Source organism: Clostridium sp. CM028 (assembly GCF_030585565.1).
GTDB lineage: Bacteria > Bacillota > Clostridia > Clostridiales > Clostridiaceae > Clostridium_AD > Clostridium_AD estertheticum_B.
The window spans coordinates 1,845,484-1,960,826 of the sequence record NZ_CP077766.1; the positions used below are offsets into that span (position 1 = coordinate 1,845,484).

Genomic DNA, 115,343 nt, shown 5'->3' on the forward strand with positions numbered 1-115,343 from the left:
TGGACTTAAAACTTGTTTGTCAAATCAAACTTGGATGCATAGAGAAGAGGGTTCTGGCACTGGTGAATATCTAAATATCTTTTTAAATGCAGAAGGCATATCTCCAAAAAACTTCATTATTCTCGGAAGTAACTACTCCATTAAAGAAGCTGTTAAAAACAATCTAGGTGTAACTTTTATCTCATCTTTAGTAGTAACTGATGCTGCCATTAACAATGAACTTAAAATTATACCTATCAAAACAAAATACAATAGATTTTTTTCTTATTTAGTTCATGAAAAAAATCTATCCAGGATTGCAACATTATTTGTTGAGAAATTAGAAAAGTGTAGCCATATGAATAAGTAATGCTTAATTATTAGTAATCAAGCATATCAATAATAGAAGTGCTTTTATTTTATAAATAAATTCCACGAGCCAAGGTCCAAGAAAAATACTATGTTATGTCTATGGATACACTCACACTAATAATAATAATAATAATAATAATAATAATAATAATAATAATAATAATAATAAACCTATTGATTTGGGATGGAATTTTATTAATACTGCTTCTTGTTATAGTGCAGGAGTTGCAGGAAGAGCTATAGGCACAAATACGGAAGACTTATGGGATGTTATTGTTGCAGATAAAAGTTCGAGTGTTGTCAATTGCTTTAGGTACGGATATGGTGTCGATAGACATATGTTATAATCTATACTGAAAAATAATTTTAAGGCAGGATTATCCTGCCTTAAAATTATTTTTCAGTAGTGCCTTTAGATGCTTCTGAACGTGCATTTAATTGTTGCTTTTCTTCTGGAGTAGCATCACTAGGGCCACTAGCCATGTTAGGCATGTTATACATATTAGTCACATCGCCGTTTGACGCACCACTAACACCTTTATTTGATTCCGATTGTTTTTTCATTTTTTTTATTTCTTCTAAATCATTTTTATTCATAAATATTCTCCCTTCTAATGTACGATAGTGTAAACACTATCTTTACTTTTTTTATATAAATCCTTGCATTTGCAAGGATTTAAGTTGTTTTTAAAATAAAAAAACAATGACCCCTTCTATTTGATATAATTGTTGTATCTGAACTCAACAAAATACCAAAAGGAAGGTGTCATTGTGAGTACAATTATATCAATGTTAGTTACCTATAATCAAGTATTACTTTCTCAAATTAAACAATTACTTATTTTTATTGCTAAAAATATACCGCTAAAAGTTCCAAAATACGATATGACAAGTCCTAAATATAAAAAACTTACTGTAGACAAATTGCCTACTATCAAAACTTTTGAAAAGCTTAATTATAATCAACTATTAGATGAGTATAAAACCTCTCATGGTAAGGATAAAAAACCTGTCAATTCTCGTGGTAAATATCCAGTATCCCCAGAGACCATCTGCCCTCAATGTGGCGCTCCGCACATCTATATCTACGATAACGCTGGAGGCCGTGGGCAGCTTTGGTGCAAAGTTTGTGATCTGCATTTCAACAAAAATAAGGTTAATTTTAAAACTGAGAGCTTCCTTTGCCCATTTTGTGGACACTCTTTAAGTAAGAAGAAGGACCGTAAAAACTTTTATATCCATAAATGTGTTAATAAAAAATGTAATTATTACCTGAATTCTCTTTCAAGGCTTTCTCTTGAAGATATTAAAGAATACAAGAAAGATAAGCACAGATTTAAACTGCATTACATTTATCGTGAGTTTACAACGAATTATTTTGATGTAGATTTATCTTCTATGCCAAAAGGTGCTACTAGCCTAAATTTCAGAAATTTTTCGTCTCATGTAATGGGCCTATGTCTAACATATAACATTAATTTAGGATTATCTACACGCCGTACGGCGCTTGCTCTTTGGGAAATACATGGAGTTAAAATATCTCATGTCATGGTTAGCAGATACGCCGTCACAGCTGCCGCTTTAGTTAAACCCTTTGTCGATAATTATGACTATAAGCCTACTGATTACCTCGCTGCTGATGAAACTTATACTAAAGTCAAAGGAGTCCATCAATATGTTTGGCTTGTTATGGACGCTATCAAGAAATCAATTTTAGGATACCAAGCGTCTTTTAGCCGTGATACTGGCCCTTGCATTTTGACTATGCGTATGGCTTTCGATAAGTTCAAAGAGTTTCCCGGCAAGTCACTTAAATTCGTTGCTGATGGCTATACTGCATATAAGCTTGCTGAGCAACAGTTTAAACTTAACGGCATGGACTTCGATGTAATCCAAGTAATTGGTCTTACTAACTCTGATCCTATTTCAACCGAATATCGTTGGCTTAAACAAATAATAGAGCGTCTCAACAGAACATTTAAATTTTCCTATAGGGTTACAAATGGCTTTGGTAGTGAAGAAGGTTCCAACACGCACTTGGCGTTGTTTGTAGCATATTACAACTTTCTCCGCCCACATAGCTACGCTTATTGGGGACCATTGAACTCAATCCCTGAACTTGAAAAGATTTCTACTATGCCAGCAAAATGGCAAAAGTTAATCGAACTTTCACAGCAACTTATAATAGAAAAACAGGTTGTATAAGTGAATTTACCTTTTAATATAGTTTGAATTTTCTTACCCGGCAGGGTTCCGTAAAAAAGGAACAATCTGATTAGGTATATTTTTGCTGACTTTTTTTATTTACCAAAAAAATTACAAGGTTTTGATGAAGACAAAACTAATATTTCATTCCTTTAAGGTATATTTTCACTTTTCAAGGTGCAATTTAAATTCCAAAATTTTTAATCTTGTTTTTTCATAGATTAGTTAACACTATCTAATGTACAAAATACACTGCACATATCCAATGCATTATATAGTTTACCCATTTTGTGATATAATATTATGGTTATAAATTGTTAACAATATTGACACTTAAATGCAATACTTATTTAGTAGTATTAATTTGTATAGGAATAGGTTGCTACAACGATAGTATAAAACAAGACATGCTAAATATAGATAATAAGAATTATCATAATACCAGTATTAGATTGAAATTTATAGCATGGCCAATAATTGCTGAAATGGAGACAAATAATTATGAAACCTGAAAACGAAAATGTGTCTGAAATGTCGGAAAATACTTCTATTTTAATTACTCTGTGTGTTGTCGCCTTAGTTCTAGCACTTGTGGGGATTAAAATAGTGATAACAACTATGTAACTCAAGGGTATGCTAACGCTACCGTTATAAATTAATATTCTTGTAATTAACCACCCCAAGAATATTTGAACCACCTTTGGATATAAATCAGATATATTTTACAATAAATTAGAACCATCCTAAATATTAAATTTAGGATGGTTCTTTCTACTTAAATACAGACCTTGCCTAAAGATAACCGTTTTGTTATAATTATGGTGATTTTACCTATTTAAGGAGATGAACATATGCTTACTGTACAAAACCTAAGTAAAAAATATTCTAAAGAATTAGTTGTAAACAATATTAGCTTTCAAGTAAATGAAGGTGAAATTGCTATTCTTTTGGGCCCAAATGGTGCTGGAAAAAGCACCACAATAAAATGCATCGCTGGGCTATTAAAATATGATGGATACATTGAAATTTGTAATCACAAAAACAAGAGTGTTGAGGCAAAAAAATTATTTTCCTATGTTCCAGAGGTTCCAGCTATGTTTGATTTGCTCACAGTTTATGAGCATATAGAATATATGGCTGCCGCTTATGGTATAAATAACTATAAGGAAAAAGCCGAAGAATTACTTAAAAGATTTGATTTAATTGATAAAAGAAATAAGCTTGGAAAAGAGCTGTCCAAGGGTATGATGCAAAAAGTAAGTATTTGCTGCGCCTTAATAATAAACCCTAAGGTAGTATTATTTGATGAGCCTTTAATGGGCCTAGATCCTAAAGCAATAAAAGAACTAAAGAAAGCAATTTTAGAGCTCAGAGAAAAAGGTTCTGCCATTCTAATAAGTACCCACATAATAGATAGTGTTGATGATTTTTGGGACAAGGTATTGATAATGAAAAATGGAAATATAGTACTCTCCGGTACAAAGCAAGAGCTTATGAATAGGAATGAGACCTTAGAAGAACTCTTCTTTGATGTAACAGAGGATAGCGTATGAAACCATTATTTTATATAATAAAAAAATCTATAAGAAATTTTTTATTAGAACTAAAGCGAAAGCCAATAAAGCTAATTGCCTATATTATACTTCTTATACTTTTGTCACTAACTTTTATTTTTGGCAGCAGTAATACCAGCAAGCAAAATATTTTAGATCCAGCGTTGTACACTACTATTGTAGGATTTATTATTTTACTGTTCACCGCACCGGACCTCTATTCCTCAATAAATAATGGAGCCACTTTTTTTAGGGGTGCAGACATAAATTTAGTATTTACATCTCCCACTAGTCCTCAGAAAGTTTTAGTATATGGATTTTTAAAACAAATATATACTTCATTTATAGCAGTTTTTTTTGTTTCATTTCAAGGACCTAACCTTTATCGTTTTACTAATATTAAATCCTATGGAATTATAGTAATTATCTTTGGCTTATTCATTATGCTCATTTTCAACTCAATACTAAAGATATTATTATATTCAATAGCTTCTAAATGTGAAAAAAATAAGGTTATTTTAAGAAATACTTTTAAAGTTTTAGGAGTATCCCTAATTATAGTATACTTTATAGAATTATATATAACTAGGTCACCAGTTAAGGCTATTATATCATTGCTAAATAGTCCTGCCATTTCATATATTCCTGTATACGGTTGGGTAAGGGCAATTATATTATCTTCAATGAATGGCATACATTCAATATTTTTTGTTTATATAGCTCTGATTGTTGCGTCTGGAGGTATTTTCAGTTATTTAATTTACTCTATGCAACTTGACTATTATGAAGATGTCTTAGCTTCAACTGAATTAAAAGAAACAGCCATCTCCGCCACGCGTCGGGGTGAGCGATTATTTGTACAACCGGGTAAAAAACCTAAAGTAAGAAAAGTTCAATACACTAAAAAAGGAAAATTTGCCTCTGCTATATTTTGGAGACAAATATTAGAGTATAAAAAGACTGGTTTTGCATTGATAAATGTAGTGTCTGTTATTTACGCAGTTATAGCAATAAGTGCTGGATTATTTAGCCCTATAAAAGATTTAAAAATAGTCTTAGGTGGCATGATATATCTTCAATTATTTTTTACCTTTGCTAGTAAGTGGCAAAGAGATTTATCAAACCCATACATTTACATATTACCAGCCCACGCCTTTAAGAAGGTTATCTATGCAACTGTAGTTGATAACCTTAAAAACCTTATTGATGGAACTATAGTGTTTGCAATAACAGGAATATTATTTAAAAGTAGTATCATTCTTATTCTCCTTAATATAATAGCCTTTGTTTCAATAGGTTCTCTTTTCATCTATGGTGGAATTCTTACTAGAAGAATTTTAGGCAGTGGTAATAACATAGTATTTACATCTCTTATAAGAATTGCAATCTTACTTTTAATACTATCACCTGGTATAGTCCTTCTGATAGCATTATATAGTTCTACGGGAATGCTAATAGCCTACACACTATTTATTACCTATAATCTTATATTTAGCAGTTTAATAGTGTTTTTGGGTAAGGGAGTGTTTGAAAATATTGAATTATAGTGATATATTTTTTTAGATTAATTAGGTACAGGCGACATATATATGTCGCCTGTACCTAATTAACCTCTATTTAAAATTGGCACATATACTCACTGTTTTTTATGTAAACTTCAGTATTTCTGCTATCACAGATTTATCGGCTACACCCCTTTAAACCTATAATTAATAATAGTAACACATAAATTATAATTATTATTTCAAAAATAAAATCCACTTTTTTGTTTTTATATTCTATTTTTTTAAAAAATTTATTTCTTAGTAATGAGGATATCACCCCTACACATAAGATAATTACACCGCCAGAAACGTTATTTGTATAACTAAGCCACGCACCTATTAAAAGCAATGATAAAGTTAATATTGTGACAACCTTTTCAACAACGTATAGTTTTTTCATATTCTTCATAATCACCTCAATAAAATTAATATAAACAGTCTTACTTAAGAATAAATTGTTTATATTTTTTATTCTACTCTTTATAAGAGTAATTATCTACACCTAAATTAACACTATCTTTTACTAATCTGCTTACATATAAACTAGGAATAACTGCATACATAGCTGCAGCATTTACTAATTCACGTTTCCAAGTTCTTTCATTTGGAGAATGCGACTCTTCTTCATGACCTGGTCCAAAGCCAATGCAAGGTATACCGTATCTGCCCATAATAGAAACTCCATTTGTAGAAAATGCCCATTTGTCAACTAGAGGCTCCTCATTAAATAAACCTTTATATCCGCTTACTAATGTTTCGCAAACTGGATGGTCCTCATCTGTTATCCAAGATTCAAAATAAGCAGCTGTAGGGTAAACAACTCCCTTATAGGAAGGTTTTTCGTAATCATACATGGAAACCTCAGCTTTCAAATCTTTCACCGATGAAAGATTTCTTATTTGCTCTAGGGCCTCATCATACGTTTCTCCATTGGTTAATCTTCTATCTATTGATATGGTTTGACTATCTCCCATCGCGCTTCTTGATGAAGAAGTAAAAAACACCTCAGAAACAGTTAAGGTTCCTTTCCCCAAAAAATCATCATAATGTAATCTTTCATTAAGATCTTTCAACTCATTAAAAAAAGGTGCCATTTTATAAATATCATTTTCTCCTCGCTCTGTTGTGCTACCATGAGTAATTACTTTTACCTCCATTCTTCCTCTTTGCCCCCTATATATATTGCAGGAGGTAGGCTCTGTAATCACAACAAATTCCGGCTGAATCTTGTCTTCATTTATCATGTACTGCCAACAATTCCCTTCACATTCATGTTTTTGTAGCGTACCTGTAATAAGCAGAGTATAGTCACCTTGTAAGTTTAAGTCTTTAATTATTTTCCCGGCATAAACCATAGAAGCCATACCACCCTTTTGGTCACTTCCACCACGTCCTATGATTACTTCCATATCTTCATAGCCTTTGTATGGGTCATACTGCCATAACCCCTTATCTCCTATGCCTACTGTATCTACATGTGCATCCATAGCAATAATATGTTTACCATGCCCTATAGTTCCTATTATATTTCCCATATTATCTATGTCTATCTTATCGAAGCCTACTTTCTGCATTTCCTCTTTTATTCTCTCAACGACACTACGTTCATCACAGCTTTCACTAGGAATAGCAATCATGTCACGAAGAAACCTTGTTATGTCCCCTTTGTACTCTTCTGCTTTCTTTAATACTTTTTTAAAATCTAAATTCATAGAAAATCCTCCTTCTATTCCTCTATATTTTGTTATTTATTTGAATGTGCTTCAATTATAGTTTAAATCTATTACTATAGTCTCTGCACCTAATTTTCTAATAGCTTGGACATAGCTCATATTCTATTTTCATGATATTTTACTACTACCAATATCATATTAATGAATATATGAAAAAATTACCAAACAGAGTAAATAAAAAAAAGCCTTATAATCTAAGGCTTAATAATTTTATTAGCAGCATTCATTTTTTCAACAATGTTATACATATTTGTGATTTGTCCAACAGACAGCTCATCTTCTAAATTATAATAGTTAAGGCATGTTCCGCAAGATAAAATTTCCACTCCCAACCTCTCTAATTTTTGCAAGCTATCTAACACTGAAGATTGTTTGGTTGGAAGTTTTACTCCCCCATTATAGAAAACAATAGTAGAGGGGATTTGTTCTGCTTCTACCAAAGCATAAATAAAGCCTTTAATTAGAACTTGTCCTAATTCATCATTCCCTTCTCCCATTTTATCAGAAGATATAACAACTAATGTATTTTCCTTTTTCTCATTTTCTAATTCTTTAACAGATTCATCTGAACCTAACCCTTTTATAATTTTAACTTCATAATGATATTCATTAATAGTTTTGGATTCCCATTCGTATCCCATTCCCTTAGCCATTTTTTCTAAATTTTTCTTAGCCATTTCATTATCTACAATAACTAATACGGTTTCATCTTCTTCAACTGCTTTAAGAGCGTTCCTGGCTTCTATAACTGGTATGGGACAAGTTTTTCCTTTAGCATCAATTCTTATCATATAACTTACCTCCCATGGTAACGTCAAGATTTTCAAGTTTAATTCCACCCTGTAAATGTTATCTGATTCTCTTATTCATTTCATTATATTACCATTTTGCAAAATAAAAGTCAATAAAGTTCTCAGAATATTATTACAATTAAAATAAATCACTTCCCTTCGTTAATCTGAATGGGAGTGATTTATTGGGAACATTATTTTAATACTTCCACATTAACACAAGTATCCGGCTTTTCACCATTCAATACTTTAATAATATTATTAGCTGCAGTTAATCCCATTTTTGTCCTTGTTTCCATCGTAGCCGAGGCAATATGTGGAACAATTGCAACATTGTACATATCGAGAAGCTCTGGTTCAATGTCTGGCTCATGTTCAAATACATCAAGCCCAGCTCCCCATATTTCACCTTGCTTAAGGGCTTTAACTAATGCTTTTTCATCGATTACTGGACCACTACATGTATTAACAATAACTGAAGTGTTTTTCATCACAGAAAATTCCTTTTCACTAATATAGTGTCTGGTAGAAGGTGAAAGTGGTACATGTAATGAAACGAAATCCGCTTCCTTTAATAATGCTTCTTTATCCACATAAATAGCACCCAATTCTTTTTCCATTTCATAATTTCGCAACAAATCAGTATAAAGTATCTTCATATCAAAAGCCTTGGCTTTCTTTGCAAAATTAAAACCAATTCTCCCTGCTCCTACAATTCCTAAAGTCTTACCCGTGATTTCACGTCCAAGAAACATCATAGGATCGCAAGATTGAAAAGCACCATTTCTTGTGAATTTATCTGCTGCAATGATTCTTCTAGATACAACCATTAGCAGTGTCCATGCTAAGTCAGCAGTCGCATCATCCAGTACCTGCGGAGTGTTTGTAATTATTACTCCACTTTGAGTCGCTGCAGCTGTATCAATATTGCTGTACCCTGCTGCGTAGTTAGCAAATATCTTACATTTTTCACCAGCTGTCTCAAATACCTCTTTATCAATATTATCAGTCAAGAGACATAAAACTGCATCCTTACCTTTTACCTTTTCTAAGAGCTCTCCTCTTAATAAAACTCTATCTTGAGGATTAATTTCTACATCAAAATGCTTTTTTAAAAGCTTAATAGCCTCATTGGGGATTATTCTTGTTACGTAAACCTTTTTCTTATCCATATATTACTCCTCCTATAATTCTAAAATTGACCTCCGACTTGTAGTAATAGTTTTTTTATTAATCTTTAACTTTTTTTTCAACATTGATACAACTGAAACAAAAGAAAAATAAAATACGATAGTCGATGCTTTTTCTCTATCTCTTAAACATCGGATTAAGGTATAGGCTGCTCCTGCACACATAGCAGATATAAACCCTAAAGGTGGAGGCAGAACTAAAAAATTGAATTGAGGTTTAATAATTAATAGAGCTCCTATAAATGCAAAAGCGGATATCAGCATAAATGTGATAACTTTAGGTTTATTATCCATTCTTCACACCCTCTCAAATATAAGTTCATTTTTAATCTTTCCTACTTCTTTTATAATCTTCATTTGTCTAAAACAATAAGTAATTTTTCTTGCCTTGTATACCGTAACTTTTAATGTTTTCGCTAATTGTTTATTGGTAAAATTCACTGGTAGTTCTTGTGGTAAAAATTCAAAAAAATCTTTTACTTCTCTAAATGTTATTTTATCTACTACTTCTAAAAGCTTTCTATCCACAATGCTTATTCCTTTTCTTCTCCAGCTTCCTTTACCATCCTTGCACCGTATCTCTTCTTCTTTAGTCATTAAGATTTCCAGTATAAAATTTTCTTCCGCCATTAAATCAGGTATTCTAATTAACTCATCAAATAAATCAACCACTTTACCTTTTTTAGGAGATTTTCTTCTACTAATTACTTTATTAGTTTTTTCTGTTGTTACTATATATTTTTCAACAGCTATAGGGTGTACTAGCATAACCTTATTGTACTTAACCAATTCTCTAAGCTTATTGCCAATTGCACCAAAATTTTTCGTTTGTATTTCAATTAATGAATCTTCCCTTACCAAATCAATTATATATTTATCTACTTTTACTTCTAATCTGTCCCCTGGCACCGCATACCATTGCTTAATGGATGAGTGCAAAGATCTCTCGTTTTTTATATTTATTCCTGTTTGCTCTAACATTAAGACCGTGTCTTCTATTTCCCCCATTTTTTCTCCTTGCGCTTTAATAAAAATCTAAAACTTCACAATAAATGTAAAAATATACCCTTTTTATTTATATAATAATTATAACAGAAATATCATATATCGCACATACTAATTATGTAGCAAATAATAATATAAAATACTATAATATTATAAGGTGATGAAATATGAAAATTGCGATATTATCTGATACTCATGCGAAAAAACATAATGATAAACTTTTTAAATTAATAAATAATATATTTAAAGAAGCCGACATGATAATTCATGCAGGTGATTATATTTCCTCAAGCGTCGTGTCAAAATTAAAAGAGCATAAGAACTTTGTTGGAGTATGGGGAAATAATGATAAAGGATACATCAGAGATTTACTAAAAGAAAAAGTAATTATATCTGTGGAAGGATATAAAATTGGTTTGTATCACGGCCATGGTAATAGCAAAAGCACACTAAATACAGCCTATGATAAATTTATAGATGATAAAGTTGATATAATCATCTTTGGACACACTCATCAGCCACTTATTTTGACTAAAAATAAAGTACTCATGATAAATCCAGGTTCACCCACGTGTAAAAGACGTGAACCATGGTATTCATATGTTATTTTAGAAATACAAGATAAGAAAATAAATGTTCAATTAAAATTTTATAATTAATATTTTTATAATAATTAAGGAAAATGCATCTGTACCTTTTTAAAAAATTCATATATTATATTGGGCAAATAATTTCTTCTAATTATTTACCCAATATTTATAGTTTCTACATATAATGGGCATGAAAAAGTAGACAGAAAAAAAGCCTACCAATATTGGTAAACTTTTTATTTTTTTATATTAATCTTCTTCTACCTCAGTAACTTCATATCCTATTTCTTCAATAGCTTCCGTAATGTCATTATCAGTTGTTTCGTCTTCAAATTCTGCTACTGCAAATTTTTCTTCTAAATCTACTTTTAATTTACTAGCACCAATATCGAGTAATGCCTCCTTTACATGGCTTACACAATGTGAGCAACTCATTCCATCAATATATATTTTTTTCTTCATTTAAACTACCCCTTTCTATTGTTAATTCATATTATTATATATGTTACATTCTAAATTATATAATCAATAAGTCAACTTATTTTTTTAAATTCTTTTTATCTACCTGTATTTAATAATAATACTGAACTAAAATTAATATATACTGTTGCAACCTAAAGTTAAATATAATAAACCATTAATGGTTAAAATTTCAATTATTATGGGTATATTTAAAGTATTATACCCAAAATTTTAAAATAAATTCTCTTTTATCCCTTATTTTAGCTTTAATTTTGACAGCCTCTTCATTAATTCTAATGTAATATTATCCAATTCATTTAATAGTTTCAAATTTACTAGCCGCTATTCCCACATAACTATATACCTCTTTGACTCTGTGTGCAACACCTTTATTCATTCCCTTTTTTGTCTTTATAGGTATATAAGTACCCATTGAGTATGTCCTATCAATTACGTCCCTCTGCACATCTGAAATTGTTGATTTAAATTCAAGTTAAATTACCCCTATATTAATTTTATATAATACTTTTCAAAAAACTTTCTTTAAAAAGAATCTTCTTCAAACGCACTAAGTACTCTATCCAATATACCATTTATATGTGCTATAGCTATACCGAAATTGGTAATAGGCAGTTCCTCTATATTAGCCTTCTTAATCCTTGACATGAATTGCTGCCTATTAACCATACAGGCTCCACAATGAACTATTAGCTTATATCCGCTTAAATCATCTGGAAAACTGCTGCCGGCGCAAATCGTTATATCTAGCTTTCCACCTACCCTTTCCCCAAGCCATATAGGCAGTTTTTCTCGCCCTATATCTCCAACAAGTGGATGATGGGTGCAAGCTTCTGCTATAAGTACCTTATCTCCTGGTTTCAATGTATCTATAGCTTTTGCCCCTTTAACTAAGGTGCGTAAATCTCCTTTATACCTAGCCATAAGTATAGAAAAGGAAGTAAGTGGTACATCTTTTGGTACTATAGAATTGACTTTTTTAAATACCTGCGAATCCGTAATCACCAAATCTGGTTTGTCCTTTAGCGCGGCTAAAATGTCCTCTAGTTCACTATCCTTTACCACTAGTGCCATAACATCATTATCAAGAAGATCTCTTATTACTTGAACCTGTGGTAGTATTAGTCTCCCCTTTGGTGCTTGGATATCTTGTGGTGCTACAACTATTACTCTTGCCTTCGGATTTACTATGTCACCGACAATCGTGCATTTTTCAAAATCCTCTGGCGCATTAGCCATAATTACTTTTTTTAACCCATCAATATTGGTCTTATCTTTAGCGCTAACATTAACAAAAGTTAGATCTATTACCTTTTGAATATCCTTGAGTGATACTTCATTTTTGTCTACTTTATTGATGACTCCAACTACAGGTATTTTTCTTTTTTTTAAATCTTCATACCATGTTTTCTCAAATAATAAATCTTCCTCATTACCGTCAATAACCAAAAGTGCTAGATCAGTTTTGTCCATAACTTCTTTAGTTTTCTTTATTCTAAGTTCTCCGATTACGCCTTCGTCATCAAACCCCGCAGTATCTATAATAACAACAGGACCTATTGGAAGTAGCTCCATTGCCTTATAAACTGGGTCTGTTGTGGTTCCTGCTAAATCAGATACTAATGCAATATCCTGCGACGTAATTGCATTAATCAAACTTGATTTCCCTACATTTCTTTTTCCAAATATAGCTATATGAAGCCTATTAGCATTCGGCGTTTGTTGCATAGTATATCCTCCTCTTATCTTTTATGTTCAAATTTATAATTTAAAAATTTTATCAATTTATTTTTCCATACAAATTAGAAGATTCCAACTTTATCAAACAACATAATTATACAAAATTTGAGTATTGAATGTCAACAATTCATCAGATATGTTCTTGCCCTACTTTAACATAATTATCATCACCTGTGGTGATGATATACTACCTATCTATAAATCCCTATTACACGCTACATAAAAATTTTACATATAAAAATATACTGCTTTAATACATTTTTCTTTGGGTATACTAATTACGACAAAATTAAAGGTGTGTGATAATATGAGTTTTAGAAAAAAAAGTATTTTCCTTGTTTTTGCTACCACTATTATTTGTTTCTTATTATCTAGCAGTCCACATATATCCAATATACAGAAAAACAGCCAGGCATTTATACCATGTAGTCCGTCATTAAAATCTGCTGGCGATATTGAAACTTCAAAATTTGTTTATTTAACTTTTGATGATGGTCCTACATACGTTGTTACCGATGCTTTATTAGATGTATTAAAAAAACAAAATGTAAAAGCTACTTTTTTTATAGTAGGAAAAGAAATTGAAGGAAAGGAATCAATTCTTAAGAGAATATATAATGAGGGTAATGGTATAGGTCTTCACACATACAGTCATAATTTTAAAAAAATATATAGAAGTACAGATGAGTTTATTTATGAAATGAAAAAAGATTCCAACAAAATTGAAGAAGTCACTGGCTTTGCTCCTAAAGTTATTCGATTTCCTGGCGGTAGCGCTAAACGCTTAAATGCTTCTAATTTAGAGAAACTTCATAAAAACAATTTTAAAGTATATGATTGGAATGTTAATTTATCTGATGGTATAAACCCTAATTTAAGTGTCTCACAACTTATTAAAAATTCAAAAATAATTAAAGGAAATAAAAATGTAGCCATACTCCTTATGCACTGCAATTTTAATAATAAAAACACTGTAAAAGCTCTACCTGAAATCATAAAATACTATCTAGATTCAGGTTATGAATTTAAGGTTATTACTGAAGATACCCCTGAATATTATTATAAATTTAGAGATTAAATCATCTTCTGCGAAGCTGCACATCTTCTACGAAGATGAATTGACGACTCCAGAAGATGATTTATATTCGCACTGAAATTTTATTTTTGCTATAATATGTGCCCCACTTATATGCGTAGGAAACTCACCTTCTGAAATATCGTTAAAAAAACCTCACTATAAAGTGAGGTTTTTACTATAATTGCGTTATAAATTTTTTTTCATTATAATTGTTTAACTATTGTTTTTTAAATTTTAATTTGCTTACCATTAAATAAGATAATATAACCATTAAAATCATAGTCGACCCTAAATTTGAAGCTTTGTTAAACATAAATAAAGCATACAGTGCTAAAAATGTGCCTGTAACAGTAATAGGAATTCCTGAAAAAACCCCATCAAAATCTGTAATATTATATTTCGCTAACCTATATGCGCCTGCTACTGGGAAAATTAAAACCATTAAATACCCAATTGACCCAAGCCCTGCGAAATTATAAATATTAAATATTAATATTGAAGGTGCCAAACCAAAAGATACTAAATCGCATAATGAATCTAGTTCTTTACCTAAATCGTTATCCACATTTAAAAACCTAGCTATTTTACCATCATATCTATCAAATATTCCTGCTAAAAGAATAAATACCGCTGCTAATTTATAATTTCCGTCAAAACTCATAAGTATAGATAAAATTCCACAAGACATATTGCTTAAGGTGAACATGTTTGGCACAGCGTTTTTTATTTTAACCATCTATATCACTCCTATCCTTATAATTATACCATATTATTAGCAGTTATTCTTTAATATTATATAACATTATTATTAAAAGCTTCTTAAATTTTACTTAATCTTCATTTATATCAAAATTTTAAATTAAATCCTTACTTAATTAATATTCTGAATATTAATTAATAATTACTTTATTTTCTATCAACTAAAAAAGGACCAGCATTTTTTTGCTGATCCTTTTTTGCTATTATCTTTGAACGATAATCGCAGTTCCTTGACCGCCACCTATACATAATGTAGCAAGTCCTGTTTTAGAATCTCTTTTTATCATTTCATATATTAATGTAATAAGTATTCTTCCACCTGAAGCTCCTACTGGATGTCCAAGTGCTATAGCCCCACCATTAACATTTACTATTTCTGGATTTAAGCCTAAATCTTTAGCTACAGCTAATGATTGAGATGCAAAAGCTTCGTTAGCTTCTATTAAATCTAAATCAGCTACGGTCATTCCTGCTTTTTGTAATGCTTTTTTACTTGCTGGAACTGGACCATATCCCATTATTTTCGGATCTACTCCACCTGATGCATAAGATTTTATTGTAACTAGAGGTTTAAGTCCTAATTGATCTGCTTTAGCCCTTGACATTACTACAAACATAACTGCACCGTCATTTATTCCTGATGCATTAGCTGCTGTTACAGTACCGTCTTTTTTAAATGCTGGTTTTAATTTTCTTAATTTTTCTATAGTTGAACCAAATTTCGGGAATTCATCTGTATCAAATGTTATTGGGTCGCCCTTTCTTTGAGGGATTACCACTGGAACGATTTCGTCTTTGAATTTACCTTCTTTTATAGCTTTTTCAGCTTTTAATTGACTTTTCAAAGCAAATTGATCTTGATCTTCTCTAGTTATGTTCCACTTTTCTGCAATATTTTCTGCTGTAACTCCCATATGATAGTCATTAAACGCATCCCATAGAGCGTCTTTAATCATAGTATCAACTACTTTTCCGTCTCCCATTCTTGCACCCCATCTATTGTTTGGTAGTGCATATGGAGCGTTGCTCATGCTTTCAGTTCCGCCTGCTAAAACTACTTCCGCATCTCCACACATTATAAATTGTGCTGCCATGCTTACAGCTCTAAGTCCTGATCCACAAACCTTATTTATTGTAAGTGCTGAAGCCTCATCTGGAATGCCTGCATGTATTGATATTTGTCTTGCAACATTCTGTCCAAGTCCTGCTTGTATTACATTACCAATAACAACTTCTTCTACAAGTTCTGGTTTAATTCCTGCTCTTTTTATAGCCTCTTTAGCTGCAACAGTTCCCATTTCTACAGCTGATACTTTTGATAATCCTCCACCAAAAGATCCTATTGCTGTTCTTGCTGCTCCTACAATTACTACTTCTCTCATATTATAACCCTCCGTTTATTTATTTCTCTAGTATATTATTACCACATAATAGGAATTTATTATATGCTTTTGTTTTTTCCTATATATTTATTACTAGCAATTTCCATGCCAAGTGTGCACAATCTTACAACTCTTACTATACCAACCTCTGCCAATTTTTTAAAACAAATTATAACTACGACTGTAAACTTAGTTAACACTAATAACCCCATACACTTACCCATCTTGAGCTTGTTAATATTATAACCTAATTGTTAAAAAAATCACTAAAAGTATTTTCAACGTATTGATACACCTAAGCATATAATTTTTTTTACAATCCCCATTTGTACCACTGCAACTATTTTTAATATAAAAACAACACATGTAACCATAGTTTACATGTGTACTATTGTAGATTCGCTAATTTCATTAAATTATACCTATTTAATTTCTTATACAATCCAGCCCTACTAAGTCCCAATATTTTTGCAGTTTCTTTTTTATTCCCTCCTGTTTTTTTTATACATTCCATGATAAGGTCTTGCTCAATAGTTTCAACAACATCTTTTAAATAATTATTTTCTAATGAATATTTTTTTAATTTACCATTAATTATCTTTTCTGGCAAATGTCTTGGCATTATAGAAATATCTGTATCAAGCAGGTTTATAGCTCTTTCTATTACATTTTCAAGTTGTCTTATATTGCCCGGCCAGTTATAAGATTTCAAACAATCAATAGCCTCCCTTGAAATGCCCTCCGAGTAGATATTATATTTTTTACATATTTTTACCCTTAATGCATTAGACAATTCATCAATGTCTTCTACTCTTTCTCTTAATGAGGGTAATTTTAAATGCATAACATCCAACCTATAATACAAATCTTCTCTAAACTTTCCATCTTTAATTAACTGTTCTAATGACTTATTAGTTGACGCAATAATTCTTATGTCAACTTTGATAGCATCATTTCCGCCAACCCTAACTAATTCTTTTTCTTGAATAACTCTTAGGAGTTTAACTTGCATATTCATAGGCATATCACCAATTTCATCTAATAAGACTGTCCCGCCATTTGCATGTTCAAACTTGCCTTTCTTACCTGATCTTTTAGCACCAGTAAAAGCGCCTTCTTCATAACCAAACATTTCCGACTCAAAAAGCTGTGCTGGAATAGCTCCACAATTAATTTTTATAAAAGGCTTTTGGCATCTTCTACTAGCATTATGAATGGAGTGCGCGAAGAGTTCTTTACCCGTTCCACTTTCACCAGTAATTAAAACGTTTGAATCTATCTTAGCTACTCTTCTGGCGAGTTTCATTACCTCGCGGCTTTTAACACTATTGCCTATAATGTTTTCAAAAGTATATATTGCTTTTTGATCTGTGCTTAATTCATTTTTACAATATTCAGCATCTTTTTGTGAATTGTTTATCTTATTACTTAATATTTTAAAATTGTCTAAATCTTTAAACATTATTTTCCCAATGGCCCCTACAATTTTACCATCTTTCTTTATAGGAATTCTTATAGAAATTATCTTATGTCCATTAGTTTCTTGAATTTCTCCAAACTCTTGTTTACCAGTCTTCGCTATTATATGTAATTTTGTATTTTCTATAACATCAGTTACATGTTTTCCCTCTGGATTTTCGCAATTAATAAATTCTTTATATTCATCGCTCATCATAGTTATTATTCCATTTTGATCTACTACAACTACACATTCTTTTACAGCATTAAAAATTGTATTCAAAATATTTTCGTCTATTCTTCCATTTCTTTGTGAATTCATTAATATCTTATTTTCCGTTTTTTTACTAAATATTTGGAGTGCACCTATGACTTCGCCATTTTGGGTTATTACTTTACGGGTTATAATAAATTTACCCTCTTTTATATTTAATTGTTCATCTCTATTTTCAATTATACTTAATAATTCACCATAAGGAAATATTTTTAAAATATGTTTCCCTATGCTACTTTCTGCATTAACCTTCAACATTTTTTCAGCAGCATTATTAATGATTTTTATGATGCCTTTCTTATCTATAACAATAACGCCTTCATTAATAGTGCATATAACCTGGTTATAATAATCATTAATTGTACCCATTCGTCACCTTCCCTTAAGCTTATAACACAATTATAAAGTCCATAGTTTTTTTTATCAAGGTATAATTAAAATAGCGAGATTTTTTCTCGCTATTTATGATTATTAGCTTAATTTTTAACTTACTAAAAAAAGCATGTATTTTAAGTAATACATACTTTTCTTCTGAAATGTCGTTAAAGTATAGAATTTGTAAGATTAAAAGTGTTTATTATTTAATGAAAAAGTTCATAAACGTTGTAATGACTCCAGCGTTAACGAAATCTACAAATAAACCTCCCACTAATGGAACAACAAAGAATGCACGTTCGGCATGACCATATTTTAATGTCATAGCGTTCATATTCGCCATTGCATTTGGTGTAGCTCCCATACCAAATCCACACTGTCCACAAGCCATTACCGCTGCATCATAATCTCTCCCCATAACCTTAAATGTTACGAAATATGCAAATAACGCCATTAGAATTGTCTGAGCAAATAACATTATGACTAGAGGTAAAGCTAAATCCGCTAACTGCCATAGCTTTAATCCCATTAACGCCATAGATAAGAATAAAGATAATGAAATAGCTCCTATAACATCAATTTCATCTAAATGGACCTTATAAGCCTTTGTAACATCAGCTATATTTCTTAAAATTGCAGCTGCTAACATGCCTCCTATATATCCTGGAAAAGTCAATCCTGCTTTTTCAAAAAGAGCAGATATAATTGTACCTATTCCCATAGCTAACAAAATCTGAGATGCTGCACTCATAAAATTGTCAGGTATCATTTGTTTTGTAGTGTCTTCTTTTGATAATGTTGCATCTTTAGATGTTTTTGAATTAACCGTTTTCATAGGATAAGAAAGATTATTTTTTTCAAGTAATTTTTTACCTATAGGTCCTCCAATCATGCTACCCATAACTAGTCCAAATGTCGCTGACGCCAATGCTACTGTGGTGGCACCCGCTATACCTTTTGCTTCAAATAATGGGCCAAAAGCACCTGATGTTCCATGTCCACCTACCATAGGGACAGAACCCGTACAAAGACCTATAATTGGACTTAATCCAAATATCTTAGCAAGTGTAACCCCTGTAACATCTTGAAGAATTATAAGTACCGTAGTTATTCCTAAAAAAATGAAGACTTGTTTTCCACCTTTTTTTAGTAATTGAAGACTTGCTGTAAACCCAATAGTTGTAAAGAATGCCGTCATAAATACTGCTTGAAGCGTTATGTCCATATCAAAAGTTAATATGTTAGTTATTTTTAGTATTAAAGTAAGTATTACAAACAGCAATCCACCAACTACTGGCGCTGGTATACAATACTTATCTAAAAATCCTACCTTATTTTTGATTTTTTGACCTATAAATAGAACGATAACTGCTAATGCTACTGCTTGAATCATGTCTAATTTTATAACCATTTTTATCCTCCTTGTATTATATCATATTATATTATAGTATATATGATAATTATAATAAGCTTATACAGATAAAAACACAATACTACAAAATACTTCTTTTTAAAAAGTAAATTTTCAGACTTTTATGTTTTTTCTTAACCAAGCAATATGCATTAAATAATTATGTCTATAATAATGTAGTATGTCCTATAAAATCCTTTTGATGTATGTGACAGTGTTAAAATATCTAGTGTATATGCTTGTACACCAATTGTTTTTTTACATATAAATTATCCCATAAAAATACTTCCACTATATGTAATCTTATGTTTCATAAGTCTCTGTTATGCTCTTATAATGCAATAAAAAATAGCGAGATTTTTTCTCGCTATTTTTTTGATTATTATATTAGGAACACTCAAGCAAATAAGCTTAGTTTCCAAAATTATTTAATATGTACAATTTAAATATCTATTATTTCACAAAAAAATTCATAAACATTGTAATTACTCCAGCGTTACAAAAATCTATAAATAAACTTCCAACTAACGGAACTATAAAAAACGCTCTTGGAGCAATCCCATATTTTGCTGTCATAGCCCCCATGTTTGCCATTGCATTTGGTGTAGCGCCCATACCAAATCCACAATTACCAGAGGCCATTACCGCTGCATCATAATCTCTTCCCATAATATTAAACGTTATGAAATATACAAATAACCCCATTAAAATGGTCTGAGCAAATAACATTACTATTAGAGGTAAAGCCAAATCTGCTAATTGCCATAATTTCAATCCCATTAACGCCATAGATAAGAATAAAGATAATGAAATACCCCCTATGACATCGATTTCATCTATATGGATTCTATATGCATTTGTAGAATCAGATATATTTCTAAGAATTGCAGCTGCAAACATAGCACCAATGTATGGTGGAAAAGTTATCCCTGTTTTTTCTAGAAGTGTTGATATAATTGTACCTAGCCCCATAGCTAATAAAATCTGAGATACAGCTCCCATAAACTTCTCGGGAATTAGATGTTTTACAGTGTCTTCTTTGGTTGTTGCTGCCTCTTCATGCACCTTTGAATTAACCGTTTTCATAGGATATGAAAGATTATTTTTTTCAATTAATTTTTTCCCTATAGGCCCTCCAATAACGCTGCCCATAATTAAGCCAAAGGTTGCTGATGCCATTGCTACCGTGGTAGCACCTACTGCACCTGCTTTTTCAAATATTGGACCAAAGGCACCTGCAGTTCCATGTCCACCTACCATAGGTACTGATGCCGTTGAAAGACCTATAAGTGGATTTAGACCAAACATCTTAGCAAGTGCAACTCCTGTAATATCTTGAAGAACTACAATTACGACGGATAATCCTAAAAAAATAAAAACTCCTTTTCCACCTTTTTTTAGTAATTTAAGACTTGCAGTAAACCCAATAGTTGTAAAGAACGCTGTCATAAATAATTTTTGTAGCGTTATATCCATATCAAAAACCAATATATTACTTACTTTTAGTAGCAATGTGATTATTGCAAAAATCAATCCTCCGATTACTGGTGCTGGTATGCAATACTTTTCTAAAAAAGTCAACTTGTTTTTAATTTTTTGTCCTGTAAATAGAACAATAACTGCCACTGCGACTGCTTGAATCATATCTAATTTAAAATTCATTTCTTGTACCTCCTGATAATGTTTTTGTTATATACTATATATTATAAGCAAATTATACAAATAACTACACAAAACTACGAACTCTTGCACAAATAAATTAACTTTTTATATTATTAGTATTTTTTTGTTATCTATAGGACTATGTTTTGAATACTTATGAGCTTAATTTGGTAATAATGCTTTCAATAAATTTTTTTGTATTTATTTTACCGGGCTCATTTGTATCATTGTTTATATGTCTCATTTCCTGCCTTACTTGCTTGAAGTCAAATAATAATGTGCTATATTCCATAAAAATACTACTACTATAATCATCACAACCGATCTCTGCTATAGTTTTTAAGGCCTTTTGAATAGTTCTCCTAATCCTCTGTTCTAATGCCTTTTTATTTATGTTTACATCTCCATATTCCTCCTGTGCGATTTCACTGTATATTTTTTGTAGCTGATATGTAGATGATGGGTTCCTTTTTTTAAAATCTATTATTTTATGTATAATTTTTATTAGCTCATTACTCCCTACAGCACCTGTGATACCTATATCGGCAAAAATATTAGTTATTTGATCATCCAAAAATAATTCCTTTGTTATACTTTTATCATTATTTAAGCTTGATACTGCACTTTTTATAAGAGCTAACGAATTTTCAAGCTCAATATTATGACATATCCCTCTTATAACATTAGTAACTTCTATACTGTTTATAGGTTTACTTATAAAAAAAATTATTCCATTTTCATAGGCTTTTGATACCAATAACTCATCCTCAACTTGAGATATCATAATAAACTTACCCTTATACCCTTTCTTCTTTGCATCCTTAATTATTTCAATTCCATCCATTGTAGGTAACAAAAAATCAATAAGCACTATATCCGGGCTATAGAATATAATGTCTTGCGCAGCATCTTCACCACTATCTATTTCACAAATAACTTTTCCAAGGTTATTTTTCTTTATTAAAAGGCCTAGCATTTTTCTAATATTAACATCGTCATCAATAATCAAAAAACTTTTTCCCACAGTTATCCTCCATTCAATGAGTTCTTAGGTATTTTCAATATAAATGTAGTACCCGTCACTCTATCTGATTTTACCTCTATATCTCCTCCTAAGTCTTCAATAATATTTTTCACATGTGAAAGTCCGATACCCGTAGATGCTTTTCCTGTTATATTATCATACTTTGTAGTAAACCCTGGATTAAAAATATAAGGAAGAATCTCTTCATCAATTCCATTCCCTGTATCAGTTACTTCAAAATATATATTACCTTCATCTTCTTTTTCAGATATTTTAATGAACCCTTCATTTTCACAGTCATCTATACTGTTAATTATTAAATTATTAAGAATAATAAATAAATTATAATAAGCCCTAATAGTAAAATCATTTTTAAACTGGAATGCTATTATTATTTCTTTATTGCCTTCTTTTATATATCTGCTTGTATTATCATTAATAATAGTAAAAATACTTGAGAGTGTCATTTCATCTTGATTTTCAAAATTATCTATAAGTGATTCAAATCCTTTTAAAATTCTATAATGATCTTTTTTTATTTCATGTACCTCTCTTGCGATGTCCAACGTTTTTTCTCTTAAATCATCATTATACTTGTAAGTCTCATATAAACAATAGCTTTTTGACATCACCTTTTCAATATCTTTCATAGACTTCTTTAAATAAAACATTTCTGCATGTATATTCGAAATTAATAAATTGAGCTCTGTATATCTCTTCTGATGTTCACTATTTATGATAAATAATTTTTGTTTAATATAAGTGAGGTAAACAAGGTAAGATAAAACCGCCCTAATAAATCCTACCAAAAATATGATTCTTATAATATATAAATTAATGCCATTTCGCATAATAGCTTCAAATATGTTACTTATCGAATCTATTAATGTTAATAATAAAATTGTATTAACTATACGGTCTTTATATTTTCTAACTTTAGTAATATTAATAAAAGCACCATAGATTAAATAATATACTAGCGAAGGAAAATTAGAAGCTATTATATCTATAATTCCATACTGTGATAATACTATTCCAAAAATATTCCTCATTACGAATATTAGTGAGCCAGATAAAAACGCCATTCTCAATTCTGACATATCGTCCATTATAAGTATACTTAAGTTGAAAATAATTACCCCTACTGAAAATTTTAGTTGACTTTCTAATGGGTAAAAATATATTTCTGCGAATAGAGATACAATTAATGATATGACGATATATTTCTTTGTCTTTAGCATATACCCCTCCAAACAGGTAAATATTGTAATCAATTACGAGATTCTGTTAAGACTCAAATATTCCTCTACAGAATTAAAGAATACAGTTACGGCTAGCAAATCTGCTGATCCTCCTGGACTTATGTTGCTTTTTGTAAATTCTTTGTCCAATTCTTCTACTGCCGCTTTACCACTTTCTGTAGCCATTCCACCTAAAGAGATTATATGAATTGCCTTTTCCTTTACTTCTTTTAACGTATCCATTGAATGTCTGTGAAGAACATTCGAATCCTCGCAATGTTGCATGATGGATATGAGGGTATGTATTAACCTACTATTTAATTTTTGAGCTTTATTTTCCTTATATACTCCAAGAGAATAATCAAAAACTAGAGGAATGCCTCTCTCTACTTGCCCTCTTATTCCTTCTACATTATATTTTAAAAATAATTTTTCTCCATAGCTTGTGAATTTATCTTTATTCATATAAAATAATTCATCCTGAACAAGCCCTCTAGTCATTTGCTTTATTATATTTTGAATTTCCTCAAAATTTTTCTTATCATACATCACTTTGGTCACGGCTGCACAACTTATACCTAAAAGAAAAATCATACCTTTATGAGTGTTTACACCCTTGGTAGCCTTAAACATCTCTTTTTCGGCTTCTATTCCTATATTACGAATAGCCTTAAATATTTCTTTGGGAGTTCTCTTTGAATATCCTTCCTGCGCAAACAATACCATATACTTACTTAGAGCCGAGGTGCTTTTAATAAAAGAATAGTGATCCATATCTATATGAGCCCCTTTTGATATAGATGACACTAACCCAGGTGACGGATATGCAGCCACTTCACATAGCATTGCTTCAATTGCGTACCCTGCTATAACAAACGCTTCATGGGATATTAAATATTTATTATTCATAAAATTTCTCCCCATATTCTGCAAATCTACTTTTAATAAATCCTTCAACTTCTTCTTTGTTGTGTTTTTTGCTTCTTACACAATTATGAGCTACGTCTTCACAGATATAGCATTTTCTCATATCTAACCCGAAATCCCTTCTACTAATACTTCTACCTTTTTCATCATATACATCTAAGTCTACACATCTTCCTAAAATGTGATTATCTTCTAAATTAAGTGTCATCGATTTAATGTCCCTTGCTTTCTTATTTATGCACATAATCACAATGGGACCTTCTGCAGTTGTAACTATTTTTTTATAATTAATAGAATCAGAAAGCATTTTACAAATTATTTGATCCATAATCACAGTTATTTCTTGTGAATAATGATTATCCTTGTTTATGCCTGGATAGTTAACCCTAACAACCAATATTGGCATTTTGTATCTCTTCACTAGTTCTTCTTGATATTCAATTCTTTTTTCTCTTGCTAGCAATATATCTTCTGCTGTATACATATCGTAATTAATGCGGAGAATCGCTGAGCCTTATTTTCCGCATTATCTCCTTTCCTACCAAAGTATTTAAAAATTCCCACGTTGAACTAGGTACTATATGTTCAATATGGCTTATTTTGTCTTCCTTAATTAATTTTCTAACCTTTGAGGCACTGATAATATCTCCCATAAGCGCTTTTCTTTTTACCTCTACAACTTCTACCCCATAGGTGGGTAGTATTTCCTTTAAAGCCTCATTATAAGCGTTTGTAACGATGCAATAAGGCTCTTTTCCTATAAATCTCTTAGTTATATTTAGAGTTTCACAAAAATATTTTCCAAAAATTGATGCATCGAGTGTTGTATATGCCTTTAGTATTACATCTTCTTTTCTTAAAAAATAGGATGGAAAAGTAGCTTCCGAAATAATATATTCTCCCCCTTTAATCACCCGTACATTATGTAAATGGGAAACACCTTCTTTAACCATAGCATATCTATAGATAAATGGGAATGAAGATTTATCTTCTTCAACTATAAATACCAGGACTTCTGTGCTTTGCCTCGCAGCCTCTTCTATTATATACTTATGTCCTAATGTGAATGGATTACAATTCATAACTATCGCTGACTTCTGAATATCTGCATCTATATCGTATTCCTCTTGCATATCATTTAAATACTTTTTTATATCATATATCCCACTTTCAAGTAGAGCTACATTTTCTATTTTATGCACAAGTTTGTACCCAAGCGACGTAAATATATCTGTGTTTTCTACCTTAGTAAATATAAAACTATGATAAATTCCTTCCTCAAAAAGCTTATCCGATAATGTTCCCATCAATATAGCGGATACCCCTTCTCCTCTTAAATCATCTGAAACTGCAAAACATTTAAATACATTTTTGGACTTAGAGCAAGTGGCTTTAATCTCTTCATTTTTTCTAATAACAATGGTATAATCCACATTATCATCAAGTAGTAGTCCAAATGTTTGCAAAAAATCTTTTACTTTCTTTACCTCATCTTCATCCTTTAGATTAATTCTTTCAGCGTTAAATCCATACATAGAAATCCTCCTTATGAAAGCTTCTGGTCCCCCCGAAGATATATTATCGCTACACTCTATTATATCTTTATTATGCGATAAAATCCAATATATATAGGTTTACCATTGCAACGTTTAATATAAATAAAATAAAGCTGAAAATAATTATTTTCAGCTTTATTTTATGCATTATAGTGGTCTTCTAACCACATCAATTACCGAACCATCTCTATATTCTATAACTGCAACTATTTCCTGCGAAAGTTCAATTGCTTTTGGTTTACCTGTCATTTTTTCAGCTATTGCTTTCATCTCTTCAATCGTCATTATAGGAAGATTAGTTTTCTTTAATTTCTCAATTATGTCCGTCCTCTTTGGATTAACGGCTATTCCTCTTTCTGTTACAATAACATCAATACTTTCTCCTGGAGTTGTTACCGTAGTTACACTATCCTTTATAATTGGAAGTCTTGCCTTCGTTAATTGTGTAACAATTATTGTAAGCTTAGCTCCTGCTGCTGTATCACTATGGCCCCCAGAACCACCCATGATAGCCCCATCTGAACCAGTGGTTACATTAACATTAAAATTTGTGTCTATTTCTGTAGCACCTAATATGACTATGTCTAGGTTATTTACAACTGCACCTTTGTTATCTGGATTTCCATACATGGAAGCAGACATTCTTTGATGTTTATGAGTACTTACATAAGATTGTATTGCTTGCAAATCAAAACACTGCACATCAAATAATGATCTAAATAATCCCTCTTTAAACATATCTACAAGATATCCAGTTATTCCACCTGACGCAAAGCTACCAACTATACCATTCTCTTTCATATACTTTCTTAATTCTGCAGCTACAGCTAAAGAAATCCCACCTGCACCTGTTTGAAATGACATTTCATTTTTAACAAGCCCTGACGCAACCATAACATCACTTGCCATTTTAGCTATTTTAAGCCCCACTGGATCCTTAGTAATTTTTGTAGTACCTGATACTATTCCAGCTGGATCACCAATGGAATCTACCTTTAGAATATAATCTGTATATATTTGACTTATTTCTATAGGGCAAGTAGGGTAAGGTACCAAATTATCTGTTATTGCCACTACCTTATCTGCACACTGCGCATCTGATACTGCATAACCTAGGGCTCCGCAGGCTGATTTTCCATACAATCCATTAAGGTTTCCATATGTGTCTGCTGTAGGTGCTGCAATGAAAGCTACATCTATGTGCAAATCTCCACTTTCTATTGCTCTAGCACGTCCACCATGGGTATGCATTATAACTGGTGTTTTTAATATTCCTCTGGAAATTTCTTGTGCCACAGGACCTGACATATAATTAGTCACTATTTTAGTAATTACACTGTTTTTTATGTGCCCAATTAAAGGCACATTGTTTGGGAACAGAGAGCTTGCTGCTAAGGTAATATTCTTTATTCCTTTTTCTGCAATAGCATCCACCACCAAATTTAATACATGATCTCCATTTCTTAAATGATGATGGAATGAAATTGTCATACCATCTTTTAATGAAACCTTCTCTAAAACTTCCTCTATACTACTTAAAACTTTTTCGTCACTAGGAGTTACAGAGTTTACTTTTACTTCTTTTTTCATTTTAATGCCAACATGTTTAAATGCACCTTCGAAAGGGGTTACTTTTCCATAACCTTCTATATATTCTGGTATTTCTCTACCTAGCATATTTTTCATTACTATCACCTCAATTAACTAATCCACTAAAGTAGCTTAAAAAAGCTTTTATATAAGGCCTAAAAGCTTTGCTAATTCTACTGTGTTTTTAGCTCTATTTATAACTGGAGCATCTACCATTTTCCCATCTAGGGAAAATACTCCTTTTCCTTCTTTTTCTGCTTCTTCCATAGCCTCTAGGACTCTTTTGGCGTATTTTACTTCTTCTGAAGTTGGAGCGTATACAGAATGAATGGTATCAATCTGTCTTGGATTTATTGCTGCTTTACCTGTGAATCCTAGGCTTTTAGCTTTAAACGTATCTTTTGATAATCCCTCAAAATCGTTAGTATCTGTAAATGGAGTATCAATAGAATCCACCTTCATTGCCCTACATGCAATTGCTACTCGATTCCTTGCATAGAAAACTTCTTCTCCTTCTTTGGTTCTTTTTATACCTAAATCTGAAGTTAAGTCCTCTCCTCCAAGTAAAACAGCTACTATCCTATCACAAGATTTTATTATGTTATAAACATTTTCAACTCCATAGGCTGTTTCCACTATTGGAATTAGCTTTATACTTCCCTTTGCAAAACATTCCTGCGCTTCTATGTTTGTAAGTATTTCATTTATAGCTTTTAGTTCTTCTTCTGTAGCTTTTGGTATCATCAATGTATCTGGTTTAACTCTTGCAATTATATCAATATCCTTTTGTGCAAATTCAGTAGAAAATGGATTTACCCTAACTACCACTTCTACATTACTATAATCTACATTTTTTATTGCTTCGCTTACCAAAATTCTAGCACTGTCTTTTTCTGTTAGACTTACAGCATCCTCTAAATCTAATATAATTGAGTCTGCGCCTAAAATTCCTGCGTCCTGAAGCATCGCTGGAGTATTACCAGGCATAAATAGCATAGTTCTTCTCAACCTTTTCATATACCTCACCTCTTATTGAGCTCTTTTTGTAGCTGTTTCTATTCTAGCTTTTATTGTATAGTTTAATGCACCTTTATCTTGAGCATTTACTATAACATTTTCTACTTTTAATTCCTTAAGTGTATCTAGTATTACTCTTTCTATTTCTTCCCCAAACTGTTTCATAACAATACTTTGAAGATTTATTTCAATACCGCCCTTAGGGTTTGGCATAAGCATTACATATATATCGTTAGATTCCATTGTTCCGGCTTTTGCTGGTTTATTAATTTCCATGGTATCACCTCACACTATAACTTAAATCAAATTTATTTTACACTTTCCAAATAAGCATTTTGTCCTTGTTTATATAGATCGTTACCTTCACTATCTATTACTACAACTATAGGTAAATCCTCTACCTCAAGTCTTCTTATAGCTTCAGAACCTAAATCCTCATAGGTTACTATTTCTGCTTTTTTTACACATTTACCTATTAGAGCCGCTGTTCCACCAATGGCTGCAAAATATACAGCACCATTTTTAATCATAGAGTCCACAACCTCTTGTGATCTTAATCCCTTACCTATCATTCCCTTTAATCCTTTTTCTAAAAGCTTTGGTGTGTAAGCATCCATTCTATAGCTTGTAGTTGGCCCTGCTGATCCAAGGGCCCTTCCAGGCTTTGCTGGAGTTGGTCCAACATAATATATGACCGCATCTTTAATATCCATCGGAAGTTTTTCTCCCTTATCTATAAGATCCACGAGTCTTGCATGAGCTGCATCCCTAGCGGTATATACAACACCAGATAATAGCACACTATCTCCTGCCTTTAAAGCTTTAACCTTATCTTCTGTAAGTGGCGTAGTTATTCTTTTCTCCATAACATTTCCCTCCCCTTATCCTTATTATAACTCTTTACTCGCATGTCTTGCCGCATGGCAGTTTATATTTACCGCAACTGGTAGACCCGCTATATGAGTTGGATAAGTTTCAATATTAACAGCTAATGCGGTAGTTCTTCCACCAAAACCTTGAGGTCCTATACCAAGCTTATTTATTTCCTGCGTAAGCTCTTTTTCAAGTTCTGCATAGAAAGGATTTGAGTTTGCCTCTTCAGTAGGTCTAATCGCTGCTCTTTTAGCAAGATTAGCTGCCTTATCAAAAGTGCCACCTAATCCTATACCTACAACTATTGGTGGACATGGGTTAGGACCAGCTTCTTTTACTACTTTTAGAATAAATTCCTTAACCCCTTTAAGACCATCTGAAGGTTTTAGCATTTTAATCTGGCTCATATTTTCTGAGCCAAAGCCCTTTGGAGCTACAGTTATTTTAAACTTATCTCCTGGAACTATATCATAATATATAACTGCTGGAGTGTTATCTTTTGTATTTACTCTGTCTATTGGGTCTTTAACTACTGACTTTCTTAAAAATCCATCTTCATATCCTGCGGCTACGCCTTTATTAATAGATTCGTAAAGGCTGCCTCCTACTATATGAACATCTTGACCAATTTCTATGAACACACAAGTCATCCCTGTATCTTGACACATTGGCATTTTTTCATTTTTAGCTATATCTACATTTATTAAAATCTTATCTAAAACACCTTTAGCTATATCCCAAGTTTCCTCTTCTCTAGCCTTTGTTAATTTGTTTCTCATATCATCAGAAAGATAGTAATTAGCATCTATACATAAATTTCTTACGGTTTTTGTTATTTCAGCTACATTTATTTCTTTCATTGTTATTCTCCTTTTTAATTCAACATCTAATATTGGAAAAGGCAGTTTAAATAAACCGCCTTTTCCAATTACCCCTCATTCATTATTCTTCTTATTTTTTTCTATTAACTAAAGCTACAACTCTATTCATTTCATTGTTAACTATCATGTAACCTTCATCTACACCCATACCTGGTTTTGCTAAGCATTGATCTGCTCCACAAGCAATAGCTATGTTTGTGCAAACTTCTGCAGATCTGTTAGTTTCGTTACATGTTCCACCACAGTATGCTCCACGGCCCTGCTTTTTGCAATATAGTATTGATTCAATTATGTTGTTAACTCCACCTAAGTCTGGAGTTTTTATTTGAAGCATGTGGCCCGCTTTCTTATCAGCAAATAACACTACGTCTTCATATGTGTTACACCATTCGTCTGCAACTAGTTCCACATTAATTTTTCTATTATCAAGTTCTGCTGTTAATCCAGCTAACGATTCAACTTGTCTTTCTCTATGCTCAACATCCATAGGTCCTTCTATCCTTAACTTGAATGGTTTTGCAGCTTCTTCGAGTGTTGCTATATAATCTGCCATAGCTTTTATATCATTATTAAAAGCTAGTCCTATTGTTCCATATACATCTATGTGGAATATTGGATTATAACTCTCGCTAGTTCTTATTTTTAATACTCTATTTTTTAACCATTCAACATAAGCGAGTAATTTTTCACCCTTAAGCCCTAATTTCTCTTCTACGTTATTTATAAGTGCGTGAGGCATTACGTCTGCACCTTTTATTATCATTTTATCTGCACTTGCATATCTATCATCACCTGATTGTGTGAAAATATCAATTCTCTTGATATCTACTCCAGTTTTATATTCGTCGCGTACAATCTCTGCCATAGTTACTTTTTTAGCTTTTGCGACAGCATCTAGAATAGCTTGAGTTATTCCGTATCTCATTGCTGTATGAAGCCTCTTACCATTAACTAACATGTGATCAAACTCTTCTGCGAGTGATTTAAAGCTTTCTAATTCTCTACCTATTAATTTTGGTGCTATTTCTTTTTCTATAATTGGTATAAAATCTTTTGCAAGGAATAATGGATCTCTTCCACCGGCTCCTGAATATTGTACTGCTGCACAGTCTCCGTAAGCTACTTGACCATCTTCAAGTATAATCATTACTGATATTGATTCTCCAGCTTGTCTAATTGATGTAAATCCTTCTGTTACTGGCGCACCTACATATGTAAATCCATCATGGTCTGCACCTTTTTTTATAGCTCTTTGGTCGTCAAAATAAAATCCTGTTCTTCCTGTTGAACACACTACATCAATAATTTTCATAATATACACCTGTCCTTCTATAAATTTTTTTCTAACTTTGAATCATCTATACATTTATTTATTCTGTGGTCTTCCTATAAGTACACCTTTTCCTACTGCAAATATATCATCTATAGTCATTTGAAAGCTTATATCCCTGTTTTCAAATTTTGCTCTATCTTCAAGTTTTTTCATATTGAAATTTTTCAATTCTTGTGTAAATGGTAGATTCCCAAATTTCAGGTATCTTATCGCTCCATTATTGTCTCTTGCAGGCATCATTTTACCAGCATTATATTTACTTGGTGCAAATGGTACATCAATAATTCCCATTTCAAATCCTTTAACTGTCGCTATAGCTAAATCGCCTTTTCCGATTTCATACATCTTATCTAACATACACTTTGTTTCAGCCTTTATTACTTCTATCTCTGTTTGCAACTCTTTAGACATAGGCATCCTTTGGCCTTTTAATAAGTTTAAAGCCATCTTTGTACATCTTATTCCCATAGCATTTGCTTCTTTAGTAGGAATTCCTATAGCCTCATGAGGAGTTTTAACTATTACTTTTGTTGCTCCTGCAAGTGCTGCCGTTGCAGCTCCCGTAGCTATAACTCCAAAAGCTTTCGCTTCATCTTCAGGGAAGCCTCCCATCCATTGATGTAATACCGTGGTTAAATATATATCTTTATATCCATTAGCTTTTAAGTATTCGTCGCATTGCTCTTCTAATGCTCTTATAGCTGCAACATCCTGTATTAAATTTCCACACTGGCCATATCCAACTGTAATGTTTTTAACTCCTTGCTCTGCAGCAAGTAAAGCTTCAATTATTGCAATTGCATTTGACGTACTAGGTGGCACTAAAGTTCCTGTTAATGGTCCAAAAGGCTCTCTATTAAATGAGACTCCTTGTTCTTCATAAAAACCAACAAGTCTATCACAATATTGCCAATCTAAAACTGATTTTGCTAAAGTTACATTTTTAGCATATGGAATATTGTAAGAAATACCGCCTCCTTCATTTGAAGTCCAACCTGAAGCATGAGTGATTTCAGCTAATAATCTTCCATCTGGAGTTCCGTGTCTTGCTTGTAATGGAGAATTTACAGCTTCAAAAACTTTTCTACCACCTTTAACTCCATGATTAACTCCCGGGAATCCGTTTAGTAAAGATCTTCCTGCCTTTAAACTTTCTTGTATTCCAATTTCACATTCATCATATCTATTCAGTCTTGTATAACTATCTATTGTAGTTGGTAGTAAATCTGCTCCGCCTTGTTCCTCTAAGTGTTTTAATAATTCGATATGCTTATCAATTAACGCAACACCTGCTCTTGGTTGTGCGAGTGTTGCTCCTTCTTCTTTAGCTTTTATTAATTTTTTTGCAAAGTCTTTATGCTCTGGAATTCTCTTGTTATATTCTACAGCTTCTTTTAAATCAACCTCTTTACCTGTTGGCCATTGACTTACTACTTCTTTTCTAACCTCAAAGAACTCTTCATCCGTCCATTTTTTATTTCTTAATTCCACTGAAATTACCTCCTAATTAATTATACTTTTACTAAATACTTTTTCATGATTCTAACAGCTTTGTCTGGGTAATCTTGAGACAATAATCCCATTGCAGATAATATATAAGTTTTATCAATCAAATACATTGCATCCCGCGGCTTTAAATACGTTGGATTCTCTGCACTAAAGGCTCCCGCTTTTAAAATTTCTTGTGGATTATCGCTATGTATTAATGCTCCACCTGTACCTATCATATACTTTACTTCCATAAGATCTTTTCCTGTTTGAGTGTACATAGCTCCCATAGGAGTGTTTGTGTGTTCTACAGTACCTACATGTCTTTCCATAGATATATCTGTGGCTACTTTCGCCATAGCCTCATCAAATTCTATTTCTTCCTTAGTTGTAGGAACCATTTTTATATGCTCTATTCTATATTTACAATTTGCTTCAATATCAATTTTTCTTTCTGTGTCCCCTAAGTACTTTCTGATTTTTCTGCTACCGGCCGCTTCCCTCAAAGAAACTGCAGAATATCTCATACCAAGGTCACCTTCAACAGTTCTTTTTGCAAAAGGTTCTTCTAGGCCTCTTATTGAAACGCCAGACTTTGTAGGTTCTCCCTCTGCTATAGAATGTACATCCGTTGTTGCTCCACCAATGTCGATAATTATTAAATCTCCTAGACCTTTTTCTTCATCACTGCCTTCACTAAGTATCGTAGCTGCCTTTAGAACGGCCGCTGGTGTTGGCATTAAAATGCCTTTCACTAAATCTTCTGCATTACTTAGCCCTTTAGCGTCAATAATTTTTTCCATAAAGACTTTTCTAATTTCTTCTCTAGCCGGCTCTACATTTAGTTTACTCAAAGTTGGCATTACATTTTTAGTAATGCTAAAATACATTTTAGCGTCAGTGAGTATTTGTCTTATTTCATCACTTGCTACTTTATTCCCAGCTACTACTATTGGTAATTTAACTCCATTGTCAGCTAACATTTTTGCATTGTGTATAATGCATTCCTTATTGCCACCATTAGTTCCACCTGCAAGAAGTATTATATCTATGTCTGAATTTTTAATTTCTTCAATTTCAGTCAATGTTAATTCATAGCTATATACTTTTAATACTCTAGCTCCAGCTCCAAGTGCTGCTCTTTTAGCAGCTTCTGCAGTTAGATCTGGTACTAGTCCAATGGCTATCATCTTAAGGCCTCCCGCGGCTGAGGAGCATGCTAATTTATTAATAAGATTAACATTTTTGTCTTTTAATATTGGTTCTATTTTTGCATAGGCTTTTTCATAACCGATCATTATATTGTCTTCAATTGTCGTTATGTCCTTAGCCGTAGCAATTATTTCTTCTTTTGCTATATCTACAACAGTTAATTTCGTATATGTACTTCCAAAATCTACAAGCAAATATGCATCCACTTATATCACTCCTATTGATTTTATAATATTTTCAAATCTTCTTTTAAATCATGTATTGTTGTTTCGAGTGTTGTTCCTGGTGGATATATTCTATCAAATCCCATTGCACTAAATCTACTGTGCACATCTTCCCAATTTTGTTTTCCTACAACTATATTTCCGCCTACAGTAAGTAATATACCCTTTAATCCTGCTTCATCACATTGTTCCCTCATGCCTCTGCAATCGATTTCTCCTTGTCCATAAAGAGAAGATACTATTATGGCATCTGCATTAGTTTCAACAGCTGCATTTATAAAATCTTCTTGTGGCGAAAGCACTCCTATGTTTATAACATTAAAACCAGCTTCCGTTAAAGCATAATCTAAAATCTTATTACCAACCGCGTGACAATCTGAACCTATTACTCCTAAAATTAAAGTCTTTTTTTCCATTTTTTAAAAGCCTCCTAAATAATTTTTTAACACATTATTTTTTGAACTTTATTTCAATAATCTTTGACTTAAGCGCTTTTACTGAACCCTCATCTAGACTATATAGAAATTCAATTATTTCCTTATTGTTGGGATTTTTACTTTTAACATCTTTATATCTGCCTGGTGATACTATCATCACATCTGATTCTCGGATTATATCTTTAAGTTCATTATCATCAGTAGTATTTGAGAATTTTATATTGGCATCAGCTAATCCTGCCTTTTCTAAAGCTCCTTTTATTTTAAAAATAAATTCTTCAGAGATACATACAAATCCAAATTTTGTATTCTCACCATATCTAGCTATTTTAACTATTGGTTCTAAATTTGGAGTAATTGCAACACCTAAAATTTCCTTATTAAGCCCCTCAGTTAAATTTGTAACTTCATTAATGTGATTAAATGTGGTTATTATAAACTCAGCACTTTCAATCTTATCTTTAGTTAGCTTGTCCATCTTTCGTAAATCATTTACCATTAAGAACATTACATCCATATTACTATTTTTACTAAGTTGCTTACTAAACATCTTAGCTTGTTCTATGTTGCACTCTATATATATTGCTATTACTTTATCCATTATTTGTTTTTTTTCATTTACCCTTTGATTTACTAAATCTAGAAATTCTTCTGGTTTCATTCCAATTTCTAGAGCTTCCTCTAATCCTAAATCAATGAATTTCATTATTTTATTTTCAATATCGAGATTTTCCCAAGATATAGATTCTTCAACTACGAAAGTTCCCTTTCCTTGATAGGATTTTAACGCCCCATCTTGTTCCAAGTCGTTATATGCAGTGCTTACAGTGTTTCTACTTACTTTTAATCTCGCAGACAATTCTCTTTCTGTAGGCATTTTTCTTCCAACCTTAAGAGTTCCTTTTTTTATTTCATCCATAATTTGTTTTTTAACTTGAATGTAAAGTGGTATTCCATTTTTTTTGTTTATTTCGATATTAATAAAAATTCCTCCTAAAGCATATTGGATTAATGGACTAATCCATTACAAGATTTATTATACTATATGGACCAATCCACTTCAATCGTTGTTTTACGAGCATTTAGTTGCGTTTTCCGTATTTTAGAGTAATTAGACACAATTATCTAACTTGTTCTTAGATTTAATACTATTTCCATGTAAACGTAACACTATTCGTCTGTAAACGTAATAAAATACTATATCTAACTTTTTATATAATATATTCTTATTTCTATTTTTTTAATAAGCATGATCTATTTGGGCAAAATAATTATTAAGGAGTTGATAATATGAATAGTGAAAACATTAAAAATTTGAATTCTATTCTGGAAGGCGAATACATGGCTGTTAACAGTTTTGATGACCTAATTGAGCATGCTAATGATGCTAATACCAAAAGTGAACTACAAAAAATACAACAAATTCATAAGCAACATACCACCCAAATTTCTACTAAAATACAGGATCTTGGTGGTAATCCATCAAATGGTATAGGAATCCAAGGTGTCGTAGCAGAAACTATATCAAATATAAAACATATTGGTACTACTGATACTGCTAGTTATCTTAAAGAAGCAGTCCAAGGAGAATACATGGGAATAAAATTTGTTAATGAATTACTTGCTGGTAGTGATGCTCCTAACAACTTTGAACTATTAAACACTATCATAACCGAATATCAAAATAATATTAATTCAATAAATAATCTTATTAATACTTCAAACGATCTATAGTAATATTCCAAAAAAATAAAATTGGCCTAATATACACTTAGTCCAATATTTCATATTAATAATATAATAGCAGAATTTAATTAGACTTTTTAAAATGACTTCTGCATTTTTTAGTAAATAACAATAGGAGCACAATTGTGCTCCTTTTTCTTTATTGGTGATGATGTTCACCGTGATGATTACATACTACATTTTTATCTTCTAACGTTCCATTAATATATTCCTCAATAACCTTTTTATATTCTCCAGATGCTCCTTTTATCACTTCAAGGCCATTCTGCTGTAGACCGCTAATTGCTCCCCCACCAATTCCTCCAGTAATAACTACTGTAGCTCCGTGCTTTGTAAGTAGGTCTGCCAAGCCTTGATGCTGATGTGCAAGCTCTACTGCAGATATTTCTTCAATGTTTACTATCTTTTTGTCCTCTACTGTCGCAATTACGAAACTTTTGCTCATTCCAAAATGTTGATTTACCATACTGCCATTACTAGGTATTGCTATTTTCATATCGTTCACCTCCATTTCTATTTTTTTATATTATTAATAATTTTATTAATAATATTTTCAGCTATTTCTGATAATTCAGGATTTAGGTTGTATTCTCCCTTGTTAGAAATATTAACAATTTCTCTACACATCGGAATTTCACCAAGCAAATCTAGGTCATTTTTATTTAAGAATTCATCTATATTATCTGATTCAAAGATTTTTATTTTCTCACTGCATCCTGGACAAATAATATAACTCATATTTTCTATTAATCCTAATATATTTATATTAAGTTTACGGGCCATATTGATTGCTTTCCCAACAATCATAGACACTAAATCCTGTGGCGTTGAAATCATTACTATACCTGTAATTGGTATTGATTGCATTACCGTCAAAGCAACATCTCCTGTGCCAGGAGGCATATCTATAATTAAATAATCAAGCTCTCCCCATATAACGTCAGTCCAAAACTGCTTAACAACCCCAGAAATTGCGGGCCCCCTCCAAATAACTGGATCCTCTTCATTCTCCACAAGAAAGTTCATTGAAATAACATCAATACCCTCAACTGTTCTAACTGGTATAATACCCGCTTCACTCATTACAGGCTTAACATCTTTAATACCTAACAACCTTGGTATACTTGGGCCTGTAATATCCGAATCCATAAGACCGACCTTATAACCTTTTTTATTAAGTTCATGCGCAATAAGCGCAGATATTGTTGATTTACCCACGCCGCCTTTACCACTCATGACGCCGATAATGTTTTTAACTTTGTTTAATGGATTGTTTTCTATGCTACATGTATCTTTATTATCACACTCACCATTTGATGGGCAACTTTTACAATCAGCCATGCATTATCACCTCGCTATTTATTTGTCATATGCCATTTATATTATAATACTATTATTTATTGTTGTCAAATGCCAATAAACATAGATTTGTTTTAAGTAAAAACTTATAAAACTATTTATCATCTGTTGTCTGTTTATTACATTGTCCATGACAAAAACTGCTTCTTTTATTACAAGTAACTTGCTGCGAAGCACATGATGGACAAATTTTTCTATCTTCCTCATACTTTATTTCATAGGTATAACCGCAGGATGCACATTTGAATTGACATATATTCCTCGTATAGTTTCCACCACTTATATTTATTGCTTTTCCCTCTATTAAAGCTATAGCAATCTTTTTTCGTGCGCTATCAATTATATTTTGAAAAGTTTGTCTTGAAACTAGCATTCTCTTTGCACATTCTTCCTGATTTAGTTCTTCAACATCTTTAAGCCTCATGGCTTCAAACTCTTCAACCTTTATAATTATTTCTTCAATTTCACATTTCCTTCTACCTGCAGGTACAAAGTATGTATATTGCGGTAAATTTTCCACCCTTCTATCCTTAACTGGTCTTGCCATTAATATTCTCCTTATTTCATATACTTTTTTAAGTTCTTAAATGTTCTTAATTGGTGGCATATGCTAATAAATTTTACATCCTTTTGCCATTAATGTCAAACAGCAATATTTAATATATATTTTTTTTCTTAACATGTTGAAGATACAATTAAAATACGAATATTTATAGGTTGAAATTACAATTAGTATAATTAAAAAAAGTATGATCATAAAAATAAAATGTATCTTATATGATAGACACTTTTTATATATTATTAAATAAATAGATTTACATTTGAATCTTCAGTTTGGCCTAGGTAATAACCAACTCCACCAATTTTCACTCCATCAATAAGTTCTTCCTTTGTAATTCCCATAACATCCATGGACATTGAGCAGGCTACCACTTCCACTCCACTATCAATCGCTGATTTTATTAAGTCCTCAAGAGAACTTATATTTTTATTCTTCATTACTGATCGAATCATTTTAGCTCCAATTCCCATCATGTTCATTTGTGAAAGTTTAAGTTTCTTACTTCCTCTTGGCATCATAACTCCAAACATTGAATCTATTAAACCTTTTTTTACAGATACTTTTTCAGGTTTCCGTATGATGTTAAGACCCCAGAAGGTAAATAAAATAGTAACTTTACTCCCCATTGCAACTGCTCCATTTGCGATAATAAATGCCGCAATAGCTTTGTCTAAATCACCACTAAAAACTACCATTGTTTTATTATTTTTTTCCACTATATCTGAGGAACATGATTTATTTATTTTTGTAAGATTATTATTGTTTTTTTTTATAAATGCGTAAACCATACCTTTTTCTTTTCTTAAATCTATTAATTCATTATTTGTTTTATTACACCAAGATTTAATGTCCTCATAAAATCCAGGGTCAGTTGCTGTTACTTTTAATATTTGATCTTCATTTAAATCGTCAATGCTAGCTTTAACTTGAATTAGCGGTCCAGGACAACATAGTCCACAAGCATCGAGAGTTTTATCATAATTATCAACGCTTATAGCCACTTCATCCTTTATAACTTGAGTATCTGGATCTAAACTCTGATTTTTGGGTATATCCCTAATTTCAGCTTTATTTGGTTTAAAATTTAAACTTGAAGCTGATTTATATCCCCCAGTTAAGTTTTTAACCTTAAATTGTTTTTGAGCTAAAATTCTTGCAGCTACGTATCCTCTTAATCCTACCTGACAATACTCAATAATTTCTTTGTTTGTGTCAAGTTCACCAATTCTTTCTCTTAAACTATCTACAGGAATATTTATAGCACCTTCAATATGTCCATTATTAAATTCCATTTCAGTACGAACATCTAATACCGTAACATTTTCTTTATCGTAGTCTATAAACTGATCTGTGGTTAATACATCCATTCTTCCTGCTAACACATTTTCAGCGACAAACCCGGCCATATTTACTGGATCCTTAGCAGATGAGAAAGGTGGTGCATATGAAAGTTCTAACTCAGTTAAATCAGTTACTGTTCCACCAAGTCTAATAACTGTAGCAAGTACATCTATTCTCTTGTCCACTCCATCATAACCTACACCTTGAGCTCCGAGTATTTTACCTTCATCATTAAAAATAAGTTTTAATGTCATTGAAAGAGCTGCTGGATAATAGGAAGCATGACTCGCAGGGTGTACAAATATAACTTTATAAGGGATATTAAGTCTTGTTAAAGTTCTTTCATTATTACCTGTACTTGCAGCTGTTAAACCAAATACCTTTATAATTGAAGTACCCTGAGTTCCCTTATATGTAGTTTTTAAACCAGCTATATTATCGGCTGCTATTCTACCTTGCTTATTTGCAGGACCAGCTAGTGGTATTGCAGTATTTGTTTTATTTATAAAATCTACAACTTCAATAGCATCACCTACTGCAAATACTCCCTCTGCACTAGTTTCCATTTTATTATTTACTAATATATGACCCTTAGCGCCTACTTTAATACCAGCTTCTTTCGCAAATCCAGTATCAGGAAATACGCCTATTGCCAATATAATCATATCAGCGCTTAATTTTGCACCACTATTTAAAGTTATTTCAACACCATCTTCAGTATCTTTAAAGGCTTTAACTCCATCATTCAAAATTATTTCTACACCGTTATCTGAAATTTCTTTTTCGACGGTTACAACAATATCCGTGTCAAAAGGAGCCATTATATGAGGTGCTGCTTCTACTAGAGTAACCTTAAGACCTCTTTCTTTTAAGTTTTCAGCCATTTCCACACCAACATATCCTCCACCAATAACTACCGCACTATTAATACCTTTTTTATCCACATATGTTTTAATGTTATCAGTATCTGGTATATTTCTTAAAGTAAATATTCTTTTATTGTTTATACCTTCTATATTAGGTTTAATTGCTTTTGCTCCTGGTGATAACACTAAATAATCATAACTTTCTTCATAAGTGCCTTTAGCCTTACTATTAACTGTTACAACCTTTTTGCCCGTGTTAATGGAAGTTACCTCACTGTTATTTCTTACATCTATGTTAAATCTAGCTTTCATACTCTCAGGTGTTTGTACTAAAAGCTTATCTCTTTCTTTTATTACCTCACCAATATAATAAGGTAGCCCACAATTTGCAAAAGAAATGTATTCATCTCTCTCAAACATAATTATTTCTGCATTTTCATCTAGTCGTCGTAACCTTGCGGCGGCTGAAGCTCCACCAGCTACGCCACCTACGATTAATATTTTTTTTATCACAAATATCCCCCTCTTATTCTTTTAATTGGCTTACTAACTTTATTATTATTTCATCTTTAATTTTATACTTAACATCATGTGGATATTATCCGAGCATCATCTAGTTAGACCGTATCTCCAAGAAGATATTCCACGACCTAGATGGTAAATATTTTTAAAATCATTGTTTTCCAAAATATCCACTGCTCTCGGGCTTCTTCCACCAGATGCACAATAAACTAGTACCGGCCTATCTTTATACTTATCAAATTCAGCAAGTTTCATAGGAAGAATCTGAACTGGAACAAGTTTTGCTCCTTGAATGTGACCATTATCATATTCCTCTTTAGTTCTAACATCTAAAATAATAAGTTCTTTATCACCACTTATAAGCTTATATGCCTCTTCTGCACTGACATCTTTAACCTTTGAATTAAACATAGTTTAAGCCTCCCTAGAAAATTTATATTTATATATTATTATATCTTAATATTACGTTATAATAATACAATAACATATATAAAATAAAAAGCAATAGAAATTTCAAATTTCACTAAGTATTTATTTTTAACCACTTAATAAAATAAGATACACGAAAGTTGTTCGTGTACCAAACTATTTTAAAAATTAAATTTTCAAGTTAAAAAGAGAAATTTGTGGCATATTAAACAATCTAAATGGCACCTTTGTATTTCCCAGTCCACTATTAACATATATTTTTGCTCCTCTAGTGTTGTCTAATTTATAAAGGCCCTTGGTATATTTTTCTGATAATACATTTTTCTTTAGTGGACCATAAAAAGGAATGTATACTTGTCCACCATGGCTATGTCCACTAAGAACTAAATCAACTGGATAATCACTATATTTGTCTACTAAATCTGGTTCATGTAACAATAATAAATTTACAGACTTATTGTTAATTCCGTTCATTGTTTTATCTACACTATGATTTCCCATTAACCCATCATCTGCTCCAAAAATTTTTATATGCTTATCCTTAAACACAATGCTTGCCCCATCATTTTTCAAAACATTAAATCCACCTTTATTCATTATCTCCTCATAGTATCTAACAGCCCCTCCACCATAGTCGTGATTACCATATATAGCATATTTACCTGTTTTACATTTTATTTGTTTAACAACCTCTGCTATATTGTCAATCTCATTATATGTTGAAGCATTATCTATTAGATCACCTGTAAATACCACTATATCGGCATCTAATCCATTAATTTTTTGGACAACCTTCTCTAGCTGATTTAAGTTATAAAACTCTCCAAGATGTATATCCGTAATTTGCACTACCTTTAGCTTTTCATCCCCATTTTTATTAATTGTAACATTATGCCTTTTTACAATTAATAAATTTCTCTCTATACAAGTTGTGTATACTCCTAACAAGCTTACAAATAATATTATCCAAATAGTAATTTTTCTTCTCACTTTCATTTTTTATCATATCCTTTATCCTTAGTTTTAAACTATTCTAACCTTAATATAACCCTTCTATGTTACATTAAGGTTACATATCTTTATCGTTTATCCAAAAAAACAGCTTATAAATATAATTTATAAGCTAGAGCTTAGTCCTTTAGGGGGTATATTTAATTTTATTGTTTCCATCAAATATAATAAGAGATTTTGCGGCAATTTTTTCCCCTTCAACATTAACTTCCTTATTAGAAAAGTTAGCTATTACCTTTAAGCACTCTCCATATTTAGTCATTTGGACTAATCTATCCTTTGATAAAATCTTAAAATCTGTCATTTCCTTAGTAATTGCCTTTTTACTAAAATCAGACCATACCTTTGTATGTTTTACAATAACGGCTTTATTCTTATTCCATTCATTTTTATCAATATGATAAAGTGGTGGTACATTATATAAAACCTCATATAGCATTCTATTTTCTACTTCATCTTTTATTTTTAATGTACCCCAGCCCCACCAATGAGAAGTAATAACTGAATCATTATAAACTAACTTGTATAGTGGAATTGTATATGCGGTATCCATAAATAACTTCTTATACTTATCCTTTATAGGTATCTGCTTTGAAAATAACTCTGGCGCTCCTCCATTACTTGAATAATATCCTCCCACATAATATTTACTATCCTTATTTTTACTCATATCCTTATCCATCCATGAAAAAGATGGTGTTTCTATGCCATGAGCAAATGCTATAGATTTGCTTGCAAAATCATTTCCTCCTTCACTTCCAACTACCATATTAAACTGTTTTTGAAGGTATTCCATTCTTTCTATTCTTGCCTTTATATCTCCTGCTTCTGTTGTAGGATGCTCTTTAGAATAATCATCCACCACTTCTCCTGTTGCATCTGTATCTAAAAACCACGAATTAAACTTTAGACCAATCTTTAAAATAGATGAAACTCGCTCCTTTACACTTGGCATAGCAAGTGTTGGATTTAACTTTCTTCCAGCCCCTTGGAACCCCTCTATCTTTTTGCCCTCTTTATTGGTTACAGTAGCATTTTCATAAAGAGATGTATCAGAAAATTTCGCTGTTGACCACTTTTCTTGTCCTGGCTTATGAATTGAATGATAAGAATCATAAGCACCTATTAAATATCCCAATTCATTTGCTTTTTCAACTAATTCCGGCTTTAAAAAGCCTTCTTGAAAGTCGTCTAATCCAACCCACATTTTATCAATACCGGACTTTTTCATATCGTAAAGTACATTAACAGTATTCGCATCTGCCCATTTTTCAATAGGATCTGCTACATCTCCTAAAGATGATTTTAATAAACCTTTATTTAAATCTATTAATTCTACTGGGTTTAATTTATTTATTCCCTTATCTATTAACCCTTTACTTTTTTTATCTAAATTCGTAAACACCTTAGGGTTATAAAACTCCTTTAACTGTATTACAGAATTAAAACCTTTTATAATTCTATTTTTTGTAAATTTATCAAGATACTCTGAAGAATCTAAATCATTAAAAGCAGTAGCGAGCTCTCCACCATCCTCAACCTTTGTTTTTAACAACTCCTGCATCCAAAGTTTTAGATCTTTTGGAATGCTTCCTTTTATCTTATCCAATTTAACATTTTCCTCAGATATTGCCGACCTATCCCAAAAATAAACATGTGGCGCCCCATAAAGCTTTTCAATATTTTTATTATCCTTAGCCTTATCCTCTAGAGATTTAAAGTTACCCTGCTTCACAATAAAATTCTTATAAGTTTTAGCTACATCTACCGGATTATTCTTAGTTAAATAAATTCTAAATCCATAATCCTTGTTTTTATTTATTGAAGGATATTCATGATTAAAAGTAAATTTAATATTTTCTTTAGTATCAAATTTAACTTCATTATTATAAGGATTGTTAATTATATATAATAGCGAATAATTCTTTTTGCTTGCTGCAAAAAACTGCATAGAAAAAGACTCTAAAGTTTTCATTTCATTATCATTTAAATAGTCTTTCCATACTTTATCATCCTTTGGAATATACTTACCCTCATTTAATGGAAGCATATATCCTTCTCCTGTTACTTTTGGCCATGAAAATTTATTTTCACCATCCTTATTACTAGATTTTATAGATACATCTAAATACTTATCTTTCTTTTGAATTTCTACATCAATATTTTTCTTTTTATAACTCCAAGATATTTTATCTCCATTGTCCTTTAAGTTTGATACCTCCGTTTTTTCTAAAGGCTCAGATACTGTTTCCGTGATTCCATTAGATTCTACCGTTATCTTAAAGGTAACAGGTTCTACTTTAAACTTAAAATCTAAATTTTCAACCTTAGTATTCATTTTGTTATTAATCGGATTAACTTTATTATTACTTGAAATAGCTTTATTATTACAACCCGAAAACAATGTTGTTACAGTTATAGCTACTAAAACCAATGATATTCTTTTTTTCAACTAAATCACCTCATAAGTAAAATACTATAGAAGTGTTACGCCAATGTTACAAAAAACTTTATTTAAAATATTATGTAAAATTCAATCTTATTCTGTTTCACATTAAATCCAAAGTCAAGATTATGTTTTTCTAATATTTTTTTCACTATAGATAACCCTAATCCCGTACCAGAAAGTTCCTTACTTCTTGATTTTTCAAGCACATAAAATGGTGTCCATATATTTTCTAAATCTTCTTTACTACTTTCTTCTAATCCATTTTTTATAGAAAACATTGTTTTATTATCTTCTTTGACTATTTCTACTTCTACCTCATTATTATTAGTATACTTTATAGCATTTGTAATTAAATTATTTAATACAATATCAATGCCTTCCTCATCTCCATAAACAATATATTCCTCGTCTTTATTTATATTTGATATAAAATTTATGTTAGCCTCATCTATAAGTAGTTTATATTTTTTTAAAACACTACTAAACTTTCTCTTCAAACTAAAGTTAGCTTTTTTTAATTCTTTTTTTTCAAGCTTTGACAAAAACAAAAGATTTTCTACTAAACTATCCATATGGTCTATTTGCTCATTAATTATTCCCATATATGTCCCATCATCTAAACCATCCTCAATTCCCTGTCCATACGCCTTTATTAAAGCTAATGGAGTTTTAACCTCATGAGCCATATCTGAAATTAAAGTCTTTAACTTTTCATTTTGAAAATTGATTTCTTTATGTGCCTGCTCTAAGCTTTCACTCATGCTATTTATACTTATAGCAAGCTCTTCTATTTCATCATTTGTTTTAATTTCCTCTTTTCTGAAGTTTAAATTAGCAATGTCCTTTGATAATTCTTTTATAAGTTCTAATGGTCTTATTATTTTTCTAGAAAAAAAGCCAACTAAAATTATAATTAAAATCAAAGAAAATATATTTAAATATATATTAAACTTATTTATAATATCTATAGTTTCTCCCATATATGGTAGTGGCATCGCTATAGCAAATATATACTTATCAATCTTTATAAACTTTGTTAATACCTTATATTTTGTTACTCCTTGGTCATATATCTTATTTACACTTTTACTATCTAACTCACTTAAAGTATCTTCCGTAAGCCAAAATTTATTTAGCTTTATTTTATTTGAACTAAATTTAGTTATTAAATCCTCATTAATATTGTTAATGTCTCTACTCACCTCAGAATAAACTATAGTGACATCATTTTTCTTTTCTATTTCTTTTATATTTTTAAAAATATAATCTGTTTTTTTTCTGCTTATTTGCTCAGAAATCTGGTCTAATGCCCTTGTCTTTTTAAACATATAAAATCTATCAATAAAAAATACATTTATCACCATAGAAATTATAGTTGCAAAAATTGTGACTGACGCTATAGACAATGTGAACTTTTTACTTATTTTGATTTTCATCCGCCTCCATACTATAACCAATTCTTCTATAGGTCTTTATACTATCCTCGCCTATTTTCGCTCGGAGTCTTCTTATATGGGTATCCACCGTTCTATGGTCTCCATCATAATCCATTCCCCAAACTAAATCTATTAGCTTATCTCTCGATAAAATAATACCCCTGTTTCTAACAAAAGAAATCAAAAGATCATATTCTATTTTTGTTAATTTTAATATTTCTCCATTATTATATACTCTTTTCTCATCTGTGTTTATTTTTATATTATTAATACTTATCTCATCATCAAAGTTTATAAGCTTTTTCGCCCTTATTAAAAGTATTCTAGGATCAAAAGGCTTTTTTATATATTCATCGGCTCCACAATCTAATGCTTCAATTTCATCCTCATTTTGTGTTCTTGCAGTTAAAATTAATACCTTTGTATTACTATTTTCCTTAATATATTTACAAGCCTCAACTCCACTAACCTTTGGCATCATCCAATCCAAAATTGCTAAATCAATTTTATGTAAATGAAACAAATCTAAGGCTTCCTCTCCATCATTTGCTGTAATTGTGTTAAACCCTTCCTTTTGAAAATAAGCTGAAAGGATTTTTACCATTTGTTTCTCATCATCAGCAATTAGTATATTCAATTAAATCTCCCCTTTAGGCACTAAATATTATAGCTTTCATTTAGATTATACCCAAAGCTAAGTATTTTCTCTATAAATTTATAACTTCTGCTAATTGATATCGTGTTATATTCAAAAAACATAGCAAAGCATTAATAAGGCTGCAATCCTTTAAACTTATTTTAAAGGATTGCAGCCTTGTTATATGGAACAATGTTAGCATTCACTGCCTTTTACAGCAATTCCTTAACTTAACTCAGTTCTTTTATTAAGCTTCTTCAAATATTGGAGCTTCTATAAGTGTAGCAAATATTAATTCATGGCAATGGTCATCAACGACATTAGTTCTAGCCTTTACAAAATGAACATGCCTACCACCGCCAACAGGTATTGCTAAACCTGAAGTTGCTTCAAATTCATGAAAGTGGTCAAAAAAATCTGTTCTTGATTTAACTTTATGCACATGCCCACCTTGAACTGGTATTGCAGGACTTGATACTCCAGCAAATCTATGATTATGAGCATCCTCACTACCTAATTCTGCCAATCTAGTGCTTCCTAAAAATTCATGGTCGTGGAATTGCTTTTCTTTTTTACAACAGTTATCCTCATGCTTTTTTTCACAACCACAGCTATCTTCAACCTTTGACATTAACATCACTCCTTTTTATCTTCAGTTACTATTGTATGTATCTTATTTTAAAAAGGAACTAAATGCAAAAAAATTTCATGCATTTTATTTCCACTAATCTCTATACTCTCCTAAAACAATTTAGGTATAATTTTTTATACATTACAAATAATAATTTGTAATGTAAATCGGTTTAGGAGGTTGATATGTGGAAAAGATTATCTTTCATATTTGTATTAATTTTTTTAATCTCAATCCTTGGATGTTCAATGCCTATACCCATTACAAAAAAAACGTCCACAGTTAATAAACCTTATGGTAAGAGCATCCCCGTCCTAATGTACCACTCAATTACCTCCGGAAAAGGCAATTCCAATTCTCTTCCTATTGAAACGTTTAAGGAGCAAATGAAATATCTAAAAGATAACAGTTACCAGACTATAACGCTTACAGATTTATATAAGTACTTTATGAATCAGGAGCCAATACCTGAAAAATCTGTAGTCCTTACTTTTGATGATGGCTATGAAAATAACTATACTGCTATGTTCCCTGTTCTAAAAGAATATAATTTTAAAGCAGCAATTTTTGTTATTACTTCTCAGATTGATAAAGATCATGAATTTATGACATCCAAACAGCTTTTAGTAATGGATAAATACGGAGTAGATATAGAAAGCCATACCGTAAATCATGATAAGTTAAAATCACTTTCTAAGGATAAGCAACTAGCAACATTAATTCAATCTAAAAAAGATCTAGAAAAAATATTAAAGAAAGAAATAAACTTCTTTGCCTACCCTGGTGGTGCGTACAACAAAAGTGCCATTGAGGCTGTGAACGAAGCTGGTTACAAAATGGCTTTCACCATTGATGGCAAGTCGTCTAGTTGGTCCTCTAAAAATGATGGTCTACTTTCCTTACACAGGGTAGATGTAAGTTCTTTTCAGGACCTGAATGCCTTTAAAACTGGAATTTCTAATGCTGATTATAAATCTTTATTTCAATAAAAACAACCATCTGGGCTCCGGATGGTTGTTTTTATTATTATTTTACCCTGCCATCATTATAGAAAACTTTTCTTTTACTATCCATTAATATAATTAAATTTAAGCTTCCACATATACATTTTCTTCCTCTTTATGTTCAGATTGATTTTTAACAATCGCATTTACTAACTTTTCTCCATATGGAAGGCAAAATTGTATGCATGGACCTGTTAACAATGCAGATATTATTGTACCTATACCAAATACTCCACCGAGTGTAAATCCTGTTATTAAAAAGATAGCATCTAAGCTCATACGAACCCAACGATATTCTAAATTAGTTTTATCTTTTATTATAAATGGAATAATATCATTTGGTGCAACGCCTAGATTACTTGCTGAAAGTATAGAAAATCCAATTGCAATTAGAACACAGCCGAATACAACTAAAAGTATTTTTACACCAATATTTAAAGATTCAATCGGAAAAAATGAAACAGCCTTTACTCCAAGATCCATAATGGGGCCTACTCCCACCACGCATATAATTGTTCCTATATTAATACGCGTTCTTTCAACTAAAAGTATTATACAAACCACTACAAATAAAATAATCATATTGGCACTTCCAGGTGTCTTCTTTAATAAAAATGCTAATCCTTGAGTGAATAAGGTAAACGGATCAGAACCAATATTAGTTTTTAAAAACAAAGCTACCCCGATCTGTATTATACTCATTCCTATAAAAAATAGGATTAGTCTTTTAATTAGATTTAATTTTTTTGTCATGTTTTCCATCCTTTGCCTTATATTTTATAGTTGCTCTCTATAATATTTTCAGATTTTTATTATAAACTACCAAAAAGGTCAATTTTAATTATACAATGATACAAATTTATATACAAGTATATATTATTTATGTAATTGTTTGAAAAATATAGTTATATTAAGTATATTTTGAAATTGTTAAAGAATTAGTTGGCGTTTGTCTACGGTATAACGTAAACGAGCTAAAAAATGAGCATTTCTGCTTCTAGTCTCTCACAATATATTTTATAAATTAGATATTTCTTCTTCATCCGAAAGTGTTGCAATAAACTTTGCATCTTTAGGAAGATTCTTTTTTACATCCTCTATTGTTAATTGGGCAGACGAATCAATTCTTTTTTGCTCAAGTATACAATTATTTTTATCAATAACTGCCACTTTGTCAATAATTCCGTTCCATCCCCCAATTTTAGACCGCTCCAATGAAAGATTTGAAATTTGATAGGTTGTATCCTTGTAACTTATTTGAGTAGCATTTTTAGCATTAACTTTACATACAATTTTATCTTTAATTGCATGGTTCCTGGCTTTGCTAATTATTTTATCTTTTGGAGAACATCCTGTTATTAGCGTACAAAACAAAACTGTGAACAAAGGTATCAATATTTTTTTTATCTTCATAATAATTTCTCCTTACTCATATGACTTTCTTCCTTCCCACTTTCTGAACCAAAATAAACTAGCAACGAAGGCAATACATATTGCAAATAGCATTACAAATAATCCCTTTTGCATATCAAGTGCTATTTCAGCACTGAAAGCAGGATAGTTCAACTTGTTAACCATACTATTGCAAAGTCTCACACTCCATGCCCATGGAACAAAGTGCCATATATAATCACCAAGACCTGTAAGCATAAGAGCAGAAATCAGACTTCCGGAAACTCCGAGCCCTGTAGATGCTCCCTTTCCAAATTGAAGACTAATGAACACATGCAATATATAAAGAAATATGTTTCCTATAATTAATGCTGCACCTGCTTTTAAATAAAATAAGTAGGGCAATACGTGAAATCCAAGTGCAAATACTCCTACAGCAAGTGCAATAGAAAAACTTCCTAATAAAAGTAAAAAAATTAACTTGCTTAAATACGTAGTACATTTTGATTTTGAAGTACATAGCATTACTTGAAAACCTCCAGCTTGCTCTTCCTGCTCAATTACTATCCCACTGATTAATCCTATCAGTAAAGGAAACGCAATGGCCAGCGCATCTAGATACCCTTCTATATCCATAATTGAGTTCTTTGATGTCCCGTAGTAATATAATAAAAACATAAACGCTCCTGCTAGTGGAATAAATAAATGAATCCACAAAATAGAAGTATGTCTTAATTTGTAAAAATCCGATTTTATACATCTAAGTAAAGCAACCATATTAATTAACCTCCTGTTTTGAAAACCAATTAGCGGTAACAATCAATAGCAATGCAAACAGAATAAGAGACAAAATTATCCCAATTGGAATCGCGATTGGATTTAGTAGTGGAGATCCTGTTTCTACCTTAAGTCCATTTGGAAGATATCCAAGAACTGGACACATAATACGAGCTGTCCAGCTATAAGGACAAATCCACCACGTTGATGTTATTGCAGTCAAAGAACTTAACATAATACTACCGCAAACGTTAATCAAAACAGCCCCTATCATTCCCAGTTTCTTTGCTAAAAACATACAAAGTGGAATTTGCCACAAAGATGTAACTGCAATCAAAACAGCTGCGACAAGTGCCCGAAAAAACGGTACAGTGACGGGAAAATAGTAGCCGCCTAAAATAATTCCTACTGACAGAACCATGCAGGATAGAAGCATATAAAACCCATTTACCAAAACTTTTGAAATCCACACTTTTTTTAGTGAAATTGGAAGACCAAATACAGCTCTATACCGTAATTTTTTTTCTTCCCTTTCATTAGTCATCACTGCCATTATTGAAATATATCCTGGTAGTATCATCATGTACCACGAATTAAAGCTATTGGCTTGAAACCATATAACAGATGAAAGTGCAATGAGGAAGGTAACCATAGGTGCAAGAAAAATTATTTTTTTTATAAATGTTCTCTTACATTTTAAATTTTCAGCCTGTAAATATTCGAGCATTATGAAACCATCTCCCTGTTCTTTTTCACAACCTCTGTGAAAAGTACTTCCAAATCTTCTCCAGGATTAATTTTGCCGTTATACCCGAGTACCCCATTGCTGATGATACCAATGTGGTCTGCAATCAATTCAACCTCAGACAATATATGACTGGAGAGGATGACTGTCATTCCTTGAGCTGGGAAAGAACGTATTAACTCACGTAAATCTTGTATTCCAAGAGGATCCAGGCCATTTGTAGGCTCATCCAAAATTAACAATTTGGGTTTATTTAGTAGTGCAATTGCAATTCCAAGCCTTTGCTTCATCCCCATAGAAAATTGTCCTGCCTGCTTATTATTTGTGTTTGTCAAATCAACTGTTTCCAATACTTCCTTAATACGAGAATCAGGAAGCCCTAAAAGAATGGTTCGAACTTTCAGGTTTTCTACCGCCGTCAAATTTTCATAAAGAGGTGGAGATAAATCAAAACCCCTATATTTGAAAGATCATTCCTGCTCCAAGAATGATCATCAAAAATAATTTCTCCTGATGTTGGATGAAGCATTCCCGTAATCATTTTTAATAAAGTTGATTTTCCAGCACCATTTGGTCCCAGCAATCCATAGACAGAATTTTTCTCAATAGACAGCGAAATTTTGTTTACTGCGCGTTGTTTTTTAAAAGTCTTGCAAAGATTTTTTGTTTGTAAAATATAATTATTCATATTCTTATTCATCTTCCTTTCGTTTACTAATAGTTTTATAATATAAGAATTTTATAAAGAGTTCAAAAATTCTTTTTCTACTTTCAATAATTCTGTCATTATAAATACCCCTCGTTAATATTAATTATTTTAAATATGTTTTACACTCTTAGTATACAAAAAAGCAAAATATACCACCATTGCTTCGGCTTACATTTTGCTCTTTCAACTTACATTTTTGTAACATCATAATATTTATTCCATTTTAGAAAATGAATAATTGCCTTGCGCTTTTATCATATTCGTAATCGTCAAATAGCCCCCACCTTAACTTAAGATGAGAGCTATAAATAAATTCATTTGTTTTTCTTATGTTTAATAATCCTCACAACAATAACTATAGCAATGATGACTCCGATTCCTTCAAAGGCTGGCGACCACCATTGAATAGTTTTAATAATTCCTTCAGACACTCCTAAATTCAATAAAAAATTTTCCAAATTCTTCACTCCTCACTATATTTCTTTATTTTATCTTTTGTTCAACAATGATTTGTTTTGCACTTTCGTAAGTTGCAATGAAGTACACGATATACAAAGCGATAATAATTGCAAAACTTACCCCCATATTTAGCCCAATAGACATCTGAAAGAATGACTCCACTTCATTTAGTACGGATCTAGTAACAAACATAGATAAGACCATTGACATAATGAGTGGCACAATAAAGTAAAATCCAATCTGTAGAAACAATGTGCTACGAATCATTTTTCCATCTGCCCCCATATTGGCTAATGTGTGATATCGTTCTTTGTTATCTTGAGTTTCAGTTAATTGTTGCAGTGCGAGTACTGCCAAACAAATTATAATAAGCACAAGACCAAAATAACTACATATGAATGCGACAACCCCAAATGTTCCAAAATAGAAGTCCTGCAGAACATCTTTTGTGGTATAGGTAATGCTTCCACCTACTATTGAATCAGACCATGCTTTAATCATCTGTGCGTTCAATAATTCTTTGTTCTCGTCCGCCTTATAAAGACCGTTTAAAAAATATGTCTCTGGTATTAACTTTGAAACAATTTCATCAGGTACAATAATTGTTCCCGGATCATTTGCGCCTATAGGAGCAAATGCTATAATTGTCTTGTTAAGGGGTTCTGCCCTTTGTGGTGTTAATTCTTGACCAGAAACTGTAATCTTCCCATGATTCTTTAAAAAATGATCTACATAAGGTATTGTGTTCTTATAGGTTGCATTTATAAGATATTGATTTTTAGATAAGCTAATCTGTTTCTCATTTTGAAGAGTCATCTGTTTATTAAACTCCGTCTCTGACATGAAGTTAATTTTAGATTCTGGCATGTCCTTATCCGTAATGGATAATTTTACGACTTGCCCCTCAAATATATCTCCATAGGTATAATCCGTAACATATAGAATGCTCTCACAATAATCCTTCAAATTTTCTTGCAAAATGACTCCATCTTTTTGGGATTTTTCTAGTGGAGTTACTTTATTCTTGCTTATAGGTAACAGAACGGTAACATCATAAGGAATAGATTTTTTCATCAGATTGTTAATTTGACCACTAATACTAAACCCTGAGCTAAGGACTACAAGCGAGCACAAAAGCAATCCACTAATAACTGTGATGACAAGATAATTTGTCTGAAGCTTGCTACCAATTTGTCTAAATAAGAATGTATTTAATCCACGAAAGTACATACGTTTATTTTTTTGAACAAATAATATCATTACACTAGAAGCAGTATAATAAAACAATAGAATACCAACCCCAATAAGCACCATAACTTTGGGTAGAGTTGTTTTGCTAAGTCCAGTACTAAATAGTATGTATATACCTAAAATCATACAAAATGCTGATGTAGCAAATAATAAAAATGAAATCCATTTATTATGAACTCTTAATTTTTGATTCTTTCTGTCTGCTGTTAATAAATCAATTAACTTTAATTTAAAAATCGAACGCGTGTTAACTATCATAACAACCCCAAAAATGATAGCAAAATTAATAATTGTTTCTTTTATAGCATTAACAGACAAAACCAACTGGAATGAAGATACATCTGTTGCAAATAAATTTAATGCTATTAGTGAAAGCCCTTGTGATAAAAGCAAACCTATACCTAATCCAACTATTAAGGAAAAAATACCAACCAAAACAATTTCCCCCACAAAAATAGATGAGATGCTCCACTTGTCCATGCCGAGAGTCATATACATTCCCATTTCTTTTTTTCTTCTTTTCATAATAAATTGATTTGCGTATACTACAACAAAAGCAAGAATCACAGCAATAAATTTTGATAGAATTCCTATATATTGATTCATAGTATCGGTCATCATTTTCATTGCAGAAGATAATTTGCTTAATCCTGGCTGAGATGCTATTGAATTAAATGCATAAAACAAACTAACCGCCAGGGCCAATGTTAAAAAGTAGACCACATAGTCTTTAATACTCCTACGTACATTTTTAAAAACAAGTTTAAAAAACATTATCACTCTCACCTCCTAAAACAGAAACAACTTCCATGATGCTATTAAAGAAGGTTTTTCGATCATGACTGCCTTTATATAACTCATTGAATATTTTCCCATCCTTAATAAAAATGATTCTTTTACAAAAGCTTGCATTATACGCATCATGAGTTACCATAAGAATTGTGGCCTCTTGATTACGATTTAAATCTTCCAAACTTTTTAATAGCATTTTTGCAGATTTACTGTCAAGCGCTCCTGTTGGTTCATCTGCTAAAAGTAAAGATGGATGAGCCACCATAGCACGAGCTGCTGCCACTCTTTGTTGCTGTCCTCCAGACATTTCATAAGGATACTTATTAAGCACTTTCTCTATATTTAAAGCCAAAGCTACATTATCTATTTCTTGTTTCATTTTATTCACAGGACAATGATTAATGGACAATGCTAATGAGATGTTTTCATATGCTGTCAATGTGTCCAATAAATTATAATCTTGAAATATAAATCCCAATTTTTCACGACGAAATTTGGAAAGCTTACTTCCACCTAAAAGAGTGATATCTTCTTCGTCTACATATACATGTCCTGATGTAATAGTATCAATGGTAGAGATACAGTTAAGTAATGTGCTTTTTCCGCTTCCACTAGAACCCATTATTCCCAAAAATTCACCCTTATTAACTTCAAAAGAAATGCCATTTAAGGCATGTGTAACTTTCCCTTTATTCCCATATACTTTTTCAATATCTTTAACTTTTAAAATCGTATTAATATTCATCGTTATCGCTCCTTTTCTCTCTCTTACACTACTTTATCATCTTTCTATTTTTCAAACTATCGATTAACCTTACCGTAGCATTACCATTTTGTAAGGTTAATCATCAATTGCATTGCTGTTAATCATCAATTGCATTGCTGTTAATCATCAATTGCATTGCTGTTAATCATCAATTGCATTGCTGTCAATCATCAACTGCGTTGCTGTAACCAGCACCGTAAGTGATGATTGGGCTATTCTATTCCTTGCCATTATAACGAATATTATGTACAATATACCATATAATTCATTATAATTGTCGTATGTGCAAGGTACTTCAATATAACATCATGGTATCGTTTATTATATTTATATCGAAGAGGAGACTGTAAAATGAAGATATTTATCATAGAGGATGATCCAACAATTTCTAGGGAGCTAAAGAGTTTCCTCTCTAAATATGGTTATGAGTGTTTTGATAGCAATGATTTTGAAAATATTATTGAAATTGTATTACATTCAAAATCTAATTTAATACTTTTGGATTTAAATTTACCTTATCAGGACGGGTTCCACGTATGCCGTGAAATACGCAAACAATCTCCTGTTCCTATCATCGTTGTCACCAGCAGAAACACACCAATAGACGAATTGCTAAGCTTAAACATTGGAGCTGATGATTTCATCACTAAACCTTATAATCTTCAAATATTACTAGCTCATATTCAGTCTGTGTTAAAAAGAACCACCGATAATCCTGAGAGTATCTTACTTAGCCATAAAGACCTAACCGTAGATGTTTTAAAAAGCAAAATGATCTATGATGGCGTGGAAGTAGACTTATCAAAAAATGAGTTAGGTATAATTCGATTGCTCATACTGAATAAGGGCAATATAATTTCAAGGGATGATCTTATGAATGAGCTATGGCAAAATGGGGATTATGTTGATGAAAATACCTTGAATGTCAACATTGCAAGGCTTAGACGGAAACTTAAGTCTTTTGGCTTAACCGATTATTTAATTACAAAACGCGGTCAAGGGTATCAGATATGAGTGTCATAAATTATCTTAAAGAAAAATCAATTCAAATTATTCTTGTTCTTTTATCCTATGTTATTAGCACTGGTATACTATATCTGTTTAATGTTAAAAGTTCTGTTATTATTTTCATTTGTGGTATATTGCTTTTCTGTTATATTTCTGGATTATGCTTTGACTATTACAGAATGAAGCATTTTTACAGCGAACTGCTTTTAATTTTTCAAAATCTTGATGAAAAGACATATATCACTGATATTGTTGAAGCACCGCATTTTTTTAGTGGTCAGGTTTTTTATCAGATTTTGAAAGACTCAACAAAGGTCATGAATGATAATATCGCAAGCTTTAAAATATCACAGCGAAACTATCACGATTATATTGAATTATGGGTGCATGAAATCAAAACACCTATTACGGCAATCAATTTGATTATAGCAAATAACAAATCACCTATATCGCATCAAATACAATCTGAAATTGATCGAATTGAAGGTTATGTTGAGCAAACACTTTACTATGCCAGAAGTAATACGCTTTATGAAGATTATCAGATAGAGACGACTCGTCTCTCATCCATAGTCAATAGCACAATAAAAAGCTGCTCAATGAGTATCATACGAATGAGTGGCAAAATACAAATGAAAGATTTGGAATTAGATGTAACAACTGACCCTAAATGGATTATATTTATTTTGAAACAACTCATTGATAATGCAATCAAGTATCGAAGTGATAAACTAATAATTTCATTTTATACGAGGCAAGTAGTATCAGGCACCATTCTGAATGTTCATGATAACGGCATAGGCATTCCCCCTGAGGATATACCTCGCGTTTTTGATAGGGGATTTACAGGACATCATGGTAGATCATATATGAAATCCACGGGAATGGGACTTTATCTATGTAAAATATTATGCAAAAAATTAGGATTAGATATAACCGTTCAGTTTTCTGAACCTTCTGGAACTACAATGATGATTTTCTTTCCTAATAAGCTGAAAATATTTGACGAGTAGTAACCTTTAGGGGTTCTTCCTCAAAGTATCCTGAGGCCACTGTAGATGTGAAATAAAATACAACTAAAAAATAGATAGAGCATCATAGAATACTATGTGCCTACCTATTTTCTATAAATAATATTGAGCTAATTTATATCTAATGTATTTTCGCTCCAAAAGGTATGAGCCCAAGTTGAGCAAATTTAAAATGCTGAAGCCCAAATGGTATTCCTACAATTGTTATACAAAATATCACACCTGTAATGAGGTGCGCTATGGCAAGTTCCCATCCTAAAAAAATAATCCAGATAACATTAAAAATCAATCCTCCAACACCAAAATTACCAAGCTCTATTTCTTTTTCAAAAGGCCACAATACAAATATTGAAATCTTAAAACATTGAATACCAAACGGTATCCCAATAATTGTAACGCATAAAATTAGACCTGATAAAAACCATGCAATAGCTGAAATGATTCCACCAAATAACAACCAAATAATATTACCTATAAAATTCATTATCCATCTCCATTCTTATTATATTCATAAAAATCTTTAAATCGAATACTTATTTATAAATTGATTTCTATTTCTGTACCACGTCCGAGCTCACTTAGCACCCTAATTTCTCCATCATGTGCTTTTACTATGTCCCTCGCAATAGCCATTCCAAGTCCCGAACCTTCATGTCCTTTTCCGGTATTTGCACCTCTGTAATATCTTTCAAATATAAAGTTTAGTTCTTCCGGCCTTATTCCTTTTCCGTTATCACTTATAACAATTTTTATGTTATCCTTCTTCTCAACCAATACTTTTATATTTACGCCCCCTTTATTATGAACTATTGCATTATATACCAAGTTTTTTATAGTCCTCATTATCAGAATATTATCCACAAAAGCTTCTATAACTTCATTATCACAAATAAAATCAATATCTACATTAGCATTCTTAGGATCGTTTAGTATATCAATTACAGCATTTCGTGCCAAGCTAACCATATTTACTTTTTTCTTATTTAGCTTTAATACCTTATTTTTTAATCTTGTTGTTAAATTCAAATCATCTACAAGCTCTTTTATATAGTTAGACTTACTCTCTATTATTTTTGAATACTGATTTATCTCTTCTTTTGATAAATCATACTCATCACTACTTAAAATTTCAGCATATCCTTTTATAGATACCAGTGGTGTCTTAATATCATGTGACATATTTGAAATCCATTCTTCTCTCATTTGATCAAGTTTTTTTCTTTCTATTTCATTACTTCTAAGAGTTGATGAAAGATTGTTTAAGTTCCTATATACCCCAGTGTATATTCCCTTTTGAGGCAATTTTAAATCATATTTTCCATCCGATAATATTAGAACTCCATTTATTATGTTACTAACAGGTCTAGTTAGTTTTCTTGAGAATAAATATGCAAAAAATAATGCAATTAATGCATCTAATATTAAAATGCTGTAAATATATTTACCTATAATTGCTACAAAATTATTATTCTTAATAGTAATTACTTGTCTTTGAATCTTATCCCGCGGAAATCCTATTATATAACTGTATTTACTTCCTTCTATTTGTTTTTCACCCATGAAAATAGTTGCTAAGGTTTTTTCATCTGCATATTTGTATTGATTAATCAATTCAAAAGGAGTATAACTTTTTTTTATACTATTTGGCTTTTTATAACTATATATTTCACTACTTTGCTCATCTAATATCTGTATCCATATATTGTTATTATCTAAGCTAGATTTTCCATCATTATCTATATATACAGTTTCTTTATTCCCTACAATATATTCACTAAAATTTCTAGTGTAATCCTCTACCCCTAAACTTTCTAATTTCCCCTTTATTAAAGTGCTTTTTGTCTCATTGTTATAAATTATAAAAGAAAAAACTGTAATAATATTTATAATCATTACGATTATAACTACAGAAACCACAGTTGCCATGAATCTTGCCATCAATTTCCATTTCATATCTATTCATCCTTTACAACAAATTTGTACCCAAGACCCTTAATATTAACTATATATTTTGGCATTGAAGGATTATCCTCTATTTTTTCTCTGAGTCTCCTTATGTGAACCATAATTGTATTGTCAAACCCTATATAATCTTCTCCCCAAACCCCACTACAAATTTTTTCCTTGCTAAGAATTTGGTTCGTATTTTTTGCAAAATATGCTACCATCTTAAATTCTTTTGGTTTTAACTCTATTAATTCCCCATTTTTTTTAAGCTCTATCTTTTCCTCATTTAATTCAAAGGGTCCAAAAACTATGATTTTGCACTTCTGCGCAGGCTCTTCACCAATGTAATTATTTCTTCTTAGATGAGCCTTCACCCTATACGCGACCTCTTTTGGACTAAATGGCTTTGTAATATAGTCATCAGCCCCTAAAGCAAATCCTAAAATCCTATCTAGCTCTTCTGTTTTAGCCGACATAAACAAAATTGGTGTTCTAGAAGTGCGTCTTATTTCTTTGCATACTTCATAACCATCTTTATCAGGCATCATTATATCCAAAAGAATAATATCTGGGTTTATTCGTATTACTGCATCTAATGCTTCTTTTGCCGCTGCTGCAGTGTATATATTTTCAAAACCTTCTTTTCTAAGCACAGTAGATAAAAGTCTTAATATATCCTCTTCATCATCAACTATTAATATTTTACTTTTATTAATTGAATTATTCATAATTACCACCTCTTAAATTATCACCTAAATGTTCCATATTAAATATTTCAGAAGACTAAACAATTAATAATTGTTTAGTCTTCTGAAATATCCTTGTATTTCTTACTTATATAATACCATAGAAACTATCTTGTCATATTTTTTATTCCTTTATAAATGATTTGTAAGTAAGCTTTGGTAAAAATATAAAACAAGCAATAACTATTGCTATTTGAATCATAATCAGTGATATTGGAACTTGATATTTTATTAATTCCATAGACATCATTCCCCAAAGTGGAGTTACCCCAAAATATTTTGCGTACACCCCTTGCGATAATAAACCACTTAGTATATATGGCACCCCCATAAGCAATCCCCCAAAAACAAAAGGTATAGAAGCTGATTTACTTATTGCTGATAAATATAATCCTAACTGTGAGAAAAAGAACGAACCTATTATAACTGTTATTATAAGTATAATCATCATTTGCAATACAGTTATGTTTGAGCCACTATTTCCAAAATACCAAAGTTTTTTTAATGGTAAATCTAGCCCTTTAAAATTAGATTTTATTAATCCATCTATACATACTGTAAGTACTATTGATAGATTACCTATTGATGTTGCTATTCCAGCCCCAATGGATTTTGCCATTACAACCTTTTTCTTTCCATTTTGGGTTGTATTTATAAGTTCATTCATATTAGAACTATATTCAAGGGTATATACAGCTGAAATTATCATAAAGGTTATTAGTCCTATTAATGGCACGATCCCAGAAATTTTACTAAATACATCTGCCCAAACCTCTACGCTTTCACCTGGCCTAATTAAAATTTTACTAAATAAAAGCAAAACAATCCAAGTTATTATAATGCTAGGTTTTAATAACATTTTTCTTATTTCTGATTTGATAAGAATTCCCATAAGTTACACCTCCCTAGTATTTTCTAAATCAAAGTAAAACATATACACATCCTCGAAACTTGGCTCTATGCTTTGCGCTGATACATATAAAGGCATTTTATCGCTTACTACTCTTAGCTGCGTAGAATCTGCCCCCCTTTGCATGTTGACCACTTTATAATCTCTTTGTATATCCATAATTTCATTTTCTTTATTCGTTGTAATCTTGTATACTTTTCCAGTCATGCCCGATAATATATCTTTATGATTTCCTTTTATTATAACGCTACCATTTTTAATCATTATAGTTTCTCTTGCTACTGCTTCTATATCTGAAATAATATGAGTTGAAAGTATTATTATTTTGTCCTTTGATATTTCAGCTATAAGATTTCTAAATCTTGCTCTTTCTTGTGGATCAAGACCCGCTGTTGGTTCATCTAATACAACTACTTTAGGATCATTTAATAATACTTGTGCAATTCCAACTCTTCGTTTCATCCCACCTGAAAATTTACCAACTGCCTTGTTTCTAACCTCATATAAGCCAACAAGGTTTAGTAGTTCATCAATTTTTTCAGATGCACTATTTTTATCTATTCCTTTTAATGCAGCCACGTATTTCAAAAATTGCTTTGCTGTAAAATTTTTATATGCACCAAATTCTTGTGGCAGATATCCAATAATATTTCTATACTCATCCTCTTTATCGTAAATACTTTTCCCATTATAAATAATTTCTCCACTAGTAGGTTTTGTTAATGTTACTATTTGTTTCATTAGTGTAGTTTTACCCGCTCCATTTGGTCCGAGTAGTCCATATACACCATTTTCTAAAGTAAGTGTTATATTATTATTTGCATTCTTTTTTCCAAAGGTTTTTGTTAATTTTTTTATTTCAAGCTTGTTCATAATTATTCCTCCTCTAATTTTAATTATCTTACTAATACTTTTTTAAATGATACTATGCTTAATGTAATTGCTGCCACTATAGTCACTGCAAGCATTCCAATACAAAGATTTATTAAATCAAAATTCATACCAAAGAATTTTACACTTCCATAATATACTCCAGCAAACATTTGAAAATAGACTATTAAATCTATAAAATTAACCTTGCTTAATACCATTTGAACATTACTTGGAATTACTCTTACTATAGTTAACAGTTTTGGAGTAATAACAATAATTAAAAACGCACTTGTTGATGCTATTGAACTTTTTGTTATAAATGAACATAAACATGCAATTACACCTAAAGTAACTAGTATTAATATCATTATGATTATCTTAGATATTATAAATTGAATTATTGTATATGCATCCCGTGCTAGAATAGGATTATCTATTATTCTTATTGCTTGTAGTTTCCCATTTATAGGCATGCCATATTGAATTGCTGTTATTATGAATTGAATTGCTAGATAAAATCCATATAGAACTGTTGGTATTAATATTCCAAGTCCTAATTTTGAATATAAAGTTCTATTTTTATTTTTTGATGTAAGAATCAAATTTTCTACCGTAGAAACAATTTCATCCGTATATGTATTACAGCAAACTATAATTAGAATTACCACCATACAGAATACCATAAATGTATTGGTCGCTCTATAATCGAATACCTTCCAAAAACTAACTTCTTTATACATGGCGCCTTCCATACTTTTTAGCTTTTTGGTGGATATTTCTTTAATACCTTTACTAAATTCATCCTTCTGCTGGTTATTTGCAGCTTCCTTTATTGTTCCTATTTTTGCATCTAATTTTTCTTGTGCAATTACCTCTGCCTTCCTTGTATCTTTAATTAACTCATATTGCTGATTTCTATGTGATTTCTGTGTTTCCATCTCTGGTTTTATAAAAGCCATTACTCCGCAAAGTAAAATAAATATCGCCGCTACAATTATTCCAGTTTTTGATTTTAATATTTTTTTAAGTTCCCAATATATCATATTGTGCCTCCTTGTATTCCTCTTCAGTAATTATTTTTTTCGGTAAGATTATAATTATGAAGTGAATCTTGCTATAGGTACATTATATAAGGTTAATCTTATCTCTTGATAACATTAACCTTAAATAAACCTTACAAATATTTTATATTTTAAAAATAAGATAGAAAAGGGATTTTATTTAACTAGTTAAAAATGTTTTGCAAATAAACAAAAGACTTTTTATGGAATTGTACTTTATATACAACTGCCGAGCCATGTGTAATGTGTTCTGGTGCAATATATTGGGGTAATGTGGGGGAAGTAGTATATGGTATAAGCGAGAAAAGATTACTAGAGCTTACTGGTAATAATGATATAAATCCAACCTTTGATTTATCTTGCAGATATGTCTTTGCAAAAGGACAAAAGAATATTAATGTTGAAGGCCCTTTTGAAGAAATTGAGCAAGATGTCGTAAATGTTCATGATGGTTTTTGGGATTAATTGAGTAAACAAATACAAAAACTGTATTGGAATTTTCTAATACAGTTTTTGTATTGACGCTGCTATAGTTATAATCTAAATGAAACTACCCTTGTCACTACTGATCTATTTGATTATAATTAAGTGTAATCATTTTTTTACAAAGGAGATAAATTATGCACTCATCACAATACTTTATTGACACATTAAATATGGAACCTCATCCTGAAGGTGGTTTCTACAAAAGCAGCTTTGACTCTTGTGAAAATATTAGCTCCAATGATTTAAAAACTAGCTTTGAAGGTGAAAGAATACTTTGGACTAGTATTTATTTTTTATTAAGAGATGGAGAAATTTCAAGTTTCCATAGATTGAAATCAGATGAAATGTGGTACTATCATGCAGGTTCCCCTCTTACAATATATATGATAAGTCCAGAGGGAGAACTTACTACTAAGCAACTAGGTCTTAATATAAAAAATGGAGAAACCCCACAATTCCTAGTACCTAAGAATTATATCTTTGGTTCTGCTATGAATAGTTCAGGTTACTCTCTTGTTGGCTGTATGGTATCCCCCGGCTTTGACTTTAAAGATTTTGAAATATTAAAAAGAGATGTTCTTTTAAACAAGTACTCTCAACATAAGGATATAATAATTAAGCTCACAAAATAACTATTGCTTTATAATTAGAGACCCTACTAGAATCATTGATTCTAGTAGGGTCTCACTATTTTAATACTGTTTATTTATATTCTAAACATTTACTACCGTCTTCATATCACTTAATACATATGTATTTTTTTCCCTTTGCCGTTTCATAAAGAAAGAATGCCACTTGCTATTTACTCTCTATGATTATATTAAAACAATAACCTTAGTTAATACTAATATTCCAAGTAAAATACCTACTACTATTCTATATATTGCAAAGAGTTTCATTGGCTTCTTTTTCAAATAATCCACAAATTTTTTCATAACTATCAAAGATACTATGAAGGCTACAACAAATCCTACTATTAATGAAATCCATAATGTTTTCGTCATTACAGAATAATCAAATTCAAATAAATCTTTTCCTGTTGCCCCTATCATAGCTGGAATCGCTATGAAAAATGAAAATTCTGCTGCTATTGGTGTTGATAATCCTGCAATCCATCCGCCCATAATTGTAGAAGCACTTCTTGACATTCCTGGCCACATTGCAAGCAGTTGTAATAAACCGATCTTAAATGATTGTATAGGCGTTATGCTATCTATACTTTCTACTTTATGATCCCTGTTTCTAACTCTCTTCTCGATTATTAGTAACAATAATCCACCAACTATGAATCCTACTATAACAGCCTCTGGTGTAAACAATAGTTTTATTTTATCGTATAATACTACTCCTGCAATTCCCATTGGAATAGATGCCGTAATAACATTTATCCCAAATCTGAATCCTTTCTTTCCCTCTTTTCCTTTAGTAAATATAAACTTAAAAAATTCTATTATACTTTCGCTAATCTTCTCCCAATACAAAACAACAACCGCCATTATTGCTCCAAGTTGGATTACAACTTCAAACATCTTTACAAATTCTCCCTCAAACCCAATTGCCCATCCAATCAATATCATATGTCCTGTAGACGATACTGGGATAAATTCAGTTACCCCTTCTACTATTGCTATTATAATTGCTTTTAATAAAAATATTATGTCCATAACTCACCATTCCTTACAATTTAATTATTACTGTATATAGTTTATCATAATAATCTATAAGGTACCATCTTCAAAACTTACTGTAATATGACATCTATGCAAGTTTTAAAAAATGCTTTACCTGTCGTAGTAATTGTGTTATTCTTAAATTACTACGACAGACAAAGTACTACAGATGCAGTAAAATTAAAGGAGGATATAATTTGATAAGCAGCGATGTAATTCGAGGATATAATGATACGATTATTCTTTTTATGCTTCAAGATGGCGAATCCTACGGGTATGAAATATCAAAAAACATCAGAAAATTATCAGAGGAGAAGTATGTTATGAAAGAGACCACACTCTATTCAGCATTCAACCGTCTTGAGAAGAATGGATATATCGAATCTTTCTATAAAGATGAAACCTTTGGTAAAAGACGCACATATTATAAAATTACCCCCGTAGGTTTAACCTACTATAAAGAAAAATGTGAAGAATGGAGCTTAACAAAAGAAGTTATTAATAAATTTATTAAGGAGAGGGATTAAAATGGAAACTATAAAAAATTATTTAGATAATATGTTTAAAGTCCTACCAAGAACAAATCAGACGGTCAAATTAAAAAATGATTTATTATGGAATATGGAAGAAAAATATAACGAGCATAAGAATAATGGTAAATCTGAAAACGAGGCTATTGGTATCGTAATTTCAGAATTTGGCAATATTGATGAATTAATTGATGAACTCGGCATCGAACATATGAAAGATGATGTTATACTTAAAACCATTACACAGGAAGATGCAGATAATTTTATGGCTGAAAAAAAGAGATCTGGCTTATTGTTGGGTATTGGTGTTTCTTTATGTATTGTAGCAACGGCTATATTAATATTAATTACCACTCTCGTAGATAATGGCATTCTCGGTAAAGGTATTTCAAAAAATTTCAGCGATATGTTTGGTATTATTCCACTATTTATTCTACTTGTACCTGCTATAGCTTTATTCATTTATTCCGGTATAAAGCTAGAAAAATACAAGTATCTACAAAGCGGTTTTGATTTGCCTCTTCATGTAAAAGCAATTATAAATCAAAAAAATAATGCTTTTGCATCAACCCATATGATATCTGTAATAACAGGTGTGTGCATATGTGTCATATCACCAGTTGCACTTTTTGTATCATCTGCTTTTGGCGACAATGCATCTAGCTACGGAGTAGTTGTTTTACTTGTGATGATTGCTATTGCCGTTTTCCTCTTTATATATTTTGGAAATATTAAGCAGAGTTTTAGTATTCTTTTACAGATTGGTGACTTTTCAAAAGAAAAAACTGAAGATAATAAACTTATTGGTGCAGTTGCTGCTATCGTATGGCCATTAGCAATCTGTATCTTCCTTGTCAGTGGATTAGTTTTTAATCTATGGCACATTAATTGGATTATATTCCCTATCGTTGGCATTTTATTTGGTATGTTCAGTGCAGCATATAGTATTATAAAAGGGCATAATTAAAATAATTTTATCTTTTAAAAAAGTATTGACAATTGTTTTTATGAGTAATATACTAAATACTAATAACTGAATACAACTTATCCAGAGTGGCAGAGGAACTGGTCCGATGAAGCCCGACAACCAGCATTCTTATTCGAATGTAGTGGTGTCAATTCCTGCAGATTGTAAAATCTGAAAGATAAGGATGTTAGCAAATTTTATGATACAATTTTATTGTTTATTAAAGTTAACTATTGCTACTTTCCTTATAGGAAAGTAGCTTTTTTTCTTCCCCAAAAATCTAAATAAATAATGTACTAAATACTAACAACTAAATATAACTTATCCAGAGCGGCAGAGGGACTGGCCCGATGATGCCCGACAACCAGCATTTTTAAAAGAAGTGCAATGGTGTCAATTCCATCAGATTGTAAAATCTGAAAGATAAGGACGATAGCAAATTTTATGATACAATTTTATTGTTTAATAAAATTAATCATGCTGCTTTCCTTATAGGAGAGCAGCTTTTTTTTGAAAAATAATTATAAAAGGAGAAATTAATATGAGTGAGCGAAAATTAAGTTTTGAAACATTACAGGTACATGCAGGGCAGGTTCCAGACCCTACTACAGGCTCGAGAGCAGTCCCAATTTATCAAACATCATCTTTTGTTTTTAAAAATGCAGATCATGCAGCAAATTTATTTCAATTAAAAGAAGAAGGAAATATATATTCAAGAATAATGAACCCAACTACAGACGTTTTTGAAAAAAGAGTAGCCGCTCTCGAAGGCGGAGTAGCAGGACTTGCTACAGCTTCAGGAATAGCTGCAACATTCTATGCAATACTTAATGTAGCAAATTCAGGCGATGAAATAGTAGCTGCAAGCACTCTATATGGTGGTACTTATGAACTATTTAATGTTACTCTTAGAAAACTTGGAATTAACGTAACATTTGTTGATCCAGATGATCCTGAAAATTTTAGAAAAGCTATCTCGAATAAAACAAAAGCACTTTATGCTGAAACAATGGGAAACCCAAAAATAAATGTTCTAGATATAGAGACAGTAGCGGATATTGCTCATGAAAATAAAATACCCCTTATTATTGACAATACCTTTGCAACTCCCTTCCTTTGCCGTCCAATTGAGTATGGTGCAGATGTAATTATTCATTCAGCAACAAAGTTCATTGGAGGACATGGAACTACTATTGGTGGAATTATAGTTGATGCTGGTAAATTTGATTGGGCAGCTAGCGGTAAATTCCCTGATTTTACAACTCCGGATAAAAGCTATAATGGAATAGTATATGCTAATTTAGGTGCTCCAGCATTTGCTTTAAAAGCTAGAGTTCAACTTTTAAGAAACACCGGTGCGACGCTTAGCCCTCAAAGTGCATTTTTATTTCTTCAAGGTTTGGAATCATTATCGTTAAGAGTTGAGAGACATGTAACAAACGCTAGGAAAGTTGTTGAATTTTTGAGTAAGCATCCAAATGTTTCATGGGTAAATTATCCTGAACTTGAGGGGAGCAGATACAAAGATTTAGCTAAAAAATACCTACCAAAAGGAGCAGGATCAATATTCACTTTTGGAATAAAAGGTGGCCTTGAAGCTGGAAAAAAATTTATTAATAATGTAGAATTATTTTCGCTGCTTGCAAATGTTGCAGATGCAAAATCTCTAGTAATTCACCCCTCAAGTACAACTCATGCAGAGCTTAATGCAGAGGAGCAAAAATCTGCTGGAGTTACTTCAGATTTGATAAGACTTTCAATTGGCGTTGAGGGTATCGACGACATTATATACGATTTGACGCAAGCTCTAGAAAAATCAGTTCAATAAAAAGTCAATAATTCTTTGGCAGCTGGTTTCAAAATAAGGTCTTGTTCCTAACTATATTCCTCCATCACCTTAGATGACGGAGGAATAACTTTAAAGTTTAGAAAGGAAAACTATTATGAAAAAGGTAAAAATAGCGATTTTAGGTTTTGGAAATGTTGGGACGGGTGTATGGAAAATACTTCACGAAAATAGAAAAGAAATAATGAAACGTTCAAATTATGAAATAGAAGTTGCTAAAATACTTGTAAAAGATATAAATAAAAAAAGAGATATCAAAGCACCTAATGGCCTATTAACAGATAACATTGATGATATTATAAATGATGAAAGTATAAAAATTGTGGTTGAACTTATTGGTGGATGCGATAAATCTAAAGAGTATATGATACGCGCAATGAAATCTAAAAAACATATTGTAACTGCTAATAAATTAGTTATCGCGAACTGGGGCGAAGAGTTATTTAAAACAGCGGAGAAAGAAAACGTATTGTTTTATTATGAAGCAAGTGTGGCTGGTGGAATTCCAATAATACGGGAGATTAATGAGAGCCTTACAGCCAATAGGATTGAGCAGATAATTGGAATTATAAATGGAACAACTAATTACATATTAAGCAAAATGACAATGGATGGGATTAGCTTTGATGAAGCACTAAAAGAGGCGCAAGAAAAGGGTTATGCTGAAGCGGACCCAACCTCTGATGTTGATGGCTTTGACGCTGTATATAAGCTTGCGATAATGTCTTCTCTAGCATTTGGAACTAAGGTAGATCATGATTGTATTTATAGAGAAGGAATAAGAAGTATTAGTGACATAGATATAGAATATGCTAAAAAACTTGGTTATTCAATAAAACTTTTAGCAATAGCTAAAGAAGTAAATAACAAATTAGAGCTAAGAGTACATCCAACCCTAATACCTTCGAGCCACCCAATGGCAAATGTAGCTGATGCATTTAATGCTATTATGATAAAAGGAAATGCAGTTGGAGAGTTAATGCTATATGGAAAAGGCGCTGGAGCTTTTCCAACTGGAAGTGCAGTTGTAGGTGATATAATATCCATATTAAGAAATAATGTAAATCCTTATGACTTATTAGACCTAAGTGACAAGACTGATTTTAAAGAAGTGAAAAAATCGGAAGAAAATGAATCAGAATTCTATATTAGACTTAATGTTAAAGATACAGTAGAAGTTTTAGGAGATACAGCGAAAATATTTGGAAAAAACAATGTCAGCATTATGTCCGTTACTGGAGATGTAAGGCACGATGATCATGGACCACTAGGATTTATTACCCATAAAAGTTCAGAAAAAAACATAAGAATTTCATTAGAAAAAATAAAAGAACTAGAAAACGTCAACAAAATAGAAAGTATAATAAGGATGGAATCATTTTATTAAACTTATTCTCCTTTTAGTATTTATATATAAAAACACCCCATCAGATGAATTTTACAACTTTTTTAGTTATAATCATTCAATGGGGTGAAGTTCACTATTTCGGTTCTATTACATTAAACCATGATTTATACTTTTTTAACAAATTCAGATTTTAATTCCATAGCTCCAAACCCATCAATTTTGCAATCAATATTATGATCTCCATCAACCAAACGTATATTTTTTACTTTTGTACCTTTTTTTATGGCTAATGGACTTCCTTTTACTTTAAGGTCTTTGATTATTGTTACAGAATCACCATCGTTTAATACATTTCCATTTGCATCTTTGATAATCCTTTTCTCTTCACTACTTTCTGTTTCTAATTCTAAAGTCCATTCATGAGCACATTCAGGGCAAACAAAAATACTTCTATCTTCGTAAGTGTATTCTGAATTACATTTTGGGCAATTTGGCAAATCAGCCATAATTTCATTTCCTCCATTCGTTATTGTTAACTCTAATATATAAGAATTATTGTCAATTTTCTTTTTACAACTTCATAAGAATAGCAATTACAAAGTTAAAATTCACAAAAAAAAATATAGGGAGTTCCTTATATGCTTATATACTATCATAGTCTCCTCATATTGACAAACCTTCCTCCGCCCTCTCCTTAAAGTCCCTTTTTTCTATTAATCATTTTTTACATACAAGTTTTTTAAAAGCAAGTCTAATTTCAAAAATAACCATAGCAGTCATTTATATTGCTAAATTAATATTTTTAATATTTTCCATTTTCCATAAATCTGAATATGCCCTAATATAAAATAATACATTACTTTCTTTATGATTTTTTAATAGTAAATCCCATTTTGATGTTATCACATTATCATCCATGCTTTTAGTAAATCCCCAGCTTTCCTCGGTGTCATGGGACATTACATAAATAACCATCTTGCTCTGGTCGGTTGCATCACCATCAGTTAACACATTGATAAAAGGTGTATACTTGTTTAATAGTTCTTTACTGGATTCAATACATTCAGCATAGTTGAACATATCTTTAAATTCACCAAATACCCTTCCCCAAAAGCAACTTCCTTCACTTTCTAATGCAAAATGCTTACCCATGTCGATTCTGAACCCACCCACTCCGCAATTCTTTAGTTCTTTTAAAAAATTTATATAAATTTTTTGTAATTCTACATCATTGTAATTGAGCATTGGTAATCCAAAAGCACCGTTAACTATTGCATTTCTATTGCCATAATCTACTGTATTTTTTGCGTTAGTCCAAAATTTAGGGTTATTTCGTAGGTTTTGATCTACGGTTTGACTTGGTATTAGCTTTCCACTCTCATCACCCGCTAAATGTCGTAACACTACGTCAACGATGATTTTAATTCCTATTTTATTAGCTTTATAACATAATTCTGTTAAATCTTCCTTTGTTCCACTTCTATTACCTATTTTAAATGATAGCGGTTGATAGTATGTCCACCATTCATCTCCTTTTTTGCAAGGTTGCACGGGAGTAACCTGTATGGATGTATAGCCACACTCTTTTACTTTATCTAAAATTTTAGTTATATCTGAGATTTTCCATTGAAAACAGTGTAATATTATTTCTCTCATATTATGTCCTTTCATTAATCATTTATTTTATAATGTATTTAAACATTTATTTACTCTCCAACCATTTAACCCATTTTCAGCTTAAATCATCACCTTCGTAACTGTTCATCTTCCTCAAGCTGCAACATTAATTAAATTATTACTATTACTATCAGATAATTTTTACAGGAAATAAATTTAACATAATGTAGTTCCTATAGATAATGATGTACTTAATTACCATTAAATATACATAGAATAATTTTTCAAAAAAATATAAAACACCTGATGTATAACACCAAGTGCATTTTGCAGTGAAAAGAATTTAAATACAAAATTTATAGTGGACTATAAGAAAACCCCCGACTAAAATTAATTAGTCGAGGGTTTTACTGATGGAGGCGATGCTTAACCTTTAAAACCCACCAATAATATAAAATTATTTTATTATATCCTCTTGCTCTTCTTAATCATACTTATTTAATAGAAGACATCCATATTTAATATTGATTATTAAATAATCCAGCCCCTTCTATGATTTCCTGCTCCGTAAATAAACTTAAGACAGCTTCATTATAATCACTTAAATTTTGTGACTTCTTTATTTTCTTAGCATATTTTTTATTATCTGAAAACATGTAAATCATATACCCCCATAGTTCTTTCATTCTAAATATTGCATTTCTATCTTCATCAAATAATTCTATATATTTATTTAAAATTTCATCATGAAAATCTTTTAGTACTTTTTTATCTATATTAGTATTAGTATTATTTTTAATCTCATTTATTAACCTTGGATTAGCTAGTATCCCTCTTCCTAGCATTACTGCTTTTACCTCTGGAAAAGCTTTCATTAATTTATTATGATCATCAATAGTGAAAATATCCCCATTATAACATACTGGATTGGTGCTTAAAGATAATGCATCTTTAAATACCTGTAAATTAGGTTTATTTCCATAAAAATCTTTTTGTATTCTCGGATGGATAATTAATTCTTCTAAAGGATATTTATTGTAAATTTTTATTAGCTCATAAAATTCCTCTGGACTATCTTTTCCTATTCTAGTTTTTATAGAAATTTTCATATCATCTATTTTAAATATTTCATCTAAAAACATATCAAGTTCTTCCCTTTTGGCTAGAAATCCCGAGCCTCTATTTTTTGAAACAACCGTTCCAGCAGGACATCCTAAATTTAAATTAACCTCCTTATAACCTAATTGTTGTAATTTTCTAGAAGTAATAATAAACCCTTCTGAATCGTTAGTAAGTATTTGGGGAACTATATTCATCCCTTTATTATTTTCAGGCAAAACATCTCTTAATTCTTTAGACTTAAGACTTCTACTTTTATTTGTAACAATAAAAGGTGTAAAGTATTTATCAATATTATTAAAAAATTTTTCATAAGAATTTCTATATATGTATCCCGTAATTCCTTCCATTGGTGCTAAATAATATTTCATTTACTAACCCCTTTATAACTATTGATAGTGTAAACACTATCTTTACTTTTTTTATATAAATCCTTGCATTTGCAAGGATTTAAGTTGTTTTTAAAATAAAAAAACAATGACCCCTTCTATTTGATATAATTGTTGTATCTGAACTCAACAAAATACCAAAAGGAAGGTGTCATTGTGAGTACAATTATATCAATGTTAGTTACCTATAATCAAGTATTACTTTCTCAAATTAAACAATTACTTATTTTTATTGCTAAAAATATACCGCTAAAAGTTCCAAAATACGATATGACAAGTCCTAAATATAAAAAACTTACTGTAGACAAATTGCCTACTATCAAAACTTTTGAAAAGCTTAATTATAATCAACTATTAGATGAGTATAAAACCTCTCATGGTAAGGATAAAAAACCTGTCAATTCTCGTGGTAAATATCCAGTATCCCCAGAGACCATCTGCCCTCAATGTGGCGCTCCGCACATCTATATCTACGATAACGCTGGAGGCCGTGGGCAGCTTTGGTGCAAAGTTTGTGATCTGCATTTCAACAAAAATAAGGTTAATTTTAAAACTGAGAGCTTCCTTTGCCCATTTTGTGGACACTCTTTAAGTAAGAAGAAGGACCGTAAAAACTTTTATATCCATAAATGTGTTAATAAAAAATGTAATTATTACCTGAATTCTCTTTCAAGGCTTTCTCTTGAAGATATTAAAGAATACAAGAAAGATAAGCACAGATTTAAACTGCATTACATTTATCGTGAGTTTACAACGAATTATTTTGATGTAGATTTATCTTCTATGCCAAAAGGTGCTACTAGCCTAAATTTCAGAAATTTTTCGTCTCATGTAATGGGCCTATGTCTAACATATAACATTAATTTAGGATTATCTACACGCCGTACGGCGCTTGCTCTTTGGGAAATACATGGAGTTAAAATATCTCATGTCATGGTTAGCAGATACGCCGTCACAGCTGCCGCTTTAGTTAAACCCTTTGTCGATAATTATGACTATAAGCCTACTGATTACCTCGCTGCTGATGAAACTTATACTAAAGTCAAAGGAGTCCATCAATATGTTTGGCTTGTTATGGACGCTATCAAGAAATCAATTTTAGGATACCAAGCGTCTTTTAGCCGTGATACTGGCCCTTGCATTTTGACTATGCGTATGGCTTTCGATAAGTTCAAAGAGTTTCCCGGCAAGTCACTTAAATTCGTTGCTGATGGCTATACTGCATATAAGCTTGCTGAGCAACAGTTTAAACTTAACGGCATGGACTTCGATGTAATCCAAGTAATTGGTCTTACTAACTCTGATCCTATTTCAACCGAATATCGTTGGCTTAAACAAATAATAGAGCGTCTCAACAGAACATTTAAATTTTCCTATAGGGTTACAAATGGCTTTGGTAGTGAAGAAGGTTCCAACACGCACTTGGCGTTGTTTGTAGCATATTACAACTTTCTCCGCCCACATAGCTACGCTTATTGGGGACCATTGAACTCAATCCCTGAACTTGAAAAGATTTCTACTATGCCAGCAAAATGGCAAAAGTTAATCGAACTTTCACAGCAACTTATAATAGAAAAACAGGTTGTATAAGTGAATTTACCTTTTAATATAGTTTGAATTTTCTTACCCGGCAGGGTTCCGTAAAAAAGGAACAATCTGATTAGGTATATTTTTGCTGACTTTTTTTATTTACCAAAAAAATTACAAGGTTTTGATGAAGACAAAACTAATATTTCATTCCTTTAAGGTATATTTTCACTTTTCAAGGTGCAATTTAAATTCCAAAATTTTTAATCTTGTTTTTTCATAGATTAGTTAACACTATCTAACTATTCTAAAAAACATTATATCAGCATTCTTTTTTCTTATCTACTTAATATTAATTAATTATATTTTCTTTCCAGTAACCAAAGGCAAAACATAGCAAACAATTTTGCAGACATTGTCTGCAAAATCTGTTGATTATAAAGAGGTTTAAAAACTCCTATTACGTTAAATAAGTAGCTAGTAAACGCACTAAGTTTTACTAGCTACTTACTTAATATATTATTTGTCCAACTTGGCATATTTTAAATTCTTTAATGAGGAATGGTACCTTCTTTCAATGGTATCCTCGCCTGCAAATATTGTGTACGTTGGCATAATTATTTACCTATGACCTTTTCTTGTTCCTTTTGTAGAACCATATTAGATAACATAATATAAAAATCCTGCTCTTCTTTACTCTTTGCCTTCTTAAATAAATTTTTTAATTGACTATAAGTGAAGTTCAAAAAAATATCATATATTTCATTATTTTCATTTTCCATATCTAATACCTCCAATTCAAACTATTATATACCAATATGTTAAATTAATAAACTATTGTCTTGTTATTTTGATTCTATTCATATAATTATATGTAATTTATTTTTTTAACTTAATAATTAGCTTATTTTTTACAAACACAAAAGTCTTCCTACTAAAATCAAATCTGAGGCTAGATTCTATATATAATTAAATCATAAGAAAACCCCCAACTAATTTATTAATTAATTGAAGGTTTACTGGTGGAGCCGGATCATGATAGGTTAAATCCACTATATAAATGTGCCTTCCTTAAATACAGAAGACATCTCTAATAACCAGTGAACTCTTGTGTCTCAGTAGGGGGTACCAGTACTTGTTGGCTCAATATAAGAACATGATATCGCCTTATTACCTAATTGAGCTCTAGATACTGTATCTCCCAGATATTTCTTCTCCTCACTAGCTGTAACTTCAACAACACTCGCACTATTTCTATCTACATCAAAATACTTTAGCATGTTTTCTTTCTGTTGATTCGTCAAATCATACCCTATAGTAACACTCTTATATAAATCAGCATATACATTTTTTATAGGTGTTGCAAGCAAACTTGCTGTTAAAATTACAACTAAGGCTAGAACCCCCACCTAATTTTTCATCTAAATGGGCTTGGTAATGGATATTTTCTTAACATAAATTATAGACCCATAATGTCACCTCATATTTTTATACTATTTAAGTATCAAAGTAATCCTTTAATTTTCTTGGTCCTGCAAGTACTTCGCTGTCTACGAATAAAGTTCCGTCCTTCTTTGTGTTAACATACCACTTTACAAGTTTGATATTACCAAAATCAATTTCCATTGCTGTTATGCATCGAGGATGAACACAGCTTCCATCATTGAAATATGGAGGATCACCTACTTCAGGAAACATAGGCCTATGTGTATGTCCTGCGACCATCATCTGTTTTTCTTTTATTACCCATTCAATAAGCTTTTTTTCTACTACTTGTTTCTTATGATAATTCTGTGCTGTTCTAGTTGGATCATTTACTCCAAAGAAGTTAAGAGGTCTCCATAAATACCTTACTAAAAATCTGGTCAATCTCCACATTTTATCATTTGGACAGTCCACTTGATGCCCGTGTATTAGAAAGATTTTGTCATTAGTAACTTTATGCCTCAATACTATCCCCTCATGGAGCCTAATATTATCGAATAAAGGAATATACCTTTTCTTGAGTTCATCAAAATATTTATATAAATTATTTTTTACAAATTTATCGTTTTTTTTTACTATATCATGGTTTCCAAAAATAAAATTAAGCCTATCTTCATTATAAAATTTAGATAGCAACCAGAAAACATCGCTATGTACCCTCTTAATGTCAGAAAGTCTTTTATTCTCCCAAAGTTCATCTCCATCACCAATCTCTATATAAGTATAGTGTTCGTCATAGTAATGAGTTAAGGCCGCAAAATAAATATTTTGATTCTTTGAAAAATCATCTGACCAGTTTCCATCTCCTCTATGGCAATCACTCATTAAAACAATCTTGGAGGAATCGTCAAAAATAATTTCCTCCGATGACTCAAAAACTTTAGATAGATGTTTTAATGTATTCATTTTATCCCCCTCTAAACCAGCAGGATAGTGTAAACACTATCTTTACTTTTTTTATATAAATCCTTGCATTTGCAAGGATTTAAGTTGTTTTTAAAATAAAAAAACAATGACCCCTTCTATTTGATATAATTGTTGTATCTGAACTCAACAAAATACCAAAAGGAAGGTGTCATTGTGAGTACAATTATATCAATGTTAGTTACCTATAATCAAGTATTACTTTCTCAAATTAAACAATTACTTATTTTTATTGCTAAAAATATACCGCTAAAAGTTCCAAAATACGATATGACAAGTCCTAAATATAAAAAACTTACTGTAGACAAATTGCCTACTATCAAAACTTTTGAAAAGCTTAATTATAATCAACTATTAGATGAGTATAAAACCTCTCATGGTAAGGATAAAAAACCTGTCAATTCTCGTGGTAAATATCCAGTATCCCCAGAGACCATCTGCCCTCAATGTGGCGCTCCGCACATCTATATCTACGATAACGCTGGAGGCCGTGGGCAGCTTTGGTGCAAAGTTTGTGATCTGCATTTCAACAAAAATAAGGTTAATTTTAAAACTGAGAGCTTCCTTTGCCCATTTTGTGGACACTCTTTAAGTAAGAAGAAGGACCGTAAAAACTTTTATATCCATAAATGTGTTAATAAAAAATGTAATTATTACCTGAATTCTCTTTCAAGGCTTTCTCTTGAAGATATTAAAGAATACAAGAAAGATAAGCACAGATTTAAACTGCATTACATTTATCGTGAGTTTACAACGAATTATTTTGATGTAGATTTATCTTCTATGCCAAAAGGTGCTACTAGCCTAAATTTCAGAAATTTTTCGTCTCATGTAATGGGCCTATGTCTAACATATAACATTAATTTAGGATTATCTACACGCCGTACGGCGCTTGCTCTTTGGGAAATACATGGAGTTAAAATATCTCATGTCATGGTTAGCAGATACGCCGTCACAGCTGCCGCTTTAGTTAAACCCTTTGTCGATAATTATGACTATAAGCCTACTGATTACCTCGCTGCTGATGAAACTTATACTAAAGTCAAAGGAGTCCATCAATATGTTTGGCTTGTTATGGACGCTATCAAGAAATCAATTTTAGGATACCAAGCGTCTTTTAGCCGTGATACTGGCCCTTGCATTTTGACTATGCGTATGGCTTTCGATAAGTTCAAAGAGTTTCCCGGCAAGTCACTTAAATTCGTTGCTGATGGCTATACTGCATATAAGCTTGCTGAGCAACAGTTTAAACTTAACGGCATGGACTTCGATGTAATCCAAGTAATTGGTCTTACTAACTCTGATCCTATTTCAACCGAATATCGTTGGCTTAAACAAATAATAGAGCGTCTCAACAGAACATTTAAATTTTCCTATAGGGTTACAAATGGCTTTGGTAGTGAAGAAGGTTCCAACACGCACTTGGCGTTGTTTGTAGCATATTACAACTTTCTCCGCCCACATAGCTACGCTTATTGGGGACCATTGAACTCAATCCCTGAACTTGAAAAGATTTCTACTATGCCAGCAAAATGGCAAAAGTTAATCGAACTTTCACAGCAACTTATAATAGAAAAACAGGTTGTATAAGTGAATTTACCTTTTAATATAGTTTGAATTTTCTTACCCGGCAGGGTTCCGTAAAAAAGGAACAATCTGATTAGGTATATTTTTGCTGACTTTTTTTATTTACCAAAAAAATTACAAGGTTTTGATGAAGACAAAACTAATATTTCATTCCTTTAAGGTATATTTTCACTTTTCAAGGTGCAATTTAAATTCCAAAATTTTTAATCTTGTTTTTTCATAGATTAGTTAACACTATCACCAGCAGATTCTTTCTATATTTAAATATATTACAATGTTTACTCATAAAGAACACTTAGAGGCCCGTAAAAAAGGATATCGATGCTTTAGAAACAACTGTCAAGGAATTAATATTAACCTATCTTGAAGAAGTTATTATATTAGGTTCGTTACCTCATATAATATTTTTAAAAAAATAAGAGCCTTGGAAAAAGTCCAAGGCTCCCCTAAGGTGATTAACTGCTGCGTAGTATCCATTTATCATTAAATTACAATACTTTATTATTAATAAAGTTAATGGAGATAAACCTAACATAGAGACTAACCATATTAAAATTATGCATTTAATTCTATTGTTTAATCCTTTAAATTTAAGGCATAACTTCTTATAAAAAAATAATATATAGTAAAACAAGAACTAGGTTAAAAAAGGTATTAGTTACTATTTTCTGTTCCTATTGATCAAGTGGTAATTTTGTTTTAAATTCTGTTTTTTCCTTAGAGCTTGCAACCTCTATATTACCATTATGTAATTCTACTATTGTCTTTACAATTGCAAGCCCAAGTCCAGTTCCATCTTTTTTATTACAAGATCTTTGTACCCTATATAACCTTTGGAATAAATTCTTCAAATTCTCTTCTTCTATTATATCTCCATAATTTACAAAGCTAACTACAGCCATATTATTTTCTTTCCCTATATTTATATCTAAATATTTCCCCTTACTACCATACTTAATTGCATTAGATATTATATTTTCAAAGGCTCTAACTAATAAAATAGCATCTCCATCTATTATTAAACCTGCATCTTTTGAAGATATTCTATATTCCATACCACTATTTTCAAAAGCCGGTATAAAACCAATGGTAACTTGTTCTATTAATTGGTGTAAATATATATTAGATTTATTTAAATTTACATCTCCATTACATATCTTTGTAAACTCAAAAAGTTGTTCCACTGAACTCTTTAATTCCTTTGATTTACTTAATGAAACTTCGCAATAATGATGCAACTCATTATCATTTTTATAATTTTTCTTTTCAATCAACTGTAAAAATCCAATAACAGAAGTAAGCGGAGTCCTTAAATCATGAGATAAATTTGTAATCAGGTTATTCTTCTGCTTTTCCCACTGTCTTTCTTTTTTCATTAGTTCTTTTATGCTATATGCCATTTTATTAACATCTGAAGCTAATGTTCCCAGCTCATCCTTTGTTCTGATAGGTATATTTATATCTATATTTCCATTAGCTACTATCTTTAAATTTTGTGATATTTCTTCTATATAATCAGTGATTTTATTCATTTTTTTGATAAATATTAAGCACATCAGCACTATAAAAATCACAAACACTCCTATACTAATCCCCAGCATAACTGAACTATTTGTATTATAATCATTAATAAATTTCATATAGAGACTTTGGCAAAAAATATGTAGCCACATAATTACTAAAAAAACTCCTACTAATGTTGATATTATAGACATTATCGTAGCTGTAAAAAAATTTAGGAGTATATTATATTTAATACTGTTATTCTTCAATTTTATATCCCACTCCCCACACCGTTTCTACTATTTTAGGTTCCTTGGGATTATCCTCTATCTTTTCTCTTAATCTCCATATATGAACCATAACAGTATTATTTCCTTCAAAATATTTTTCTTTCCAAATTTCTTTAAAGATATCCTCAGCATTAAATACTTTCCCACCGTTACTTGCCAATAGCAACAATATCTCATATTCTTTTGGAGTTAATTTTAACTCTGTACCAAATAAATTAACTTTATGATTTCTTTTGTTTATAGTAATCCCTTTTATTTCAATAATATCTTCATCGTCAAACGGTTTGTGATTTTCATTAAGATATACATATCTTCTTATTTGAGCTTTCACTCTAGCAATAAGTTCCATTGGGTTAAATGGCTTTACCATATAATCATCTGCCCCTGTAGATAATCCTTGTATTTTGTCAATGTCTTGACCCTTTGCACTAACCATTATAATTGGAATATTATACTCTTTTCTAATCTTCATACAAACCTGCAACCCATCTATTCCTGGCATCATTATGTCCAAAATCACAAGATGAATCTTTTCTTCATTAATTATATCAAGTGCATCTACCCCATTTGTAGCTTTAAACACCTTATACCCATCATTTAGTAGGTATACTTCCATAAGTTCAATTATTTCTACTTCATCATCTACAATCAGTACATTAAACATAGCGCTTATTTCTCCCATCAAATACCTGTTTTTAATAAAATTGTACCATATTTCAAAATAATTGATGTTTCAGGTTATATTTTAAATCCTAAAAAATCAAAGTAATATATGAACCATATGAAAATAAAATTAACTATAGTTATGATTGTAAAATAAATTTTTTCTGCTTTTCTTCCTCTCTTTTTAACCCAATTATATATTAAAATAATTAATCCACAAATACTTAAAGCCGTTGATACTATTAGAAATCCTAAAAAAGTATAAAGTAACCATGCAAAGGTAAAATCATTAGTACTAATCATAGTCATTGCCATTATAGTTGCACCAAGCATTCCAACTACATTAAACGCACTAATAACTAAGTTTGCTGTTCTAATTAATTTTATGCCCCTACAACTTTTGCACCCTGTTTGTTTAAACCTCCTTTTTATAAACAAAACTATTGCTCAATTATATTAATAACGAACATAATCATAGCTATAGCAAATATAGCTATATTAAAATTTACTTCATCAAAAAAACTTATCTTTTCAAATGAATTATGGCTTACATCATTAAATGCATAAGTTACTTTACCACTGTCATTTATCTTAAATGCAAAATCTCCTCGTCCATCTTCCCTTGCAAATACTCCATCTTCCTTTTCAACAAGAGTTGTAGTGATTTTCTGTTTAGCAAGAGTATACTCCTTAAGAGTTAATGTACCGTCTTTATTAGCTATAATTCTCATATTCATAGAAGGGTCAAATAAAAAACCGATCTTCATAATGTTACTTTTTGATATCCCATCATAGTTTCTATATGTTCCTTCATATTTACTAAAATTTTTAATTGAATTTTTCTTTATTTCATTAAACTTATTATTGGTGGTAGGATAAAATTTATTTAAAAACTCTTCTTCAAAGTTAAATGGAAGTGAATTTACTGAATTGGTTGCAATATATAACCCTAAACCTTCCTTTGGCATTAAAAATAATGTAGTAGTACTACCTGATGGTAATGCACCCTCATGTTTTAATATTTCTTGTCCATTTCTATTGCTTCTTATAAATCCATAGCCCATTCCAGGTAAGCTGCTGTCATTTGAAAATTGCTTATCCTTCATTATTGTTGATGTTTTTTCATTTAAAATTTTCTTTCCTTGAAACTCTCCATTATTTAAGTGAGCTATCATAAAATTTTCCATATCTTTAACTGTTGCATTTATCCCTGAAGATCCGGAAGTATATTGATAAGCTAAAGGACTTTCATTATAGTCTCCGCCTATTCCTCCGTACCCATAACCCTTAGCTGTATTATTATTTTTTAATCTAACTAAGCTATTATTCATTTTTAATGGCTCTAATATATTTTTCTTTACATATTCTTCATAAGTAATACCAGATACCTTTTCTACAATATATCCTAGAAGGTTATACCCCTCGTTACAATATCTACTAACAGTGTTAGGCTCCCTTACCACCTTAGGAATATGGGTATCCATATAATATTCCTGTGATTGTATGGATTTTTCATCTAAAGTAGTGCCATTAAGTTCACTAGCTTCGTCAACTCCACTAGAATGAGTTAATAAATTACCGCAAGTCACTGGTTCCTTATAATTATTAATAACCTTGTAATGATTTATATACTCATTAATATTTTTTTTCAAATCTATTTTGCCTTCTTCATACAGTTGCATAATAGCTGTTGCAGTGAATAATTTACTCACTGATGCTGCTGGAAAAGTAGTCTTATCAGGATCTTCTGATATTTTCTTATCTATATCACTGTACCCATACCCTTTTTTAAATACTTCTTTTCCATCCTTTACAACAGCTATAGCTGCTCCTGCAATTGAATGCTTCTCCATATTCTTCTTGAAAAAATCATCTGTGAATCGCTGTAAATTTTGACTGTTATTCACCTCTAAATGTTTCTTCTCTATTTCCTTTCCAAAACTATTACTATGTAACCCTGAGCTTATCAACATAGTACTTAATAATATTATCATAATTTTTTTTGCTTTCATCTTCATAAATTCCAACTCCTTAATTATTCTATAGTTAGATTTTATATTAAAATAAATTTTTAATTTTAACGATTTTCTTACGAAAAACTAAAGTTTATATATAAAAATATAAAACCGTACACTATTTCAGTGCACACTTTTGTTAATTAATGGAGTATTACAGACTACTATGTTTATGTTTTAAATTAAGGCATAAAAAAATCCTGAGCATCTCTGTTCAGGATTTATGGGAGCGAAGCACAACCTTTAAAATCCACTACATATTTCTATTAAAAACAACCCTATATTTCACTAATATTTTTTACATATAAAAATTATCCAGTTGCTCTTTTCGCCCCATCTCTCTTCATAAATCTACTCCTTTATTTCCTTAACTTTATTTAGCATAAGGTCTTCTGCTTTTATTTCCGGGTGCGAATAACGCTTTCTATTGTTATTCTTATTGGAGTATTCAATAGCTCTCACTGGACACCATTGAATACAAGCCATACATTGTTCGCAGTTATTATTCCAAGTAGGAATATCATTTAACATTGTAATATTACCCATAGGACAAATGCTCTTACATATCTTACAATGTGTACAATTATTATTTACTTTAAATTCGCCATCTCTACTTTTCAGAGCTGCTAATCTTTCTAATGAATTTTTATTAAATAATTTAGCTAATATATTTGCTTTTATTATTGCTGTTCTTTCCCTTTTATCTATTATTGAAATAATCTTTACTATTTTTTTACCTTCTCCTTTGTATAGAAACTTACAAAGAAAATTTGGAAATCCACCATATTCCACAATCCAATTTCCAGGCATTCTTATTTTAAATTCAGCAGCTAGTTTTCCACCATTTTTATCTACTATCTCCCTAAGTTGTTGCAATGCCATCCCTCTAGAACCTGCAAAAGAAGCTACTCCAAAAACATATTGATTAGATTGGAACTTAAGTTTATTTAAAATTTCCTTCATTACATTTGGCATGTACAATTCATACACCGGAAATACAAACCCAATTCTTTCATAACTGCTATCTATTTCTATAGAGTTATTTAAAGCTAAAATATGCACAACCTCAGTATCCTTTAAATATTTACCAATATGCTTTGCTATAGCTAAACTATTTCCCGTTCCACTAAAGTAGTATATTACATTTTTCAATACATCCACCTCACTTAAAGTTTTGAAATACATATGTACATATTTCAAATTAACTATAACATTTAATTATTCCCAATTCAATAGTTTTGAAATTTCAATCTTATATTTCAAAACTGTTATGATATAATTGAATAAAAACTTACGTATTGGAGGTCCAAATGAATAAATATGAGATTAGAACAAATAAAAAAAAGTTATCAATAGTAAATGCTGCTAATGGGTTGTTTAAAGAAAAAGGATTTGTAAATGTAAATATCAAAGAAATCGCTTCCCAAGCCAATGTATCACAAGTTTCAATCTATAATTATTTTGGGAATAAAGATGCCTTAGTCGCTGAATGTGTTAATTCTCTTATGGGAGATGTATTAGAGGCCGCAAGAAAATTGCTTTATACCGATATGAACTTTAAAGAAAAAATACTTAAGGCTCTTTCTTTATGTTCTAATTACATAAGTAAATCTTTAAGTGAATATTTTACCCTGGAGGCTCTAAATGATAAAGTTCTAATTAAGCTTATTACAGAGAGTGTAAACAAAAATAAGTTTGAATTATTTAGGGATTATATTGAAGTAGGTAAAGATGATGGAACCATAGATAAGACAATTCCAACTGATACAATTATGAGATTTATAGAGATAATATCAATTGCCGAAAGTAATGTTAATTATAGTAAGGTTTCCGATAAATATATTCAAGATATGCAAACCCTAATGTTTTATGGAATAATAGGAAATTAAATACATAAGACTTTTTTTTAGATAACCTATAAAAATATAATATTTTCTTTCTGTGCTTCACTGATTTAACAGAACTTGCTGGCTTGCAATATTCTTTTTCTGGTAGATTAGCAATAAGAATGATTGAGATCTTATATCGTATTCATGATGAGTACGCTAAAAATGCACACCCCTAAGTTCAAAATCCGTAGCGGTGTGCATTTATTCCATTCTAACCTATAATTTAATGACTTTCAGCTCAATTTTCTAAAACATCCTGTTCTCTGAACAAGCTTGAAACAGCCTCATCGTAATCATATAATCTTTCTGATTTCTTAATCTTTTTTGCATACTTTACATTATCAGAAAACGCCGGAATCATATAAAACCATAATTCTTTCATTTTAAACAAGACATTCCTCTCTCCAAAGAGTATTCTTTTATAATCTTCATAAATTTTATCATGAAAGTCTTTCAGCAATTTTTTTTCAAGTTTAATATTATTTGTAATGTAGCTGTTCAGTCCAGGATTGGCTAATAATCCCCTGCCAAACATTAAAGTATCTACATTAGGGAAATCAGCTGAAAACTCCTTGTAATCTTTGATTGTAAAAATGTCACCATTATAGCAAACAGGATTTTTACTTAAATTCAAGGCTTCCTTAAAGATTTTCAGATTAGGCTTATTTTTATAAAAATCTTTTTGAATCCTTGGATGAATAATAAGCTCTTCTATAGGGTACTTGTTAAATATTTCAATTAAATCATAAAATTCTTTAGGTCGGTCTTTTCCTATCCTGGTTTTTAGTGAGATTTTTGTTATCGATTGAGAGAAAATTTCGTCTAAAAACACATCAAGTTCTTCTTTTTTTGAAAGAAATCCAGATCCTCTATTTTTTGAAACTACAGTTCTAGAGGGACATCCTAAATTTAAATTGATCTCATTATATCCTAACATCTTTATCTTCTTTGAAGTATGAATAAAATCTTTTGCATTATTGGTTAGTAATTGTGGAATCAAAACTAGTCCTTGGTTGTTTTCAGGCAAAATATCATTTAATTCCCGAGTTTTAAAACTTTCGCTTTGATTTGCAACAATAAAAGGTGAAAAGTATTTATCTATATTATTAAAAAAAGTGTTATGGGCATTTCTATAAATGTACCCAGTCAACCCTTCCATAGGTGCGAAATAAAAATTCATATATCAATAGCTCCTTTATTCAAATAGTTATCTTTCTTCTTTATCAGGAACTTTCTTTATGAATTATCTTAAGTCTTTCCTTACATACATTCTTAAGAACTTTTCATTTCGAACTTACCTAATAAATTTTCTATACGAACTTTATGTGAATGCCAATGAAAAATTAGAATCCATTTTCCACTAACCATTTCATAATGCTTTCTTCCCTTTCCTTAATATCGTCATGCTGCGTATCGTATTTACGCATTTTCTTCTGTGCAACTATATTTCCATCTACCATATACAATATTCTTTCGGTTTTTGCTGCCACCTTTACATCATGCGTAACGAGCATTATGGTTGTTCCTTTTTTATTTATCCCTGCAAGAATTGACATAATCTCTGCTGCCGAATTGGAATCTAATGCTCCGGTCGGTTCGTCTCCAAATATGATATCCGGATCATTTATAAGCGCTCTACAGATGCCGGCTCTCTGCAGCTGTCCACCAGATGCCTGGATGATATTATTATCTGCAAGCTTTTCAATTCCTGTCATTTTAAGTAGCTTTTTTGCTTTTTGATTTACCATATTTTTATCCGCATCTTTTGATACAAAGGCAGGAAACATAACATTGTCAATCACTGACAGATTCTTTAAAAGATTAATATCCTGAAAGATAAATCCCATGTTATTAAGCCTAATCTTCGCCAGTTCTTCTTCTTTTAGTCCAACCATTTCACTGCCTTTAAATTTCACACTGCCAGAAGTAATTCTATCCATACCGCTTACATTATATAGCAGTGTTGACTTCCCACTTCCAGATGGCCCCATGACCGTAACGAATTCACCTTTTTCTATCGCAAAGTTTACATCCTTTAAGATATGAAGCTCATTGTCTTTCCATAACTCTACTTTTTTGTTCATACTTCTAGCTTCCAATATATTGCTCATATATATTCCTCCAATGTAAAATATTCAAATCAAAGTCTATATCCACAGTGACATCCCGGAATGCCTTATTTTTCAGCAGTTCTAACTTCTTAAAGTTACAGATAAATCATCTTCTACTGTTACCGTGCAACACACAGATATAGTAACTCCAACTACTAAAATCAACGCTAACGGACATAGCAGTAAGGTCTGCCATGCAACATTAACAAATTGAATTCTTGCAGCCCCCATTGGCGACATTGCCAAACTTACAAGAAACTCCCCTAAATAATCAGAAGCCAGCACTCCAAGTATGATTCCCAATATCAGTACCATCAAAGTTCCTGCCATATATTTATGTTTAACATTTTTAGAAGTTAATCCCACACACCGCATGATTGCAATCTGGGACATATCCTTTGACAATAACATCTTAATGAATAATGCAGTTATAAGTATAACAATTATTACTGCAATTGCGATTGAGCCTATAACAATTATGCTCATCTGATCAATGATATTTCCAAGAGTCTGCCCAGTATATTCTTTGATATCATTTACCTGCGCAGAATCATAGGTATTCTGATAGTAGTTCATTTTCTTTCTAATATCAACACCTTTAGCCACATCCATGTTCACAATATACCAAAGAACGGCATCTTCATTTAAACCAAGACTGGTATCCGCTTTCGATGTTTTACCACCATTTGTAATATCTTGATAAATACCACATATTTTCATAGTCTTCTCTGCCTCGAAAGCCTTTACTACTATTTCATCTCCCACTTTCTTGTTTAATCCGTCTTTTGACGCATTTGCATAGGAAACTGAGATTTCCCCTTCACCCTTCGTTGCTCTCCCTTCCACATAATTTAATGGAAATACAGAAAAATCTCCGGTTTCAATATTAATATAGTCCCAGGAACCTTTCGCATTTTTGACCTGGTATGAACATGTTATGTAGGCCGCATACTTTTCAATATCCGAATCATTCTTCAACTCTTCCTGCAGCTTTTTAAAATCTTCTGTAATCGTATCTGTCTTTCGAAGATCGATTCTCATGTCGCATTTTCCTATTCCCATGTATGTGGAAAATGACCGTGAGTTCATGGTGTTATACATATTTAACGGAAGAATTACAATAACCGTACATACAGCAAAAATAAAAATCAGTAACCTGTATAATTTGAAACGCTTCCATACATCCCTAATTCCCATGTAAACATTGGTGCGCAGGAATTTGTTGCTAAGCAGTGGAAAACTGTATTTCCGGTTCTTTCCACGTTCCATGATGTCTAAACGCAATGCCTCCACCGCAGAAATCTTATCTATTTTTTTCAGCACTTTCTTGCAGTACATCACAATTATAGAATATACAAATAATGGAACTGTAAGAGATAGTACATATTTTAAGTTTCCTGATAAATCCGAAGATATATAAAGTCTCATTTTACCGTTAAACAGATTTACCACTACAAAGGAAAGCAGATAGCCTATTATACCGGCTACTACTGACATAACCCTGTATTTGATAAGATATACCTTCTTTATATCCTTTTTAGATATTCCCATCGCTTTCATAACACCAATTTCTCTTAAATCTTCATCAATAGTTGCCAGAAAGGTAAGTCTGATACAGCAGGTCGCTATAATAATCAGCAGAATACTGATAAGTATAATTACCATCGCAACTGCCGCATCTGACATAGCATTAAACACCATAAATATCTTTCCGACCACTGTCGGACCGTTTGCCGGAAGACCTGCAACCATATATGCAGTCAAAGCAGCCTGCGAATCCCCGTTTTCATTCAGTTTAAATTCAATAAGATATTCCACTTCCCCTGCCTGCTTTTCAATCATTTCATCATAGTCCGCCTGATTAATAACAAACCGCTTCGAAGACGTAAGGGAAGAGTTCATCTCATAATCTCTTGCATAATTTGAAATGACAAACTCTTTCAGGTATCCTTCACTTTTCACCGTAATCGGATCACCTATTTTCAAGTCATGTTTTTCCATGAAGTAGATGGGAACCGCCACTTCACCTGCCTTTACCTCCAGCTTTTCATTATCCAGATCCAATATAAAATCAAATTTCTTATTCTGTACAACAAATGAAATATCCTGTACCGTTCCAGCCATCGTTTTATTTTTGCCAAAATGGATATTCCCTCCATCAAAATCCAGAAGAACCATCGTCTCCTGCTTCGCTATATTCTCACGCTGCTCTTTCGTAAATTTATCGATTTCTGCCTGATCATATTTTCCGGAATGCATCTGAGTAATGTCAGCTGGGACTGCACGTTCCTGCAACTGGGACATCGACTGAATCAGATTTGCAATGATATTTGTTGCACTAGCTCCTAAAATAACTGCCATGGTTATAAACACAGATACTGTCACAGTTATGATTTTCTTCCTGCTGAAATCATTCTTTACAATTTTAAAAAACATTATTTTTTCTCCTTCTGACTATATATCTTTGCTTCGAAAGCTCTCATCATTAAATGATTGTTCTGCCTCCAAACTACCTTCTGCTTCTTTCTTGGAATCCATTCCACGGATAGTCTTTGATTTAGATACAATCAGTGCCGTAATTACAAGGCCTATTCCGGCAAGGATTAGTAAGAATCCGATTCCTCTTGTTTCACCAGTTCCTATGACTTTTCCAACAGTATCCGCCAGCACACCGCCTTCTACCAGTGCTGGATTAAATACATAATCTGCAAGAACACCTGCCAAAATATAAGCAATTACATATCCCAGCTGTGAAATCAAAGAAATAAGTCCCCATGCCCTACCCTGCTTATCATTATCAATGGATTTTCTTATGAGAACATCAATACTTGCAGTCGCATATGGTAGCGAAGCAAAGAATAAAAATCCAGAAATAATAATGACGGTCATGCTTGTCGTTGCACCAAATCCTGCCATAGTAATACCACTCGCAATAAAGCTTGCCACCATGACATTTACATATTTGCTCTTTAATATTCCACTACCAATCATGATACTGGACACCATCATACCGCAGGCAACTACTGTCTGCAGAATTCCAGTTGTTTTCTCACTGGCAAAGGATAGGATCATTGGTTTTGACAGGACCTGAATAAATCCCATATAAAACATTAAGACGGAAACAAGTATAATTAATAGCATGACTCCCTTAGCCTGGATAATAATCTGCCATCCTTCTTTTAAGTCCTTGAAAAAACTCATTTCTTTCTTAACCTGTGACTTTACCGCAAGAGATTTTCTTACGGTAAAGATTGCAACAACCGTTACAACAGAAGTCAGAATATCAATGGTAAGTATCACTTCCATACCGGAAGCTGCCAGAATTAAACCGCCAATAATCGGTGAAATCAAAAACTTGGAAGAGGATGCAATTGACACCATTCCACTTGCTTTTGCATAGTCATCCTCTGTCAGTAAATCCGTAATTGTTGCTTTATATGCCGGATCGAGCAATGCTACAAATGCTGAACTAAATCCCACACAAAGGCAGATTTGCCACACCTGAATATGCCCTTTGTTCATAAGCCCCAGCATAACAATCAGCCCAAACGCTGATACAATATCTCCCAGTATCATGAGCAGTCTTCTATCAAATCGGTCTGCAAGAACCCCCGCAGCCGGACTTAATAGAATCATCGGCAGAAGCGCCGCCATTTCCACCATTGAGACATCCACCGCTGAATGTGTCAGCTGCCACACATACACTCCAAGACCAAAGGCCGTCATTCCAGTACCGATATTAGATATCAGTTCCCCCAGCCAGATAATCAGAAATTTTCCGAAGGATTTTCCCGAATTATTCATTGCTGCCTCCATCTCCGCTACCAAACATCTGCATAACGTACATAAGACTTCCACTTTCGGCACCGAGCAGCCTTTCTACATTGAAAACAAACGCCTGTATGCGTGAAGCGCGCTCCGCGCTTGTCATTTTAACCATATCATCATCAAAAACGGTATTTGTATATGACATAACCATTTCCACGCATTCATACGGGAACGGCGTGCTGAACAGTCCCTGCTCAATGCCCTCGCAGATTATTCCCGTCAGTATCGGCGTAACACCGTTTAATATTACCTTTTGTATTTTCTGATGCATAAGCGCGTTCTGTGGCTTGTGAATGTGCTCCATAATTTCCTTGCCGCTTCCGCCACTTATGTTCAGTGCCATTACAACGCGCATAATGCGCTTGTTTACGGGCATGCTCTTGTCTGCGGCAATTTTCTGCGCCGCGCCTAAAATACGGACGTTATATCGCTCAATCAGCACGTCCATAATGCCCTCCTTCGACTTGAAGTGGTAATATAGTGTTCCCCGCGCAATTCCGACCTTTTCGATAATATCGTTTGTGCTTGTGCCGTCAAAGCCCTTCTGACAGAAAAGCTCATCCGCCGCGTCAAGTATTTCTTTCCTGCGTTCTTCAGCTTCTTTTACTATCCTCATTTGTACATCTCCTTACAACAGACTGACTGTCTGTCTATTAATAATATAATGTCATATTTGTTTTAAGTTGTCAAGAGAGCGTGCTAAATTTCCTTAAAAACCGTCTGCGAAGCACGGTGTCCATCAGGTCTATAGGTCTGTCAGTATCCTCCCCTCTTTTCAGCGATGTCAGCTTACGTAAATTCAAGATATTCTACGGTAGGGGTTTATTTTAGTATGCATTTATTTTAATTTACCCCAAAAACTTATGGTCAAATCATAAGTTTCGCCTTATATTTTCACCAAAAAACAACGAAAACCCCTGAATTCAAGGGTTTTCCTTTGTATCAAAATTGTTGTTTATGTATGGTGGAGGCGAAGCCTGATGGGTGTAATCCACTATATAAAGGTGCCTTCCTTAAATACAGAAGACATCTCTAATAACCAGTGAACCCCTGTTACCACTTTTCAAGTCTACCTTTTTATTATTAAACTTATACCTCCCACACTCATCTCATTTATGATTTTAAACTATCTGATACTCCCTTAAAGAAATTTCCAATAGAATCACATACACTTGAGAACCAACTTTTAGCCTTATCACTCTCTAATGTATTTTTCATTGTACTAGCTACACCCTCAAGCTGTCCTTTTACTTTGCTGTAATCCAAGTTTAATTTATTTACATTTTTCATTAATCCAACAATACCACTTACATCATCTTTAGACAGATTGTAATTGTAATTATTTGTTACATTATTTACTATTTTTGTTATACCTGCCTCATTCTTAGGTTTATCTTTTATAACTTCACTCTTTACTTCATTGATTAATCCCGCTGCTTTATCTTGTCCAATTTTTTCACCTAGTTTGCCTGTAACTGCGACCTCTTCATTAGCTGTTTTCTTTGTACTTTCATCTAATTTCTTACCGTCTTTACTATTTTCAAATCCCTTTAATATGCCAGTCATAGCTGCCGTACCGGATACAGTGAATGGTGCAGAAACTTTAACATTAGCATTCTCAATTCCTGCTGTAATTAGGGCATTCTTTATCATACTAGCATTTACCCAAGTTACATTATTTGTATTGACTACTAAACCACCAGTAGTTGTTGGCTCAATATAAGAACATGATATCGCCTTATTACCTAATTGAGCTCTAGATACTGTATCTCCCAGATATTTCTTCTCTTCACTAGCTGTAACTTCAACAACACTCGCACTATTCCTATCTACATCAAAATACTTTAGCATGTTTTCTTTCTGTTGATTCGTCAAATCATCCCCTATAGTAACACTCTTATATGAATCAGCATATACATTTTTTATAGGTGTTACAAACAAACTTACTGTTAACATTACACCTAAGACTAATTTCTTATTCATTTGACAAGACCTCCATATTCCACATTATTTAACTGTTGTGACTTAGATATATTATAACCTAAACTATACTAATTTGGTAAATGGATTTTTTTCCATTGAATTGTATGAACTATAGGTCCCTTTAATACTTGGAAATTTCTTCAACATATACTCCTTCATCACTTCTAATATTGGTTGGAGAATTAAATTTAATAATTTATAGTTCTATTGGTCCCTTTAAAATCCACTACTCCGCCTTTCTTTTTAATAATATTAATTATCATATTTGCCTAAAAACCCTCGAGTTTCTTTCCCAATTTCTTTTGATTTCGTATAGAAAATATAATGTCTTCCTTCTAGATCAGAATAACTAAATTTATTATACTCCTTAAATTCATCTAAATTTTTATTCATTATATTTGTATATTTATCATTAGGTATATCTTTCATAGATCTAATTGCAATAAATTTAAGTATTGGCAACTCCTTTGACATTTTAGTTTTATTCACTGTTCCACAATTCTTTAATATCATATTAATTTCATTTTTTATAGTTTTGTTAAATGTATTTTGAACTCCCATTTTTACTAAATCATTTTTATCCTCTTCTGAAAAACAAGCTTCATCTTTGTAAATATTATTATAATATATCCTATCAATACCTAAAAAATTTCCTACAGTAGCTTCCATATATAGCTTTTTACCCATGGGTAAATCAATTTTATCCGCTTCTTCTAGACATGCCTTAACTAATGTTGTATCCATCATAACTATTGCTTCAACTTCTTTTGGATAAACTTCTGCATAATACTGAGCATATATCCCTGATATAGAGTGAGGCATAAGTATATATGGTCCATCTATATTGGCCTCTTTCAATGCCGTTCTGGTTTCAGCAACAATATTTTCTACGCTACGTTCCTTTGAAGTTTCTTCACTAAATCCATAACCAAAAGGTTCTACAACCACTACTTTAAAGTCTTTTTTAAACTCTTTAATTAAAGGTTTAAAATCAATTGAAGGTGCAATACTTCCTAAACCTGGCATTAAAACAATTGTTTTCTTTCCTTCACCCTCAGAATATACGTGCATTTTTTTACCATCAACCTCAACTAATGTACCTAAAGGATTAACATCGTCTTTTTCTAGATATTTTCGAACTTGACCTACTATAGATATAATTATTAATAACGCTAATATGACAATAAGAATGTTTTTTAATATCTTTAGTATCTTTTTAATCATTATTATCGCCTTCCTCATAGACCATCTTCACATAATCATTACTTATGAAAAAATAGAATAAAATCATTGTTATTGAATATAAGCATAGCGCAATTATTAACTGAGTATTAAACGAAAAATTCATTATTTGTTCTAACATCTTAATTGCAATAATACTATGCAGTATTCCTACACTACCAGGTAAAATAAATGAAATTCCAACTTGTACATGCACAGATTTCTTTACTTCCGCTTTACTCATGCCTATTTTCTTCAGTGTTTTGTACTGCTCTTTATCCATGAAGGCATCCTTTAATATTTTAAAATAAATTGTACTAAAGGTTGAAAGTATAAATATTATAGACATTATTAGCCCTAAAAAATGAAATATTTCTATTGCATAATAATCCCATGTGTATTCGTTAATATGTGGATATACCTTCTCCTTTGGCATAACTTCCCTTATATTGGATATTAATTGATCTGCCTCTTTCTCTTTACTTATTTGAACGCAATTTAAAGATGTTTCATTAAAGCCTTCCTTAACCTTTTCATATTCATCATCTTCTAAAATATATATATTTTTTGTTCCTAATTTGTCTATAATCCCAGTAAAGGGTGCATCTTCTTGTTTTTTAATTACATACTCTCTATTTTTTATTTTAATTTCTTCTTTCAGAACATTTAATGGAGATGCTAATGTTGTTGCACTTATTATAAAAACAGCCTCGCATCCCTTAGGCTTAATGTTATCTGTTACTTTATAATTTAGAAACTCTAAGTTCTTTTTTAATGTTGAATAGCTTATTATTATTGCTTCATTTTTATAATCTACTTTTCTATGATAGTTTATATAATCAATCTTTCCTAAAATAAATTTATTTTCATTAATTCCAATTAACTCGTGATTAGATTCATTAATTATTCCCACTACTTTTTCTTTTGATTTTTCATCATTACTTTCATAGCTAAAACTATATGGAGATTGCTTAATAGCTTCTTTTTGTGCAACTTTCTCAAAGGATAAGCTTACTCCAAAGGCTGTTATAGCTGCTGCACATAACATTGCTGTCATAGCTAGATTACGATAATTCCCCTTTAGTCTAAAGTACATATTAGAAATACTTACTAACATAACATTCTTATATACCATGGTTTTATTTTTTATCATCTTATTAAAGACTATGGACATGAAACTTCCAAAGAAAAAGTATGTACCTATTGAAACACATAATAGCGCTGTCATAGATGAAAACAGCAAATCTAGCTCCCATCTTTTAATCATAACGCCAACTAAGTAACCAGCTAAAATTAATAGAACCCCTAAGATACCCTTAAAATATCTTAACTTTGGTAGTTCTTCTTTTTCCTTTGTAGCATTAATCATATCTATGAGTTTACTTTTCTTTACTACTCTATATTTTTTATAACCTAATATTGCAAAAATACATGAGAATACTAAGATTACTATAAAGACAGCATTTAATGAAATTTTGAAAGGTATTTCTACATTTAAAAATATGGATTTTGCGAGTAGCATAAAAAATAGTTTAGATAAGATTACTCCAAATATAAGTCCACTACATATAGATGTAGCTCCAAGTAATAAACTTTCTATTGCAAATACTTGTCCAATTTTTGATTGGGTAATTCCCATTAACATATATAAGGCAGTCTCCTTTTGCCTATTTAACAAGAAAAATTTATCTGCATTAAATATAAAATATACTACTGTACATACTAAAATAAATCCACATGAAAGACTTGCTACACTTGCTGCCTGAAATCTTTCACTAATTTCGATAAATGCCTCATTGTCTCCTATTGCTAAAAAGTTATAGAAAGTTGCAACAGATACAATTGTAATAAGTAAATAAAGTTTATATACCTTTATGTTATCCTTAAAAAGCATCAATGATAGTTTAAATGAGTTCATCACTAACTCCTCCCATCATAGCTATCATATTAAGAATCTTTTTAAACATCTCACTTTTATCTCCATTGCTATCTAATTCACCACTTATACTTCCATCCTTCAAAAACATCACTCTATCTGAATAGCTTGAAGCCCTAGGATCATGAGTTACCATTATAATCGTAGTATTACAACTTTTATTTATATTTACGAAGCATTCAAGAACTTCTATAGCTGATTTAGAATCTATTGCACCCGTTGGTTCATCTGCAAAAATCACCTTTGGAGATGTAATTAATGCTCTACAAATTGCTGCTCTTTGCTTTTGGCCCCCTGATAATTGATAAGGATATTTATCCAGATGCTTTTCTATGCCTAAGAGCTTTGTTATTTTATTAATCTTTTCTAATATTATCTCTACCTTTTCATTGTTTAGTGTTAATGGCAATGCAATATTATCTCTTATTGTCATATTATCTAACAAATTAAAGTCTTGAAAAACAAAACCTATTACGTCTCTCCTAAACCTAGCTAATTCATTTTCTTTTAGACTGTTAACATCTTTACCATCAATTAAAACCTCTCCTGAAGTTGCTTTGTCTATCGTTGAAATGACATTTAAAAAGGTAGTTTTTCCTGAACCTGAAGGTCCCATTATACTAATAAATTCACCTTCATTAATTTCTAAATCTACTTCCTTTAATACTTTATGTTTATTAGTTAACCTTCCATATTCTTTAATTAACTTTGATACCGCTACAATTTTATTCATATTATCACCTCGTATCTATAGTATAATTTATATCTGATTACTCCTCCACCTATCAAGGTTACAAATCAGGTTCTAATGTGACATTGGTGTAACATTGTAGTAATCTGCTAACTTGTAAAAACTTAGAATAAATTCAGTGTACTCTGCCTCTTCACTTTCTACCTTCAAATCTATATTTAAATTATTACACATTTTTTTTGCATAATATAAACCAATACCAGTTGATTTAGTTCTTGTCCTTCCATTTTTCCCAGTGAATCCTTTATTAAATATTCTTTTTATATCTTCTCTAGGAATACCAATTCCCTTATCTTTAATATGTAAATAATAAGCCTCGCTATCCTCTTTATTGAAAATATGTAGTTGTCCATTTTCATTAGTATACTTACTACTATTATTAATAATTTGAGAAAGGATATAGTGAATCCATTTTCTATCACTTATTATGTTAAACCCTTCAACCTCTAATATTATTTCAATATTTTTGTTTATGAAAAATCCTGCATTCTCTTTTATTGCCCTTCTAATTTCATCTCCTACTGCTACTTGCTCACTTTTTACATCTAAATTATAATTATTTGCCCTTGTAACATATAGCACTTGATTTACACTAAACTCCATTTGTTTCATTTCAAATATTACCTTTTGCGACTCATCCTCTTCCAAGTCTTCTAATAATAGGTAAGTAACAGCAATATTAATTTTAATATCATGAACCCATTTTGTAATATAATCCTCAAAATCATTTATATTGTTTTTTAAACTTTCTTCCTTTTTTAGATGTTCTAGACTTTGTTTTTTTAAAATATTTGAAAATACATTTAAATGAAAATCAGTTGTTTTATTATCTAATTCATTATTACACTTTAAAATATTACTGTACTTATTTTTTTCTTTTATAAATCCACAAGTAAAAGCTATAAATACTGTTAATAAAATAAGTATGTCCATGTACATAATATCTTGAAAACTCTTATTTATAGTACTACTGCTATATAATATACAATTAATTATTATAAAAATTATTGTATTGCTTATTAACCATATTTTATTAATCTTCATATAATCAATTATCTTCATCTATCATTTCCCCCTTTTTATCCTTCATATAAATAACTATATCTTTCTTGTATCTTAAGAAAAAGCCAACCATCTAGAATTTTCATCCAAACAGTTGACTTAATATCATAATATTATATATCCAATGCCTTTTTGTGTTATTATTAAATCTTTTATTCCAATTTGCTCTATGCGGTTTCTTAATCTATTAATATTAACAGTTAAAGTATTCTCATTAACATATATATCATCATCCCAAAGCTTTTTCATTAGTTTACTTCTAGAAACTCCTTTTCCCTTATTCTCTATGAGAGAATGCAAAATGATTATTTCATTTTTTGTAAGTTCTAAGGAATTTCCATTATATAAAAGAGTTGTGTTGTCTAAATTTAATAATAAATCATCACATTTTAATACTCTTGTTTCTTCATTTTTATACTCATATGTCCTTCTTATAATAGCTTGTAGTTTTGCAATTAACACATTTGAATCAAAAGGTTTTTGAATATAATCATCTCCACCACTATTAATTGCCATTACTATATCCATATTACTATCCCTTGAAGATACAAATATGATTGGTGTTTTAGATATTTCTCTTATATTTTTACACCAATAAAAGCCATCACAAATTGGAAGGTTAATATCCATAAGAACCACCTTAGGTTCACATTCTTTAAAGCACTCTATTATTTTTTCAAAATCTTCACATACGGTTACTTCAAATCCCCATTTACTTAGAATATTACTTAACACTTCACACATGTTTTTATCATCTTCAATTATCAATAATTTATATGTATTATTCATTTCAACGCCCTAACCCATCCTAATTTATTCCTTTGTCTATTATACAATTTTGTTCTTGAGCTATTGTTATTATACCATCTTTTCTCTCAAAAACAAAAGATAGTTATCTTCTTGAAATATAGAAGCCACGACAACTATATTATTGGAATAAATAAATCATATAAGTAAAAAGTTTGCATAAAGATTAGAAATAATTGTATAATAAATTGTAGGAATAGTTTGTGCTAATTGTGTTTGTGTAATTTTCTATATTGATAACCATATAGAATGGTGTCAATTTTATATATATTATTGTCTAACATAGCCTAAAATTTAAAAGAGGGATTAATTAGCCTTTTTTTAAACCATATTCACTTTGCAACATAATTCTTTACAACATTATAATATAATAAAAAATATTATTAATATTTATAGCTATTTTAAGGAGGTTCATGAATGATAAAAAAAATAATATCTGTTGTTATGATGCTAACAATAACTATCAATGTCAATACTTTTGCTGCGCCAAGTACTAATGAAACATCTGAATTAGAACAAGTTCAAAGCAGCAAAAAAGCTTTACAGATAAAAGCAAATAATTTTGACATTGAAATTGATAAAGTATTAAATAAAATCGACATTAACAAAGCTAAAATGAATGACATCGCTCAAGATATAAGAAAAACACAAACTAAATTAGAAATTGTAGAAAAAAACGCTATCGATCAAGAAGCCTTGTTTGAAAAAAGAGCAAGAGCTATGTATATAAATGGTTCAGATGGTTACCTTAAAGTAATTTTAGATTCAACTAGTTTTAGTGATGTTATATCAAGGATAGATACACTTGAAAGGATAATAAAGCATGATAGAAAACTCATTGATGAAATAAAAAAACAAAGAAATTCTATAATAAAACATAAAGCCACTTTAAATAATGAAAATGATAAATTATCAGTGCTAAAAACAAATAATGAAATTATTCTAACAAAATTAAGTAAAGACATAAAAGAACACAAGGTGCTTATTAGCAACGTAACTAAAAAAGAAACTAAATTAATCGCTGACAAAAATGCAAAAGAATTAGCTGATGCGAGAATAAAAGAATTAGCCGCTGCAAAAATAATAAAAAAGCAAGCAGCAACAAATTCCATTACTATATCTAGACACTTAGATTCTGCTAAAAGTGCACCCTCTAAATCTGATGCTATCCCTAGTGATGCATCAAAATCAAATAACTACTTCATTATAGAATCGACCGCATATTCAACGGATGGTTTTACAGCATCAGGTTCTAGGACAAGCAGAAATCCAAATGGATACAGCACTATAGCTGTGGACCCTACAGTTATACCAACGGGCTCTAAGGTTTATATAGAAGGCTACGGATATGCTATTGCATCAGATACTGGTTCCGCTATTAAAGGTAATATCATCGATGTATTTTTTAATACAGAAGCTGAAGCACTTAATTGGGGCCGAAGAAATGTAAACATCCGTATAATAAATGACTAATAAAGAGGGTGTAAATTGTTTTAATTGAGCCTATTAGAGTTACTTCCAGTTTAGTTTTCCCCTCCTTTAAGTCACTCATCTTTTCTTTAAATTCATCATCGGCAAAACCTCGGGTAATTGCATTTATTAATCATAAACTGATTAACATATCTCATAATGCTTTCACCTCATCCGTTACTAAAATTGCTTTGCATATTTATAACTTATAAAAAAGCAGAGCAATCCTTATTAATCATAAGAATTCCCCCACCATAACTTAATATTAATCTAAATCTTTTCCATTAGTTGCAATCACTTTTTTATACCATTCAAAAGATTTCTTTTTCCTTCTTTCATAACTTCCATTACCAAGGTCATCAGCATCGACATATATAAATCCGTATCTCTTAGTCATTTGACATGTTGACATACTTACCATATCAATACATCCCCATGGCGTATATCCCATAACCTCAACTCCAACTTCAATGGCATCTGCAATGGCTTGAATATGCTCTCTAAAATATTTGATTCTATAGTCATCAATAATTGTTCCATCTTCCTCAATCTTATCTATACATCCAATACCATTTTCTACGATGAATAATGGTTTACGATATCTGTCATATAGCTCTACTAAAGAAATATGAAGTCCAGTAGGATCAACTTGCCAGTCCCATTGTGTTGTTTCAAGATATGGATTTTTAACACCGCTAGTTAGATTCCCACTTACCTTTTCTCTTTGATCTTCATCTTTACTTACAACCTTGCTCATATAATAGCTAAATGATACAAAATCTGATGGATAGCATTTAATTATTTCTTCATCCCCTGGGGCAAATTCTACATTAATATTATTTTGTTCCCAGTAATTTTTCACATGTTTTGGATACTCTCCTAATACTTGTACATCTGAGTAGAAATAATTCTTTCTATTCTCCTCTAAGGCTAGTAACATATTTTTGGGATGACAATTTTCTGGGTAAGTTAATGTTCTTGTTAACATACATCCCATCTGTGCCTCTGGCATTATTTCATGTAAATATTTAGTTGCCAATGCACTAGCTACAAATTGATTATGAACTGACTGATAAATAACTTCTTCTAGTTTATCTTCAGGATATCTGTCAGCTACAATCCCAACTGTAGTAAATGGATGACGAAACACACTATCTATTTCATTAAAAGTTAACCAATATTTTATTAAACCTTTATAGCGATTAAATACTGTTTTACAAAAATGAATAAAGAAGTCAATCACAGGTCTTTGATACCAGCCATCATAGTGGTTACATAAATATAGTGGCATTTCATAGTGATGAAGTGTTACTAAAGGTTCAATGCCTCTTTTCTTCATTTCAATAAACATTTCCTCATAATGTTTAAGTCCCTTTTCATTTGGTTCTTCTTCAATACCATTTGGATAAATTCTAGCCCATTGAATTGATACACGAAGAACTTTAAATCCCATTTCCTGAAATAAATCTAGATCTTCTTTGTACCTATGATAAAAATCTATTCCATGACGTTTCCCATATTTCGAAACATCTGTACTTTTCATAGCTTCTGCTATGTCATCACTAGTAATCCCATGTTGTGCCTTGTAATCCTTGGGATCAACATTTGCCTTATAGGTACTGCAATCAGCTACAGATAATCCTTTACCATCTACATCCCAAGCACCTTCGCATTGATTTGCCGCAGTGGCTCCTCCCCATAAAAATCCTTTCGAAAACTTGTTTTTTTTCATATTATTTCCTCCTCATAGATAACACCTTTGTGTCCTTAGTAACCGATTCTTTTACTAATATAGATAGTTCGATACCTCTTCAATCTCATCCATATTAGTAAGTATCAGCATTGTAGTAAAATCATATCCAGCCGCTTTAATTTTGTTGATATTAAACTTTACTAATGGCTGACCTTTTTTCACTCTCTTTCCTTTATCTTTTCATCTACATCACTTGTTCCTACTTTATCTTCCCCCGCCTCTTCTTCAAAGCCTAAGAAATACGTAAGGGCTGCTGTGCCAAAGAATGCTAAACAAATTCCAATTATATAGTAAACAAATGTTTCTCCAATGAAGGCTGGTAAAGTTGTTAATGCGGGGAATACATAAACAATAGCTTTAGTATGCATACCGCCGATAAATCCTCCTGCAATAGCACCCCCAATAATTTGTGCAATAAATGGTTTCTTAAACTTTACTGATAGTCCATATATAATTGGCTCTGTAACACCACCAAGCAATGCCGGAACTGTTGCAGATAATGCAAATGTTTTATTTTCTTTGTTTTTACTTTTTAAAAACACTCCAAATGCTGCTCCGGCGCTTGCAAATGTAGCAGCGGCAACCATTGGACGAATGTAATCAAATCCATAAGTAGCAATATTATTAATCATAATTGGAACAACACCCCAGTGAATTCCTAACAGTACTAAGAATGTCCAACCTCCACCAACGACCACACCTGTGAGAACTCCACTCTTCACACTAAAGAAATTAACTGCATTTCCAACACCATTTGCTAAGTAAACACCCACAGGCCCAATTACAATAATAGTCAGCGGAACCATAATAAGTAATGCCGCGAAGGAAAGTGCAAAAAGCTCTATGCTCTTAGGAATAAATTTCTTTAATAGTTTTTCCAACTTAGAATAAACTAAAATCGATAATATGGCAGGAACTAAAGTACCTGAATAACTCATTAGTACAACCGGTATTCCCAAAAAGGTTGTTACATCTCCAGGCGCTTGCATAAGTCCTGTGAACTTAGGCTCCATTAGAGCTGATACAATTGCTAATGAAATAAAAGGATTACATTTGAAAACTTTTGCTGATGAATATGCTAAAAACAAAGGTAAGAAATAAAATACACTGTTTCCAGCTGCTGATAATATTTTATAGGTACTTCCTGAAGTATCGATTATTCCTAATGTAGTAGTTAAAATTACAAGAAGTGCCTTTATCATACCTGCACCTGCAAGAGCTATTACTATTGGATTTACAATAGCTGACATTATATTAAACGCACGTGTTAATGCACTTCCAGTAGGCTTTTCTTCCGTTATTGGATTTCCACCATCATGTTTAATTGGATATAAACTTACCACTGTATCGTATACATCCGTAACTGCATTTCCAATAACAACTTGGAATTGCCCATTTCCTTCTACAACTGATAAAACTCCACTTAATTTTTTAATTATATCTTTATCTGCCTTTGAATTATCTTTTAATTTGAATCTTAAACGTGTTACACAATGAGTTAGATCTGAAACATTATCAACTCCACCTATATTTTTAACAATTTGCTTTGCTAGATTTTCATAGTTCTTTTTTGCCACGATTTTTTCCCCCAATATTATTAATTTTTTTATAACTCTTGTTGTTCACTTATGATAAAGTAATCAATTTAAGTTTAGTTCTCTAATGTATTTTGATTGTAACATAAGTTTTTATGAATCAATGAAAGTTCTCAATTTGGAAACTTTAATAAAAAAAATGAATTATGAGCTATAATATATAGATCTCACAATTCATTTATTATTCCTTTTTACGTGTCAATTGGCGATATCTAAGAGTAATATAATCATTAATTAATTGAAAAATAATTGAATGGGTCTGAACATTAGTTGTATGCTTAAAATTAATACATAAATCTACTTTTCCTAATTTTTCCATTTCCTTGTTTGATGTAATTAAAACAATTTTAGCTTTTGTATTCAAAAAACTCTTTGTAATTTGAAACTCCGATAGCTGATATCTTTGCATATAGCTTCCTGAATTTGAAAAAATTATAATTAGAGTATCTTCTTTAGCATTATTTATAAACTGATCTTGTTTTACATCGTTCAAATTAGTAATTATAAACTTACCATTATAAGCTAATTTAGTCTGTAAATCTAATGTAGCAATTTCAGAAAATAACAATCCAAAACTTGCAACTTTTTTATACTTAATTAAATATTTTGCCAATTCATCAATTTTATTCATATCAATGAATTTTTTACATTCTTCAATATCTTTATGTATAATTTCTAAATAAGAATCCATTCCCTTTTCTTCAATATACTCTGCAATATTCTGATTATAGTTTAGCTTGAATCCATATTTATTTTGTTTAAAGGCTGCCGCTGTCCTAAAACTAGCATAATCTTCAAAATCTATACTACGAATAAATTTTGAAATAGTAGATTTTGAAACAATACACAACTTGGCTACTTCGCTAATAGTCATATCGTATAAGGAATGAAAATTCATAAGTAAGGTCAATACAATATGATAATCTGTTGACTTTGGAGGACTATCATTTAACATTGTCAGTAAACGATTTAATAAAACTCCCATAGAAATTCTCCTTTGTATAAAAAAATATACCATTCTTTATAAGTAGCATATTTTATTATTTAATATAGCACCATTTTATCAATATTTCACTACATTAATTTTTTTATATAATCAAATTTAAACATAAGAAAACCCTCAACTAAAATTAATTAGTCGAGGGTTTCACTGGTGGAGGCGAGGGGTGTCGAACCCCTGTCCGAAAGCCATAACACCTAGGCATCTACGAGCGTAGTCAGTACTTTAAAATTCCCGTTTCCTAACCCCTACTGACGGGGTTTAGGTTCCGGTAGCTTCATATTTTCCGTTCCTGGGTCAAAGCTTTCCCAAGCTCGGTTCACCGCTGTCGGCGCCCTATCCTAAGTCGCGGTATTCAAAGGTAAGACGTAGCAGAACTAAGCTGCTAGTGCTAAATTATCGTTTGCGTTTAAATTGTTCCAATAGTTTTTTAACGCGGGTCCATAGGTTCCCTCGGCTCGCTTCCTCGATGCAACGTACCCCCGTCGAAACCAAGTACGCCCCCTAATATGTCAAAAGATTAAACTAAAATCTTTTGTACTACAATAATATATAACTATTATTGCATGTAATTACGCAAATTTAAATTATTAAATTTTTATGACCCATAAATTAATTAGATATCAACTGCTAATCTAATTTCTTGTTACTTACTATAAACCTAATGATACACTATATTATATCCTTTATCAAGTGCTAATATCATGGAATGTATGTGCATTATTGCTAGTTATCTCATTCTCTCTTTTATCTGCCTATCCATGTCTCTCTTAGCATCTTTTTCTAGCATCGCATCTCTCTTATCATAGTCTTTCTTACCGCGAACAATACCAAGATTAACTTTTACCTTAGTATCCTTAAGATATAGGGATAATGGAACTAGTGTAAAACCCTTTTGAGCCGTAAATGATGCTAGTTTATTTATTTGCTCTTTATGAAGCAATAATTTTCTTACTCTTAAAGGATCAGTGTTAAATTGATTCCCATTTTCGTAATGACTAACATGCATATTTTTTATAAATACTTCACCATTTATAACATCTGCATAAGCATCTTTTAAGTTCGCTTTTCCAGATCTAATAGACTTTACTTCTGTACCAACAAGCGCTATACCAGCTTCCATTGCTTCTTCTATAAAATAATCATGTCTTGCTTTCCTGTTTTCTGCTAGTGTTTTGTTTTCCGATTTCTTTGCCACAATTTCACCTGCTTTATTCTTATTAATATACATAAGAACACATTATATATATTATGTATAATACATATTATTATACTATACTATGTATTCTTTTTCAAGAAATGCATGGATTATTTTTACAATATATCTTTTAAATATAATACACAGAAGAAGCTATTAACCTCTTCTGTGTATTTTAAAATTATTCTATATTATAGTCTTCTTTTTTTGACTACTCTTCCTTTATAAGCTCATTTAAATCACTAACAGAGTATTCAACTTCTTGGTCTTCTTCTTTCTCTTCATCAGCTTCAATTATATCAAAATAAACTTCATGTGAAGTTAAATCAACTTTACTAACTACAATTCTTACTTCTTCTCCTAGTTTATACATTTTATTAGTTCGCTCACCAATAAGGGTTAAATGTCTTTCATCGAAGACATAATAATCATCATCCAAGCTAGTCATATGAACTAACCCTTCTACAGTATTAGGAAGTTCAACAAACAATCCGAAATTAGTTACTGAGGATATAATACCATCATATTCTTGACCAATTCGCTCACTCATATACTCAGCTTTCTTTAAGTCATCTACTTCTCTCTCAGCTTCCATAGCTACTCTTTCCATATCTGATGATTGTTTTGACGCTATCTCTACTTCTCTACCTAATCTATCTGTTCTCGCTTGACTTAATCCTCCATTTATAACTTCTTTAATTATCCTATGGATCATTAAGTCAGGATATCTTCTAATTGGTGATGTAAAATGACAATAATACTTGGCTGCTAACCCAAAATGCCCAACACATTCTGGAGAATATTTTGCTTTCATCATAGAACGTAATAATAAAGTGCTTAGTACCATCTCTTCTTTTTGGCCTTTTACTTTTCCTATTACTTCCTGAAGCATTCTAGGATGTATATCCTTTCCCCACTTCATAGAATATCCTAAATTATGAGCAAATTCACTAAATCGCATTAATTTTTCCTCATCTGGATCCTCATGAATTCTATATACAAATGGAACATTTAGCCAGAACATATGCTCAGCTACAGTTTCATTAGCCGTTAACATAAATTCCTCAACTAATCTATTTGCAATAGCTCTCTCATAAGGTACAATGTCTACAGGTTTTCCTAATTCATTTAATATTATTTTACACTCAGCGAAATCAAAATCTATAGCGCCCCTATTCATTCTCTTCTTATTAAGAATTCCACATAACTCTTCCATATGTTTAAAATCTTCATATAAATAATCATATTTTTTAATAGTTTCGGCGTCTTTATCCCTTAGTATTTTAGTAACATCTGTATAAGTCATTCTCTCATTAGTTTTTATAACACTTTCCATTATTTCATGATCTACACATTTACCCTCTTTATCCATTTCCATAATACAACTAAGAGCTAGTCTATCTACTTTAGGATTTAAACTGCAAACCCCATTAGATAATTTTTTAGGAAGCATTGGTATAACCCTATCAATTAAGTATACTGAAGTTGCTCTTTTAAAAGCCTCTTTGTCCAAAGGATTTTTATCTTTTACATAGTGAGAAACATCTGCTATATGAACTCCTAAACGATAGTTTCCATTATCTAAAATTTCAATAGACACAGCATCATCTAAATCTTTAGCATCCTCGCCATCTATGGTTACCATACGTAAATCCCTTAAATCTGTTCTGCGCGTATATTCTTCTTGTGGAATCACTTCGGCTATATTATCGGCATATGCTTCAACATTTTGTGGGAACTCCTCTGGTAGCTTATGTTTTTTAATTATAGTTAATATATCGATGCCCGCGTCACCTTTGCTTCCGAGAATTTCTATAATTCTCCCCTCGGGATTTCTTTTTTGTCCTGGCCACTGAGTTATTTCAGCTATTACTATTTGCCCTGTTTTTGCACCATTTCTTTCTGATTTAGGAACAAATATATCCTGAGCAATCCTCTTGTCATCAGCTACTACAAACCCAAAATTACTACTGTCCTCATAAGTTCCTATTATTGTTTTATTAGACCTTTCTATTACTCTTACAATTTCACCTTCACATTTTTTCCCGCTATTTTCTTCCTTTAAAACTTTTGCAAGAACTTTATCACCATTCATTGCTCCATTTAAATTATCCGCAGGAATAAATACATCTGGTCTTTCTACTTCTGCTATTACGAATCCAAAGCCTCTTTGATGACCTTGGAATTTACCAATTACAAGACCCATCTTCTCTGGAATACCATAATATTCGGCATGTGTTCTAACCACATCCCCATTTGTTTCCATTTCAGCTAATAAATTAGAAAACCCTTTCATATCCTTTTTTTTAATATCGAATACTCTAGAAAGTTCTGCTATATTCATAGGCTTATATGCCTGCTCTGTCATAAAATTTATTAAATTTTCTTTTATCTCCATAAGATTTCCTCCTATCTAATTTTCATATTGATATATTTTTCAAATTTTAAAAAATATTTAGTATTGCTTTAGTTTCTCACTAAATGTTGTGTTAAATTATTCATGTGTTTCTATATTTACTCGCTTTTATTATAATCCAAAAAATACATCTAGTATATACTATGTGCTTATATACTTCCCTATTATCAAATAAAAAATGCTCACATTAAATAATGCTATTTAATGTGAGCATTTTATCGAAATATGTTATATCAAGAATTCTTCACAAAAATCGACTTTTTTATACAAAATAAAACAGCCCTTGGGGTTGGGCTGCTTTAAACAAATAAAAAGGGGGCTATTTATTTCTCTATTTAACTTTACTACTTAATTATATTAAATTTAACTAATGTTTGCAAGCGTTTTTTACAAATTTAATTCTAATAATATTTTAAAATAAAGACATTTCACTTATTTTTTTCATAAAAAATAATATTATTAACTAAATTAAATCTGTTTTAATAAATCCAACTCTTCTTCCGACAATTCTCGATATTGTCCTTCAGATAAATTTTCATCTAATTTTAATGGTCCAAAACTAATTCTTCTTAAAAATGCAACATTTTTATCAACACTTTCGAACATTCTTTTTACCTGATGAAATTTGCCTTCTTGAATAGTAATCATTACCTCAGATCCATTTTCATCTGCATTTAATACTTTTAATATGGCCGGCATGCATTTATAACCATCATCTAATACAACACCTTTCTTAAAGGTGTCTATATCCTTTTGATCTACAAATTTATTAATCTCGGCATAATACGCCTTATCTACATGATTCTTAGGTGCTATCAATTTATGATTTAATTCACCATCATTAGTGATTAGCAATAACCCTACTGTGTCTTTATCCAATCTTCCTATAGGAAATGGATTAAAAGCATGGTATTCTTGATCTATTAAATCAATAACAGTTTCATCATACTTATCTACTGTAGCAGAAACTACCCCAGCTGGCTTATTCATGACTATATATATGTATTTTCTATATGTTATTTCTTCACCAGCTACCTTTATTACAGCCTTATCCGGATCAATTTTCATTGTATTATCAGAAACTATTACTCCATCGACCTCTATTTTCCCTTTTTTTAACAACGCCTTCACTTCTTTTCTTGTTCCATGGCCTAAATTTGATAATATTTTGTCTATTCTTTCCATATCTATTCATCTCCTTAACTATTTCTAAAACTTCAGGTAAATTATCACCTACGGTACTATTCATCTTCTTCGAAGCTTAACATTAAATCTTTTACTCATAAAAAAAACAGCCTTTAAAAGCTGTTTTAAAGTTATTCTTTTACTTCAATCTCCATTATATCATAATCTTCATATGAAATACTCTTATAAGAACTTTTTGATAATACTAGTATTCTGTAAATCCCTTTAGTAAAAGGCATAAAGATGTAATCATTTTTCCTGCTAAATTTTTGTACCAAACTCCAGTCTCCTTTTTCCATGAGATAGACCTCATATTCAACATTCTTGCCACCCTTACTTTGTGCTACAAATGTTATTGTTTCATTAGCCATAAAATTTGCCTTATCACATAGAATCTTTGTATCTCTTACAGGTAGCGTCTCATGTATTTCTATTCTTATTTCCTTCTTACTATCATATGCATTTGTGCTCAATTTATTCTTTGCTAGAAGTTCTATTAAATAGTTTCCACTACATTTAGGTTTAATCTCATAATTTTTATGTTCCACAAAATTTGTTTGTTCTACTAAATGACCATCTATTTTCAAAACGTAATTCACAAGAGTATTTTTTGTATTTTCAGATATAACTTGGAGAGAAATAGTATCTCCAACCATAAAGTATTCTCTTGTTGGCATTAATACATAGTCTATTTTAGCTGGAATGCATTCTAAAGCTTGAATACATAGAACTTCGTGACAATCAAATTTCCTTTTGGAATATTTATCTTTAACTCTTACCTCCAGTTTGAACTTTCCACTCTCCTCTGGCGTAAACTCTAGAAAATCACGTGTTCCAAATTGTATTTTTTCTATCTCTTTATCATCTTTAGAAATTATAAAACTATATCTTAAAGAATTTCCTCCTGTTGCTTTGACTTTTACATGAACTATTTGGCCTATTAGTACTGTCTCTTTATTATCCAAAATTATATCATCAATAACCACATTTTCATTACCTATATCGTCAATTAGAAAATCTAAAGAACCTTTCTTCTCATATTCTCCTTTAAAAGATGCATCCTTCACCCATAAGTAAGCTTTATATTCTCCCGCTTCTTTTGGTATCCAAAAAAAATTATTTTCTCTAATGTAACCAGAATCCTCTATGCATTTTCCATCAATTTTGAATTTATATAATAACTCTTTCCCACCTCTAGCAATACACTTAAAAATTATAGGAGTGCCACATACTTGCGGTGAGCTTAAATCACTAGTGAAACTATGTATGTTTATTTCTTCATAAGGTTTAACGCTATAATGAATCAATGCTCTATCATCAAATTCATGAATTGAATACATATCCTTTGCCATACATAGTAGCTTATAATCACCCTTGTTTTCTTCAACATAACTAACTAATTTCTTAGTTGAATAATCTTGTATGCATTTGGTATTCCCCTTAGGATTAATTTTTACAAATTTGTACAAAACCATTCTGTTATCCCCATAGTTTGCCTCCACCTCAAAAACTAGTTCCGCACCTTCTACCATACCATCCGTCAAACATTTAAAACTTACAATTTCTACTGATTGTATGGCTTGTACATTAAATCGTATTTTCATAGAGTCATCAAATGTATTTTTTGAATCTAAATTCCTGCATTCTACCAAAAACTCTTGCTCTCCACAATATTTTGAAGTCCAAGTCAGTATATTTTCTGATGAATAGTCTTTTATAAGTAGCCAATTCCCCCTTTCATGTACCCAATATCTATACATAATAGGAATCTTTGTGGCATCTACTGTTAAGGTGACTTTTTCACCTGCCATTATTTCTATTTTATCTATGTATATATCATTTATTAACTTTTCGTAAGCCTCGCCTACCAGGTAATCTGTTTTTGACATATAATCAAAGGGCTTCTTACTTTCTTTTCTTTTAGCTTGTACCATTATGGAGTACTTACCATCTGCCTGTGGCTTCCATATAGCATCCCTGGCTCCACTTAATTTCTTCAAAGTAGTCCATGTTCCATCAATCCCTACAAGAAATTTATAGTTCAAATTATCCTCTAATATATTTTCAACACTTATTCCGATTTCTTTATATTTTTCTTCAGGGTTTTCTAAGCTAAACGATATATTCATTTCATTCATTTAAATTCACCTACCTTTATAAATAAGCTATACAATACAAAAATATTATTAAAAAACCAATCTCTATACTGAATATATTATACTATAATTCCATTATTTGTAACAGTGTATATTCCATATTTTTTCTTTTATATATAGACATAAACTTTCAATGTTTTATTATAAAATAATAAAATTTAAAATTTCATAGCTATTTATGTATTAAATTCGTCATTATAATTTGAACGTTACACCCAAAAATTCATCTCATGACTGAATTCGCGATTATTCTTTTCAAAAATATAAAAATAGCTAGTAATTTTTATTACTAACTATTTCGTATATTCTAAGTGCATTATTGCGTTTTTAGAATCAATTTAATTAAATTGTTATAAAGCTTTTCATCATCTTCATTTGTTCGTTTTTTAGGACCAAAGGTTTTACCTCCGCTCCGTCTTAGTTTGCCGGATAAATGCCTCTCAAATAATAATTTATCAATATTATCATCATCATATATATGTCCTTTAGGGCCTATTGCATATGCACCTTTAGCTAAAACCATAGCAGCAACCCCAAAATCTTGAGTGATTACTATGTCATTAGATTTCGCCTCATTAGCTACTTTCATATCAACACTTTGAAATCCACTATCAACATACCTTATCGAGGCATAATCGCTACTCAAAATATGATTAATATCACAATACATAATAAGCTCTATAGAGTTTTCCTTAGCTGCCTTTTCTATTAGCTGTTTACCAGGGCAACCATCTGCATCTACAATAATTCTCATATGATTTTTCTCATTTTTTAAAGCCTTTTTTCGAGTGCTGCTTTGGTTTCTTCATATCCTGATTTTCCAAGAAGAGCAAACATATTTTTCTTATATGCTTCAACTCCTGGTTGATCAAAAGGATTCACACCTAATAAATATCCGCTTATTGCTAAAGCCTTTTCAAAGAAATAAACCATATGTCCAAAATTATACGCTGTTAATGCTGGCACATTTAAAATAATGTTAGGTACACCCCCATCATTATGAGCAAGTACTGTTCCTTGGAAAGCTTTTCTATTAACAAAATCCATAGTTTTACCTGCTAAAAAGTTCAATCCATCTAGATCTTCACTTTCCTTTTCTACTACAACTTCTTTCCTTGGCTTTTCTACATTAATAACTGTTTCAAATATATTTCTTACACCCTCTTGAATATACTGTCCCATAGAATGCAAATCTGTAGAGAAATTAACTGATGCTGGGAATATTCCCTTTTGGTCTTTTCCTTCACTTTCCCCACAAAGTTGTTTCCACCACTCACCAAAATATTGAAGTGATGGCTCATAGTTAACTAAAATTTCTGTAACCTTGCCTTTTCTATATAGTGCATTTCTAGCTGCTGCATATTTATAACAATCGTTATTGTTTAAATCCTCTACACTGTATGCTTCTCTTGCATCCGCTGCACCCTTCATCATTTCATCAATGTCAATGCCCGCTACTGCTATTGGAAGTAAACCTACAGCTGTTAACACTGAGAATCTTCCTCCTATATCATCCGGAATCACAAAAGTTTCATAGCCTTCTGCATCTGCTGATTTTTTTAGAGCTCCTTTAGAAATATCTGTAGTAGCAAAAATTCTTTCTTTAGCTCCTTCTTTTCCGTACTTCTTTTCTAATAATCCTTTTAATATTCTAAAAGCAATAGCTGGTTCTGTAGTAGTTCCTGATTTTGATATTACATTTATAGAAATATCTTTTCCTTCTACAGCATCAATTAAATCTGCCATATATGTAGAACTTATATTATTACCTGCAAAGAATATTGCTGGCGCCTTTCTCTTATCGCTTGAAAGACTGTTATAAAAACTATGACTCAACGTTTCTATAGCCGCTCTAGCTCCTAGGTAAGAACCACCTATTCCAATTACTATTAAGACTTCAGAATTATTTTTTATCTTTTCTGCTGCCTGTTTAATTCTTTTAAATTCTGATTTATCATAATTTAAAGGAAGGTCCATCCATCCTAAAAATTCATTCCCCGCACCTGTTTTATCTGCAAGCATTTTGTGTGCAGCAGATACCATTGGCTGTAAATAAGAAACTTCATGTTCACCTAAATATGGAATTGTTTTGCTTAAATCTAATGATAAAATTTTTGCCATTAATATTCCTCCTTGCTTATATCTTGAAGCAAAACAATCATTGATTATTTTGCTCATCGCATTGCATTGCCTCGCTAAAACAATATACTATAATTTTAGTTTATTCATTTAAATAAATCAAGTTTTTTAATAAAATTTTGTATTTATAACAAATTTTGTTATTTTTATTTATTAAAACTTTAAAAATTAAACTTAAATATAAAAGTCCCTAAAATTGGAGTCGCCTATACATGATAGCTATAGTATTATCTGTGAATGCTTCATTTATTCTAGTGACTTTTCCAAATAATTGACCGTGACTTTATTCACCATAAAAATATAGTATGTACTCCCTTGTATTGTATAGCATATATTAAATTATATTACTATAAGAGGTGTGATTTTTTTTGATTATTCATGTTGTAAAAAGTGGTGAAACCTTATATATAATTTCTAAATTATATGGAGTTCCATCTAATAAAATTGCTTCTGATAATGAACTTGCAAACCCAGATGAACTTGTGGTAGGCCAAACGCTTGTAATACTTCAAGTCACAAGAAAACACAAAATTCTTCCTGGTCAATCACTTTACATGATAGCTAGAATGTATGGTGTAACTATTTCAGATTTATATGCTGCAAATCCTAACCTTAAAAATTCTATACTAATTTATCCTAGTGAAATTATTATTATACCACCATCAACGCAAAAATTAGGCTCACTTGAAGTTAATGGCTATGCACTTCCTACTACGGATATGGATGTTCTCGCAAAGACTCTTCCAAGTCTCACATACCTTAGTATATTCAGTTATCAGGTGCTACCTAATGGAACTCTAAAAGGAATAAATGATGTCCCCTTAATAGTTGCTGCTAGAAAAGCTAAAGTAGCTCCTATGATGGTAATTACGAATTTAGAAGAGGGTGGTGGTTTTGATAGTGACCTAGCCCATATTATACTTACAGATGAAAATATACAAAACACTTTATTAGATAACATAGTCAGCATCTTGGAAAATAAAAATTATTACGGTTTAGCTATAGATCTAGAATATATTTTCCCAAAAGATAA

107 protein-coding genes, 1 other RNA gene, 2 pseudogenes and 2 riboswitches (2 of these 112 only partly in view) are annotated in these 115,343 nt (G+C 31.2%); of the genes and pseudogenes, 22 read left to right on the forward strand and 88 right to left on the reverse strand.

Going from position 1 to position 115,343, the window contains the following annotated elements; translation table 11 throughout:
• Window positions 1-349, forward strand: partial view of a LysR substrate-binding domain-containing protein gene (locus KTC94_RS08650; RefSeq protein WP_216303864.1) — the final stretch only. 539 nt of this gene lie to the left of the window's left edge; only the last 349 of its 888 coding nucleotides appear in the window; the start codon falls outside the window, past its left edge; the stop codon is at window positions 347-349.
• A gap of 395 nt (window positions 350-744) precedes the next feature.
• Here the strand turns inward: KTC94_RS08650 and KTC94_RS08655 are convergent, their stop codons facing one another.
• Window positions 745-948, reverse strand: coding sequence for a hypothetical protein (locus KTC94_RS08655; RefSeq protein WP_220320442.1), 204 nt, complete (start codon window positions 946-948; stop codon window positions 745-747).
• Window positions 949-1,122: 174 nt separating this feature from the next.
• On the opposite strand from KTC94_RS08655, the gene KTC94_RS08660 reads away from it, so the two are divergent.
• The 4 genes from KTC94_RS08660 to KTC94_RS08675 all read left to right on the forward strand — a co-directional run bounded on the left by KTC94_RS08660 (window position 1,123) and on the right by KTC94_RS08675 (window position 5,656).
• The gene (locus KTC94_RS08660) at window positions 1,123-2,556 is read left to right on the forward strand and encodes a DDE-type integrase/transposase/recombinase (RefSeq protein ID WP_258280699.1); all 1,434 of its coding nucleotides are present in this window, start codon (window positions 1,123-1,125) and stop codon (window positions 2,554-2,556) included.
• A gap of 501 nt (window positions 2,557-3,057) precedes the next feature.
• A complete protein-coding gene (locus KTC94_RS08665; protein WP_258280580.1) occupies window positions 3,058-3,180 on the forward strand; it encodes a hypothetical protein in 123 nt (40 codons plus the stop codon).
• A 227-nt stretch (window positions 3,181-3,407) separates the two neighbouring features.
• Window positions 3,408-4,109, forward strand: coding sequence for an ABC transporter ATP-binding protein (locus KTC94_RS08670; RefSeq protein WP_216303867.1), 702 nt, complete (start codon window positions 3,408-3,410; stop codon window positions 4,107-4,109).
• A complete protein-coding gene (locus KTC94_RS08675) occupies window positions 4,106-5,656 on the forward strand; it encodes a putative ABC exporter domain-containing protein (protein WP_220320371.1) in 1,551 nt (516 codons plus the stop codon). The genes KTC94_RS08670 and KTC94_RS08675 overlap by 4 nt, the downstream gene beginning before the upstream one ends.
• A gap of 133 nt (window positions 5,657-5,789) precedes the next feature.
• Here KTC94_RS08675 and KTC94_RS08680 read toward each other — a convergent pair whose 3' ends face one another.
• The 6 genes from KTC94_RS08680 to KTC94_RS08705 form a co-directional block, all read right to left on the reverse strand.
• Entirely contained in the window at window positions 5,790-6,062 is a 273-nt protein-coding gene (locus KTC94_RS08680) for a hypothetical protein (protein WP_220287576.1), read from the reverse strand.
• A 64-nt stretch (window positions 6,063-6,126) separates the two neighbouring features.
• Complete coding sequence (locus tag KTC94_RS08685) at window positions 6,127-7,365, reverse strand: YgeY family selenium metabolism-linked hydrolase (RefSeq protein ID WP_220320370.1); 1,239 nt, start codon at window positions 7,363-7,365, stop codon at window positions 6,127-6,129.
• Window positions 7,366-7,580: 215 nt separating this feature from the next.
• A complete protein-coding gene (gene yedF, locus KTC94_RS08690; RefSeq protein WP_216303871.1) occupies window positions 7,581-8,177 on the reverse strand; it encodes a sulfurtransferase-like selenium metabolism protein YedF in 597 nt (198 codons plus the stop codon).
• 194 nt (window positions 8,178-8,371) lie between these two features.
• On the reverse strand, window positions 8,372-9,349 hold the full coding sequence (locus KTC94_RS08695) for a D-glycerate dehydrogenase (protein WP_216303872.1): 978 nt from the start codon (window positions 9,347-9,349) through the stop codon (window positions 8,372-8,374).
• Window positions 9,350-9,361: 12 nt separating this feature from the next.
• Entirely contained in the window at window positions 9,362-9,661 is a 300-nt protein-coding gene (locus KTC94_RS08700; protein ID WP_216303873.1) for a hypothetical protein, read from the reverse strand.
• A 3-nt stretch (window positions 9,662-9,664) separates the two neighbouring features.
• A complete protein-coding gene (locus KTC94_RS08705; RefSeq protein WP_216303874.1) occupies window positions 9,665-10,375 on the reverse strand; it encodes a hypothetical protein in 711 nt (236 codons plus the stop codon).
• Window positions 10,376-10,539: 164 nt separating this feature from the next.
• Here KTC94_RS08705 and KTC94_RS08710 point away from each other — a divergent pair, with 164 nt between their 5' ends.
• Window positions 10,540-11,031, forward strand: coding sequence for a metallophosphoesterase (locus KTC94_RS08710; protein ID WP_165413345.1), 492 nt, complete (start codon window positions 10,540-10,542; stop codon window positions 11,029-11,031).
• A gap of 180 nt (window positions 11,032-11,211) precedes the next feature.
• On the opposite strand, the gene KTC94_RS08715 is transcribed toward KTC94_RS08710, so the two are convergent.
• Entirely contained in the window at window positions 11,212-11,424 is a 213-nt protein-coding gene (locus KTC94_RS08715; RefSeq protein WP_165413344.1) for a heavy-metal-associated domain-containing protein, read from the reverse strand.
• A 543-nt stretch (window positions 11,425-11,967) separates the two neighbouring features.
• Window positions 11,968-13,170 (reverse strand): [FeFe] hydrogenase H-cluster maturation GTPase HydF, encoded by a 1,203-nt coding sequence (hydF, locus tag KTC94_RS08720; protein ID WP_165413343.1) that lies wholly within the window; start codon window positions 13,168-13,170, stop codon window positions 11,968-11,970.
• Window positions 13,171-13,489: 319 nt separating this feature from the next.
• On the opposite strand from hydF, the gene KTC94_RS08725 reads away from it, so the two are divergent.
• On the forward strand, window positions 13,490-14,260 hold the full coding sequence (locus KTC94_RS08725; protein ID WP_220320369.1) for a polysaccharide deacetylase family protein: 771 nt from the start codon (window positions 13,490-13,492) through the stop codon (window positions 14,258-14,260).
• 217 nt (window positions 14,261-14,477) lie between these two features.
• On the opposite strand, the gene pssA is transcribed toward KTC94_RS08725, so the two are convergent.
• From pssA to KTC94_RS08830, 21 genes are all read right to left on the reverse strand, one after another.
• The gene (gene pssA / locus KTC94_RS08730; RefSeq protein WP_165413341.1) at window positions 14,478-14,996 is read right to left on the reverse strand and encodes a CDP-diacylglycerol--serine O-phosphatidyltransferase; all 519 of its coding nucleotides are present in this window, start codon (window positions 14,994-14,996) and stop codon (window positions 14,478-14,480) included.
• 226 nt (window positions 14,997-15,222) lie between these two features.
• Complete coding sequence (locus KTC94_RS08735) at window positions 15,223-16,401, reverse strand: acetyl-CoA C-acetyltransferase (RefSeq protein ID WP_216302203.1); 1,179 nt, start codon at window positions 16,399-16,401, stop codon at window positions 15,223-15,225.
• A 59-nt stretch (window positions 16,402-16,460) separates the two neighbouring features.
• Entirely contained in the window at window positions 16,461-16,613 is a 153-nt protein-coding gene (locus KTC94_RS08740; protein ID WP_216302204.1) for a hypothetical protein, read from the reverse strand.
• A gap of 176 nt (window positions 16,614-16,789) precedes the next feature.
• Window positions 16,790-18,502, reverse strand: a complete 1,713-nt coding sequence (locus KTC94_RS08745; protein ID WP_220320368.1) for a sigma 54-interacting transcriptional regulator — start codon at window positions 18,500-18,502, stop codon at window positions 16,790-16,792.
• 208 nt (window positions 18,503-18,710) lie between these two features.
• Window positions 18,711-19,919 carry a sodium/glutamate symporter gene (gltS, locus tag KTC94_RS08750; protein WP_220320367.1) on the reverse strand — a complete coding sequence of 403 codons (1,209 nt, stop codon included), beginning with the start codon at window positions 19,917-19,919 and terminating at the stop codon, window positions 18,711-18,713.
• A gap of 453 nt (window positions 19,920-20,372) precedes the next feature.
• Window positions 20,373-21,581 (reverse strand): sodium/glutamate symporter, encoded by a 1,209-nt coding sequence (gene gltS, locus KTC94_RS08755; RefSeq protein ID WP_220320366.1) that lies wholly within the window; start codon window positions 21,579-21,581, stop codon window positions 20,373-20,375.
• Window positions 21,582-21,735: 154 nt separating this feature from the next.
• The gene (locus KTC94_RS08760) at window positions 21,736-22,605 is read right to left on the reverse strand and encodes a response regulator (RefSeq protein ID WP_220320365.1); all 870 of its coding nucleotides are present in this window, start codon (window positions 22,603-22,605) and stop codon (window positions 21,736-21,738) included.
• 2 nt (window positions 22,606-22,607) lie between these two features.
• Window positions 22,608-23,846, reverse strand: coding sequence for an ATP-binding protein (locus tag KTC94_RS08765; protein ID WP_220320364.1), 1,239 nt, complete (start codon window positions 23,844-23,846; stop codon window positions 22,608-22,610).
• Window positions 23,847-23,879: 33 nt separating this feature from the next.
• Window positions 23,880-24,755 carry a triphosphoribosyl-dephospho-CoA synthase CitG gene (gene citG, locus KTC94_RS08770; protein WP_220320363.1) on the reverse strand — a complete coding sequence of 292 codons (876 nt, stop codon included), beginning with the start codon at window positions 24,753-24,755 and terminating at the stop codon, window positions 23,880-23,882.
• Window positions 24,748-25,257, reverse strand: a complete 510-nt coding sequence (gene citX / locus KTC94_RS08775) for a citrate lyase holo-[acyl-carrier protein] synthase (protein ID WP_220320362.1) — start codon at window positions 25,255-25,257, stop codon at window positions 24,748-24,750. The genes citG and citX overlap by 8 nt, the downstream gene beginning before the upstream one ends.
• Before the next feature lie 7 nt (window positions 25,258-25,264).
• On the reverse strand, window positions 25,265-26,308 hold the full coding sequence (gene citC / locus KTC94_RS08780) for a [citrate (pro-3S)-lyase] ligase (protein WP_220320361.1): 1,044 nt from the start codon (window positions 26,306-26,308) through the stop codon (window positions 25,265-25,267).
• Window positions 26,309-26,476: 168 nt separating this feature from the next.
• Window positions 26,477-28,015 carry a citrate lyase subunit alpha gene (citF, locus tag KTC94_RS08785; RefSeq protein ID WP_220320360.1) on the reverse strand — a complete coding sequence of 513 codons (1,539 nt, stop codon included), beginning with the start codon at window positions 28,013-28,015 and terminating at the stop codon, window positions 26,477-26,479.
• A 48-nt stretch (window positions 28,016-28,063) separates the two neighbouring features.
• Window positions 28,064-28,936: a CoA ester lyase gene (locus tag KTC94_RS08790; protein WP_220320359.1), complete on the reverse strand. Its 873-nt coding sequence runs from the start codon at window positions 28,934-28,936 to the stop codon at window positions 28,064-28,066.
• A 12-nt stretch (window positions 28,937-28,948) separates the two neighbouring features.
• Entirely contained in the window at window positions 28,949-29,212 is a 264-nt protein-coding gene (gene citD / locus KTC94_RS08795; RefSeq protein WP_220320358.1) for a citrate lyase acyl carrier protein, read from the reverse strand.
• 32 nt (window positions 29,213-29,244) lie between these two features.
• The gene (locus KTC94_RS08800; protein WP_216302216.1) at window positions 29,245-29,802 is read right to left on the reverse strand and encodes a Fe-S-containing hydro-lyase; all 558 of its coding nucleotides are present in this window, start codon (window positions 29,800-29,802) and stop codon (window positions 29,245-29,247) included.
• Window positions 29,803-29,826: 24 nt separating this feature from the next.
• The gene (locus KTC94_RS08805) at window positions 29,827-30,669 is read right to left on the reverse strand and encodes a fumarate hydratase (protein WP_216302217.1); all 843 of its coding nucleotides are present in this window, start codon (window positions 30,667-30,669) and stop codon (window positions 29,827-29,829) included.
• 91 nt (window positions 30,670-30,760) lie between these two features.
• Window positions 30,761-32,002, reverse strand: a complete 1,242-nt coding sequence (locus tag KTC94_RS08810) for a methylaspartate ammonia-lyase (RefSeq protein WP_216302218.1) — start codon at window positions 32,000-32,002, stop codon at window positions 30,761-30,763.
• A gap of 54 nt (window positions 32,003-32,056) precedes the next feature.
• A complete protein-coding gene (locus tag KTC94_RS08815; protein ID WP_220320357.1) occupies window positions 32,057-33,514 on the reverse strand; it encodes a methylaspartate mutase subunit E in 1,458 nt (485 codons plus the stop codon).
• 20 nt (window positions 33,515-33,534) lie between these two features.
• Window positions 33,535-34,929: a methylaspartate mutase accessory protein GlmL gene (glmL, locus tag KTC94_RS08820; protein WP_220320356.1), complete on the reverse strand. Its 1,395-nt coding sequence runs from the start codon at window positions 34,927-34,929 to the stop codon at window positions 33,535-33,537.
• A gap of 20 nt (window positions 34,930-34,949) precedes the next feature.
• The gene (gene glmS / locus KTC94_RS08825; RefSeq protein ID WP_216302221.1) at window positions 34,950-35,363 is read right to left on the reverse strand and encodes a methylaspartate mutase subunit S; all 414 of its coding nucleotides are present in this window, start codon (window positions 35,361-35,363) and stop codon (window positions 34,950-34,952) included.
• Window positions 35,364-35,397: 34 nt separating this feature from the next.
• The gene (locus KTC94_RS08830; RefSeq protein ID WP_369811901.1) at window positions 35,398-36,405 is read right to left on the reverse strand and encodes a GntR family transcriptional regulator; all 1,008 of its coding nucleotides are present in this window, start codon (window positions 36,403-36,405) and stop codon (window positions 35,398-35,400) included.
• Window positions 36,406-36,674: 269 nt separating this feature from the next.
• Here KTC94_RS08830 and KTC94_RS08835 point away from each other — a divergent pair, with 269 nt between their 5' ends.
• Window positions 36,675-37,118, forward strand: coding sequence for a DUF2383 domain-containing protein (locus KTC94_RS08835; protein WP_220320354.1), 444 nt, complete (start codon window positions 36,675-36,677; stop codon window positions 37,116-37,118).
• A gap of 151 nt (window positions 37,119-37,269) precedes the next feature.
• Here KTC94_RS08835 and KTC94_RS08840 read toward each other — a convergent pair whose 3' ends face one another.
• The 10 genes from KTC94_RS08840 to KTC94_RS08885 all read right to left on the reverse strand — a co-directional run bounded on the left by KTC94_RS08840 (window position 37,270) and on the right by KTC94_RS08885 (window position 48,373).
• Window positions 37,270-37,626 carry a NifB/NifX family molybdenum-iron cluster-binding protein gene (locus KTC94_RS08840; protein ID WP_165414307.1) on the reverse strand — a complete coding sequence of 119 codons (357 nt, stop codon included), beginning with the start codon at window positions 37,624-37,626 and terminating at the stop codon, window positions 37,270-37,272.
• A 17-nt stretch (window positions 37,627-37,643) separates the two neighbouring features.
• Complete coding sequence (locus KTC94_RS08845) at window positions 37,644-38,471, reverse strand: Mrp/NBP35 family ATP-binding protein (RefSeq protein ID WP_216302223.1); 828 nt, start codon at window positions 38,469-38,471, stop codon at window positions 37,644-37,646.
• A gap of 112 nt (window positions 38,472-38,583) precedes the next feature.
• Complete coding sequence (locus KTC94_RS08850; protein ID WP_165414309.1) at window positions 38,584-39,036, reverse strand: DUF134 domain-containing protein; 453 nt, start codon at window positions 39,034-39,036, stop codon at window positions 38,584-38,586.
• A 254-nt stretch (window positions 39,037-39,290) separates the two neighbouring features.
• A complete protein-coding gene (locus tag KTC94_RS08855) occupies window positions 39,291-41,771 on the reverse strand; it encodes a CoA-disulfide reductase (protein ID WP_220320353.1) in 2,481 nt (826 codons plus the stop codon).
• Window positions 41,772-41,867: 96 nt separating this feature from the next.
• Window positions 41,868-42,191, reverse strand: coding sequence for a rhodanese-like domain-containing protein (locus KTC94_RS08860; RefSeq protein WP_220320352.1), 324 nt, complete (start codon window positions 42,189-42,191; stop codon window positions 41,868-41,870).
• 186 nt (window positions 42,192-42,377) lie between these two features.
• Window positions 42,378-43,205: a metallophosphoesterase gene (locus KTC94_RS08865; protein ID WP_220320351.1), complete on the reverse strand. Its 828-nt coding sequence runs from the start codon at window positions 43,203-43,205 to the stop codon at window positions 42,378-42,380.
• Between the two features lie 142 nt (window positions 43,206-43,347).
• A complete protein-coding gene (locus KTC94_RS08870) occupies window positions 43,348-45,672 on the reverse strand; it encodes a glycoside hydrolase (protein ID WP_258876447.1) in 2,325 nt (774 codons plus the stop codon).
• Between the two features lie 62 nt (window positions 45,673-45,734).
• A complete protein-coding gene (locus KTC94_RS08875; protein ID WP_220320350.1) occupies window positions 45,735-47,105 on the reverse strand; it encodes a HAMP domain-containing sensor histidine kinase in 1,371 nt (456 codons plus the stop codon).
• Entirely contained in the window at window positions 47,086-47,742 is a 657-nt protein-coding gene (locus KTC94_RS08880; RefSeq protein ID WP_220320349.1) for a response regulator transcription factor, read from the reverse strand. Before KTC94_RS08880 ends, KTC94_RS08875 begins: the two co-directional genes overlap by 20 nt.
• A gap of 247 nt (window positions 47,743-47,989) precedes the next feature.
• Entirely contained in the window at window positions 47,990-48,373 is a 384-nt protein-coding gene (locus tag KTC94_RS08885) for a YmaF family protein (RefSeq protein ID WP_220320348.1), read from the reverse strand.
• Between the two features lie 185 nt (window positions 48,374-48,558).
• On the opposite strand from KTC94_RS08885, the gene KTC94_RS08890 reads away from it, so the two are divergent.
• Window positions 48,559-49,362 carry a polysaccharide deacetylase family protein gene (locus tag KTC94_RS08890; RefSeq protein WP_220320347.1) on the forward strand — a complete coding sequence of 268 codons (804 nt, stop codon included), beginning with the start codon at window positions 48,559-48,561 and terminating at the stop codon, window positions 49,360-49,362.
• A gap of 99 nt (window positions 49,363-49,461) precedes the next feature.
• Here the strand turns inward: KTC94_RS08890 and KTC94_RS08895 are convergent, their stop codons facing one another.
• The 8 genes and pseudogenes from KTC94_RS08895 to KTC94_RS08930 all read right to left on the reverse strand — a co-directional run bounded on the left by KTC94_RS08895 (window position 49,462) and on the right by KTC94_RS08930 (window position 56,247).
• A complete protein-coding gene (locus KTC94_RS08895) occupies window positions 49,462-50,130 on the reverse strand; it encodes a YitT family protein (RefSeq protein WP_165414317.1) in 669 nt (222 codons plus the stop codon).
• 264 nt (window positions 50,131-50,394) lie between these two features.
• Window positions 50,395-50,790, reverse strand: coding sequence for a NisI/SpaI family lantibiotic immunity lipoprotein (locus KTC94_RS08900; protein WP_220320346.1), 396 nt, complete (start codon window positions 50,788-50,790; stop codon window positions 50,395-50,397).
• 12 nt (window positions 50,791-50,802) lie between these two features.
• Window positions 50,803-51,546 (reverse strand): lantibiotic immunity ABC transporter MutG family permease subunit, encoded by a 744-nt coding sequence (locus KTC94_RS08905; protein WP_220320345.1) that lies wholly within the window; start codon window positions 51,544-51,546, stop codon window positions 50,803-50,805.
• Window position 51,547: 1 nt separating this feature from the next.
• The gene (locus KTC94_RS08910) at window positions 51,548-52,273 is read right to left on the reverse strand and encodes a lantibiotic immunity ABC transporter MutE/EpiE family permease subunit (RefSeq protein ID WP_220286984.1); all 726 of its coding nucleotides are present in this window, start codon (window positions 52,271-52,273) and stop codon (window positions 51,548-51,550) included.
• A pseudogene (locus KTC94_RS08915) lies at window positions 52,273-52,979 on the reverse strand (lantibiotic protection ABC transporter ATP-binding protein). The gene KTC94_RS08910 and the pseudogene KTC94_RS08915 overlap by 1 nt, the downstream one beginning before the upstream one ends.
• A gap of 335 nt (window positions 52,980-53,314) precedes the next feature.
• Entirely contained in the window at window positions 53,315-53,458 is a 144-nt protein-coding gene (locus KTC94_RS08920) for a hypothetical protein (RefSeq protein ID WP_220320344.1), read from the reverse strand.
• A 25-nt stretch (window positions 53,459-53,483) separates the two neighbouring features.
• Window positions 53,484-55,484 carry an FtsX-like permease family protein gene (locus tag KTC94_RS08925; RefSeq protein WP_220320343.1) on the reverse strand — a complete coding sequence of 667 codons (2,001 nt, stop codon included), beginning with the start codon at window positions 55,482-55,484 and terminating at the stop codon, window positions 53,484-53,486.
• On the reverse strand, window positions 55,474-56,247 hold the full coding sequence (locus KTC94_RS08930) for an ABC transporter ATP-binding protein (RefSeq protein WP_220320342.1): 774 nt from the start codon (window positions 56,245-56,247) through the stop codon (window positions 55,474-55,476). The genes KTC94_RS08925 and KTC94_RS08930 overlap by 11 nt, the downstream gene beginning before the upstream one ends.
• Before the next feature lie 372 nt (window positions 56,248-56,619).
• Here KTC94_RS08930 and KTC94_RS08935 point away from each other — a divergent pair, with 372 nt between their 5' ends.
• Entirely contained in the window at window positions 56,620-57,282 is a 663-nt protein-coding gene (locus tag KTC94_RS08935; RefSeq protein ID WP_216302248.1) for a response regulator transcription factor, read from the forward strand.
• Window positions 57,279-58,289 carry a HAMP domain-containing sensor histidine kinase gene (locus KTC94_RS08940; protein WP_220286982.1) on the forward strand — a complete coding sequence of 337 codons (1,011 nt, stop codon included), beginning with the start codon at window positions 57,279-57,281 and terminating at the stop codon, window positions 58,287-58,289. Before KTC94_RS08935 ends, KTC94_RS08940 begins: the two co-directional genes overlap by 4 nt.
• Window positions 58,290-58,428: 139 nt before the next feature.
• Here the strand turns inward: KTC94_RS08940 and KTC94_RS08945 are convergent, their stop codons facing one another.
• The 6 genes from KTC94_RS08945 to KTC94_RS08970 form a co-directional block, all read right to left on the reverse strand.
• Window positions 58,429-58,791 (reverse strand): YccF domain-containing protein, encoded by a 363-nt coding sequence (locus KTC94_RS08945; RefSeq protein WP_220320341.1) that lies wholly within the window; start codon window positions 58,789-58,791, stop codon window positions 58,429-58,431.
• Between the two features lie 53 nt (window positions 58,792-58,844).
• The gene (locus KTC94_RS08950; RefSeq protein ID WP_220320340.1) at window positions 58,845-60,260 is read right to left on the reverse strand and encodes a sensor histidine kinase KdpD; all 1,416 of its coding nucleotides are present in this window, start codon (window positions 60,258-60,260) and stop codon (window positions 58,845-58,847) included.
• A 2-nt stretch (window positions 60,261-60,262) separates the two neighbouring features.
• On the reverse strand, window positions 60,263-60,982 hold the full coding sequence (locus KTC94_RS08955) for a response regulator transcription factor (RefSeq protein ID WP_220320339.1): 720 nt from the start codon (window positions 60,980-60,982) through the stop codon (window positions 60,263-60,265).
• A 142-nt stretch (window positions 60,983-61,124) separates the two neighbouring features.
• Window positions 61,125-61,892: a hypothetical protein gene (locus KTC94_RS08960; protein ID WP_220320338.1), complete on the reverse strand. Its 768-nt coding sequence runs from the start codon at window positions 61,890-61,892 to the stop codon at window positions 61,125-61,127.
• A 3-nt stretch (window positions 61,893-61,895) separates the two neighbouring features.
• Window positions 61,896-62,783: an ABC transporter ATP-binding protein gene (locus KTC94_RS08965; RefSeq protein ID WP_220286978.1), complete on the reverse strand. Its 888-nt coding sequence runs from the start codon at window positions 62,781-62,783 to the stop codon at window positions 61,896-61,898.
• Between the two features lie 23 nt (window positions 62,784-62,806).
• Window positions 62,807-63,826 (reverse strand): hypothetical protein, encoded by a 1,020-nt coding sequence (locus KTC94_RS08970; RefSeq protein WP_220320337.1) that lies wholly within the window; start codon window positions 63,824-63,826, stop codon window positions 62,807-62,809.
• A 234-nt stretch (window positions 63,827-64,060) separates the two neighbouring features.
• Here KTC94_RS08970 and KTC94_RS08975 point away from each other — a divergent pair.
• Together KTC94_RS08975 and KTC94_RS08980 are read left to right on the forward strand one after the other, a co-directional pair.
• Window positions 64,061-64,309: pseudogene (locus KTC94_RS08975) on the forward strand (nucleoside deaminase); the annotation flags it as partial.
• 155 nt (window positions 64,310-64,464) lie between these two features.
• On the forward strand, window positions 64,465-64,962 hold the full coding sequence (locus KTC94_RS08980) for a cupin domain-containing protein (RefSeq protein WP_216302257.1): 498 nt from the start codon (window positions 64,465-64,467) through the stop codon (window positions 64,960-64,962).
• A gap of 183 nt (window positions 64,963-65,145) precedes the next feature.
• On the opposite strand, the gene KTC94_RS08985 is transcribed toward KTC94_RS08980, so the two are convergent.
• Complete coding sequence (locus KTC94_RS08985) at window positions 65,146-65,994, reverse strand: undecaprenyl-diphosphate phosphatase (protein WP_220320336.1); 849 nt, start codon at window positions 65,992-65,994, stop codon at window positions 65,146-65,148.
• Window positions 65,995-66,197: 203 nt separating this feature from the next.
• Here KTC94_RS08985 and KTC94_RS08990 point away from each other — a divergent pair, with 203 nt between their 5' ends.
• From KTC94_RS08990 to KTC94_RS09005, 4 genes are all read left to right on the forward strand, one after another.
• Window positions 66,198-66,527: a PadR family transcriptional regulator gene (locus KTC94_RS08990; protein WP_165413575.1), complete on the forward strand. Its 330-nt coding sequence runs from the start codon at window positions 66,198-66,200 to the stop codon at window positions 66,525-66,527.
• Between the two features lies 1 nt (window position 66,528).
• Window positions 66,529-67,497 (forward strand): permease prefix domain 1-containing protein, encoded by a 969-nt coding sequence (locus KTC94_RS08995; RefSeq protein ID WP_220320335.1) that lies wholly within the window; start codon window positions 66,529-66,531, stop codon window positions 67,495-67,497.
• A 74-nt stretch (window positions 67,498-67,571) separates the two neighbouring features.
• A riboswitch (SAM riboswitch) is annotated at window positions 67,572-67,682 on the forward strand.
• 133 nt (window positions 67,683-67,815) lie between these two features.
• Window positions 67,816-67,927, forward strand: a riboswitch (SAM riboswitch).
• A gap of 111 nt (window positions 67,928-68,038) precedes the next feature.
• Window positions 68,039-69,325 carry an O-acetylhomoserine aminocarboxypropyltransferase/cysteine synthase family protein gene (locus tag KTC94_RS09000; RefSeq protein ID WP_216302262.1) on the forward strand — a complete coding sequence of 429 codons (1,287 nt, stop codon included), beginning with the start codon at window positions 68,039-68,041 and terminating at the stop codon, window positions 69,323-69,325.
• A gap of 115 nt (window positions 69,326-69,440) precedes the next feature.
• Complete coding sequence (locus tag KTC94_RS09005; RefSeq protein WP_216302263.1) at window positions 69,441-70,730, forward strand: homoserine dehydrogenase; 1,290 nt, start codon at window positions 69,441-69,443, stop codon at window positions 70,728-70,730.
• A 125-nt stretch (window positions 70,731-70,855) separates the two neighbouring features.
• Here KTC94_RS09005 and KTC94_RS09010 read toward each other — a convergent pair whose 3' ends face one another.
• From KTC94_RS09010 to KTC94_RS09020, 3 genes are all read right to left on the reverse strand, one after another.
• Window positions 70,856-71,197: a zinc ribbon domain-containing protein YjdM gene (locus tag KTC94_RS09010; RefSeq protein ID WP_165413571.1), complete on the reverse strand. Its 342-nt coding sequence runs from the start codon at window positions 71,195-71,197 to the stop codon at window positions 70,856-70,858.
• Window positions 71,198-71,471: 274 nt separating this feature from the next.
• The gene (locus KTC94_RS09015; protein ID WP_220320334.1) at window positions 71,472-72,347 is read right to left on the reverse strand and encodes an alpha-amylase family glycosyl hydrolase; all 876 of its coding nucleotides are present in this window, start codon (window positions 72,345-72,347) and stop codon (window positions 71,472-71,474) included.
• Window positions 72,348-72,826: 479 nt separating this feature from the next.
• Entirely contained in the window at window positions 72,827-73,798 is a 972-nt protein-coding gene (locus tag KTC94_RS09020) for a tRNA-dihydrouridine synthase (RefSeq protein WP_220320333.1), read from the reverse strand.
• A 174-nt stretch (window positions 73,799-73,972) separates the two neighbouring features.
• Here KTC94_RS09020 and KTC94_RS09025 point away from each other — a divergent pair, with 174 nt between their 5' ends.
• Complete coding sequence (locus KTC94_RS09025; protein ID WP_258280699.1) at window positions 73,973-75,406, forward strand: DDE-type integrase/transposase/recombinase; 1,434 nt, start codon at window positions 73,973-73,975, stop codon at window positions 75,404-75,406.
• Between the two features lie 554 nt (window positions 75,407-75,960).
• Here KTC94_RS09025 and KTC94_RS09030 read toward each other — a convergent pair.
• The 3 genes from KTC94_RS09030 to KTC94_RS09040 form a co-directional block, all read right to left on the reverse strand.
• Complete coding sequence (locus KTC94_RS09030; RefSeq protein ID WP_216302266.1) at window positions 75,961-76,125, reverse strand: hypothetical protein; 165 nt, start codon at window positions 76,123-76,125, stop codon at window positions 75,961-75,963.
• A 333-nt stretch (window positions 76,126-76,458) separates the two neighbouring features.
• Window positions 76,459-76,752, reverse strand: coding sequence for a DUF1002 domain-containing protein (locus tag KTC94_RS09035; RefSeq protein WP_220320586.1), 294 nt, complete (start codon window positions 76,750-76,752; stop codon window positions 76,459-76,461).
• An 88-nt stretch (window positions 76,753-76,840) separates the two neighbouring features.
• Window positions 76,841-77,734 carry a metallophosphoesterase gene (locus tag KTC94_RS09040; protein WP_220320587.1) on the reverse strand — a complete coding sequence of 298 codons (894 nt, stop codon included), beginning with the start codon at window positions 77,732-77,734 and terminating at the stop codon, window positions 76,841-76,843.
• Between the two features lie 174 nt (window positions 77,735-77,908).
• Between KTC94_RS09040 and KTC94_RS09045 the strand changes: the two genes are divergently transcribed.
• Window positions 77,909-79,342 (forward strand): DDE-type integrase/transposase/recombinase, encoded by a 1,434-nt coding sequence (locus KTC94_RS09045; protein WP_258280699.1) that lies wholly within the window; start codon window positions 77,909-77,911, stop codon window positions 79,340-79,342.
• 671 nt (window positions 79,343-80,013) lie between these two features.
• On the opposite strand, the gene KTC94_RS09050 is transcribed toward KTC94_RS09045, so the two are convergent.
• The 5 genes from KTC94_RS09050 to KTC94_RS09070 form a co-directional block, all read right to left on the reverse strand.
• On the reverse strand, window positions 80,014-81,111 hold the full coding sequence (locus KTC94_RS09050) for a cell wall metabolism sensor histidine kinase WalK (RefSeq protein ID WP_258280583.1): 1,098 nt from the start codon (window positions 81,109-81,111) through the stop codon (window positions 80,014-80,016).
• On the reverse strand, window positions 81,101-81,796 hold the full coding sequence (locus KTC94_RS09055; RefSeq protein WP_216302269.1) for a response regulator transcription factor: 696 nt from the start codon (window positions 81,794-81,796) through the stop codon (window positions 81,101-81,103). Before KTC94_RS09055 ends, KTC94_RS09050 begins: the two co-directional genes overlap by 11 nt.
• A 74-nt stretch (window positions 81,797-81,870) precedes the next feature.
• Window positions 81,871-82,233, reverse strand: a complete 363-nt coding sequence (locus KTC94_RS09060) for a hypothetical protein (protein ID WP_258280584.1) — start codon at window positions 82,231-82,233, stop codon at window positions 81,871-81,873.
• A 2-nt stretch (window positions 82,234-82,235) separates the two neighbouring features.
• Window positions 82,236-83,813 (reverse strand): serine hydrolase, encoded by a 1,578-nt coding sequence (locus tag KTC94_RS09065; RefSeq protein ID WP_258280585.1) that lies wholly within the window; start codon window positions 83,811-83,813, stop codon window positions 82,236-82,238.
• Window positions 83,814-84,161: 348 nt separating this feature from the next.
• A complete protein-coding gene (locus tag KTC94_RS09070; RefSeq protein ID WP_220287705.1) occupies window positions 84,162-84,962 on the reverse strand; it encodes an EFR1 family ferrodoxin in 801 nt (266 codons plus the stop codon).
• A gap of 158 nt (window positions 84,963-85,120) precedes the next feature.
• Between KTC94_RS09070 and KTC94_RS09075 the strand changes: the two genes are divergently transcribed.
• On the forward strand, window positions 85,121-85,699 hold the full coding sequence (locus KTC94_RS09075) for a TetR/AcrR family transcriptional regulator (RefSeq protein ID WP_220287707.1): 579 nt from the start codon (window positions 85,121-85,123) through the stop codon (window positions 85,697-85,699).
• Between the two features lie 238 nt (window positions 85,700-85,937).
• On the opposite strand, the gene KTC94_RS09080 is transcribed toward KTC94_RS09075, so the two are convergent.
• The 11 genes from KTC94_RS09080 to KTC94_RS09130 all read right to left on the reverse strand — a co-directional run bounded on the left by KTC94_RS09080 (window position 85,938) and on the right by KTC94_RS09130 (window position 99,380).
• Window positions 85,938-86,879, reverse strand: a complete 942-nt coding sequence (locus tag KTC94_RS09080) for a tRNA-dihydrouridine synthase (RefSeq protein WP_220320395.1) — start codon at window positions 86,877-86,879, stop codon at window positions 85,938-85,940.
• 163 nt (window positions 86,880-87,042) lie between these two features.
• Window positions 87,043-87,810: an ABC transporter ATP-binding protein gene (locus tag KTC94_RS09085; RefSeq protein WP_220287712.1), complete on the reverse strand. Its 768-nt coding sequence runs from the start codon at window positions 87,808-87,810 to the stop codon at window positions 87,043-87,045.
• Window positions 87,811-87,891: 81 nt separating this feature from the next.
• Window positions 87,892-90,246, reverse strand: coding sequence for an FtsX-like permease family protein (locus tag KTC94_RS09090; protein WP_220320394.1), 2,355 nt, complete (start codon window positions 90,244-90,246; stop codon window positions 87,892-87,894).
• A gap of 18 nt (window positions 90,247-90,264) precedes the next feature.
• Window positions 90,265-91,614 carry an MFS transporter gene (locus tag KTC94_RS09095; protein ID WP_220287716.1) on the reverse strand — a complete coding sequence of 450 codons (1,350 nt, stop codon included), beginning with the start codon at window positions 91,612-91,614 and terminating at the stop codon, window positions 90,265-90,267.
• Window positions 91,607-92,254: a TetR/AcrR family transcriptional regulator gene (locus tag KTC94_RS09100; RefSeq protein ID WP_220287718.1), complete on the reverse strand. Its 648-nt coding sequence runs from the start codon at window positions 92,252-92,254 to the stop codon at window positions 91,607-91,609. Before KTC94_RS09100 ends, KTC94_RS09095 begins: the two co-directional genes overlap by 8 nt.
• Window positions 92,255-92,751: 497 nt before the next feature.
• Window positions 92,752-93,621 carry a DUF1002 domain-containing protein gene (locus KTC94_RS09105; RefSeq protein WP_216302271.1) on the reverse strand — a complete coding sequence of 290 codons (870 nt, stop codon included), beginning with the start codon at window positions 93,619-93,621 and terminating at the stop codon, window positions 92,752-92,754.
• Between the two features lie 252 nt (window positions 93,622-93,873).
• A complete protein-coding gene (locus KTC94_RS09110; protein WP_216302272.1) occupies window positions 93,874-94,845 on the reverse strand; it encodes an alpha/beta fold hydrolase in 972 nt (323 codons plus the stop codon).
• Window positions 94,838-96,760: an FtsX-like permease family protein gene (locus KTC94_RS09115; RefSeq protein WP_220287720.1), complete on the reverse strand. Its 1,923-nt coding sequence runs from the start codon at window positions 96,758-96,760 to the stop codon at window positions 94,838-94,840. Before KTC94_RS09115 ends, KTC94_RS09110 begins: the two co-directional genes overlap by 8 nt.
• The gene (locus tag KTC94_RS09120) at window positions 96,747-97,511 is read right to left on the reverse strand and encodes an ABC transporter ATP-binding protein (RefSeq protein ID WP_220320393.1); all 765 of its coding nucleotides are present in this window, start codon (window positions 97,509-97,511) and stop codon (window positions 96,747-96,749) included. The genes KTC94_RS09115 and KTC94_RS09120 overlap by 14 nt, the downstream gene beginning before the upstream one ends.
• Before the next feature lie 72 nt (window positions 97,512-97,583).
• Window positions 97,584-98,591, reverse strand: a complete 1,008-nt coding sequence (locus KTC94_RS09125; RefSeq protein WP_220320392.1) for an ATP-binding protein — start codon at window positions 98,589-98,591, stop codon at window positions 97,584-97,586.
• Window positions 98,592-98,696: 105 nt separating this feature from the next.
• Window positions 98,697-99,380, reverse strand: a complete 684-nt coding sequence (locus KTC94_RS09130) for a response regulator transcription factor (RefSeq protein WP_220320391.1) — start codon at window positions 99,378-99,380, stop codon at window positions 98,697-98,699.
• A gap of 435 nt (window positions 99,381-99,815) precedes the next feature.
• Between KTC94_RS09130 and KTC94_RS09135 the strand changes: the two genes are divergently transcribed.
• Window positions 99,816-100,871 (forward strand): 3D domain-containing protein, encoded by a 1,056-nt coding sequence (locus KTC94_RS09135; protein ID WP_216302277.1) that lies wholly within the window; start codon window positions 99,816-99,818, stop codon window positions 100,869-100,871.
• A gap of 262 nt (window positions 100,872-101,133) precedes the next feature.
• Here the strand turns inward: KTC94_RS09135 and KTC94_RS09140 are convergent, their stop codons facing one another.
• The 11 genes from KTC94_RS09140 to KTC94_RS09190 all read right to left on the reverse strand — a co-directional run bounded on the left by KTC94_RS09140 (window position 101,134) and on the right by KTC94_RS09190 (window position 114,292).
• Complete coding sequence (locus tag KTC94_RS09140) at window positions 101,134-102,600, reverse strand: glycoside hydrolase family 1 protein (RefSeq protein WP_220320390.1); 1,467 nt, start codon at window positions 102,598-102,600, stop codon at window positions 101,134-101,136.
• A 54-nt stretch (window positions 102,601-102,654) separates the two neighbouring features.
• Entirely contained in the window at window positions 102,655-102,783 is a 129-nt protein-coding gene (locus tag KTC94_RS09145) for a PTS glucose transporter subunit IIA (protein ID WP_304518632.1), read from the reverse strand.
• Complete coding sequence (locus KTC94_RS09150; RefSeq protein ID WP_304518633.1) at window positions 102,780-104,198, reverse strand: PTS transporter subunit EIIC; 1,419 nt, start codon at window positions 104,196-104,198, stop codon at window positions 102,780-102,782. Before KTC94_RS09150 ends, KTC94_RS09145 begins: the two co-directional genes overlap by 4 nt.
• Before the next feature lie 199 nt (window positions 104,199-104,397).
• Window positions 104,398-105,201 carry a MurR/RpiR family transcriptional regulator gene (locus KTC94_RS09155; protein ID WP_220320389.1) on the reverse strand — a complete coding sequence of 268 codons (804 nt, stop codon included), beginning with the start codon at window positions 105,199-105,201 and terminating at the stop codon, window positions 104,398-104,400.
• A 166-nt stretch (window positions 105,202-105,367) separates the two neighbouring features.
• Window positions 105,368-105,721, reverse strand: a transfer-messenger RNA (tmRNA) gene (gene ssrA, locus KTC94_RS09160).
• Between the two features lie 225 nt (window positions 105,722-105,946).
• Window positions 105,947-106,447 carry an SsrA-binding protein SmpB gene (gene smpB / locus KTC94_RS09165; RefSeq protein ID WP_216302283.1) on the reverse strand — a complete coding sequence of 167 codons (501 nt, stop codon included), beginning with the start codon at window positions 106,445-106,447 and terminating at the stop codon, window positions 105,947-105,949.
• A gap of 178 nt (window positions 106,448-106,625) precedes the next feature.
• Window positions 106,626-108,812, reverse strand: a complete 2,187-nt coding sequence (gene rnr, locus KTC94_RS09170) for a ribonuclease R (protein ID WP_220320388.1) — start codon at window positions 108,810-108,812, stop codon at window positions 106,626-106,628.
• 486 nt (window positions 108,813-109,298) lie between these two features.
• Window positions 109,299-110,015 carry a pseudouridine synthase gene (locus KTC94_RS09175; protein ID WP_220320387.1) on the reverse strand — a complete coding sequence of 239 codons (717 nt, stop codon included), beginning with the start codon at window positions 110,013-110,015 and terminating at the stop codon, window positions 109,299-109,301.
• 131 nt (window positions 110,016-110,146) lie between these two features.
• The gene (locus tag KTC94_RS09180; protein ID WP_220287495.1) at window positions 110,147-112,153 is read right to left on the reverse strand and encodes a triple tyrosine motif-containing protein; all 2,007 of its coding nucleotides are present in this window, start codon (window positions 112,151-112,153) and stop codon (window positions 110,147-110,149) included.
• Between the two features lie 334 nt (window positions 112,154-112,487).
• Window positions 112,488-112,925, reverse strand: a complete 438-nt coding sequence (locus KTC94_RS09185; RefSeq protein ID WP_216302287.1) for a YaiI/YqxD family protein — start codon at window positions 112,923-112,925, stop codon at window positions 112,488-112,490.
• 17 nt (window positions 112,926-112,942) lie between these two features.
• Window positions 112,943-114,292 carry a glucose-6-phosphate isomerase gene (locus tag KTC94_RS09190; RefSeq protein ID WP_216302288.1) on the reverse strand — a complete coding sequence of 450 codons (1,350 nt, stop codon included), beginning with the start codon at window positions 114,290-114,292 and terminating at the stop codon, window positions 112,943-112,945.
• 386 nt (window positions 114,293-114,678) lie between these two features.
• Between KTC94_RS09190 and KTC94_RS09195 the strand changes: the two genes are divergently transcribed.
• On the forward strand, window positions 114,679-115,343 hold the 5' portion of the coding sequence (locus KTC94_RS09195; RefSeq protein ID WP_216302289.1) for a glycoside hydrolase family 18 protein. It continues 616 nt past the right edge of the window; only the first 665 of its 1,281 coding nucleotides appear in the window; it begins with the start codon at window positions 114,679-114,681; the stop codon falls past the right edge of the window.

Excerpts from the sequence above, each read along its gene's own strand:
- yedF (WP_216303871.1), bottom strand. The coding sequence starts at position 8,177 with ATGATAAGAATTGATGCTAAAGGAAAAACTTGTCCCATACCAGTTATA.
- KTC94_RS08675 (WP_220320371.1), top strand. The coding sequence starts at position 4,106 with ATGAAACCATTATTTTATATAATAAAAAAATCTATAAGAAATTTTTTA.
- KTC94_RS08860 (WP_220320352.1), bottom strand. The coding sequence starts at position 42,191 with ATGTTTAATTCAAAGGTTAAAGATGTCAGTGCAGAAGAGGCATATAAG.
- KTC94_RS08945 (WP_220320341.1), bottom strand. The coding sequence starts at position 58,791 with ATGAATTTTATAGGTAATATTATTTGGTTGTTATTTGGTGGAATCATT.
- KTC94_RS08835 (WP_220320354.1), top strand. The coding sequence starts at position 36,675 with ATGAATAGTGAAAACATTAAAAATTTGAATTCTATTCTGGAAGGCGAA.
- KTC94_RS08875 (WP_220320350.1), bottom strand. The coding sequence starts at position 47,105 with ATGAAAATCAAAATAAGTAAAAAGTTCACATTGTCTATAGCGTCAGTC.
- smpB (WP_216302283.1), bottom strand. The coding sequence starts at position 106,447 with ATGTATATTAATAAGAATAAAGCAGGTGAAATTGTGGCAAAGAAATCG.
- KTC94_RS09020 (WP_220320333.1), bottom strand. The coding sequence starts at position 73,798 with ATGAAATATTATTTAGCACCAATGGAAGGAATTACGGGATACATATAT.
- gltS (WP_220320366.1), bottom strand. The coding sequence starts at position 21,581 with ATGAATTTTAAATTAGATATGATTCAAGCAGTCGCAGTGGCAGTTATT.
- KTC94_RS08845 (WP_216302223.1), bottom strand. The coding sequence starts at position 38,471 with ATGGCTGATTGTAAAAGTTGCCCATCAAATGGTGAGTGTGATAATAAA.
- KTC94_RS09100 (WP_220287718.1), bottom strand. The coding sequence starts at position 92,254 with ATGAGGATAGTAAAAGAAGCTGAAGAACGCAGGAAAGAAATACTTGAC.
- KTC94_RS08905 (WP_220320345.1), bottom strand. The coding sequence starts at position 51,546 with ATGGTTGCTTTACTTAGATGTATAAAATCGGATTTTTACAAATTAAGA.
- KTC94_RS08685 (WP_220320370.1), bottom strand. The coding sequence starts at position 7,365 with ATGAATTTAGATTTTAAAAAAGTATTAAAGAAAGCAGAAGAGTACAAA.
- hydF (WP_165413343.1), bottom strand. The coding sequence starts at position 13,170 with ATGCAACAAACGCCGAATGCTAATAGGCTTCATATAGCTATATTTGGA.
- KTC94_RS08665 (WP_258280580.1), top strand. The coding sequence starts at position 3,058 with ATGAAACCTGAAAACGAAAATGTGTCTGAAATGTCGGAAAATACTTCT.
- KTC94_RS08995 (WP_220320335.1), top strand. The coding sequence starts at position 66,529 with ATGGAAACTATAAAAAATTATTTAGATAATATGTTTAAAGTCCTACCA.
- KTC94_RS08765 (WP_220320364.1), bottom strand. The coding sequence starts at position 23,846 with ATGCTAAAGACAAAGAAATATATCGTCATATCATTAATTGTATCTCTA.
- KTC94_RS09030 (WP_216302266.1), bottom strand. The coding sequence starts at position 76,125 with ATGGAAAATGAAAATAATGAAATATATGATATTTTTTTGAACTTCACT.
- KTC94_RS09080 (WP_220320395.1), bottom strand. The coding sequence starts at position 86,879 with ATGAATTTTTATTTCGCACCTATGGAAGGGTTGACTGGGTACATTTAT.
- KTC94_RS08740 (WP_216302204.1), bottom strand. The coding sequence starts at position 16,613 with ATGGGGTTATTAGTGTTAACTAAGTTTACAGTCGTAGTTATAATTTGT.
- KTC94_RS09115 (WP_220287720.1), bottom strand. The coding sequence starts at position 96,760 with ATGAACTCATTTAAACTATCATTGATGCTTTTTAAGGATAACATAAAG.
- glmS (WP_216302221.1), bottom strand. The coding sequence starts at position 35,363 with ATGGAAAAAAAGACTTTAATTTTAGGAGTAATAGGTTCAGATTGTCAC.
- KTC94_RS09015 (WP_220320334.1), bottom strand. The coding sequence starts at position 72,347 with ATGAGAGAAATAATATTACACTGTTTTCAATGGAAAATCTCAGATATA.
- KTC94_RS09155 (WP_220320389.1), bottom strand. The coding sequence starts at position 105,201 with ATGGGAGTTTTATTAAATCGTTTACTGACAATGTTAAATGATAGTCCT.
- KTC94_RS09185 (WP_216302287.1), bottom strand. The coding sequence starts at position 112,925 with ATGAGAATTATTGTAGATGCAGATGGTTGCCCTGGTAAACAGCTAATA.
- KTC94_RS08940 (WP_220286982.1), top strand. The coding sequence starts at position 57,279 with ATGAGTGTCATAAATTATCTTAAAGAAAAATCAATTCAAATTATTCTT.
- KTC94_RS08935 (WP_216302248.1), top strand. The coding sequence starts at position 56,620 with ATGAAGATATTTATCATAGAGGATGATCCAACAATTTCTAGGGAGCTA.
- KTC94_RS09180 (WP_220287495.1), bottom strand. The coding sequence starts at position 112,153 with ATGAATGAAATGAATATATCGTTTAGCTTAGAAAACCCTGAAGAAAAA.
- KTC94_RS08910 (WP_220286984.1), bottom strand. The coding sequence starts at position 52,273 with ATGCTCGAATATTTACAGGCTGAAAATTTAAAATGTAAGAGAACATTT.
- citC (WP_220320361.1), bottom strand. The coding sequence starts at position 26,308 with ATGTATGGATTTAACGCTGAAAGAATTAATCTAAAGGATGAAGATGAG.
- KTC94_RS08980 (WP_216302257.1), top strand. The coding sequence starts at position 64,465 with ATGCACTCATCACAATACTTTATTGACACATTAAATATGGAACCTCAT.
- KTC94_RS08900 (WP_220320346.1), bottom strand. The coding sequence starts at position 50,790 with ATGAAGATAAAAAAAATATTGATACCTTTGTTCACAGTTTTGTTTTGT.
- KTC94_RS08790 (WP_220320359.1), bottom strand. The coding sequence starts at position 28,936 with ATGAAAAGGTTGAGAAGAACTATGCTATTTATGCCTGGTAATACTCCA.
- KTC94_RS08865 (WP_220320351.1), bottom strand. The coding sequence starts at position 43,205 with ATGAAAGTGAGAAGAAAAATTACTATTTGGATAATATTATTTGTAAGC.
- KTC94_RS09110 (WP_216302272.1), bottom strand. The coding sequence starts at position 94,845 with ATGATTAAAAAGATACTAAAGATATTAAAAAACATTCTTATTGTCATA.
- citX (WP_220320362.1), bottom strand. The coding sequence starts at position 25,257 with ATGTATACAGCAGAAGATATATTGCTAGCAAGAGAAAAAAGAATTGAA.
- KTC94_RS09005 (WP_216302263.1), top strand. The coding sequence starts at position 69,441 with ATGAAAAAGGTAAAAATAGCGATTTTAGGTTTTGGAAATGTTGGGACG.
- KTC94_RS08810 (WP_216302218.1), bottom strand. The coding sequence starts at position 32,002 with ATGAAAATTATTGATGTAGTGTGTTCAACAGGAAGAACAGGATTTTAT.
- KTC94_RS08970 (WP_220320337.1), bottom strand. The coding sequence starts at position 63,826 with ATGATATATTGGGAACTTAAAAAAATATTAAAATCAAAAACTGGAATA.
- KTC94_RS08850 (WP_165414309.1), bottom strand. The coding sequence starts at position 39,036 with ATGGCAAGACCAGTTAAGGATAGAAGGGTGGAAAATTTACCGCAATAT.
- KTC94_RS08725 (WP_220320369.1), top strand. The coding sequence starts at position 13,490 with ATGAGTTTTAGAAAAAAAAGTATTTTCCTTGTTTTTGCTACCACTATT.
- KTC94_RS08715 (WP_165413344.1), bottom strand. The coding sequence starts at position 11,424 with ATGAAGAAAAAAATATATATTGATGGAATGAGTTGCTCACATTGTGTA.
- KTC94_RS09085 (WP_220287712.1), bottom strand. The coding sequence starts at position 87,810 with ATGAGCAATATATTGGAAGCTAGAAGTATGAACAAAAAAGTAGAGTTA.
- KTC94_RS09040 (WP_220320587.1), bottom strand. The coding sequence starts at position 77,734 with ATGAATACATTAAAACATCTATCTAAAGTTTTTGAGTCATCGGAGGAA.
- KTC94_RS09190 (WP_216302288.1), bottom strand. The coding sequence starts at position 114,292 with ATGGCAAAAATTTTATCATTAGATTTAAGCAAAACAATTCCATATTTA.
- KTC94_RS08800 (WP_216302216.1), bottom strand. The coding sequence starts at position 29,802 with ATGGAGAAAAGAATAACTACGCCACTTACAGAAGATAAGGTTAAAGCT.
- KTC94_RS09105 (WP_216302271.1), bottom strand. The coding sequence starts at position 93,621 with ATGAATAAGAAATTAGTCTTAGGTGTAATGTTAACAGTAAGTTTGTTT.
- KTC94_RS09065 (WP_258280585.1), bottom strand. The coding sequence starts at position 83,813 with ATGAAGATGAAAGCAAAAAAAATTATGATAATATTATTAAGTACTATG.
- KTC94_RS08890 (WP_220320347.1), top strand. The coding sequence starts at position 48,559 with ATGTGGAAAAGATTATCTTTCATATTTGTATTAATTTTTTTAATCTCA.
- gltS (WP_220320367.1), bottom strand. The coding sequence starts at position 19,919 with ATGGTTATAAAATTAGACATGATTCAAGCAGTAGCATTAGCAGTTATC.
- KTC94_RS08840 (WP_165414307.1), bottom strand. The coding sequence starts at position 37,626 with ATGAAAATAGCAATACCTAGTAATGGCAGTATGGTAAATCAACATTTT.
- KTC94_RS09140 (WP_220320390.1), bottom strand. The coding sequence starts at position 102,600 with ATGAAAAAAAACAAGTTTTCGAAAGGATTTTTATGGGGAGGAGCCACT.
- KTC94_RS08655 (WP_220320442.1), bottom strand. The coding sequence starts at position 948 with ATGAATAAAAATGATTTAGAAGAAATAAAAAAAATGAAAAAACAATCG.
- KTC94_RS08680 (WP_220287576.1), bottom strand. The coding sequence starts at position 6,062 with ATGAAGAATATGAAAAAACTATACGTTGTTGAAAAGGTTGTCACAATA.
- rnr (WP_220320388.1), bottom strand. The coding sequence starts at position 108,812 with ATGGAGATAAAAGAAAATTTAATAAATTTTATGACAGAGCAGGCATAT.
- citD (WP_220320358.1), bottom strand. The coding sequence starts at position 29,212 with ATGGAAATTAATAAACCAGCAAAAGCCGGAACAATGGAATCTAACGAT.
- KTC94_RS09075 (WP_220287707.1), top strand. The coding sequence starts at position 85,121 with ATGAATAAATATGAGATTAGAACAAATAAAAAAAAGTTATCAATAGTA.
- KTC94_RS08930 (WP_220320342.1), bottom strand. The coding sequence starts at position 56,247 with ATGAATATTAATACGATTTTAAAAGTTAAAGATATTGAAAAAGTATAT.
- KTC94_RS09130 (WP_220320391.1), bottom strand. The coding sequence starts at position 99,380 with ATGAATAATACATATAAATTATTGATAATTGAAGATGATAAAAACATG.
- KTC94_RS08700 (WP_216303873.1), bottom strand. The coding sequence starts at position 9,661 with ATGGATAATAAACCTAAAGTTATCACATTTATGCTGATATCCGCTTTT.
- KTC94_RS08710 (WP_165413345.1), top strand. The coding sequence starts at position 10,540 with ATGAAAATTGCGATATTATCTGATACTCATGCGAAAAAACATAATGAT.
- KTC94_RS09120 (WP_220320393.1), bottom strand. The coding sequence starts at position 97,511 with ATGAATAAAATTGTAGCGGTATCAAAGTTAATTAAAGAATATGGAAGG.
- citF (WP_220320360.1), bottom strand. The coding sequence starts at position 28,015 with ATGAAAAATATGCTAGGTAGAGAAATACCAGAATATATAGAAGGTTAT.
- pssA (WP_165413341.1), bottom strand. The coding sequence starts at position 14,996 with ATGGTTAAAATAAAAAACGCTGTGCCAAACATGTTCACCTTAAGCAAT.
- KTC94_RS08695 (WP_216303872.1), bottom strand. The coding sequence starts at position 9,349 with ATGGATAAGAAAAAGGTTTACGTAACAAGAATAATCCCCAATGAGGCT.
- KTC94_RS08735 (WP_216302203.1), bottom strand. The coding sequence starts at position 16,401 with ATGAGAGAAGTAGTAATTGTAGGAGCAGCAAGAACAGCAATAGGATCT.
- KTC94_RS08745 (WP_220320368.1), bottom strand. The coding sequence starts at position 18,502 with ATGGGTACAATTAATGATTATTATAACCAGGTTATATGCACTATTAAT.
- KTC94_RS08885 (WP_220320348.1), bottom strand. The coding sequence starts at position 48,373 with ATGTCAAAGGTTGAAGATAGCTGTGGTTGTGAAAAAAAGCATGAGGAT.
- KTC94_RS09125 (WP_220320392.1), bottom strand. The coding sequence starts at position 98,591 with ATGAAGATAATTGATTATATGAAGATTAATAAAATATGGTTAATAAGC.
- KTC94_RS08805 (WP_216302217.1), bottom strand. The coding sequence starts at position 30,669 with ATGAAAGAAATAAATGTAGCTGAAATAACAAAAACCGTAAGAAATTTA.
- KTC94_RS08985 (WP_220320336.1), bottom strand. The coding sequence starts at position 65,994 with ATGGACATAATATTTTTATTAAAAGCAATTATAATAGCAATAGTAGAA.
- KTC94_RS08895 (WP_165414317.1), bottom strand. The coding sequence starts at position 50,130 with ATGACAAAAAAATTAAATCTAATTAAAAGACTAATCCTATTTTTTATA.
- KTC94_RS09010 (WP_165413571.1), bottom strand. The coding sequence starts at position 71,197 with ATGGCTGATTTGCCAAATTGCCCAAAATGTAATTCAGAATACACTTAC.
- KTC94_RS08705 (WP_216303874.1), bottom strand. The coding sequence starts at position 10,375 with ATGGGGGAAATAGAAGACACGGTCTTAATGTTAGAGCAAACAGGAATA.
- KTC94_RS09000 (WP_216302262.1), top strand. The coding sequence starts at position 68,039 with ATGAGTGAGCGAAAATTAAGTTTTGAAACATTACAGGTACATGCAGGG.
- KTC94_RS08955 (WP_220320339.1), bottom strand. The coding sequence starts at position 60,982 with ATGAATAATTCAATTAATAAAAGTAAAATATTAATAGTTGATGATGAA.
- KTC94_RS09090 (WP_220320394.1), bottom strand. The coding sequence starts at position 90,246 with ATGTTTTTTAAAATTGTAAAGAATGATTTCAGCAGGAAGAAAATCATA.
- KTC94_RS08925 (WP_220320343.1), bottom strand. The coding sequence starts at position 55,484 with ATGTTTTTTAAACTTGTTTTTAAAAATGTACGTAGGAGTATTAAAGAC.
- KTC94_RS09175 (WP_220320387.1), bottom strand. The coding sequence starts at position 110,015 with ATGGAAAGAATAGACAAAATATTATCAAATTTAGGCCATGGAACAAGA.
- KTC94_RS08965 (WP_220286978.1), bottom strand. The coding sequence starts at position 62,783 with ATGAACAAGCTTGAAATAAAAAAATTAACAAAAACCTTTGGAAAAAAG.
- KTC94_RS08670 (WP_216303867.1), top strand. The coding sequence starts at position 3,408 with ATGCTTACTGTACAAAACCTAAGTAAAAAATATTCTAAAGAATTAGTT.
- KTC94_RS08950 (WP_220320340.1), bottom strand. The coding sequence starts at position 60,260 with ATGAAATGGAAATTGATGGCAAGATTCATGGCAACTGTGGTTTCTGTA.
- KTC94_RS09055 (WP_216302269.1), bottom strand. The coding sequence starts at position 81,796 with ATGTTTAATGTACTGATTGTAGATGATGAAGTAGAAATAATTGAACTT.
- KTC94_RS08960 (WP_220320338.1), bottom strand. The coding sequence starts at position 61,892 with ATGGGAATTCTTATCAAATCAGAAATAAGAAAAATGTTATTAAAACCT.
- citG (WP_220320363.1), bottom strand. The coding sequence starts at position 24,755 with ATGAATAATAAATATTTAATATCCCATGAAGCGTTTGTTATAGCAGGG.
- KTC94_RS09135 (WP_216302277.1), top strand. The coding sequence starts at position 99,816 with ATGATAAAAAAAATAATATCTGTTGTTATGATGCTAACAATAACTATC.
- KTC94_RS09095 (WP_220287716.1), bottom strand. The coding sequence starts at position 91,614 with ATGAATAATTCGGGAAAATCCTTCGGAAAATTTCTGATTATCTGGCTG.